This window comes from Microbacterium sp. Root180 (assembly GCF_001428485.1).
GTDB lineage: Bacteria > Actinomycetota > Actinomycetes > Actinomycetales > Microbacteriaceae > Microbacterium.
On sequence record NZ_LMHS01000003.1, the window covers coordinates 1439914 to 1555256 of the forward strand.

The 115343-nt window shown below is 69.7% G+C and carries 93 protein-coding genes, 4 tRNA genes and 1 pseudogene (2 of these 98 only partly in view); 63 read left to right on the forward strand and 35 right to left on the reverse strand.

Annotation, left to right across the window (positions count from 1 at the left end; translation table 11 throughout):
• The 6 genes in view from ASD93_RS14185 to ASD93_RS14210 are tightly spaced (each overlapping or abutting the next) and all read left to right on the forward strand, a layout consistent with a single transcriptional unit that may run on beyond the window.
• A protein-coding gene (locus ASD93_RS14185) for a transglutaminaseTgpA domain-containing protein (RefSeq protein ID WP_082569347.1) crosses the window boundary here: on the forward strand, positions 1 to 231 show its final stretch. Its footprint begins 2175 nt before the window's first position; the window shows 231 of its 2406 coding nt (coding positions 2176-2406); its start codon lies off the left edge, out of view; the stop codon is at positions 229 to 231.
• Positions 228 to 605, forward strand: a complete 378-nt coding sequence (locus tag ASD93_RS14190) for an FHA domain-containing protein (RefSeq protein ID WP_056123891.1) — start codon at positions 228 to 230, stop codon at positions 603 to 605. The genes ASD93_RS14185 and ASD93_RS14190 overlap by 4 nt, the downstream gene beginning before the upstream one ends.
• Positions 602 to 1441, forward strand: a complete 840-nt coding sequence (locus tag ASD93_RS14195) for a PP2C family protein-serine/threonine phosphatase (protein ID WP_056123894.1) — start codon at positions 602 to 604, stop codon at positions 1439 to 1441. Before ASD93_RS14190 ends, ASD93_RS14195 begins: the two co-directional genes overlap by 4 nt.
• Positions 1441 to 2841, forward strand: a complete 1401-nt coding sequence (locus ASD93_RS14200; protein WP_056123896.1) for an FHA domain-containing protein — start codon at positions 1441 to 1443, stop codon at positions 2839 to 2841. The genes ASD93_RS14195 and ASD93_RS14200 overlap by 1 nt, the downstream gene beginning before the upstream one ends.
• The gene (locus tag ASD93_RS14205; protein WP_056123899.1) at positions 2838 to 4472 is read left to right on the forward strand and encodes a serine/threonine-protein kinase; all 1635 of its coding nucleotides are present in this window, start codon (positions 2838 to 2840) and stop codon (positions 4470 to 4472) included. Before ASD93_RS14200 ends, ASD93_RS14205 begins: the two co-directional genes overlap by 4 nt.
• Positions 4469 to 5197 carry a hypothetical protein gene (locus tag ASD93_RS14210; protein WP_056124594.1) on the forward strand — a complete coding sequence of 243 codons (729 nt, stop codon included), beginning with the start codon at positions 4469 to 4471 and terminating at the stop codon, positions 5195 to 5197. The genes ASD93_RS14205 and ASD93_RS14210 overlap by 4 nt, the downstream gene beginning before the upstream one ends.
• A gap of 226 nt (positions 5198 to 5423) precedes the next feature.
• Here the strand turns inward: ASD93_RS14210 and ASD93_RS14215 are convergent, their stop codons facing one another.
• The 3 genes from ASD93_RS14215 to ASD93_RS14225 all read right to left on the reverse strand — a co-directional run bounded on the left by ASD93_RS14215 (position 5424) and on the right by ASD93_RS14225 (position 8852).
• The gene (locus tag ASD93_RS14215; RefSeq protein WP_056123902.1) at positions 5424 to 5921 is read right to left on the reverse strand and encodes a recombinase family protein; all 498 of its coding nucleotides are present in this window, start codon (positions 5919 to 5921) and stop codon (positions 5424 to 5426) included.
• Between the two features lie 132 nt (positions 5922 to 6053).
• Positions 6054 to 7832, reverse strand: a complete 1779-nt coding sequence (locus ASD93_RS14220) for a cation:proton antiporter (RefSeq protein WP_056123904.1) — start codon at positions 7830 to 7832, stop codon at positions 6054 to 6056.
• A 6-nt stretch (positions 7833 to 7838) separates the two neighbouring features.
• The gene (locus ASD93_RS14225; RefSeq protein WP_056123908.1) at positions 7839 to 8852 is read right to left on the reverse strand and encodes a malate dehydrogenase; all 1014 of its coding nucleotides are present in this window, start codon (positions 8850 to 8852) and stop codon (positions 7839 to 7841) included.
• 65 nt (positions 8853 to 8917) lie between these two features.
• Between ASD93_RS14225 and ASD93_RS14230 the strand changes: the two genes are divergently transcribed.
• The 4 genes from ASD93_RS14230 to ASD93_RS14245 all read left to right on the forward strand — a co-directional run bounded on the left by ASD93_RS14230 (position 8918) and on the right by ASD93_RS14245 (position 14401).
• On the forward strand, positions 8918 to 9793 hold the full coding sequence (locus ASD93_RS14230; protein WP_056123911.1) for a neutral zinc metallopeptidase: 876 nt from the start codon (positions 8918 to 8920) through the stop codon (positions 9791 to 9793).
• Positions 9790 to 10782: a prolyl aminopeptidase gene (pip, locus tag ASD93_RS14235; protein WP_056123915.1), complete on the forward strand. Its 993-nt coding sequence runs from the start codon at positions 9790 to 9792 to the stop codon at positions 10780 to 10782. The genes ASD93_RS14230 and pip overlap by 4 nt, the downstream gene beginning before the upstream one ends.
• A 185-nt stretch (positions 10783 to 10967) precedes the next feature.
• On the forward strand, positions 10968 to 12551 hold the full coding sequence (locus ASD93_RS14240) for a DEAD/DEAH box helicase (RefSeq protein ID WP_056123917.1): 1584 nt from the start codon (positions 10968 to 10970) through the stop codon (positions 12549 to 12551).
• 110 nt (positions 12552 to 12661) lie between these two features.
• Positions 12662 to 14401, forward strand: a complete 1740-nt coding sequence (locus tag ASD93_RS14245; protein WP_162253401.1) for a DUF5979 domain-containing protein — start codon at positions 12662 to 12664, stop codon at positions 14399 to 14401.
• A 60-nt stretch (positions 14402 to 14461) separates the two neighbouring features.
• Here ASD93_RS14245 and ASD93_RS14250 read toward each other — a convergent pair whose 3' ends face one another.
• The 7 genes from ASD93_RS14250 to ASD93_RS14280 form a co-directional block, all read right to left on the reverse strand.
• Entirely contained in the window at positions 14462 to 16093 is a 1632-nt protein-coding gene (locus ASD93_RS14250; protein WP_056123923.1) for a GMC family oxidoreductase, read from the reverse strand.
• Positions 16090 to 17877 (reverse strand): aldehyde dehydrogenase family protein, encoded by a 1788-nt coding sequence (locus tag ASD93_RS14255; RefSeq protein ID WP_082569349.1) that lies wholly within the window; start codon positions 17875 to 17877, stop codon positions 16090 to 16092. The genes ASD93_RS14250 and ASD93_RS14255 overlap by 4 nt, the downstream gene beginning before the upstream one ends.
• A 56-nt stretch (positions 17878 to 17933) precedes the next feature.
• Positions 17934 to 19412, reverse strand: coding sequence for an MFS transporter (locus ASD93_RS14260; protein WP_056123926.1), 1479 nt, complete (start codon positions 19410 to 19412; stop codon positions 17934 to 17936).
• A 119-nt stretch (positions 19413 to 19531) separates the two neighbouring features.
• Positions 19532 to 20794: a kynureninase gene (locus ASD93_RS14265; protein ID WP_056123929.1), complete on the reverse strand. Its 1263-nt coding sequence runs from the start codon at positions 20792 to 20794 to the stop codon at positions 19532 to 19534.
• The gene (locus ASD93_RS14270) at positions 20781 to 21704 is read right to left on the reverse strand and encodes a hypothetical protein (RefSeq protein ID WP_235566963.1); all 924 of its coding nucleotides are present in this window, start codon (positions 21702 to 21704) and stop codon (positions 20781 to 20783) included. The genes ASD93_RS14265 and ASD93_RS14270 overlap by 14 nt, the downstream gene beginning before the upstream one ends.
• An 88-nt stretch (positions 21705 to 21792) precedes the next feature.
• On the reverse strand, positions 21793 to 22653 hold the full coding sequence (kynA, locus tag ASD93_RS14275; RefSeq protein WP_056123932.1) for a tryptophan 2,3-dioxygenase: 861 nt from the start codon (positions 22651 to 22653) through the stop codon (positions 21793 to 21795).
• A 55-nt stretch (positions 22654 to 22708) separates the two neighbouring features.
• Positions 22709 to 22966 (reverse strand): glutaredoxin family protein, encoded by a 258-nt coding sequence (locus tag ASD93_RS14280; protein WP_056123935.1) that lies wholly within the window; start codon positions 22964 to 22966, stop codon positions 22709 to 22711.
• A gap of 102 nt (positions 22967 to 23068) precedes the next feature.
• On the opposite strand from ASD93_RS14280, the gene ASD93_RS14285 reads away from it, so the two are divergent.
• Positions 23069 to 24214 carry a glycosyltransferase gene (locus ASD93_RS14285; protein WP_082569350.1) on the forward strand — a complete coding sequence of 382 codons (1146 nt, stop codon included), beginning with the start codon at positions 23069 to 23071 and terminating at the stop codon, positions 24212 to 24214.
• 194 nt (positions 24215 to 24408) lie between these two features.
• Here the strand turns inward: ASD93_RS14285 and ASD93_RS14290 are convergent, their stop codons facing one another.
• From ASD93_RS14290 to ASD93_RS16330, 3 genes and pseudogenes are all read right to left on the reverse strand, one after another.
• Positions 24409 to 24870: an adenylyltransferase/cytidyltransferase family protein gene (locus ASD93_RS14290; protein ID WP_056123941.1), complete on the reverse strand. Its 462-nt coding sequence runs from the start codon at positions 24868 to 24870 to the stop codon at positions 24409 to 24411.
• Positions 24871 to 25031: 161 nt separating this feature from the next.
• Positions 25032 to 25764: PKD domain-containing protein (locus tag ASD93_RS16325; RefSeq protein ID WP_414843707.1), on the reverse strand; the 733-nt coding region annotated here is incomplete at its 5' end.
• Position 25765: 1 nt separating this feature from the next.
• Positions 25766 to 28208: pseudogene (locus ASD93_RS16330) on the reverse strand (PKD domain-containing protein); the annotation flags it as partial.
• A 344-nt stretch (positions 28209 to 28552) separates the two neighbouring features.
• Between ASD93_RS16330 and ASD93_RS16060 the strand changes: the two are divergent.
• Positions 28553 to 30106, forward strand: coding sequence for a hypothetical protein (locus tag ASD93_RS16060; protein ID WP_056123947.1), 1554 nt, complete (start codon positions 28553 to 28555; stop codon positions 30104 to 30106).
• 60 nt (positions 30107 to 30166) lie between these two features.
• Here ASD93_RS16060 and ASD93_RS14305 read toward each other — a convergent pair whose 3' ends face one another.
• Together ASD93_RS14305 and ASD93_RS14310 are read right to left on the reverse strand one after the other, a co-directional pair.
• Positions 30167 to 31093 (reverse strand): glycosyltransferase family 2 protein, encoded by a 927-nt coding sequence (locus ASD93_RS14305; RefSeq protein WP_056123950.1) that lies wholly within the window; start codon positions 31091 to 31093, stop codon positions 30167 to 30169.
• Entirely contained in the window at positions 31093 to 32115 is a 1023-nt protein-coding gene (locus ASD93_RS14310) for a glycosyltransferase (protein WP_235566964.1), read from the reverse strand. Before ASD93_RS14310 ends, ASD93_RS14305 begins: the two co-directional genes overlap by 1 nt.
• 115 nt (positions 32116 to 32230) lie before the next feature.
• Between ASD93_RS14310 and ASD93_RS14315 the strand changes: the two genes are divergently transcribed.
• From ASD93_RS14315 to ASD93_RS14345, 7 genes are all read left to right on the forward strand, one after another.
• Positions 32231 to 32965, forward strand: coding sequence for a CDP-alcohol phosphatidyltransferase family protein (locus tag ASD93_RS14315; protein ID WP_056123953.1), 735 nt, complete (start codon positions 32231 to 32233; stop codon positions 32963 to 32965).
• Positions 32962 to 33879 carry a glycosyltransferase family 2 protein gene (locus ASD93_RS14320; RefSeq protein WP_056123957.1) on the forward strand — a complete coding sequence of 306 codons (918 nt, stop codon included), beginning with the start codon at positions 32962 to 32964 and terminating at the stop codon, positions 33877 to 33879. Before ASD93_RS14315 ends, ASD93_RS14320 begins: the two co-directional genes overlap by 4 nt.
• Positions 33876 to 34733, forward strand: a complete 858-nt coding sequence (locus ASD93_RS14325) for a hypothetical protein (RefSeq protein WP_056123960.1) — start codon at positions 33876 to 33878, stop codon at positions 34731 to 34733. The genes ASD93_RS14320 and ASD93_RS14325 overlap by 4 nt, the downstream gene beginning before the upstream one ends.
• 219 nt (positions 34734 to 34952) lie before the next feature.
• Positions 34953 to 35498 (forward strand): DUF4352 domain-containing protein, encoded by a 546-nt coding sequence (locus ASD93_RS14330; RefSeq protein WP_056123963.1) that lies wholly within the window; start codon positions 34953 to 34955, stop codon positions 35496 to 35498.
• 36 nt (positions 35499 to 35534) lie between these two features.
• Entirely contained in the window at positions 35535 to 40475 is a 4941-nt protein-coding gene (locus tag ASD93_RS16295; protein WP_082569353.1) for a PKD domain-containing protein, read from the forward strand.
• A gap of 175 nt (positions 40476 to 40650) precedes the next feature.
• The gene (locus tag ASD93_RS16225) at positions 40651 to 46710 is read left to right on the forward strand and encodes a PKD domain-containing protein (RefSeq protein ID WP_056123969.1); all 6060 of its coding nucleotides are present in this window, start codon (positions 40651 to 40653) and stop codon (positions 46708 to 46710) included.
• A gap of 283 nt (positions 46711 to 46993) precedes the next feature.
• The gene (locus ASD93_RS14345; protein WP_056123972.1) at positions 46994 to 50485 is read left to right on the forward strand and encodes a PKD domain-containing protein; all 3492 of its coding nucleotides are present in this window, start codon (positions 46994 to 46996) and stop codon (positions 50483 to 50485) included.
• 3 nt (positions 50486 to 50488) lie between these two features.
• Here ASD93_RS14345 and ASD93_RS14350 read toward each other — a convergent pair whose 3' ends face one another.
• From ASD93_RS14350 to ASD93_RS14360, 3 genes are read right to left on the reverse strand one after another with little or no spacing between them, the layout of a single operon-like run.
• A complete protein-coding gene (locus ASD93_RS14350; RefSeq protein ID WP_056123974.1) occupies positions 50489 to 51952 on the reverse strand; it encodes a lipopolysaccharide biosynthesis protein in 1464 nt (487 codons plus the stop codon).
• The gene (locus tag ASD93_RS14355) at positions 51949 to 53160 is read right to left on the reverse strand and encodes a Coenzyme F420 hydrogenase/dehydrogenase, beta subunit C-terminal domain (protein ID WP_056123978.1); all 1212 of its coding nucleotides are present in this window, start codon (positions 53158 to 53160) and stop codon (positions 51949 to 51951) included. The genes ASD93_RS14350 and ASD93_RS14355 overlap by 4 nt, the downstream gene beginning before the upstream one ends.
• Positions 53157 to 54233: a polysaccharide pyruvyl transferase family protein gene (locus ASD93_RS14360; protein ID WP_056123981.1), complete on the reverse strand. Its 1077-nt coding sequence runs from the start codon at positions 54231 to 54233 to the stop codon at positions 53157 to 53159. Before ASD93_RS14360 ends, ASD93_RS14355 begins: the two co-directional genes overlap by 4 nt.
• A 130-nt stretch (positions 54234 to 54363) precedes the next feature.
• On the opposite strand from ASD93_RS14360, the gene ASD93_RS14365 reads away from it, so the two are divergent.
• Both ASD93_RS14365 and ASD93_RS14370 read left to right on the forward strand, forming a co-directional pair.
• Entirely contained in the window at positions 54364 to 55668 is a 1305-nt protein-coding gene (locus tag ASD93_RS14365) for a hypothetical protein (protein WP_056123984.1), read from the forward strand.
• Between the two features lie 109 nt (positions 55669 to 55777).
• Positions 55778 to 57466 carry a polysaccharide biosynthesis tyrosine autokinase gene (locus tag ASD93_RS14370; RefSeq protein WP_056123986.1) on the forward strand — a complete coding sequence of 563 codons (1689 nt, stop codon included), beginning with the start codon at positions 55778 to 55780 and terminating at the stop codon, positions 57464 to 57466.
• Here the strand turns inward: ASD93_RS14370 and ASD93_RS14375 are convergent.
• On the reverse strand, positions 57441 to 58586 hold the full coding sequence (locus tag ASD93_RS14375; RefSeq protein WP_056123989.1) for a glycosyltransferase family 4 protein: 1146 nt from the start codon (positions 58584 to 58586) through the stop codon (positions 57441 to 57443). The two genes, ASD93_RS14370 and ASD93_RS14375, sit on opposite strands and share 26 nt — an antisense overlap.
• Here ASD93_RS14375 and ASD93_RS14380 point away from each other — a divergent pair.
• Positions 58557 to 59303, forward strand: a complete 747-nt coding sequence (locus ASD93_RS14380) for a hypothetical protein (RefSeq protein WP_082569355.1) — start codon at positions 58557 to 58559, stop codon at positions 59301 to 59303. The genes ASD93_RS14375 and ASD93_RS14380 overlap by 30 nt on opposite strands.
• Before the next feature lie 20 nt (positions 59304 to 59323).
• Here the strand turns inward: ASD93_RS14380 and ASD93_RS14385 are convergent, their stop codons facing one another.
• The 3 genes from ASD93_RS14385 to ASD93_RS14395 all read right to left on the reverse strand — a co-directional run bounded on the left by ASD93_RS14385 (position 59324) and on the right by ASD93_RS14395 (position 63224).
• Positions 59324 to 60298 (reverse strand): DUF6492 family protein, encoded by a 975-nt coding sequence (locus ASD93_RS14385; protein ID WP_056123994.1) that lies wholly within the window; start codon positions 60296 to 60298, stop codon positions 59324 to 59326.
• Positions 60299 to 60428: 130 nt separating this feature from the next.
• Positions 60429 to 61658, reverse strand: coding sequence for a glycosyltransferase (locus tag ASD93_RS14390; protein ID WP_056123996.1), 1230 nt, complete (start codon positions 61656 to 61658; stop codon positions 60429 to 60431).
• 3 nt (positions 61659 to 61661) lie between these two features.
• Positions 61662 to 63224 (reverse strand): sugar transferase, encoded by a 1563-nt coding sequence (locus tag ASD93_RS14395; protein ID WP_056123999.1) that lies wholly within the window; start codon positions 63222 to 63224, stop codon positions 61662 to 61664.
• Between the two features lie 279 nt (positions 63225 to 63503).
• On the opposite strand from ASD93_RS14395, the gene ASD93_RS14400 reads away from it, so the two are divergent.
• Complete coding sequence (locus ASD93_RS14400) at positions 63504 to 63863, forward strand: hypothetical protein (protein WP_056124002.1); 360 nt, start codon at positions 63504 to 63506, stop codon at positions 63861 to 63863.
• A gap of 33 nt (positions 63864 to 63896) precedes the next feature.
• Entirely contained in the window at positions 63897 to 64403 is a 507-nt protein-coding gene (locus tag ASD93_RS14405; protein WP_056124004.1) for a glycine cleavage system protein R, read from the forward strand.
• 274 nt (positions 64404 to 64677) lie between these two features.
• Here ASD93_RS14405 and ASD93_RS14410 read toward each other — a convergent pair whose 3' ends face one another.
• From ASD93_RS14410 to ASD93_RS14425, 4 genes are all read right to left on the reverse strand, one after another.
• Complete coding sequence (locus tag ASD93_RS14410; RefSeq protein WP_200950705.1) at positions 64678 to 65682, reverse strand: acyltransferase family protein; 1005 nt, start codon at positions 65680 to 65682, stop codon at positions 64678 to 64680.
• A gap of 185 nt (positions 65683 to 65867) precedes the next feature.
• Positions 65868 to 65940: transfer RNA gene (locus ASD93_RS14415), tRNA-Phe, on the reverse strand.
• Positions 65941 to 66012: 72 nt separating this feature from the next.
• Positions 66013 to 66086: transfer RNA gene (locus tag ASD93_RS14420), tRNA-Asp, on the reverse strand.
• Between the two features lie 27 nt (positions 66087 to 66113).
• Positions 66114 to 66186 (reverse strand) — tRNA-Glu (locus ASD93_RS14425).
• A 295-nt stretch (positions 66187 to 66481) separates the two neighbouring features.
• Between ASD93_RS14425 and ASD93_RS14430 the strand changes: the two genes are divergently transcribed.
• Positions 66482 to 67756 (forward strand): peptidoglycan DD-metalloendopeptidase family protein, encoded by a 1275-nt coding sequence (locus ASD93_RS14430; protein ID WP_157536991.1) that lies wholly within the window; start codon positions 66482 to 66484, stop codon positions 67754 to 67756.
• Between the two features lie 61 nt (positions 67757 to 67817).
• Here the strand turns inward: ASD93_RS14430 and ppa are convergent, their stop codons facing one another.
• The gene (gene ppa / locus ASD93_RS14435; protein WP_056124011.1) at positions 67818 to 68354 is read right to left on the reverse strand and encodes an inorganic diphosphatase; all 537 of its coding nucleotides are present in this window, start codon (positions 68352 to 68354) and stop codon (positions 67818 to 67820) included.
• A gap of 236 nt (positions 68355 to 68590) precedes the next feature.
• On the opposite strand from ppa, the gene tilS reads away from it, so the two are divergent.
• The 14 genes from tilS (at position 68591) to lysS (ending at position 81616) form a co-directional block, all read left to right on the forward strand.
• Entirely contained in the window at positions 68591 to 69598 is a 1008-nt protein-coding gene (gene tilS / locus ASD93_RS14440) for a tRNA lysidine(34) synthetase TilS (protein WP_056124013.1), read from the forward strand.
• Between the two features lie 127 nt (positions 69599 to 69725).
• A complete protein-coding gene (hpt, locus tag ASD93_RS14445; RefSeq protein WP_056124016.1) occupies positions 69726 to 70277 on the forward strand; it encodes a hypoxanthine phosphoribosyltransferase in 552 nt (183 codons plus the stop codon).
• A 271-nt stretch (positions 70278 to 70548) separates the two neighbouring features.
• On the forward strand, positions 70549 to 72555 hold the full coding sequence (gene ftsH / locus ASD93_RS14450; protein ID WP_056124019.1) for an ATP-dependent zinc metalloprotease FtsH: 2007 nt from the start codon (positions 70549 to 70551) through the stop codon (positions 72553 to 72555).
• Positions 72556 to 72564: 9 nt separating this feature from the next.
• Positions 72565 to 73167, forward strand: a complete 603-nt coding sequence (folE, locus tag ASD93_RS14455) for a GTP cyclohydrolase I (protein ID WP_056124021.1) — start codon at positions 72565 to 72567, stop codon at positions 73165 to 73167.
• Complete coding sequence (folP, locus tag ASD93_RS14460; RefSeq protein WP_056124024.1) at positions 73164 to 74009, forward strand: dihydropteroate synthase; 846 nt, start codon at positions 73164 to 73166, stop codon at positions 74007 to 74009. The genes folE and folP overlap by 4 nt, the downstream gene beginning before the upstream one ends.
• Positions 73982 to 74356, forward strand: a complete 375-nt coding sequence (gene folB / locus ASD93_RS14465; protein WP_056124027.1) for a dihydroneopterin aldolase — start codon at positions 73982 to 73984, stop codon at positions 74354 to 74356. Before folP ends, folB begins: the two co-directional genes overlap by 28 nt.
• Positions 74353 to 74886, forward strand: a complete 534-nt coding sequence (gene folK, locus ASD93_RS14470) for a 2-amino-4-hydroxy-6-hydroxymethyldihydropteridine diphosphokinase (protein ID WP_056124030.1) — start codon at positions 74353 to 74355, stop codon at positions 74884 to 74886. Before folB ends, folK begins: the two co-directional genes overlap by 4 nt.
• On the forward strand, positions 74883 to 75380 hold the full coding sequence (locus tag ASD93_RS14475; RefSeq protein ID WP_056124033.1) for a DUF3180 domain-containing protein: 498 nt from the start codon (positions 74883 to 74885) through the stop codon (positions 75378 to 75380). Before folK ends, ASD93_RS14475 begins: the two co-directional genes overlap by 4 nt.
• Positions 75322 to 75906, forward strand: a complete 585-nt coding sequence (locus ASD93_RS14480) for a PH domain-containing protein (protein ID WP_056124037.1) — start codon at positions 75322 to 75324, stop codon at positions 75904 to 75906. Before ASD93_RS14475 ends, ASD93_RS14480 begins: the two co-directional genes overlap by 59 nt.
• Positions 75903 to 77657, forward strand: coding sequence for a PH domain-containing protein (locus tag ASD93_RS14485; RefSeq protein WP_082569357.1), 1755 nt, complete (start codon positions 75903 to 75905; stop codon positions 77655 to 77657). The genes ASD93_RS14480 and ASD93_RS14485 overlap by 4 nt, the downstream gene beginning before the upstream one ends.
• Entirely contained in the window at positions 77654 to 78367 is a 714-nt protein-coding gene (locus ASD93_RS14490; protein ID WP_056124041.1) for a Rossmann-like and DUF2520 domain-containing protein, read from the forward strand. Before ASD93_RS14485 ends, ASD93_RS14490 begins: the two co-directional genes overlap by 4 nt.
• Positions 78364 to 79212: a pantoate--beta-alanine ligase gene (gene panC, locus ASD93_RS14495; protein ID WP_056124043.1), complete on the forward strand. Its 849-nt coding sequence runs from the start codon at positions 78364 to 78366 to the stop codon at positions 79210 to 79212. Before ASD93_RS14490 ends, panC begins: the two co-directional genes overlap by 4 nt.
• 15 nt (positions 79213 to 79227) lie before the next feature.
• The gene (locus ASD93_RS14500; RefSeq protein WP_056124045.1) at positions 79228 to 80010 is read left to right on the forward strand and encodes an MBL fold metallo-hydrolase; all 783 of its coding nucleotides are present in this window, start codon (positions 79228 to 79230) and stop codon (positions 80008 to 80010) included.
• A 76-nt stretch (positions 80011 to 80086) separates the two neighbouring features.
• The gene (gene lysS, locus ASD93_RS14505) at positions 80087 to 81616 is read left to right on the forward strand and encodes a lysine--tRNA ligase (RefSeq protein ID WP_056124047.1); all 1530 of its coding nucleotides are present in this window, start codon (positions 80087 to 80089) and stop codon (positions 81614 to 81616) included.
• Positions 81617 to 81621: 5 nt separating this feature from the next.
• Here lysS and ASD93_RS14510 read toward each other — a convergent pair whose 3' ends face one another.
• Positions 81622 to 82767 (reverse strand): DUF4192 family protein, encoded by a 1146-nt coding sequence (locus ASD93_RS14510; RefSeq protein ID WP_056124059.1) that lies wholly within the window; start codon positions 82765 to 82767, stop codon positions 81622 to 81624.
• Between the two features lie 130 nt (positions 82768 to 82897).
• Here ASD93_RS14510 and ASD93_RS14515 point away from each other — a divergent pair, with 130 nt between their 5' ends.
• The 3 genes from ASD93_RS14515 (at position 82898) to ASD93_RS14525 (ending at position 85481) form a co-directional block, all read left to right on the forward strand.
• The gene (locus ASD93_RS14515; RefSeq protein WP_056124061.1) at positions 82898 to 83104 is read left to right on the forward strand and encodes a hypothetical protein; all 207 of its coding nucleotides are present in this window, start codon (positions 82898 to 82900) and stop codon (positions 83102 to 83104) included.
• A gap of 54 nt (positions 83105 to 83158) precedes the next feature.
• Complete coding sequence (gene cls, locus ASD93_RS14520) at positions 83159 to 84625, forward strand: cardiolipin synthase (RefSeq protein WP_157536972.1); 1467 nt, start codon at positions 83159 to 83161, stop codon at positions 84623 to 84625.
• A 127-nt stretch (positions 84626 to 84752) separates the two neighbouring features.
• Positions 84753 to 85481: a hypothetical protein gene (locus tag ASD93_RS14525; protein WP_056124064.1), complete on the forward strand. Its 729-nt coding sequence runs from the start codon at positions 84753 to 84755 to the stop codon at positions 85479 to 85481.
• A 146-nt stretch (positions 85482 to 85627) separates the two neighbouring features.
• Here the strand turns inward: ASD93_RS14525 and ASD93_RS14530 are convergent, their stop codons facing one another.
• Both ASD93_RS14530 and ASD93_RS14535 read right to left on the reverse strand, forming a co-directional pair.
• Positions 85628 to 85858, reverse strand: a complete 231-nt coding sequence (locus ASD93_RS14530; protein ID WP_056124067.1) for a helix-turn-helix domain-containing protein — start codon at positions 85856 to 85858, stop codon at positions 85628 to 85630.
• A 61-nt stretch (positions 85859 to 85919) separates the two neighbouring features.
• Complete coding sequence (locus tag ASD93_RS14535) at positions 85920 to 86657, reverse strand: hypothetical protein (RefSeq protein ID WP_056124070.1); 738 nt, start codon at positions 86655 to 86657, stop codon at positions 85920 to 85922.
• A 186-nt stretch (positions 86658 to 86843) separates the two neighbouring features.
• Between ASD93_RS14535 and ASD93_RS14540 the strand changes: the two genes are divergently transcribed.
• From ASD93_RS14540 to ASD93_RS14555, 4 genes are all read left to right on the forward strand, one after another.
• Positions 86844 to 89369 (forward strand): ATP-dependent Clp protease ATP-binding subunit, encoded by a 2526-nt coding sequence (locus ASD93_RS14540; protein ID WP_056124076.1) that lies wholly within the window; start codon positions 86844 to 86846, stop codon positions 89367 to 89369.
• 171 nt (positions 89370 to 89540) lie between these two features.
• A complete protein-coding gene (locus ASD93_RS14545) occupies positions 89541 to 90047 on the forward strand; it encodes an amino-acid N-acetyltransferase (protein WP_056124077.1) in 507 nt (168 codons plus the stop codon).
• Positions 90044 to 90310 carry a hypothetical protein gene (locus tag ASD93_RS14550; protein ID WP_056124080.1) on the forward strand — a complete coding sequence of 89 codons (267 nt, stop codon included), beginning with the start codon at positions 90044 to 90046 and terminating at the stop codon, positions 90308 to 90310. Before ASD93_RS14545 ends, ASD93_RS14550 begins: the two co-directional genes overlap by 4 nt.
• A 50-nt stretch (positions 90311 to 90360) precedes the next feature.
• The gene (locus ASD93_RS14555; protein WP_200950706.1) at positions 90361 to 91062 is read left to right on the forward strand and encodes a hypothetical protein; all 702 of its coding nucleotides are present in this window, start codon (positions 90361 to 90363) and stop codon (positions 91060 to 91062) included.
• Between the two features lie 494 nt (positions 91063 to 91556).
• Here the strand turns inward: ASD93_RS14555 and ASD93_RS14560 are convergent, their stop codons facing one another.
• Entirely contained in the window at positions 91557 to 93131 is a 1575-nt protein-coding gene (locus ASD93_RS14560; RefSeq protein ID WP_056124085.1) for an amino acid permease, read from the reverse strand.
• 149 nt (positions 93132 to 93280) lie between these two features.
• On the opposite strand from ASD93_RS14560, the gene ASD93_RS14565 reads away from it, so the two are divergent.
• From ASD93_RS14565 to ASD93_RS14595, 7 genes are all read left to right on the forward strand, one after another.
• On the forward strand, positions 93281 to 94636 hold the full coding sequence (locus ASD93_RS14565; RefSeq protein WP_056124618.1) for a glutamine synthetase family protein: 1356 nt from the start codon (positions 93281 to 93283) through the stop codon (positions 94634 to 94636).
• Positions 94623 to 95468 carry a gamma-glutamyl-gamma-aminobutyrate hydrolase family protein gene (locus tag ASD93_RS14570; RefSeq protein ID WP_056124088.1) on the forward strand — a complete coding sequence of 282 codons (846 nt, stop codon included), beginning with the start codon at positions 94623 to 94625 and terminating at the stop codon, positions 95466 to 95468. The genes ASD93_RS14565 and ASD93_RS14570 overlap by 14 nt, the downstream gene beginning before the upstream one ends.
• On the forward strand, positions 95465 to 96826 hold the full coding sequence (locus tag ASD93_RS14575) for an aldehyde dehydrogenase family protein (RefSeq protein ID WP_056124091.1): 1362 nt from the start codon (positions 95465 to 95467) through the stop codon (positions 96824 to 96826). Before ASD93_RS14570 ends, ASD93_RS14575 begins: the two co-directional genes overlap by 4 nt.
• A 99-nt stretch (positions 96827 to 96925) precedes the next feature.
• Complete coding sequence (locus tag ASD93_RS14580) at positions 96926 to 97699, forward strand: 3-oxoacyl-ACP reductase (RefSeq protein WP_056124094.1); 774 nt, start codon at positions 96926 to 96928, stop codon at positions 97697 to 97699.
• 115 nt (positions 97700 to 97814) lie between these two features.
• Complete coding sequence (locus tag ASD93_RS14585) at positions 97815 to 98531, forward strand: FadR/GntR family transcriptional regulator (RefSeq protein ID WP_056124097.1); 717 nt, start codon at positions 97815 to 97817, stop codon at positions 98529 to 98531.
• 218 nt (positions 98532 to 98749) lie between these two features.
• Positions 98750 to 99151, forward strand: a complete 402-nt coding sequence (locus ASD93_RS14590; protein WP_056124622.1) for a hypothetical protein — start codon at positions 98750 to 98752, stop codon at positions 99149 to 99151.
• Positions 99152 to 99308: 157 nt separating this feature from the next.
• A complete protein-coding gene (locus ASD93_RS14595) occupies positions 99309 to 99683 on the forward strand; it encodes a hypothetical protein (protein ID WP_056124100.1) in 375 nt (124 codons plus the stop codon).
• A 120-nt stretch (positions 99684 to 99803) separates the two neighbouring features.
• Here ASD93_RS14595 and radA read toward each other — a convergent pair whose 3' ends face one another.
• Positions 99804 to 101174 carry a DNA repair protein RadA gene (gene radA / locus ASD93_RS14600; RefSeq protein ID WP_056124104.1) on the reverse strand — a complete coding sequence of 457 codons (1371 nt, stop codon included), beginning with the start codon at positions 101172 to 101174 and terminating at the stop codon, positions 99804 to 99806.
• 58 nt (positions 101175 to 101232) lie between these two features.
• On the opposite strand from radA, the gene ASD93_RS14605 reads away from it, so the two are divergent.
• Positions 101233 to 101688, forward strand: a complete 456-nt coding sequence (locus ASD93_RS14605; RefSeq protein WP_056124107.1) for an SRPBCC domain-containing protein — start codon at positions 101233 to 101235, stop codon at positions 101686 to 101688.
• Between the two features lie 42 nt (positions 101689 to 101730).
• Here the strand turns inward: ASD93_RS14605 and ASD93_RS14610 are convergent, their stop codons facing one another.
• Entirely contained in the window at positions 101731 to 102681 is a 951-nt protein-coding gene (locus ASD93_RS14610; protein ID WP_056124110.1) for an L-lactate dehydrogenase, read from the reverse strand.
• Positions 102682 to 102923: 242 nt separating this feature from the next.
• Here ASD93_RS14610 and ASD93_RS14615 point away from each other — a divergent pair, with 242 nt between their 5' ends.
• From ASD93_RS14615 to ASD93_RS14630, 4 genes are all read left to right on the forward strand, one after another.
• Positions 102924 to 103757 carry a class II glutamine amidotransferase gene (locus ASD93_RS14615; protein WP_056124112.1) on the forward strand — a complete coding sequence of 278 codons (834 nt, stop codon included), beginning with the start codon at positions 102924 to 102926 and terminating at the stop codon, positions 103755 to 103757.
• Between the two features lie 156 nt (positions 103758 to 103913).
• Positions 103914 to 104004, forward strand: a tRNA-Ser gene (locus tag ASD93_RS14620).
• Positions 104005 to 104677: 673 nt separating this feature from the next.
• Positions 104678 to 106099, forward strand: a complete 1422-nt coding sequence (locus tag ASD93_RS14625; RefSeq protein ID WP_200950708.1) for an amidase — start codon at positions 104678 to 104680, stop codon at positions 106097 to 106099.
• Positions 106072 to 107766, forward strand: a complete 1695-nt coding sequence (locus ASD93_RS14630; protein WP_056124115.1) for a CocE/NonD family hydrolase — start codon at positions 106072 to 106074, stop codon at positions 107764 to 107766. Before ASD93_RS14625 ends, ASD93_RS14630 begins: the two co-directional genes overlap by 28 nt.
• Positions 107767 to 107848: 82 nt before the next feature.
• Here ASD93_RS14630 and ASD93_RS14635 read toward each other — a convergent pair whose 3' ends face one another.
• Positions 107849 to 108421: a hypothetical protein gene (locus ASD93_RS14635; RefSeq protein WP_235566965.1), complete on the reverse strand. Its 573-nt coding sequence runs from the start codon at positions 108419 to 108421 to the stop codon at positions 107849 to 107851.
• A 5-nt stretch (positions 108422 to 108426) separates the two neighbouring features.
• Here ASD93_RS14635 and ASD93_RS14640 point away from each other — a divergent pair, with 5 nt between their 5' ends.
• A complete protein-coding gene (locus tag ASD93_RS14640; protein WP_162253403.1) occupies positions 108427 to 108999 on the forward strand; it encodes a TetR/AcrR family transcriptional regulator in 573 nt (190 codons plus the stop codon).
• Here ASD93_RS14640 and ASD93_RS14645 read toward each other — a convergent pair.
• Positions 108984 to 111146: an acetate--CoA ligase family protein gene (locus tag ASD93_RS14645; protein WP_056124125.1), complete on the reverse strand. Its 2163-nt coding sequence runs from the start codon at positions 111144 to 111146 to the stop codon at positions 108984 to 108986. The two genes, ASD93_RS14640 and ASD93_RS14645, sit on opposite strands and share 16 nt — an antisense overlap.
• Before the next feature lie 397 nt (positions 111147 to 111543).
• On the opposite strand from ASD93_RS14645, the gene ASD93_RS14650 reads away from it, so the two are divergent.
• The 4 genes in view from ASD93_RS14650 to ASD93_RS14665 are tightly spaced (at most 25 nt apart) and all read left to right on the forward strand, a layout consistent with a single transcriptional unit that may run on beyond the window.
• Positions 111544 to 113043 carry an ABC transporter substrate-binding protein gene (locus tag ASD93_RS14650; protein WP_162253404.1) on the forward strand — a complete coding sequence of 500 codons (1500 nt, stop codon included), beginning with the start codon at positions 111544 to 111546 and terminating at the stop codon, positions 113041 to 113043.
• A 25-nt stretch (positions 113044 to 113068) separates the two neighbouring features.
• Positions 113069 to 114064: an ABC transporter permease gene (locus ASD93_RS14655; protein ID WP_200950710.1), complete on the forward strand. Its 996-nt coding sequence runs from the start codon at positions 113069 to 113071 to the stop codon at positions 114062 to 114064.
• Positions 114061 to 114924: an ABC transporter permease gene (locus ASD93_RS14660; RefSeq protein ID WP_200950712.1), complete on the forward strand. Its 864-nt coding sequence runs from the start codon at positions 114061 to 114063 to the stop codon at positions 114922 to 114924. The genes ASD93_RS14655 and ASD93_RS14660 overlap by 4 nt, the downstream gene beginning before the upstream one ends.
• Positions 114921 to 115343 carry the beginning of an ABC transporter ATP-binding protein gene (locus tag ASD93_RS14665; RefSeq protein WP_056124131.1) on the forward strand. 576 nt of this gene lie beyond the right edge of the window, so only the first 423 of its 999 coding nucleotides appear in the window; the start codon lies at positions 114921 to 114923; the stop codon falls past the right edge of the window. Before ASD93_RS14660 ends, ASD93_RS14665 begins: the two co-directional genes overlap by 4 nt.

Here is a 115343-nt window from a genome sequence, read left to right on the forward strand (position 1 = left end):
GTCGACGAGATCGTGGGCGGCATGGGCGACGGCCGCTCGCTGTGGGCCCGACTCGCCGCCCGGCTGAACGTGCGCTCGCTTCTCGCGGGGACGAGATTCGCCCTGCCGGCCCGCACGCCGCGCCCGCCCCGCGAACCACGCCCGCCCCGCGAACCACGCCCGCCCCGCGCATCCCGCTCCTCGCTCGCGGAGGCACCCGAGCCCGACTCCCGCCCCCAGGAGACCGAATGACCATCCGCTCGCTCCCGCCCGCCGCGCCGGTGTCGCTGGGCGCCGGCGCGCGCGTGCTCGCCGTGCTGACGTGGGACGACGGGTCGCGCATCGCCGTGTACGGTCCGGCGCTGTGCGGCCGCAACCCCGCAGCGGAGTGGGGGCTCGCGAGCATCCCGGTGCGCGACGAGACGCTGTCGCTGTCCAGGACCCACTTCGAGATCGGCGGCGATGCCGCCGGGGCGTGGATCGCCGACCGCCACTCGATGAACGGCACGGTGCTCGTGCGCGACGGAGGGCGGCATCCGCTCGTCGCCGGATTGCCGACGACGCTGCGAGCCGGCGACCGGCTCGAGCTGGGCGACCGCACCGCGGTCGTGGGGATCGGCTCATGACGCCGCCCGTGACGGTTCTGTTCGGCGCGGCCACCGACGCGGGTCTGCGGCGCCGCATCAACGAGGACTCCCACGTCGCGGCACCTCCCCTGTTCCTCGTCGCGGACGGCATGGGCGGCCATCACGCCGGTGAGATCGCCAGCGCCACGGTGATCGACGAGTTCGCCGCCTTCGCCGGTCTGCCGAGCCTCGGGATCGACGACGTGCGCGGGGCGCTCGCGAGGGCGCGTCGCCGCGTGGAGGCGCTCCCGCCGGGTGAGGGCGCCGGCGCGGGCGCGGGGACGACGCTCAGCGGCGTCGTGATCGCCGATGTCGACGGCGAGGGGTACTGGCTCGCGATCAACCTCGGCGACTCGCGCACCTACCGATTGAACGATGGTGAGCTCGAGCAGGTGAGCGTCGATCACTCCGTCGTCCAGGAGCTCATCGACGCGGGCCAGCTCGATCCGGACGCGGCCTCGCGAGACACCAGGCGCAACGTGATCACGCGGGCGATCGGCGCCGGGAGCGACGGCGACGCCGACTACTGGCTGATCCCCGCGGAGGCGGGCGACCGCATCCTGGTGTGCTCCGACGGTCTCTCGAGCGAGCTCGCCAACGAGACGATCCACGCGATCCTGATGGCGGAGATCGACGCGCAGTCCGCCGCCACCAGACTCGTGCACGAGGCGATGCTGCGCGGCGGACGCGATAACATCACGGCTCTGGTGGTGGACGCGACGGCGGTGAGTTCACGCGCGAGCCGCCCAGGCGATCACACGGCGCCGTCGCCGTCGGTCGCCGACGAGATCGACGGCGACACGCTGCCCCGTGCCGTCGCCGCAGGGGGGTTCTGATGTCGGTCCACTATTCGCCGGGCGCGCGCCCGGTCGCGGTGACGCCGCACGGCTTCGCGGTGCTGGCGGGCGACACGTCGCCCGCGCTCGCGGCGCGCATCCATGCGCTCGTCGCCGACGGCCGGGGCCTCGGCGGTGTGCTCGAGGCGCTCACCGGGGCCTACGGCACGTCGCTGTCGGCGGTGCCGCCGTTCGCGGTCGTGCTCGCGGAGCGCGGCGCCGTACGCCTCGCGGTGCGCGGGTCGTTCGAGCTCGAGGTGACCGCCGAGGCATCCGAGCGCATCTCTGGTGAGGGCGTGACCACGTGGACCGAGCGCGTGATCGCCGCCGTCACGCGGGTCGAGCTCGTCGGAGCGGCGGATGCTGCGCCCGCGGAGCTCCCCGTGAGCGACGGCGTGGTGCTCGCCGACGCGGTGGCCTGGCTTCCGTCGGAGGAGGGCGCCACCGTGAAGCCCCGTTTCGCGGCGATCGCCGCGCCCCTCGAGCCCGTACCTGCACCTGAGCCCGAACCCGCACCCGCGCCGGAACCGGCACCTGCACCTACGCCGGAACCGGAACCGGAACCGGCACCGGATCCCGTCGAACCCGAGCCTGCACCGGAACCGGCACCGGCACCGGCACCCGAGCCTGCGGCCGATCCCGCCACCCCGGCCGTGCCCGAGCCGGAGCCGGAGCCCGCCGCCCCCACGCCGACGCCGGTGCGCGGGGCTGCGGCTTCCGCTCCTTCTGCCCGGGTCGCCGTCGTCCCGCCGGCCGTCGTCCCGGCGCCCGTCGCGACATCGGGACTGATCGACTCGGCGGCCGTGCTCTCGGTGGCCGACACGCTGCTCCCGGCCGAGTCCACGCTCATCCCATCGCAGGAGCGCGAGGCGGAGTCGGAGGCGCCCGCGGATTCGCCCACCCTGCTTGACGACGCGGTCGACGCGACGGTCGCACGGCCGATGCCGGTGCCCGCCGTCCTCGGAGACCACGACGGCGCGACCGTCTCACTCGCCGAGGCCCGCGCGCTGCGCACCGGGGACTCCGTCCCGCCCCCGCTCGCGCCTCCGCGTCCGCCGGCTCCGGGGCGCGTCCGCGTCTCGACGGGACAGGTGCTGCTGCTCGACCGCACGGTCGTGATCGGCCGACGCCCACGCTCGACACGGGTCTCGGGCACCGACCTGCCGCACCTGGTCGCGGTCGACAGCCCGCAGCAGGACATCTCGCGCAGCCACGTCGAGCTGCGCGTCGAGGGCGACAGCATCCTGGCGACCGACCTCAACACGACCAACGGCACGACCCTCCTGCGACCCGGCGTGGATCCGGTGCGGCTTCATCCGGGGGAGGGCACGGTCGTCGTCCCCGGCGACGTGATCGACCTCGGCGACGGCATCACTGTGGCCATCGAGGATCTCTCGTGAACACCAGGCGCACGCCGATGGCCCCGCCGGATCTGCCGGGGTTCACGTACGTCGACGTCCTCGGATCCGGCGGGTTCGCCGACGTGTTCCTCTACGAGCAGGCACTTCCCAAGCGTCGCGTCGCGGTGAAGGTGCTGCTCACCGAGCGCATGTCGAGCGGGTCCGTCGCGGAGTTCACGGCCGAGGCCAACGTCATGGCGATGCTCTCGACGCACCCGGCCATCGTCACGATCTATCAGGCGGGCGTCGCCCGCGACGGCCGGCCGTACCTCGTGATGGAGTACTGCCCCAAGCCCAACCTGCAGGTGCGGTACCGCCGTGAGCCCTTCTCGGTGGCCGAGTCCCTGCGCGTCGGCGTGCAGGTCGCCGCCGCCGTGGAGACCGCTCATCGCGCGGGCGTGCTGCACCGCGACATCAAGCCGGCCAACATCCTCGTCACCGAGTACAACCGACCCGCCCTCACCGACTTCGGCATCGCGTCGACGACCAGCGCGGCGGCGGAGTCCGCAGGGCTGTCGATCCCGTGGTCTCCGCCCGAGTCGTTCGCAGATGTGCCGCGCAGCGATCCCCGCTCGGACGTCTACGCGCTCGGTGCGACGGTCTACACGCTCCTCGCCGGCCGGTCGCCGTTCGAGCTCCCCGGTCAGCGCAACACCGCCGCCGAGCTGATCCAGCGCATCGAGACGTCGCCGCTCCCGCCGCTCGGGAGACCGGATGCCCCGGCTTCCCTCGAGCGTGCGCTCGAGCGCGCACTGGCCAGGTCGTCGGGTGACCGGTACGAATCGGCGATCGCCTTCGCCCGGGCGCTGCAGAAGGTCCAGATCGAGCTGTCCCATTCGGTCACCCCGATCGACATCCTCGACGACGGCATCGCCGAGGACGTCGTGGAGGATGAGGACGAAGGGCTCACCCGCGTGCGCGGCGTCGTGAGCATCGACCCGCAGACGACTCCCGCCGCCGGTCGCACGCGACCGTCGGCCGAGACCACCCGAGCGTCCCCGGTGCCGGTGACACCCCCCGTCTACGAACCGGCCGACGAGCACACCGTGCTGCGCGGGTCGGCGGCGCCCCCGGCGGCAGCGGAGACGCGCATGCGCGGCCCCGTCGAGGTGCCGCTCGCCGGCGATCGCACGATCGCGCGGGCTCCGGCATCCGTCTCCGCCGAACCCGCGTCGCCGGCGACCCCGCCCGTCCCAGGTGGGCAGAGCCCGAAGCGCGCCCGCACCGGCTTGTGGGTCGGCGTCGGCGCGGGCGCCCTCGTCCTGGTCGTGGCGATCATCGTGGGGGTGTCGCTGCCGGGCATCCTCGGCGGTGCGAACGCGGTGCCGACGCCGACGTCGTCGTCGATCCCGAAGGATCCGGTATCGGCCGTCGTTCCCGAACCCGAGGATCTGGCCGGGGCCGCCGTCACCGGAGGGGTGCGCTTCACGTGGACGAACCCCGATCCGCAGGACGGCGACCGCTATCTCGTCGGCGTCGTCAACCGCTCCGACGAGGAGCCGGAGTTCGAGCCCGTCACCGAGGCCGAGGTCACCGTGCCCGCCGATGCGTCCGGGACGACGTGCGTCGAGGTGCTGCTCGTGCGGGAGAACGGCCAGTCGTCCGATCCCGTGAGGGGGTGCGCGCCATGAGCGCCAGCATGACCGACGAGCTGACCGTCGAATTCGCGGGGGAGGCGTTCACCGTCGAACCCGGCTCCGTGTTCACGGTGGGACGCGAGGGCGACCTCGCGATCGACGACAACCTGTTCCTGCACCGTCATTTCCTCACGATCGAGAACGTCGGCGGTCTGTGGCTGCTCTCCAACGTCGGGAGCCGCCTGTCGGCCACCGTCACCGACACCGGCGGGCGGGTGCAGGCATGGCTCGCCCCCGGGGCACGACTGCCCCTGGTGTTCGCGGCCACGGCGGTCATCTTCAGCGCCGGGCCGACGACCTATGAGCTGACGATCCACGTCGCCGAGCCGGCATTCCGCGAGACCCAGTCGTTCGGCGGCGACGACGGGCTCAGCACGATCGGCGACGTGCCGCTCACACAGTCCCAGCGGGTCATGATCCTGGCGCTGGCCGAGCCGGTGCTCCGTCGCGAGGGCACCGGGATGAGCGAGCTCCCGACGTCGGCGCAGGCGGCGGAGCGTCTGGGCTGGACGCTCACGCGCTTCAACCGCAAGCTCGACAACGTGTGCGACAAGCTCGACCGCATCGGCGTTCCCGGTATGCGCGGCGGGGTCCGTGCGTACGCCACGAACCGGCGCGTCCGTCTGGTCGAGCACGCGATCGCGGCGCGACTGGTCACCCGCGATGACCTTCCCCTGCTCGATCAGGAGCGAGAGTCCGCCGCCGACGACGACGCGTGAGCCGGAGTCAGCGGCCGCGCGCTGTGCCCGGCGCGAATCGACATCTCGTCTGAAACGTATGTGAGTTCATGCTCACACGGCCCGGCTGGCCCCGCGTCCGGCGTATGCATGTGAGCCCGAATTCACATGCGAAATCGACGCGATCGACGCGGCACGACGACGGAGTCCGGCCGGCCGTTGGGCGATTCGGAACGCCGCGCCCGCATCCCGGCGCCTGAGACCAGGGTCAGCGACCGGCGTCGTAGAGGTGACGGCCGCCGTGGCTGAGCACCTTCACCACGACGCCGCGCCGGTGCAGCTCCGCGACGGTGCGCGTCTCCTCGTCGATGTCGCGACCGAGGGCGTGCACGTTCGCGACGACGAGCACGTCACCGCGGCCGAGCGTGCCGAACAGACGCACGAGGCGCTCTTCCCACGACTCGAGCGTCTCGGGGGCCGGATGCCGGAAGCCCTCGATCGGCACCCCGAAGCGGGTCAGCTCGCGGCGCTGCTCCACGACCGACGGCATGTCGTCGCGCGAGACGACGAGCCCGACGAGCCGGGCGCCGGCCGGACGGGCCAGCCACCAGTCGCGGTCGCGCTGCAGCTCGGTGAAGCACTTCGGGCACTCCGCCGCCGCGTGCGGAAGATGGATCGGGCTCGTCTGAGCGGATGCCGCGTCCGGCGCCCGCACCGTCGACGACGGCTCTGCCGCCGACTCCGTCAGCCCGCCCGCACCGTTCATGTCACGCCCCTTCGCTTGCCCATTCTCTCCTCCCCGTTCACGACTCGCCAAAACACGCCGTCGCGCGGCCGCGGCAGCGGCGTGTCTTGGCGACTCGCGGCCGGAACCACGCGTTGCGGCCGCGCGGCCGCGTCACGCCTCGTCGTCGAGCCGCAGCTCGAGACTCAGCTGATCGGCATCGAGTTCGGCCAGCGCGTGGCGCAGCGCCGCCGTGCTGAAGGCGCCGCCCGATGAGAGCTCGTTCAGCCGCCGGCGCATCGCCTCGATGAGCACCAGGCGCAGCTCGAGCGCATCGCGGGCGGCGGCCGTCGTCTCGTCGTCGGGCGGATCGAGCAGCTTCGTCCCGACGAACTCCACCAGCTCGTCCGGAAACGGCCTGCCGTCACGGCGACGCAGGCCCGGATCGGAGAGAGCGGATGCCGCGGCCTCCCGGAGCCGGTCGTCGAGGTCGGTCTGCTCCGCGCGGTCGAGCGGGGTGTCCCCGGTTGGCTTCAGGCGGAGCATCCGCACCAGCCACGGGAGGGTGAAGCCCTGGATCATGAGGCTGCCGACCGCGACGGCGAATGCGACGAAGACGAGGAGCGCCCGCTCGGGGGTGTCCGCGGGCAGCGTCTGGGCGGCGGCGAGCGTGACGACGCCGCGCATGCCCGCCCACACGATGACGGCGCCGTGCTTCCACCCGAGCGGCGACGCCTGGTAGTAGTTGAGGTCGCTCAGCGCGCGGGCGATGCGGCTCCGACCCGACGCGATCAGACGCTGCGATCGAGGATCGTCCGAGGAGAGCTCCTGGCCGCGCCGCCCGCGGCCGCCCGGACGCTCCGGCATCGCGTCACCGGCGGCGATCGCGTCGATGCGCTCGCCGATCTGCTCGAGGCGCTTGCGCTGGCGATCGCGCGCACGTCTGCTCTGCGCCCAGACGAGCACCGCCACGTAGGCGGCGCGCACCACGAGCAGGATGCCGAGCGCGCCCGCCGCGACGCCGATGCCCGTGCCGAGGCCGTCGTGCCGCTCGACATTGCCGGTGACGATCTCCTTGAGCTCGAGGCCCATCAGCAGGAACACCGCGCCCTCGAGCATCACCTCGATCGTGCGCCAGTTGTGCTCGTCCGACATCCGCTGCTCCGGCGTGAACCAGCGCGCGGAACCCTGACCGGTCACGATGCCCGCGACGACCGCGGCGACCAGACCCGAGCCGCCCAGCTCTTCGGTCGGCAGGTACGCCACGAACGGGATCACGAAGCCGATCGCGGTGTTCGCGGCGGAGTGGCCGATGAGCGACCGCAGCCGCAGGTTGAGGTATCCGACGATCGCGCCGATGACGACCGCCACCAGCACCCCCCACGCGAAGGCCGGCAGGAACCCCACGCCGATTTCGGCATCCTCCGTGGCCGATCCGACGGTCGTGATCGCGGCGGTGGCGACCATCGTGCGCAGCAGCACGAGCGCGGTGGCGTCGTTGAGCAGGCTCTCGCCCTCGAGCATCGTCACCACGCGGCCCGAGACCCCGAGGCGCTTGACGATCGAGGTCGCCACCGCGTCGGTCGGGCTGAGGATCGCGCCCACGGCCACGGCGATTGCCGGGTTGAGCCCGGGGATCACGAGCATCAGGAAGACGGCGAGGACGATCGAGCTCACGATCACGAGCAGGAAGGACAGCCCCGCGATCGGACCGAAGTCGCGGCGGAACTCGATCGCGGGCAGCGCGACGGCGGCCGAGTAGAGCAGTGGCGGCAGCACGCCGACGAGAATGAAGTCCGGATTCACCTGCGGCACGCTCACGAACGGGAGCAGCCCGACCCCGATCCCGATCAGCACCAGGATCAGCGGCCCGGCGATGTTGATCTTCGGCGCGACCGCCGTCGCCAGGGCGATCACGACGATGCCCAGGATGGCGAAGACGAGAATCTCCATGGCGGGCTACAGCACCCCGAGCGCGTCGACCGCCTCGCGTTCCGCCACGAGCTCGGAGACGGATGCCGCCAACCGCGCGCGTCCGCGATCGTCGAGCTCGAGCCCGTCGGCCACGCGGTACCCGTCGCCGTCGGACACCACGGGGAACGAGCACACCAGTCCCTCGGGAACCCCGTACTCGCCGCGCGAGACGACGGCGGCCGACGTCGTCCTGCCGGCGGTGCCGAGCTGCTCGTCGCGCACGTGCTCGATGGCGGCGTTCGCGGCGGAGGCGACCGACGACGACCCGCGCACCTCGATGATCTCCGCACCGCGCTTCGCGACGCGGGGGATGAAGACGTCGTCGAGCCATTCCTGCGCGGCGGCGAGGCCGCCCAGGCGTGCGGCCAGCGCATCGACCACCGGCTCGCCGCGGACCGTCGCGTGCGCGACATCCGGGAACTGGGTCGCCGAATGGTTCCCCCAGATCACGACTCCGGCGAGGTCGCCGGGCGGGGAGTCGAGGGCCTCGGCGAGCTGGCCCACGGCACGGTTGTGGTCGAGGCGCGTGAGCGCGGTGAACCGGTCGGCGGGCACGCCGGGCGCGGCGGCGGACGCGGCGATGAGCGCGTTCGTGTTCGCGGGGTTTCCCACGACCACCGCGCGCACATCGGCGGCGGCGACCTCTCCGATGGCCGCACCCTGGGGTCCGAAGATGCCGGCGTTGGCGGCGAGCAGGTCGGCGCGCTCCATGCCGGGGCCGCGCGGCCGGGCGCCGACGAGGAGGGCGACGTTCGCGCCGTCGAAGGCGACCCGCGGGTCGTCCGACAGCTCGACGCCGTGGAGCAGGGGGAACGCGCAGTCCTGCAGTTCGAGCGCCGCGCCCTCGGCCGCCCGCATGCCCTGCGGGATCTCGAGGAGCCGCAGGCGCACCGGGCGGTCGGCGCCGAGCATGTCCCCGGCGGCGATGCGGAACAGGAGCGCGTAGCCGATCTGGCCGCCGGCGCCAGTGATCGTGACGGTGGTGGGTTCGCTCGCCATGCCCAGAGCCTATTGCCGTGTCAAGGCTCCCCGCCCGCAAAGGTGGCCCACGGTACCGTGAGCGCATGACGTTCAACGACAACGCCAGCGTCGGGGGGAACACGGCACGTCGCCGCGGTGGCGGAGCGGCGATCGCCGGTGGCGGCATCGCCGGACTCGGCGCGCTGGCGGTGCTGCTGTTCCAGCTGTTCACCGGCACGGACATCTCGGGCCTCGTCGGCGGCGGCGGCGCCCCCGCGGGCGGCGACGACCAGGGGACGGCGATCGAGAACTGCCAGACCGGCGCCGACGCGAACGCACGGGACGACTGCCGCCTGGCCGCGGCATCCCTCGCCCTCGACGATTACTGGGAGGGCGAGGTGCAGGGCTACCAGGCCCCGCAGCTGATCATCGTCGACGGCGCGACGGGCACGCAGTGCGGCACCGCCTCGAACCAGACCGGGCCGTTCTACTGCCCGTCCGAGCAGAACGTCTACGTCGACCCCACCTTCTTCGCCCTGCTGCGTCAGCAGTTCGACGCGACGGCGGGTCCGCTCGCGCAGCTGTACGTGCTCGCGCACGAGTACGGACATCACATCCAGAACATCACCGGCATCATGCAGGACAATCCGAGCAACGGGACCGGACCGGACAGCAACGGGGTGCGCCTCGAGCTGCAGGCCGACTGCTTCGCCGGTGCATGGGTGGGCGACATGACCGAACAGGTGGACGAGAACGGGGTACCCTTCCTCGAGGCGCCCACGCAGCAGCAGATCGCCGACGCGATCAACGCCGCGCAGACCGTCGGCGACGACCACATCCAGCAGGAGTCGGGCGGCGCCGTGAATCCGGAGAGCTGGACCCACGGGTCGAGCGAGCAGCGGCAGCAGTGGTTCGAGACCGGGTATCGGAGCGGGGTGAGCGCCTGCCAGACTTTCGGCATTCCGGGGGGAAGCCTATGAACGAACACCTCGACGAGATCCTCTATCCGCCGATCGAGCCGTACGAGACCGGACAGCTGATCGTCGGCGACGGCAACAGGGTCTATTGGGAGCAGAGCGGCAACCCCGACGGCAAGCCCGTCGTGTTCCTCCACGGCGGACCCGGCGCGGGCACCTCCTCCTGGCACCGGCGGTTCTTCGATCCGGAGCGCTATCGCATCGTGCTGTTCGACCAGCGCGGCTGCGGCCTGTCGACGCCCCACGCGAGCGCGCCGGGCGCCGATCTGCGACACAACACGACGTGGCACCTCGTCGCCGACATGGAGCTGCTGCGCCGCAACCTCGGAATCGCGCAGTGGCAGGTCTTCGGCGGGTCGTGGGGGAGCGCCCTCGCCCTCGCCTATGCGCAGTCGCATCCCGAGGCCGTGGCCGAACTCGTGCTGCGGGGCATCTTCACCCTCCGTCGGCACGAACTGGAGTGGTTCTACGAAGGGGGTGCCTCCGCGGTCTTCCCCGACCTGTGGGAGGACTTCATCGCTCCGATCCCGGTGCTCGAGCGCTCGCGCATGATCGAGGCGTACCACCGCCGGCTGTTCGACCCCGATCCCGCGGTGCACACGCCGGCCGGCGTCGCCTGGTCGCAGTGGGAGGCCTCGACCCTCACCCTGCTCCCCGACCCCGCGCTCGTCGAGACGATGACCGAACCCGCGGCGGCGACCGCGTTCGCGCGGATCGAGAACCACTACTTCCTGCACGGGGGCTGGTTCGACGAGGGCCAGCTCATCGCCGGCGTCGATGCCGTCCGCGGTATCCCCGCCGTCATCGTCCAGGGCCGATTCGACATGTGCACACCGCCGATGACGGCTTGGGATCTGCACCGTGCCTGGCCCGAGGCGGAGCTCGTGATGATTCCGGATGCCGCGCACTCGGCATCCGAGCCCGGAATCGCCCGCGCGCTCCGCGCCGCAACGGACCGCTTCGCCGTTCAGGAAGTGCCCGGCTCGCCCTGATAGGGTGGAAGGACTTGCAGCGCATTCGCGCTTCTTGCGTCGTAGAACGCTTCCCTCGCCGCCGTCCCCGGGCACCACCCGCGCCAGACGCCGTCGGCTGAAAACTTTCGTACGGCGACCCGTGGGCGAAATACGCCACCGGCCACCGACCAGGGTGCGCACTCGCGCCCGGAGACATCTCATCCATGACTGACGTCACTTTCGGCACGCTCGGCGTGCCCCAGCCCCTCGTCGCCTCGCTGGCAGCCGAGGGCAAGATCACCGCGTTCCCGATCCAGGTCGACACGCTCCCCGACACCCTCGCCGGCCGCGACGTGCTCGGCCGCGGCAAGACCGGCTCGGGCAAGACCCTCGCCTTCTCGATCCCGATGGTCGCACGCCTCGGCGGCGCGCTCGCCGGCGGCCCGCGCCGCAAGGGCCGCCCGCTCGGACTCGTGCTCGCCCCCACCCGCGAACTCGCGACGCAGATCGATGCGGTGCTCGCGCCGCTCGCCAAGGCCTACGGCCTCACGACCACCACGATCTTCGGCGGCGTGAACCAGAACCGCCAGGTGCAGGCGCTCAACGCCGGCGTGGACATCATCGTCGCGTGCCCCGGCCGCCTCGAAGACCTCATGAAGCAGGGCTACGCCCACCTCGACGCGATCGAGATCACCGTCATCGACGAGGCCGACCACATGGCCGACCTCGGGTTCCTCCCCGTCGTCACGCGCATCCTGAACGCCACGCCGTCCGGCGGCCAGCGCCTGCTGTTCAGCGCGACGCTCGACAACGGCGTCGACAAGCTCGTGAACCGCTTCCTGCAGAACGAGGTGCTGCACTCCGTCGACGAGGCGCACTCGCCCGTCGCCGCGATGACGCACCACGTCTTCACGATGACCGACACCGACGCCAAGAAGGACGTCGTCACGGCGCTCGCCTCGGGCACGGGTCGCCGCATCCTCTTCATGCGCACCAAGCACCACGCGAAGAAGCTCGCCAAGCAGCTGACCTCCCAGGGCATCCCCTCGGTCGACCTGCACGGCAACCTCTCGCAGCCGCAGCGCGACCGCAACCTCGCGGCCTTCTCGGCCGGCACCGCCAAGGTGCTCGTCGCGACCGATGTCGCCGCCCGCGGTGTGCACGTCGACGACGTCGAGCTCGTGATCCACGTCGACCCGCCGACCGAGCACAAGGCGTACCTCCACCGCTCGGGCCGCACGGCTCGTGCCGGTGCCGAGGGCGCCGTCGTGACCCTCGTGCTCCCGGGCCAGGAGAAGGACGTCGCGCAGCTCCTGCGCAAGGCTGCCATCTCGGTCACCCCGGTGGCCGTCACCGCCGAGTCGGCGCAGGTCGCCGAGCTCGTCGGCGAGGTCGCGGCCTACGTCAAGCCCGAGCCGGTGCAGCAGCACGCCCAGGGCGGCGGACGCAGCCAGGGCGCGAACGCGCAGCGCAAGCGCGCGGCCCGCGATCAGAACGGCGGCGGCGAGCGTCGCGGCGGCCAGCGCCGGACAGCGGATGCCTCGTGCCGCTCGCAGGGCGAAGGTTCCGGTCGCGGCCAGGGCGGTCGCTCGCAGAGCGCGGATCGCACGCAGGGTTCGGGCCGTTCGGATCGCGCCCAGTCGGGCCACCAGCGCTCCGACCAGAGCGCCGGACACGCGCGCGCATCGCAGCCGGCACAGGGCAACCCCCGCACCCCGGGACGCCGCGCCTCCTCCGGCAGCGCCGGCAAGCTGATGGTCGGCTCGGTCGTGCGTCAGAACGGCGGCAACCGCCGCACCGGTCGCTGACACCTCCCGCGTCGCGCGCGACGAAATCTTGCGCGCGAACGTCATGATTCCTGGTCACGGGGCGTCTATAAGTCTGTGGGATGTTCTGGACGTCCCAGAGATGGGGCTTCATGACTTCGCGCGTACGCCGCCGCGTCACGGCGGTGCTGGCCACCCTTGTCGGATTCGTGCTGGGCGTCTCCGGAGCGATCGGAGCGCAGGCAGCGCCCCCGTTCGCGACGGAGGCGACTCTCACGTCGATCTCGTTCGTGCAGTCCTCGGTGGAATCCGGGCAGCTCGCGGAACTCGAGGGCACGTGGGAGCTGCCGGATAACCCGGCGACGCCGGCCGGATTCGTCGTCCCGCTTCCGGAGGGGCTCCAGGGTCTTTCGGATGCGTTCCCGCTGCTGGCACCCGACGGCGTGACGGAGATGGGCCAGTGCACGGTGACCGAGACGGAGATCGTCTGCGACCTCGACAGCGCCTATCTGGCCGAGCATCCGCTCAACATCTCGGGCTCGTTCAACTTCTGGGCGGAGGTGACCACGGTGGTCACCGAGGACCAAGAGGTGACCTACGACTTCGGCGACGCCTCCACGACGGTCGTCGTCACGCCCGGCGCGTGCCCGGACTGCGTGTTCGACGGCACCAACAACAACAAGCGCGGCGAGTACGACCCGGACACCGACACCATCACCTGGGTGGTCGGCGTCAAGGCGCCCGCGACCGGCATGGCCGGCGGTGAGACGGTGACAGTGGTCGATCTCCCCGGCCCGGGTCAGGAGATCCTCCCCGGTACGTTCGTCCGGCACACCGATGAGATCGGCGTGCAGCCCGACGGCGAGACCGGGCCGATCGGCTGGCACCCCAAGCCGGCGGGCGAATACTCGGTCTCGGCCGACAACTCCACGGTCACCTTCGTGAGCGAGCCCGGGTACTTCTACCGTGTCGTGTACACGACGCGCATCACCGACGGTGGCGCGGAGCAGATCTATACGAACGACGCCGAGATCACGATCACGGGGCAGGGCACGGTCACCGTGTCGGACGAGGTCGAGCGCTTCGGCGGCGGCGGCAACGGCGGCGGCGACCGGGTGGGCCGATTCTCGATCACGAAGGACGTCCTGTGGCCGTCCGACCCGATTCCCTCGCTGGTCTTCGAGGGGACGTTCACCGTGACCGCGCCGGACGGCACGGTCACGAACGGCCAGTTCACCGTGCAGGACGGGTCCACGTGGACCAGCGAGCCCTACCTCGGCGGCTCCGTCATCCACCTCGAGGAGTTCGCTCCGACGCAGCCGGCCTCCTTCGACTGGGCCACCCCGGTGTTCTCGATGAACGACTTCCTGGTGCCCTACGGCGCCGTCGCGGCGGTGACGCTCACCAACGAGGCGGCCCTGGCGACGGGCGTCTTCTCCGCAGCCAAGGCGCTGACCGGCAACGCAGTCGACCTGGTCCCGGCGGACGCCACGTTCACACTGACCTACACCTACCCGGCAGGGGCGGGCTTCCCCGCCGGAAGCGGCTCGCTGACGCTGCCCGCCGACGGGACCGTCGTGCCGTCCGAGCCCCTCCCGGTGGGCGCGGTCCTCACGCTCGCCGAGCTCACTCCCGACGATGTGGACGGAGCCACGTGGGACACGCCGCAGCTGTCCACCCGCACCGTCACCATCGCGCGCGACACGCTCGTGGAGGTCATCGTCACGAACACGATCACCGCCCCACCGCCCGTGACACCGCCGACGCCGCCGCGCGTCCTCGCGACCACAGGGTCCGCCTTCCCGGCGCTCCCCGTCACCGGCATGGCCGTTCTGGCTGCCATCGCGGGCGGCATCCTGGTGCAGCGGTCACGCGTGCGCCGGGAGGACTGACCCGACCGGCCGCACCCGAGACCCTGGCAGGTCGGGTGCGGCCGGTCGCACCATCGCGGCTCAGACCCCGCGGATGAGGTCCGCGGCGACCTCGCCGATGACGATCGCGGGGGCGTTCGTGTGGCCGCGGATCACCGTGGGCATGATGGAGGCGTCGGCGACGCGCAGTCCGCTCACCCCGCGCACCCGCAGTTCGGGGTCGACCGGGGACGCGGCATCCGTTCCCATGCGGGCCGTGCCCACGGGGTGGTAGAGCGTGTGGGAGTAGCGACGCAGCGACAGCTCGGCACGCTCCGTCGGCGACAGCCTCTCGCCGCCCTCGGGCTGGATCCAGCCGGCGGTCGTCACCGCGCGCAGCGCGTCGGTGGCGATGAGGCGCTCGCACTCGGCGAGGCCGGCCAGCATCGTCGCCTCGTCGATGCCGTCCGGATCGGTGAGGTAGCGGGGGTCGATCACGGCCTTCGCGGCCGGATCCGCCGACGCGAGACGGATCGTGCCGCGGCTCTTCGGGCGCAGCAGGATCGCGCCGACGGTGATGCCCTCGCCGGGCGTCGGCACCAGGCCTTCACCGACGTACGGCACCGGCGCGAAGATGATCTCGATGTCCGGCAGGGTGCCGGGCACTCCCGCTCGCTCCGCGACCTCGGTGCGCACGAATCCGCAGGCTTCGCCGACGTTCGAGGTCAGCATGCCCTTGCGCGCCGTGAGGTAGCGCCCGAGCTGTGCGACGCGCTCGGCGCCGTAGAGCGTGCCTCCTCGAGCGGCGGGGGCGAGACCCGCGACCAGGTGGTCCTGCAGGTTCGCTCCGACCTCGGGCGAATCCACGACGACGTCGATGCCGTGCTCGGCGAGATGAGCCGCAGGACCGATGCCGCTGAGCATGAGCAGCTGCGGGGTGTTGATGGCTCCGCCCGACAGGATCACCTCTCGGCGGGCGGTCGCGTGGCGGGTGACGCCATCGATCTCGACGTAGACCCCGGTTGCCCGCGGCTGATCGTCGCCGGGAGCGAACGTCACCCGGCGCACGAGGGCGTGGGTGACGACGCGCAGACTGCGTCGCCGCCGCGCCGGCTTCAGATACGCATCCGCCGTCGAGGCGCGCGCGCCGCGGTGCTGCGAGACCATCGTCTGGCTGAAGCCCTGGCCCTCGGGGAGGTTTGCGGGCGTGATCGGATGCCCGGCCTCACGCGCAGCATCGAGAAAAGCCGCCGTGTGCGGTCGCGGATCGCGCTGATGCTCCACGGCCTGGGGTCCTCCGGCGCCGTGGTCGTCGTCGACCGGGCCTTCGGTGCGCTCGACGCGCCGGAAGCGGGGCAGCAGGGCCTGCCACGACCACGTCGGACCGGCGGTCTCGGCCCATTCGTCGTAGTCGGCGGCGAATCCCCGCACCCACATCATCGCGTTGAGCGACGAGGACCCGCCGAGCGTCTTGCCGCGCGGCCAGAACACCGTGCGGCCCTCGAGTCGCTCCTGCGGCACGGTGTCGTAGCCCCAGTCGTAGGGTCCGCGGAAGAGCTTGGAGAACGCGGCGGGCACGTGCAGCTCGAGCGCCGAGTCGGGTCCGCCGGCCTCGAGCAGCAGGACCGACACCGACGGGTCCTCGCTGAGGCGTGCGGCCAGCGCCGCGCCCGCGGAGCCGGCGCCGACGACGATGTAGTCCGCGACCAGCTCGGGGGACCGGCGCGCTCTCATGCCCGGAACGCCTGCGCGAGCGTTCCGGCGAGCTTGGCGAAGTTCCCGTCGATGCGGAACCGCGTGAAGCCCTCCGACACCGCAGCCCCCGTGCGCGATGACACGAACCACGGCGGCTTCGGCAGCACCGAGAACGACCGGCCGCGGGAGCGGTTCAGCGCCTTCGGCTCGAGCGCGCGCGGGAACGGGCGGAAGGGTCCTCGTGTGACGGCTCGTTCGATGTGGTCGAGCAGCAGGGCGTTGTGCACGACGCCCAGGCCGCTCTGCACGTCCTGCAGGGTGGCGCCGGGGAACCCACCCCACGGCAGGGTCGGCGTGAGGAAGCCGAACGCCGTCCAGGAGTTGATCGCCACCGTCCCGTAGTGCAGGTCGGCCATCGCTCGCTCGAAGCCGTCGCCGAGTGCCGCCTGCGTGACGGGGTCGATCAGCACGTTGGCGCCGAGGGTGCCGACGAGCTCGTCATTGGCATGGGCGACGGCGCGGTCGAGGAACTCCTGTCCGTTGCCGGGCAGCGAAACCACGCCGAGCACCGGCGCGAAGTACTCGGTGGTCTCGATCGCCGTGGCCGCCTCGCCGGGCACGGTCTCGACGAGCGCGCGGGTGCCGTCGCCGCACCACGTCGCGTCGGGATAGTCGGATGCCGCGGCCGCCAGCTTCTCGTCGCTCCGGGGATACCAGACCGGCCGGGCGGGGGCGGCATCCAGAGCGGTGCGCAGTGCCGCGAGGAACGCCTCGCGCTGCGGCCAGTCGGCGCTGAGGAGCACGACCTGACCGGCGATGCAGTTGTGCCCGGAGTTGTAGAGCCGCATCGTCGCGACGTGCTCGGCCTGGAACGCCAGGTCGGCCGCGCTCCACTGGCCCGGCACGATGATGATCGGCGAGACGCCGCCGAGCTCCGCCGTGATCGGCTTCTTGAGCTTCGGGCGGTCCTCGCGCCGGCGCCGGGTGGTCGCCGCCGCGGCCGGACCCGAGGATGGGCCCCACACGATCGCGTCGAAGGTGGGCTCGGCGCCGGTGATGTGCACGTGGGCGATGCCGGGGTGCTCGGCGAGATAGCCGCCCACGTCGCCACCGCCCCGCACGATGCGCAGGAAGCCGGGTTCGATGAGCGGAGCGAGCGCCCGTTCGAAGACCGGCACCAGGGCGTCCTGCGTGGGGTTGACCTTGAGGATCGCCACCCGATTGTGCGCGATGAGCTCGTACATCACGTCGAGCACGGGGATCGAGGTGACGTTCCCCGCGCCCAGCACGAGGCCGACGCCGCCCGACTCGGTCGGCGTGAGCTGGGCGAGTCCGGCATCGCGCCGCACGTCGGCCTCGGTCACGCCGGGCTCGAACCACACCTCGCCGGTGTAGCCCGACAGCAGCATGCCGTCGATCGCGGACAGCGGGAACACGTGCGCGCGGACGCGGCCGCCGGGAGCGGCATCCGTCTTCACACTCTTCAGCGTGCTCTCGCCCTGCGCCAGCGCCGCGAGCGAGTCGCGGTACGCGTCGAGAGCGACGAGTGTCGCGTACGGCCCCGAGAGCCACTCCTCGCCGGCGAGCGGATGCCCGGGCTCTATGCCCTTCGACGCGGATGCGACGCCGGCCCACTCCTCGGCGACCGCGGCGACGGCCGCGCGCACACGGCCGATCAGGCGGGCCCGCTGGTCGAGGGTGAGGTGGGACCAGGTGCGGGAGCCGGTCTGGAGCTCGGCGATCGCGGTGTCGAGCGTCGTCGACTCCTCATCGGGCAGAGCGGACCTGCGGGCGGATGACTTCGCAGCGGCGGCCTGGGGCACGAGCGCTCTCCTTCGGGCGGGGATCTCAGTCTACGTCGGCTCGCTGGAACGCGATCTCATGCCTGCTGCGACTGGATGTCGCCGCGTCGCAGGGGATACCGGCGCAGGGTGAGCAGGCTGATCGCGATGAGCACGGCGGGTGCGAGGCTGAAGCTCACGACGATGCCGGTGACCGCGGCATCCGGCTGCGCCACCGTCTCACCGGCCGTCGACGAGACGTACCCGGTCACCGCGAGGATGAGGGACAGCGCCGTCGCGCCGAGGGCGAACCCGACGGTCTCCCCCGCGGTCCACACGCCGCTGAACGCTCCCGCGCGCCCGGCGCCGTGCGTCCGCTCGTCGTGCGAGATGACGTCGGGCAGCATCGCCATCGGCAGGGACTGCATGCCGGCGTAGGCGATGCCCGCCACGGCGACCGGCGCGTAGATCCACTCGCCCGGTGCCCACAGCACGCCGAGGATCGACAGCGCCGCGATGCCGAACACGACGCTCGCGATCGCGAAGGCGCGTTCCTTGCCGATGCGGCGCGCGACGACGCCCCACGCGGGCGCCGCGAACAGGGCGGGGGCGATCAGCGCGACGAACAGCAGCTCGACGGCGGCCTCGGAGTGCAGCACCCACGTCGCGACGTACTGCGCGCCGGCGAGCATGAGTCCGGTCGCCAGCGCCTGGAGCACGAACGTCGACAGCAGAGCCCGGAAGGGAGCGCTGCGACGGAGGGAGCGGATGCCTTCGCTGAAGTGCTCCCGCATCGACGGCGCCGGACCGGCGTCCGGGCCGGCGTCGCGAGAGGAGGGGATGTCACCGGGGGAGGATGAATCCGAGGCGTCCGATCCTCGTCTCGTCGCATCTCCTCCGCCGGAGACGGCCGAGCGGGCGCGCCGGGCGACCGTGGTCGCGACCAGCATCCCGAGTCCGATCACGACACCCGCGACCACACCCATGACGAGGTAGCCGGTGACCGGGTCCTCGCTCGTGCGCCGCAGCGCCGGGCCCCCGGCGCCGAAGAGCAGGATCGACAGCGTCAGCACCACGACCCGCCAGGTCAGCAGGCGCGTGCGCTCGTCGTAGTCCCGGGTGAGCTCGGCGGGGAGCGCGATGTAGGGCACCTGGAAGAGGCTGAACGCCGTCGCGGTGAGCGTGAACGCGAGGAACACCCAGATCGCCGCCGCGAGGGGCCCGATCGCCGGCGGCACCGCGAAGGTGAGGGCGAACAGCACCGGGATGCTGCACGCTCCGACGAGCATGAGGCGGCGGCGCGTGCCGTGGCGTGCGAGGTCGCGGTCGGTGAGTGCGCCGATCACGGGGTCGATCACGATGTCCCACACCTTGGCGAGGATGATCACGAGACCGGCCGCGAGCGCCGCGACGCCCAGCGAGTCGGTCAGGTAGTAGGTCAGCACCAGGCCCGGGAGCGTGGCGAATCCGCCCGTGCCGAGGGATCCGGTGGCATAGCGGGCGATCGTGCCGCGGGAGAGTCGGGCAGGGGCGAGGGATGCTGCGGCCTCGGGCGAGCCGGGAGCCTCATTGCTCATCGCGCCAGTGTAGGGCCGGCGGAGGGGTCCGTTTGTGCGGGCGAATGCGTGAGTCGCATCCGACCTGAGCGTGCTTTCTCCCGCACGAACGGACGGAGGGCCTGGGCCTGGCTCCGGGCTCAGGCCTCGGCGCGCACCGCCGCCTCGACCGCGCGCATTCCGGCGAGCGTCTCGGCGAAGCTCGTCGACAGCGGCGAGAGGCCGATGCGCAGACCGCCCGGGTCGCGGTAGTCCGGGATGACGTCGTCGCGCCACAGGCGCGCGGTGACAGCGCGCATCGCCGGGTGCGAGAGGGTCACGTGCCCGCCGCGCTCTGCGGCGTCGCGGGGTGAGGCCAGCTCGACGCCGAGCGGGGCGAGCAGCACGTCCGCCACCCGCACGGCGAAATCGGTGAGCGCGACCGACTTCGCCCGGATCGCGTCGATCCCGGCGTCCTCGATCAGCGCGAGGGTGTCCTGCATCGCGAGCATCCCGACGATCGGCGGTGTGCCCGACAGGAACCGCCGCATCCCCTCGGCCGGCCGGTACTCCGGGCCCATCGCGAACACCTCGGCCGTACCCATCCACCCCTGGATCGGCTGCGCGAGCGCCTCCTGATGCCGGGCGGCGACGTAGGCGAACGCGGGGGAGCCCGGCCCGCCGTTGAGGTACTTGTACGTGCAGCCGACCGCGAGGTCGAAGCCCCACTCGTCGGCCCGCACCGGCACCGAGCCGGCCGAGTGGCACAGGTCCCACACGACGAGCGCCCCGGCGTCGCGGGCGATCTCGGTGAACGTCGCGGCATCGGCCAGATATCCCGACCGGTACGCGACATGGCTCAGCAGCACGACCGCGGTGGACGGGCCGACCGCCGCCCGCAGGGACTCGGCCGTGACGCCCGCCGAGAGGTCGACGTCGATCCAGCGCACCCGGCCGCCGCGCTCGCGCGCGATGCCGTCGACGAGGTAGCGGTCGGTCGGGAAGTTGTCGCGGTCCACCACGATCTCCACCCGGGCGGGGTCCGCGGCGTGCTGCGCGTCGAAGGCCGCCCGCACGAGCTTGTAGAGCAGCACCGTCGTGGAGTCGCCGACGACGGTCTGACCGGGGGCGGCGCCGATGACGGCGCGGCCGATCGTGTCGCCGATCTCGAAGGGGAGCAGCATCCACGACTCGTCCCACCCTCGGATGAGGCGGCCGCCCCACTCCTCGGTCGCGAATCGCGACAGTCGCTCGACGCTCGTGCGCGGCGGGCGTCCGAGCGAGTTCCCGTCGAAGTAGACGAGCGACGTGTCGGCGCCGACGAACGCGTCGCGGTGGTGCCGCAGCGGGTCGGCGGCGTCGAGAGCGGATGCCTCGCCCTCGAGCTGCGCCCCGACGGCGGCGTGCGGGTCAGTGGTCGTCATGGATGAACTCCTCGGAGGGGACGACGGTCGCGCCGACCAGCCACCCGGCGACGTCGTCGAGCGAGGCGGGCGGCGGACCGGGGATGAACGTGGAGACCCCGGTGATCGAGGTCACCGGCCACGGGTCGCACAGCGCGTCGACGAGCGCGCCTCCCCGCACGGCCGCGTGGTCGAGCGCAGTCAGCTCGCCCGCGAGCACGCCGATCGGGCGGTCGCCGTTGCCGAGGTCGGTGCCGTAGAGCACGGACCCGCCGGCCGCGACGAAGGCGGCCAGGTTGGCTGACGCGGTGCGCGCGCCGACGGGGTCGGCGTGGTGGATGTCGAGCGTCGAGATCCATCGCTGACCGGATGCCGCCGCCCGGGCGACGACCGCGGCGTCGAGGGCTTCGCTGAACGGCGTGTGCGCGAGGACGTCGACGCCGGCGTCGAGTGCGAGCGCGGTCATCCCGGCTCCCTCGACGTGGGCGACGACCGGCAGATCGTGGATGCGCGCGGCAGCCACGATCGCATCGAGGGTCCTCGCGTCGAAGACCGGTCCGGCCGACGCGTTGAGCGCCACCTTGATCACGGACGCTCCGAACGAGGCCTGCTCATCGACGGCCGTGCCGGCGCCGCCGGGGATCCCCGGATGCAGAGAGACGTCCGTGACGGTGCGCACGATGGCATCCGGCGCCCAGCCGCGCCCGGACGGGTATCCGCCGACGGGCGTGAGGAACGCCCCGGCGTACGCGACGTGCGGGAGGCCGTCACCCCGGCGCGCCAGCTCGACCGGATCGCCTCCGAGGTCGACGACGCCGGCGATCCCGCCCTCGGCGAGCGTGTGCTCGTCGATGAGATGCAGGTGCACGTGATGGTCGACGAACGGCGGCAGCGACACCCCGGTCTCGCCGGTGAGCGCGCGGCGGCACACCCGCGCCGCGGAGCCGAGGAGCCCCCGCAGCGCGTGTCTCGATACGCGCCTGGCGGCGCTACTCGACAACCGGGGGTCGGCGGGCACGTCAGCGCCCGATCTCGGTGCGCACCGCGAACAACTCCGGGAAGAAGGTGAGCTGGAGCGCGCGCTGCAGGAACGGCACGCCGCTGGAGCCGCCGGTCCCGGTCTTGAACCCGATGATGCGCTCGACGGTCTTCAGGTGCCGGAAGCGCCACAGCTGGAAGTTGTCCTCCAGATCGACGAGCTCCTCGCAGGTCTCGTACGCGGCCCAGTGCGCCTGGGGGTCGGCATAGATCTCGGCGAACAGCGGCACGAGCTCAGGCGTGAAGGTCCACGCCGTCGTGACGTCCCGCTCGAGCACCTCGGCGGGGATCGGGTAGCCCGAGCGTGCCAGCATCCCGAGGAACTCGTCGTAGAGGCTCGGGGCCTCCAGCGCCCGCTTCACGAGTGCGTGGGCGCCCGGGTCGGACTCGAACACCCGCAGCATCGCGGCGTTCTTGTTGCCGAGCGTGAACTCGACGGCACGGTACTGCGCGGACTGGAAGCCGCTGGCGTTGCCCAGCACGCCGCGGAACTGCGCGTACTCGGCAGGGGTGAGGGTGGCGAGCACCGACCACTGCTCGGTCAGCGTCTTCTGGATGTGCTTCACACGCGCGATGCACTTGAGCGCCGGCGCGAGCTGATCGGCGCGCAGCAGGGAGCACGCGGCGCCCAGTTCGTGGAGCACCAGCTTCAGCCACAGCTCCGTGGTCTGGTGCTGGATGATGAACAGCAGCTCGTCGTGGTGCTCGGGATCGCTGAGCGGATGCTGCGCCGCCAGCAGGGTGGAGAGCTCGAGGTAGCCCCCGTAGCTCATGCGGTCGGCGAAGTCGGTGACGACCGAGCCCTCGATCGTGCGGGTGTTGCCTTCGACGCCTTCGCTCACGCCGTCAGCCTAACGAGAGCGGATGCCGCTTCGTCAGGCCCGGCGACGCTTCGGGTCAGATGAGCGACAGCTCGCGGAGCTTGGCCTCGACGTCGTCGTTCGACGGCTCGACGTGGTGCGAGGCATCCGGGTAGACGACCACGGGGATGCTCGTGCGACCTGAGATCTCACGTGCGACGTCGGCGGCTGCCGGGTCGGCGACCAGGTCCACGTACGTGTAGTGGATGCCGAGCGAGTCGAGCTGACGCTTGGTGCGGACGCAGTCGCGGCACCAGTCGGCGCCGAACATCGTGAGAGTCGAGGGGGAGCTCATGCCTCCATTCTCCCGGATGGAACCTGGGTGGGCGCCGGGCGCCGGGGCCCGGCGACGGCGAGGAATTCTCACTCAGGGCGAGCCATGCGACGATGGGGGGCAGTGCAGCTTTCGATCATCGTCCCCACCTACAACGAGGCTCCCAATGTCGCGGAGCTCATCCGCCGTGTCTCGGCGGCGGTCGTGGGCATCGACGCGGAGGTCGTCTTCGTGGACGACAGCACGGACGAGACGCCCGACGTGATCCGCGAGGTGGCGGCATCCGCGTCCCTTCCCGTGCGTCTCGTGCACCGATCCTCGCGTGCCGGCGGGCTCGGCAGCGCCGTCGTCGAGGGGTTCGCGCTCGCGGAATCCGACACCTGCCTCGTGATCGACGGCGATCTGCAGCATCCGCCCGAGGACATCCCGCTTCTGTTCGAGCGGTTCCAGCGCGGCGATGCCGACGTGGTGATCGCGTCGCGCTACATCGGCGGCGGCACGGCCACGGGCCTGGCCGATCGCAGCCGCATCCTCGTCTCGAAGGCGGCCACGGCGCTCACGCGATCGATGTTCCCGATCCGGCTGCGCGATGTCACCGACCCCATGACGGGCTTCTTCCTCGTCGACCGTCGGGCGATCGATGCCGCGACGCTGCGCCCGCGGGGCTTCAAGATCCTGCTCGAGATCCTCGCGCGCAAGAACCTCCGCGTCGCCGAGGTGCCGTTCGACTTCGCGGGGCGGCACGCCGGCGAGTCGAAGGCCTCCGTGCACCAGGGGCTGCACTTCGTCGCCCAGCTCACCGCCCTGCGCTTCGGCAAGATGTCGCTCTTCGCGCTCATCGGCGGACTCGGCGCGGTGGTCAACCTCGCGATCGTCTGGGCGCTGACGGTGGCGGGGGTCGACTACATCGTCGCCGCGATCATCGCCGCCGAGGTCACCATCATCGGCAACTTCCTGCTGCTGGAGCGCTTCGTGTTCCACGACATGCGGGAAGCGGCGTCGAGCGTCTGGGTGCGGTTCGGCAAGTCATTCGGCTTCAACAACGCCGAGGCGCTCATCCGCATCCCGATCATGGCGCTCCTCGTCGAGACCTGGCACATCTCCGCGGTCGTCGCGACCGGCCTCACGCTCATCGTCGCCTTCTTCGTGCGGTTCGTCTTCCACTCGCTGGTGGTCTATGCCCCGCGTCGAGGGGGCGTCGAACCCACACGCGCGCGCCGGTTCGTCGAAGAGCTCGACGCGCAGGCGATGTCGCCGGGCGAGCTGTAGCCGTGCGGATGCCTCGGTGAGGCATCCGCACGACACGGCCCGGCGCGCGTCGCGCGCCGAGGGACGGCCCCACCCCGGATGGGGGTATCTGCCGCACGCACTCGGGGTCGACGTGCTGGCATCGGGGTGAAGCCGCCCGGGCGTGAACGCAATCTCGGAGAGACTCGCGCCACGGGCTTTCCGCGGGAAGCGGACTATCGGTGTCCGGCCACCGTCGCGAACTCCCCACGTTCGGGCCCGGACAGAGACTCGAGCGCGCGCCGCAGGGCCGTGCTCGAGGTGTGAACGGTGTACGGGAAGTACACGACCTCCACGCCCACCGCTGCGAACTCGCGCTCGAGACGGTCGCCCTTCTCGGTGCCGCGCCAGTCGTCGCCCTTGAAGAAGTGCGTGAAGCCGACCTCTCGCCAGACGTCGATCTTGTCGGGCACGGTCTCGACGTGCACGCGGTCGACGAAGCGGACGTGCCGCACGATCTCCGCGCGCTCGAGCGTCGGGATGACCGGGTCGATGCCCTTCACCGCACGCAACATCTCATCGCTGACGACGCCGGCGATGAGCACGTCGCACTGCTCCTTCGCATGTCGAAGGATGTTCAGGTGCCCGACGTGAAAAAGGTCGAAAGCACCGGCTGCATAACCAATACGCTGCGCCATATGTGAGCCCCCAGAACTCAGTTCGGCGATCCCCATCGCCGTATTTCCCCAGATGGCCACGGTCCCCACCGCGGCTGTCCCCAGCTTAGCGGGTGCGGGTGCCCTCCCGCCAGCATGATCCCGCCAGCATGATCCCGACGGCTCCGCTCACGCGGGCGCGCTCACGGAATCGCGGTGGCCGTCAGGTCGTCGAAGGAGACGATGACCGGGCCGTTGGTCGCGGACGAGCTCAGGTAGGCGGAGAGCCGCGGGGACCCGGTCGCCTGCAGTCCCGCGGTCGAGTCCGTGCTCGTGACCTGCCAGGTCGAGGGCTCCGGGCTGCCGTCGAGCCAGACCCGGGCGCGGATCGTCGTGGGCGAGGTCCCCTCCACCTGGACGCGGACCTGGACCTTCGCGCCCGCGCCGACGATCAGGCCGCCCGCGTTCGAGCTGCCGGCGAGGGCGGTGGAGCCACGCACGTTCTGGAGCACAACGCTGCCGTTGGGATTCACTCGGATCCGGGTGCCGTAGAACGATGTGCCGACCACACGCGGGAGCACCGCGATGTCGAGGTACTGGTTGGGAACGCGATCCAGCGACAGGGAGAGCGTGGTGTCGAGTCTCGACGAGCTCACGCCCCCGAGCGTCGCCGTGAGCGTCGAGCCGGCGTTCGCCGACACGCGTCCGATGCCGCCGGTGACCGACAGCTTCGCCGTGGAGTTGACGGTCCACGCGCCGCCGGTATCGGCGACGCCCCATCCGGCGGCGACGGTGCGACCGAACTGGTCACGCGCGAGCGGGCCGCCCGTGGGCGGCGCGGTGACGGTGACGTTCTTGGTGACGGTGCCGGTGGCGCCGTCGTCGTCGGTGACGGTGAGGGTGACGGGGTAGGTTCCGGATGCCGCGAAGGTGTGCNTGCGCGCGGTGATGGTGCCGTCGGTGTCGGTCGAGCCGGCCGAGTTCGCCGTGACGCTGAGTCCGTCGGCCTGCCACGTGAAGTCCGCCGTCGGCGGGGTGTTCGGCTGCGGCGGAGCGGTGACGGTGACGTTCTTGGTGACGGTGCCGGTGGCGCCGTCGTCGTCGGTGACGGTGAGGGTGACGGGGTAGGTTCCGGATGCCGCGAAGGTGTGCGTCGCGGTGGTGCCGGTCGCGGCGGTGCCGGCGAAGGACCAGGTGCGCGCGGTGATGGTGCCGTCGGTGTCGGTCGAGCCGGCCGAGTTCGCCGTGACGCTGAGTCCGTCGGCCTGCCACGTGAAGTCCGCCGTCGGCGGGGTGCGCGCGGTGATGGTGCCGTCGGTGTCGGTCGAGCCGGCCGAGTTCGCCGTGACGCTGAGTCCGTCGGCCTGCCACGTGAAGTCCGCCGTCGGCGGGACGTTCTGCGGCGGCGCGACACCCATTCGGTTCACCGAGACGTCGTCGACCGAGACGATGACCGGGCCGTTGGTCGCGGAGGAGCTCAGGTAGCTCGTGAGACGGAGACCACCGGGCTGCTGGAGTGCCGCTGTCGAGTCCGTGGCCGTGGCCGTCCACGACGTCGGCTCCTGCGCGCTGTCGAGCCAGGCTCGAGCCCGGATGGTGGTGGGGCTCGTGCCTTCCGCCTGCACCCGGATGCGGATCTTCGCGCCCGGCGTCAGCGTCGAGCCCACGACGGTTCCGCCGGCGAGCGCGGTGCCGTCGCGCATGACGTGGAGCGTGAACGTGCCGTTCGGATTGGTGACCACGCGCGCCGCGTACGCGGCGGAGCCGACCTGGCGCGCCGCCGTCGTGAAGGTCAGGGATCGATCGGGCACCCGGTCGAGGGTGACCGTCGCCCGCGCGTCGACCGAGGCCGTGTCCATCGTCGGCAGCGTGGCCGTGAGCGTCGAACCGGCGTTCGACGAGATGCGGCCCACTCCTCCGGTCGCCGACAGCTTCGTGGTCGAGTTGACCGTCCAGGCGCCGCCGGTCTCGGCTGTTCCCCACCCCGCTGCGACCGAGCGGGTGAAGGTGTCGGCGGCGAGCGGCGTCGCCGCGGGCGGCTGGACGGTGGTGGACCACGTCGGACCCCGCGTGACGCTCGTGCCGTCACTGACGGTGGCGTACCAGTCCAGCACGGTTCCCACCGGGACATCGGGTACCGGGACCGACGCGACGGCGCCGGCGGACACGGTCTGCTGTCCCACGACCGGCAGGTCTGCCGGCGGCGTCATGTCGTAGTTCCAGGTGAACGCGCTGTCCGCGTCGGTCTCGTACTGATTCAGCGTCGGCGAGTAGGTGGTCGCCGTGACCGTGCCCGCGGAGGGAGTGAACGTGTACCAGCGCAGCCACCCGTCGCCGCCGTTGGGCCGGCCCTGGAAGTCGCTGAGCGCCGCCTGGACGGGGTCGCCGCAGTCGTTCAGGTCGGAGCGGTTCGCCTCGCCGTCGAGTCCGTCGGTGAAGTGGCCGTTGACGACCAGGAAGATGTTGCAGTTGGACCGGACGAGCTTCTGCCAGATCTGCGCGCCGCTGTTGCCGGCGACATCCGTCCGCAGCTGTTGACTGCTGAGGTTCCCGGTCACGGTGAGGTAGCTGTGCGTGCTCACGATGGCGCGTCGGTCAGGGTGGGCGTCGAGCACGCGCTGCGCCCAGGCGAGCACGTCGTCGGGCGGATTGAGCTCGAGGTTCACCGTCAGGAACTTCATGCCGCCCGCCTGGAACAGCGCGTAGTTGTTCATGTTCTGGCGGTCGGCAGCATCCGGCCCGAACTGGTTCTGCCCGTAGTAGCCGCCGTACGAGGCGTTGGCCGAGTTCCACGCGGCGTCGCGATAGCGGCTCACGGGGAAGTACTGGTCGTACTTCGAGAAGTCGCCGGTGGCCAGGTCGTAGTCGTGGTTGCCGGGGATCACGGAATGCGGGATGCCGGCGTTGTCGAGGATCGCCATGCTCGTGGTCGCACGCCCCCACTGGGCATCGGAGATCCGGTTGTCCACGATGTCACCGAGCCCCGCGGCGAAGGCGAGGTTGAGCGGGGACCGGTTGTCGACGATCCACTGCAGCTGCGACTGCAGCAGCGGGGTGTTCGCGGCGGTGAGCACGTAGTTCTGGGTGTCCGGGATGACGAGGAACGTGAAGGGCGACCCGCCGGCACCGGGCTCGACCGTGCCGCGCGCCGCCGCGTGGAACGTCACCTGCAGCGATGCATCGTCGGGATCGTTGGCGCGCACGCTGAGTGGAGACCCGGGGGCGGTCGTGCCGCCGTCGACGGGTGCGACGAGAACCGGCTGGGCCGGCGGCGCTCCGCTCGCCTGTGCCGTCGCGGGCACGGCGACGAGCGCCACGCACAGAGCGAGAGTCCCCAAGACTCCTGCCGCACGGGCACGCCAGTTCTGATGTGGTCGCATCGACCTACCTCCCCAGGGTGATCGGATGCCGATGGGCTCAACGTAGCACCGGCGGAACAGGCCGCCAAGGGCCTCCCTCCGCGGGTCTCGCGCGACGCGCCGTGACGTGACTTGACAATGAGATTGCTCTTAGATATTGGATTCATAGTCACGATTCAGTTACGCTTTCCGGACCCGACCACACGTGAGGTCTGCCCCCCAGGCAGCACCTAAGCCCCGCGTGTACAACACTCCCCAGGTGGCCTGTGCATACTCGATCGTCCCTTCGCAAACTCGAAAAGAAGACCAAAAGAAAGTCCCGCGTTCTCGCCCTCCTCACTGCCGTCGCTCTTGCGGCGGGCGGCGTGTTCGGCATCTCCACCGCGGCGACAGCATCCACGTCACTGACGTTGAAGCCCGGTTCGACGCAAGTCGTCTCCATCGGAGGCAACGGCACGGTGGGAACGGCGTCGATGACCTACGTCCTCCCGAAGCTCCCCCGCTCCGGCAGTGGCACCTACACCGCGCTCCGGCTCCGTTCGAACACCGCCGGCGCCTACGTCCTGCAGACGCGTGTCTACCCGACCGGCGTCGTCCACGTGTCGCTCAAGAAGTCCACGCGCAGCGGCAAGACCGAGACGCTCACGCCGCTCGGCACCACCAAGGTGGCCGGCGCCAAGCTCGCCGCGGGCAAGCCGATCGCGCTCTCGTTCCGCATCTCGGGCTCCTCCACGACGGCGCTCAGCGGAACGGTCACGGTTGGCGGCAAGACGGTCTCCGTCGGGTTCTCCGACTCGAGCCGGCCCCTCACGACCGCCGGTCGGGCTGACTACAGCTTCTACGTCTCGTCGTCGACGCCGGGAATGTCGGCGACGGTGACCCAGCGGGCGGCCTCGCTGTCCACGCCCGCGGCCCCCGCGAAGCCGGTGGCCCCTGCGCCGGCACCGTCCAAGCCGGCACCGGCACCGGCACCGACGCCGACCCCGTCGACCCCCGCGAAGCCGGCCCCGACGCCGACTCCCACGCCGACCCCGGAGCCGACGACCCCCGCGACGCCGACTCCCACGCCGACGCCCACGCCGACCCCGACTCCCACGCCGACGCCGACCCCGCCGCCTGCGCCGGAGACGCCGTCGACCGGGTACCCGGATGCGTCCAACACCGGCGTTCCCGCCGGCGTGACGCTGACGGTGCACAACGGCGACATCACGATCAACGAGCCCAACACCGTGATCGACGGACTCGAGGTGCGAGGGATCATCACGATCAACGCTCCCGGCGCGGTCATCAAGAACTCGAAGATCGTCGGCACGTCGACGGCACGCTCCGTCGGCCTGGTCAACAACGTCGTCTCGGGAGCCTCGTTCACGATCGTCGACTCCGAGATCGCGGCCGCCGTGGAGAACACCACGTGGAACGGCATCTTCGGCAGCAACTTCACCGCGCTGCGCGTCGACGTTCACCGCGTCGTCGACCCGATCCGTGTGCTCGGCAGCAACGTGACCGTCAAGGATTCGTGGCTGCATGACTCGACGTACGACGCGACCGACCCGGCGCGCAACGGCACGCCGACGCATGACGACTCGGTGCAGATCCAGGCGGGCACGAACATCGTCCTCGAGGGCAACCGCATGGAGGACGCCCACAACGCGGCCATCATGATCTCGCAGGACACGTCGCGCACGAAGCTCGGCAGCATCCAGATCGCCGACAACTATCTGCAGGGAGGCGCGTGCACCGTCAACATCGCGCCCACCCCCAGCGCCTTCGCTCCAGCGATCACGGCGAACGTCTTCGGGCCTGAGCGCATTCACAAGGCGTGCGCGGTCATCGCGCCGACGGCGAATGCCCCCGTCCTGAAGGCGAACGTCTGGGGTGCGACGGGTCTGGCGATGTCGACCTTCACCGTCGTGCAGTAGACCGCTTCGACCGCCGATGGCCCCTGCTCCTCGAGAGCGGGGGCCATCGGCGTTCCTGGGTCAGGCGGATGCTCGGCGGCGGCCGTACTCGTCGTGCGCATAGCCGACCGCGCCGCCGACCATTCCCGCCCCACGGTAGGCGGTGCGAAGACCCCTCGCTCGGTGCTCCAGGGATCGCGAGAGCGTGCCCCACGCCCAGCGCACGAGACCTCCGGCGACGCGAACCCCGCCGCGCACGCACATCCGGGCACGCGCCATGAGCCGTCCGGGCGCGGATCCCGCCAGGGCGATGTTCACCCGCGCGGCCGTGTTGCCGAATCGGAAGGTGCGCATGAGCACCCACGCGCGAGTGAAACGCGCGGCCTCTTCCTGCTCGATCACGACCGCGTCCTGCGCCCAGCGGATGGTCCCGCCACGCGAGACCAGGAGGCGCGTGTACATGCTGTCGCTTCCGCCGGTGAGCCCGAACCGTTCGTCGAAGCGGAGACCGAGCGGGCGGATGAGGGTGAGGTCCAGCAGCAGGTTGTTCGTCGCCGCCTCGGTCATCGCCTGGCGGTCGGTGCGCACCGGGCGGATGAAGGCCCCGCTCGCCCGTACCCACGCTTCGACGTCGTCCGGGAATCGCGTCACGACGCGACCCGCGACGGCGTGCGCCCCCGTCTCCGCGTGTGCACGCAGGAGATTGCGCAGCCACGACTCCTCGGGCACCTCGTCGTCATCGATGAAGACGACGGCATCGGCGTCGGCGGACTCGTCGATGGCGCGGTTGCGGACCGCGGCGATTCCCGGTCGGGGCTCGACGGCGTAGGACACCTCGAACGATTCGGCGACGGAGCGCCCGGTGGCGGACGCATCGTTGTCGACGACCAGCACGCGCACGGTGACGCGATCGTCCGTCACCGCCCGTGCCTGGGCGGTGACGATGGCGAGGGCCGCCTCGAGGGCGGCGGGGCGCTTGAAGGTCGGTATCGCGACGACGACGATCATCAGGTTCCTTTCCGGTTCGCGTGCCGACCGCGACGCGGGCGGGCCGTGTCGAGCGCTTCGCGGTACGCCTCGGCGTGCGCCGCACCCGCGGCATCCCACTCCCTCGCCGACAGGTCGGGGCGACCGATCATGCCGCGGCCGGTGGCATCGGCCAGGCCGGCCAGCGAGTCCGCGGAGAGCTCATCCCCGAAGAAGTGAACCCAGCCCGGCCCGACCTCCGCGGCCAGCAGGCGGGTGGTCTCGTTGTCGGGGACGAGGATCGGACGATCCAGCGAGAGCGCCGCGAGAGCGGAGCCCGAGTTGTGCATGTGGCGGTACGGCAGCACGATCGCCGACGCGGCGGTCACGATCGCGACGAACTCCTCCTCGGAGAGGTAGCGAAGGTCTGCCTCGAGAGCCGGGATACGGGCGGCGGCCGCGGTGATCGCCCGTGCGAGCTCGGGGTCGGATGCTCTCCCCGCGACCGTCAGCCGGAGCTCCCCGCGATCGGCGGTCACCCGCTCGAAGGCGGCGATCAGCTGCTCCACGCCCTTGTACGGCTTGATGAGGCCGACGTACGCCAGACGATCCGGCGTGGCTGCGTTCTTGCTCATGGGGGCGAACCAGTCGCGGTAATGGCCGTGCAGGATCAGCGCGGAGGGAGTCTCGGCAACCTCGGGTGTGGTCGGAGACAACCGGATCCGGAGCGTCGTACGCCGCTCCAGCGCGGTCAGCAGTGCCACGTCGATCCGGCCGCCCTCCGGCGGCGTGATGTTGTGCACCGTCTTCACGACCGGCGTCCGGGTGAGGGAGAGGCGGGCAAGGAGCGCGGCCATCGCGGCGCGCTTGCCGATGCGGGTGAGGCCGCTGCCCGCGGCCAGCAGCGTATCGCCCCAGTGCACGTGGAAGACGTCGTAGCGCCCGAAGAGCGCGGTGCGCCACGAGAACGGGAGATGCTCGACCCCGGGCGTCCGCCGCAGGGCGTCCCGCAGCATGACGATGTACGGATTGGTGGTGGGACGGGGTGCGCCGAACGACTGCATGACCCTGATCCGCCGCATCCGCACCACCCCCGCTTAATCTAGCGGTGACGAGAGGTCGTGCGCGGGACGGGCATACTGGCACGATAGGCGCCCGTCATCTTCGGGGAGGTTCCGGGTGGAAACGATCTCACAGACATACGCGCGACTTCGGCTCGCGCAGAAGGGCCGTGCGCGTGGCGCGCCGGCCTACTCGGTGTACGTCAACCGGCCGGTCGGAAGGCTGCTGGCGGCTGTCGCGTACCGCATCGGGCTCACCCCTAACCAGGTCACCCTGGTCAGCGCGGTCTTCACCTTCACCGCGATCGCGCTGATCGCGATCGTTCCCGCCTCACCGGCGATCGGCGTGGTCATCTGGCTGCTCCTCGCGCTCGGCTACGCGTGGGACTCCGCCGACGGCCAGGTGGCGCGCCTTCGGGGCGGCGGCTCGCTCGCGGGCGAGTGGCTGGACCACTTCGTCGACGCGGCCAAGATCACGTCGCTGCACCTCGCGGTGCTCGTGGGACTCAGCAAGGCGACCGACATCCCGCAGACGTGGCTGCTGGTGCCGATCGCCTTCACGATCGTCGCCAGCACGACGTTCTTCGCGATGATCCTCAACGACCTGCTCAAGGGCAAGCGCGGCGTCGCCTCGGCGCACAGCACCGGCGGCGGCGGCATCCTGCGTTCGCTGCTCCTGCTGCCCACCGACTACGGCATCCTGATGCTCACGTTCGTGGTGTGGGGCTGGCCGCTCCTGTTCTTCGGGATCTACTCGCTGCTCTTCCTCGCGTGCGCCGCGTTCCTCGTCGCCGCCGCCATCACCTGGTTCCGTCAGATGGCGCGGCTCGACCGCGAGAACGTCACCCCGTGACGGGTGGGCGCACGGCCGTGCTGGTCGTGAGCTACGGCTCCTCCGAGATGGTCGCGGAGAACCTCCGGCGCACGACGCTTCCGGACGATGCCGTCGTGGTCGTGGTCGACAACTTCACGACCGAGGACGAACGGGCCGCCATCGGCGCGATCGCCGCCCGAGAGGGCTGGCAGCTCGTCTGCCCCGATCGGAACCTCGGGTTCGGTGCGGGCATGAACGCGGCGGCGAAGCGAGCGGCGGAATCGGATGCCGACGCCTACGTCCTCCTGAATCCCGACGCCTACCTCGAGGAGGACGGCGTCGCGAGACTCTCGGCCGCGGTCCTCGCCGAACCGGCATCCCTGATCTCGCCGCTGGTGATCCGCCCCGACGGGCGACACTTCGCGTCCGAGATGGAGCTGGATCTCGACTCCGGCTCCGTGCGCCGCATCCGCGACGGCCGCCGCTACGCGAACTCCGCGCTCTGGCTGAGCGGCGCGTGCCTCGCGATCAGCCGCCCGATGTGGGAGCGCACCGGGGGCTTCGACGATGACTACTTCCTCTACTGGGAGGACATCGACCTGTCGGTCCGCGCTGCTCGGGCCGGCGCCGCCCTGCGGGTGGACCACGATGTGCGCGCCGTCCACAGCGCCGGCGGCACACAGTCCCACGACGGTGAGGCCGCGGGCAAGTCCCCGGTGTACTACTTCTACAACGTCCGGAATCGGCTCGTGTTCGCCGCCCAGCACCTCGATCGCGCCCGGCAGCGCCGGTGGGCGCGTCGGGCGGTTCCCGCGGCGTGGGACATCCTGATGCGGGGCGGCCGACGCCAGCTGCTGCATCCGGGGCGCACGATCGTCCCCGCCGTGCGAGGGACCATGTCCGGGCTCGCCTATCTCCGGCAGAGTCGGCGCGCGGGCACGGAGGCGCCATGACCGAGGGAACGGTGATCGCCGTCACCAAGAAGCTCCACGGCCTGGGCAACCGGCTCCGCGTCACCCTCGGGGCCCGTTCGCTCGCCCGCTGGGCGTCGCGCGACTTCGCGTACACCTGGCCGACCGGCGCCGCGTTCGGCGCCACCTTCGACGAGCTGTGGCAGTTCGGCGAGAAGCGGATCAGCACCGCGCGCTCGCGCGTGCTCTCGCTGCGGCATCCGTATCGCCGGCATGACCTCGAATGGCTCGACGCCGCCCGTGACGATCGGATCTGGCAGCTGCGCACCGCCCACGCGCTGCACCTGCCGCCGGACGCCACTCCCTGGGGAGAGGAGCTGCAGTCGCTGACCCCCGTCCCGGCGATCGGCGGACGCGCGGAAGCCTTCTTCGCGCACAACCTCGCGGGGCAGCCGTACGTCGGCGTGATGGTGCGCGCCCACGCCGTCTCGAACGCCGAGACCCTCCAGCATTCGCCTGTCAGCTGGTACATCGAGCGCATGAAGGAGGTCAGCGCGCAGCATCCCGGCATGCGGTTCTTCCTCTCGGCCGACACGGCGCAGGCGCAGGCGGAGGTGATCGACGCGGTGCCCGGGACCGTCGCGCTGAGCGACAAGGGCGGCTACAACACGAAAGCCGCGCTCGTGTCGTCCGTCGTCGACCTCTATCTGCTCGCGGGGAGCACGCACCTGCTCGCGCCCCACTACTCCAGCTTTCCCGAGATCGCCCAGCAGCTCGCGGGTCCGTCGCTGCGTCTGGAGACCTCGATGACGCCGCCGGACACGCGGTTCGGTCCCGAAGACCGGCCGAGCGTGGTCTCGGACCCGCTCCGCCCGTCGGTCCGCACGATGCACTGAACGAAGATTCCTTAGGGAATTCCTGAGGTTCGCGGCGTGGCGCCCCCTGATATAGTCAGCGCGGGGACATATCTGCGGAGGCCAGCGGGAACTGGCTTCTGCGTCACATCTGGGATTCGTCGCATTGCGTTGGGTGCGTGTGCGGCGGAAGTGCACATCTGGGGGATGAGCGTGGGGAAGTCAGCGACGCTGAGGCGTCTTTCTATTCGTTTGAGTGCCGTGGCCGCGGGGGCCGCACTGTGCGCACTCGCGATCAGCGGATGCGCGCCGGAGCCGACGCCCGGCAGCCAGAACTCCGATCCTCTTCCGAGCGCGACAGTGCCCGCGCCGAACGGCGGATCGATCGACGAGACGGTCGCGCCGGTCGCTCCGGGCGAGACGCTCGAGGCGAAGCTGGGCGACACCGCCGAGCTCGAGGGCGGTGTCAACGTCACCGTGTCCGAGGTCGAGCAGCTCGACGTGAAGGCGGTCACCCCCGGCGAGATCGCAGGGCCTGCTGTCGCACTGACTCTCACGGTCGAGAACGACTCCGACGAGTCGGTCGACCTCAGCACGGCGATGGTGTCGGTGACGGGGTCCAAGGACTCCTTCGGACAGCCGACCACCTCCGAGCCGTACAGCCCGTTCCTCGGCTCCGTCGAGCCGGGCAAGTCGATTTCCGGGATCTATGTGTTCCGGCTTCCCGCTGAAGAGCGGGACTCTCTGCAGGTCACCGTCGAATACGTCGCCGGAGCGCCGATCGCGCTCTTCACGGGCGACGTGTAGGCGAAGAGAACTTCACACTGGGGTAGGGGAAACAAGATGAGCGCTGGGGCGTGGAATCTGCGTAAGTTCGTCGTAGGGGTGACGGTCTCCGCCGTCGTGGCCGCCGGTGCCGTGGTGGGGATCGCGGCACCTGCGTCCGCCGTGTCGACCACCGGACCGGCGCCGATCGAGCAGCGCAGTGCGTCGACGGTGTCGAGCGACCCGCTGCCGACCGTTCAGATCGACGCGGGTGTCGTGTGGGCGCAGGTGATCGCGGGTGACACCGTGTTCGCCGGCGGCAGCTTCACCAACGCGCGTCCCGCCGGCGCCGGTCAGGGCACCAACCTGATGCCGCGCAGCAACATCCTCGCGTACAACATCAACACCGGTGTCGCGACCTCCTTCGCGCCGGTGATCAACGGCACCGTCAAGGCGCTCGCCGTCTCACCTGATGGCAACACGCTCTACGTCGGCGGCTCCTTCAACCAGGTCGACGGACAGACTCGGTTCAACGTCGCCGCCTTCAACACGGCCACGGGCGCCCTGCTCACCACCTTCAAGCCCGCGATCGGCGGCTCGTACGTCAACGCGATCGTGGCGACCAACTCGACCGTGTACTTCGGCGGTCTGATCGGGGCAGCGGGCGGCATCACCCGCAAGAACCTCGCTGCGGTCCAGGCGTCCAATGGAGCTGTGCTGTCGTGGGCGCCGACGACCGATCTGCAGGTCGATGCGATGGTGGTCAACGCCTCGGGCTCCAAGATCATCGCCGCCGGTCGCTTCGAGACCGTGAACGGCACGACCTCTCGCGGCATGGCTGCTCTCGACCCGACCACCGGCGCTCTTGTGCCCTGGGCCGCGAACGCCACCATCAAGAACGGGCTCGCCACCGGCTCGCTCGCCGGGCGCGCGGGCATCTACTCCATCTCCACCGACACCGCCGGCGGCGTGTACGGCACGGCGTGGGTGTACTCGAACGTGAGCGTCGGCAACCTCGAGGGCATGTTCGCGCTCGAGGGCGAAACCGGCGCGGTCCGGTGGATCGCCGACTGCCACGGCGACCACTACGGCATCTTCTCCGACGGCACGAACGTCTACAGCACCGGTCATGAGCACGACTGCCAGACCGCGAACGGCCTCCCGCAGGCCAGCGGAAACCCCGGCAACATGCGCAATGCCACGGCGTACACCGCCGCCGCGAAGGGCACGCTCACGCGTTCGCCGTCCACCGGCTCCATCTACTCCGACTGGAACGGCTACCCCGCGCCCGCCGCGATCAACTGGTACCCGGACTGGATGACCGGCGTCGCGACGGGACAGGGTCAGGCGGGCTGGACCGCGACCGGAAACAGCGAGTACCTCCTCATCGGCGGCGAGTTCCCGCTGGTGAACAACATCCGCAGCCAGGGCATCGCGCGCTTCTCCGCGCACCCCGCCGGCGGGGCGAAGATGGGACCCGTGCTCAGCGGTGTCGACTGGACGCCGACTGCGAAGTCGATCGAGTCCGGCTCGGCGCGCGTGCAGTTCCCGGCCAACTGGGACCGCGACGACCTCGACCTCACCTACGAGCTGTGGGCGCAGGGCGCCGCGCAGCCGCTGGCCACCAGCACGGCGCAGGCGCCGTTCTGGAACCGTCCCACCCAGGCGCTGTCAGCCGGAGGCTTCACTCCCGGTTCGACGCAGACCTTCTACGTGATCGCCAAGGACGGCGACGGCAACTCCGCCCGGAGCGCGGACGTGTCGCTCACCATCAGCGGCGCGGCAGGCTCCACCTACGCCACGACCGTGCTCGACGACAACGCGAGCCTGTACTGGCGCCTCGGCGGCAGCAACTCCACGGGCGGGGCGGACGTCGCCGGCGGCAACAACGCGGTGATGAGCGGCGGCGTCGGCACCAACTCCGATGACGCCCTGTCCGGCGAGGCGAACGGCTCGGCCACCTTCAACGGCAGCTCCAACGGCATCGCGCGCTCGTCGGCCACTCCTCTGGGCGCGTCGTTCGCCACGGAGCTGTGGTTCAAGACGTCGACCTCGAGCGGCGGCAAGCTCGTCGGGTACGGCAGCGCCACGTCCGGCAGCTCGTCGAACCCCGATCGTCACCTCTATATGCGCAACAACGGCGCGCTCGTGTTCGGTGTCTGGCAGGGGAGCAACAAGACGATCGAGTCGCCTGCGACCTACCGCGACAACCAGTGGCACCACGCTGTGGCGCAGCTGAGCCCGACGGCCGGCATGCAGCTGTTCGTCGACGGCGCGCTGGTTGCGTCGGACAACACCACGACGGCGACCGCTCGTTCGCTCACGGGTTACTGGCGAGTCGGCGGCGACACCGTCAGCGGCTGGCCGAGCGCGCCGAGCTCGAACTACTTCAACGGGCGCATCGACGAGTTCGCGGTGTACCCGGGCACGCTGACGGCGGCGCAGGTCTCCGAGCACTACGCCCTGGGCACGGGTCTCGCCCTGCCGACGGCTGCGTTCACCGCGACGGGCGACGAGATGGCCAAGTCGTTCGACGCGAGCGCGAGCACGGCGCCGGCCGGCCGGACGATCACCTCATACGCCTGGGACTTCGGTGACGGCACGACGGGCACGGGTGTCACGGCGAGCCACACCTACGCGGCCCCCGGCGCCTACTCGGTGACCCTCACGGTCAAGGACAGCGCGAACTTCACCGCGACCAAGACCACGTCGGTGACTGCGGCTCCGCCTCACCAGGCTCCGGTCGCGGCGTTCACTCCGAACGTCGCCGGGCTGTCGACCACGTTCGACGCGTCGGCGTCGTCGGCCTCGGGGGCAGCGACGATCACGGGATACGCCTGGACCTTCGGCGATGGAGCGACCTCCACGGAAGCCGCGCCGACCCATGCATATGCCGCAGCCGGAACATACACGGCGACGCTCACGGTGACCGACAACCTGGGTGCGACGAGCACGCTCGTCAGCCACGACGTGACGGTGAGCCACGCGGCACCGGTGGCCGCGTTCACCACCTCGACGGCAGGTCTGACGGTCTCGTTCGATGCGGCGACGTCGTCGGCATCCGACGGGGCGAGCCTGCAGTACTCCTGGAACTGGGGCGACGGATCGCCCGCAGGGTCGGGGGTCAGCCCTGCGCACACGTTCGCGGCGAACGGCATCTATCCGGTCGTCCTCACGCTGACCGACAGCCTCGGCGCCACCGCGACGAAGAGCGTGAACGTGTCGGTCGCGTCGCAGGTCCTGGCCGCGCGCGACGACTTCGAGCGCACCGTCGCCACTGGATGGGGCGCGGCGCAGACCGGCGGGTCGTGGAACGGGACGACGGGCTTCTCGGTCTCCGGCGGCGCCGGCAAGATCGCGCTCAACGCCGGGCAGACCCGCACGAGCACCCTCACCGCTGTGTCCGTTCGCGACATCGACGCCACGGCGACTGTGTCGGCCGACAAGCTCGCGAACGGCGGGGGCCTCCACTTCAACCTGACGGCGCACAAGTCGACCGCCGGCGAGTACCGCCTCAAGGTGCGGACGCTGTCGACGGGCGTGGTCGCCGCGAGCATCACGAAGCTCGTCGGCACGACGGAGACGACGCTCCAGACGAAGAACCTCACCGGGTTCACGTACACCGACGGCGCCAAGCTCCGCCTCCACTGGGTCGTATCGACGACCGGCGGGACGACTGCCCTGAAGGCGAACGTGTGGTCGGATGGCGCCACGGAGCCCGCAGCATGGTTCCTGTCGACCTCCGACGGCCAGGCCGAGCTCCAGGGTGCCGGGCAGGTCGGAATCCTGTCCTACCTCTCGGGCTCGACGACGAACGTGCCGGTCACGGTCTCGCTCGACGACCTCGTGATCGTCGACACCGCGGCCTCGGCCACTCCGGTGCACGCCGACCCGGTCGCCTCGTTCACCGCGACGCCCAGCGAGCTCGCCGTGACGGCTGACGCCTCGGCCTCCTCGGCATCCGACGGCGCCACGCTGACGTACGCGTGGAACTGGGGTGACGGCGCGTCGAGCACGGGCGTCTCGCCATCGCACACCTACGCGGCGGCGGGGACCTACACGATCACCCTGACGCTCACCGACAGCCTCGGTGGGACCGCCACGAAGACGCTGTCCGTGACCGTGAGCGAGCACGTCCACCCGAACCCGGTGGCATCGTTCACTGCATCGACGAGCAACCTCGGCGTCACCGTCGATGGCTCCGGGTCCACTCCGTCGGAGGGCGCTGCCCTGACCTACGCCTGGAACTGGGGCGACGGAACCGCGGCAGGATCGGGTGCAGCAGCATCCCACACGTACGCGATGGCAGGGACCTACACCGTGACGCTGAACCTCAGCGACGCGATGGGCGGATCGGCGTCGACGGCGCAGCAGGTCACCGTGACCGCTCCGCCGGAGGTGTTCATCGCGAAGGACGACTTCGAGCGCACGGTCGCGACCGGCTGGGGAACGGCCGTCACGGGAGGTCCGTGGGGGACGACCACGGGCTTCTCCGTGGCGGACGGGGTGGGCAAGGCCACGCTCAACGCGGGCCAGACCCGGACGAACCTGCTCACGACGGTGTCCGCACAGGATGTGGACGCGCGGCTGGTGTTCAGCTCGGACGTGCTCGCCAACGGCGGCGGTCTCCACATGAACTACCTGGTGCACAAGACCACGGCCGGTGACTACCGACTCAAGCTGCGGATCGCGTCCTCGGGCGTCGTCACGGTGTCCCTCGCGAAGGTCGTGGGCACCACCGAGACCCTCATCATCAACCGGACGCTCAGCGGCTACACGCACACGGCGGGCGGCAAGCTGCAGCTGCGAGTCCAGGCCGTCACGTCCGGTGGAACCACTGCCCTGAAGGGCAAGGTGTGGGCCGACGGCACGACGGAGCCGACGGACTGGTTCGTCTCGACGACGGACGCGCAGGCGGAATTGCAGGGCGCCGGCCAGGTCGGCATCCTGACGTATCTCTCGGGCTCGGCCACCAACGTGCCGGTGACGGTGAACGTGGACAACCTCGAAGTGAAGTAACAGGCAAGAGGCGGACCGCCGAGCCGATCTCGGCGGTCCGCCTCTGCCGCAGGCACGACAGAGCAGGCTGGGAATGGGCGTCTGGGGAGACGTCTCGAAAATGGGGAGCAATCACATGGGTGGGAAGACGTTTGCCTCGACCTGGGGATCGAGACTTCGGGGCGCAGTCGTCGGCGTGACGGTCTCGACCGTCGTCGTCGCCGGCCTCGCGTTCGGTGCTGCGGCGCCGGCCGCTGCCGCGGACCCCATTCCGGGCATCGCGCCTATCGAGCAGCGAAGCGCCTCCACCGTCACCGCTGATCCGCTGCCCACCGTCCAGATCGACTCGGGCATCGTCTGGGCCCAGGTGATCGCCGGTCGCACCGTCTTCGCCGGCGGCAGCTTCTCCAACGCCCGACCCGCCGGGGCGACCCCCGGCCAGAGCCTCATGCCGCGCAGCAACATCCTCGCGTACGACATCGAGACCGGTGTGGCGACCTCGTTCGCGCCCACCATCAACGGCACCGTCAAGTCGCTCGCCGTCTCGCCCGACGGCAGGACCCTGTACGTCGGCGGCTCGTTCAACCAGGTCAACGGTCAGACCCGCTTCAACGTCGCGGCGTTCGACGTGGCCACCGGCGCCCTGCTCACCACCTTCCGCCCCGCGATCGGCGGCTCGTACGTCAACGCGATCGTCGCGACCAACACCACGGTCTACTTCGGCGGGCTCATCGGAGCCGCCGGCGGCAACACCCGCAAGAACCTCGCCGCGGCCAATGCCGCCAATGGTGCCGTGGTCGCGTGGGCTCCCACGGCGGACCTTCAGGTCGACACCATGGTGATGGAACCGGGCGGCGCGAAGCTCATCGTCGGCGGCCGGTTCGGTCAGGTCAACGGAGCGAACCAGCGCGGTCTCGCAGCCCTCGACCTGGTCGACGGCAGCGTTCTTCCGTGGGCGGCTCCCGCCACCGTGCAGAACGGCGTCCCCGCGACGGACGGCTCCGCGGGCAAGGCCGGCATCTGGGCGCTGAACGCCGACGACAACGCGGTGTACGGCACAGGCTGGGTGTTCGCCAACAAGTGGGTCGGAAACCTCGAGGGCATGTTCGCCGCCGAGGCCGGCAGTGGCGACATCCGCTGGGTGGCGGACTGCCACGGCGACCACTACGGCGTCTACTCCGACGGCACGAACGTCTACACCACCGGTCACGAGCACGACTGCCAGACCGCCGGCGGACTTCCGCAGGCCTACCCGGCACCGGGCAACATCCGTCACGCCACGGTCTACACGGCCGCCGCGAAGGGCACGCTCACGACGTCGCCCTCGGTGAACGACATCTACGCCGATTGGGGCGGCTACCCCGCCCCCGCGGCCGTCAACTGGTTCCCGGACTGGACGACGGGGACCGCCTCGGGCTCCGGCCAGGCCGGCTGGACCGCGACCGGAAACGGCAAGTACCTCCTCGTCGGCGGTGAGCAGACCTTCGTCAACGGTCAGCGCAGCCAGGGCATCACGCGATTCTCGACCACGCCCGCGGGCGGCCCCAAGTCGGCTCCCCGTCTCTCCGGCGTGAACTGGACGCCCTCCGCGCGATCGGTGAGCGCCGGCACGGCGCGTGTCGCGATCCCCGCCAACTGGGATCGCGACGACCTGAACCTCACGTACGAGCTGTACGAGCAGGGCAAGGCCGCTCCCGTCGCGACGACCACGAAGAAGTCGACGTTCTGGGAAACCCCGAACGTCGTCCTCACCGCGACCGGCCTTCCCGCCGGCGCCACCAAGACGTACCGGGTCGTCGCCCGCGACGGTGATGGCAACTCGGCCAACAGCGCGAACGTCACCGTCACCGTCAGCTCGGCCGACGCATCCGCGTACGCCAACGCGGTGCTCGACGACGGTGCCTCGCTCCTGTGGCGCCTCGGCGGCACCGACGGCGGCGCCGACTGGGCGGGTACCAACGACGCGCAGTTCAAGAACGGCGTCGGGACGACGACCGACGACGCGCTCGCCGGCGAGGACAACGGATCCGCCACCACACCCGGCGGCAACGGCTTCGCGACCACCACGAGCACGTCCGCCGTGGGCTCGTCCTTCGCTGCGGAGCTGTGGTTCAAGACCGACACGACCTCCGGCGGCAAGATCGTCGGCTACGGCGACAACCCGAACGACAACTCGGGCAGCTACGACCGTCACGTCTACATGAAGAACAACGGTCAGCTGATCTTCGGCACCTACCCCGGCTACACCGCGACCGTGCAGAGCACGAAGTCGTACAACGACAGCAAGTGGCACCACCTGGTCGCGCAGCAGAGCGCGGACGGGCAGGCCCTCTATGTCGACGGTGAGCTCGTCGGCTCGTCGACGGTGACCGGCGCGCAGAGCTACACCGGCTACTGGAAGCTCGGCGGAGACAACATCAACGGCTGGCCCAACCAGCCGGCGTCGTCCTACTTCCGCGGCTCGATCGACGAGTTCGCCGTGTACGGGTCTGCGCTGACCGCGACCCAGGTCGCGAACCACTACGAGATCGGCAAGGGGCCGCACCTGCCGCCCGTCGCCGTGATCGACGAGGTGGTCGCGGGCCAGACGGTGACGTTCTCGGGCAAGGGCTCGACCTCCTCGGGCGACGCCGACGTCGCGTCGTACGCGTGGTCCTTCGGCGACGGCGCGACCTCGACCGAAGCCACCCCGACGCACAAGTATGCGGGCGCTGGCGACTACACCGTGACCCTCACCGTGACCGATTCTCAGGATGCCGTGAGCGCGGTGACCACGAAGCAGCTCACGATCGCCGCTCCGGCGACCGCGACGGCGAAGTACACGCAGCGTGTGCTCGACGACGGTGCCCAGGTCTACTGGGGTCTCGGCGGTCCGGTCGGCAACGTCGACTGGGTGAGCGATCGCGACATGGTCGGCACCCCGGGCGTCGGCACGTCGTCCGACTCCGTCACGACGGGCGGTTCCGCGACCTTCGACGGCGGCTCGGCGTTCGGCCGCACGTCGCGCACCATCTCGGCGAGCACGCCGTTCGCGGCGGAGGTCTGGTTCAAGACGACCACCACCAACGGCGGCAAGATCTTCGGCTACGGCGGATCCTCCGAGGGCAACTCGGGCAACTACGACCGTCACCTGTACATGACCAACGACGGCCGGCTGGTGTTCGGCGTGTGGCTGGGCTTCGCGGCGATCGTCCAGACGAGCGCGTCGTTCAACGACGGCCAGTGGCACCACGTGGTGGCGCAGGTCGGCCCCGACGGTGGTGAGCGGCTGTTCGTGGACGGTGCGCTTGCGGCATCCGACGGCGGCATCCAGGGCGCCCAGGAGTACGACGGATACTGGCGCATCGGCGGTGACAACATTGGCGGGTGGCCGGGTCAGCCCAACTCGTACTACTTCAACGGCCAGCTCGACGACTTCGCCGCCTACAGCCGCACGCTGTCGGAGAACGAGGTCGACGACCACTACCGCATCGCGAAGGGCCTCGCCACCACACAGGCGCAGTTCTCGGTGACCGGCACGGGACCGTCCCGCACGTTCGACGGCACGGCTTCCACGCCGACGCCGGGGCGCACCATCACGGGCTACGCATGGAGCTTCGGCGACGGCGGCACCGGCTCCGGGGCGACCGCGTCGCACACCTACGACGAGCCGGGCACCTACACGGCGACGCTCACGGTCACCGACTCGGCCGGCCGCACCGGCGTGGCGACGTCCACCATCGTGATCCTGCCGCCGCACGCTGCTCCGGTCGCGGCGATCGGCACCGACGTCGACGGACTCACCGTCGACTTCGACTCCGATGACTCGACGGCGTCGGGCGGCGCGACCATCGCCGACTACGCGTGGAACTTCGGCGACGGCACGACGTCGACGCAGGCGGACCCCACTCACGTCTACGGCGCAGCGGGCACCTACACGGTGTCGCTGACGGTGACGGACTCGGAGGGATCCACCAGCTCGGTGGCGACCGCCGAGGTCACGGTGGAGCACGCGGCTCCGACGGCAGCCTTCACCGCCGATGCCTCGGGGCTCTCGGTGTCGGTCGACGCCACCGGTTCCGCGGCCTCGGACGGCGCAACGCTGACCTACTCGTGGAACTGGGGCGACGGATCGGCTGCCGGCACCGGCAAGACCGCCACGCACCGGTACGACACCGCGGGCGAGCGCACGGTCACCCTCACGGTGACGGACAGCCTCGGGACGACAGCGACCAAGACCGCCTCGGTCACGGCGACGCACGCCGACCCGACGGCGTCCTTCACGGCCCAGACGAGCATGCTGGATGTGTCGGTGGATGCCTCGGTCTCCGCCGCTTCGGACGACGCGACGCTCTCCTACTCCTGGAACTGGGGAGACGGCACGGCCGCGGGATCAGGTGAGACCGCGACCCACAGCTACCCCGCAGGTGGCACGTTCGAGATCACGCTGACCGTGACGGACAGCCTCGGCGGCACGGCCACGACCTCGAGGAGCGTCACTGTGGCTTCGCAGACCGTCGTCGCGAGCGATGACTTCGCCCGGACCGTCGGGTCCGGGTGGGGCAGCGCGACCGTCGGAGGCGCGTGGACGTCGCTGAGCTCGATGTCGGTTGCAGCGGGTGTGGGGCGCATCAGCCTCGTCGCCGGCCAGACGCGCGCTCCGGCGCTCGGCGCCACCTCGGCCGATGACCTCTCCGCGAGCCTCGTCTTCTCCGCCGACAAGGTGGCGAACGGCGGCGGACTGCACTTCAGCTACGTGGTGCACAAGTCCGCGGCGGGTGAGTACCGGCTGAAGGTGCGCACGCTCGCGACGGGAGCGGTTCAGGTCAGCGTGACCAAGCTCGTCGGGACGACGGAGACGACATTCGCCTCTCAGAACCTCAACGGGTACACCTACACCGCCGGTGCGAAGCTGCGGGTCCGCCTCGAGACCGAGGGTGCGGGCGCCAGCACGACGCTGCGCGGCAAGGTCTGGGCGGATGGCACCGCTGAGCCCGCGGCGTGGACGGTGACGGGTTCCGACTCCGTCGCCTCCCTGCAGGGCGCCGGTCAGATCGGTGTGATCGCCTACGCCACCGGCACGGTGACCAACGTCCCCGTGGTGATCTCGGTCGACGACATCCGGGTGACCTCGCTCGGTGCGGCCCAGCCGCACGAGGCTCCGGTCGCCGTGATCGGCGCGACCTCGACGGGTCTCACGACCGCGTTCGACGGCACCGGCTCGACGGCATCCGGCGGCGCCACGATCACCGGGTACGCATGGGACTTCGGCGACGGGGCGACCTCGACCGAGGCCAAGCCGACGCACACCTACGCGGCAGGCAACTACACCGCGAGGCTCGTGGTGACCGACAGCACGGGGGCGACGTCGACAGCAAAGACGGCTGCCGTCAGCGCCAGCCACGCGAACCCGGCTGCGGCCTTCACGGCCTCGAGTTCGGGGCTCACGCTCTCGGTCAACGGATCCGGCTCGCAGGCGTTCGACGGCGCGACGCTGTCCCACTCCTGGAACTGGGGCGACAGCACCGCCGCCGGATCGGGCGCGACCGCGTCGCACGCCTACGGGGCTCCGGGGAGCTACACCGTGACCCTCACGGTGACCGACAGCCTCGGCTCCAGCGCCACCACATCTCAGGTCGTCACGGTGAGCGCGGAGGCCTTCATCGCGAAGGACGACTTCGAGCGCACCGTCGCGACCGGGTGGGGGACTGCTCCTGCCGGAGGCACGTGGGGCACGGCCGCAGGGTTCTCGGTCTCCGGTGGCACCGGCAAGGTGGCGCTCGCGGCAGGGCAGACCCGCACGAACCTCCTCACCGGGGTGAACGCGCAGAACGTCGACGCGCGGCTCGTGGTCTCGTCCGACAAGGTGGCCAACGGAGGCGGACTGCACTTGAACTATCTCGTGCACAAGACCGCCGCCGGCGACTACCGCGTGAAGCTGCGGATCTCGTCCGCCGGCGTCGTGCAGGTGTCCGTCTCGAAGGTGGTGGGCTCGACCGAGACGATCATCTCGAACAGGACGCTGACCGGCTACACGCACGCCGCCGGATCGAAGCTCCGGCTTCGGTTCCAGGCCACCACGGTCGGCGGTTCGACGACGCTCACGGCGAAGGCGTGGGCCGATGGAGCGGCCGAGCCGGCTGACTGGTTCGTGTCGGCGACGGATGCCCAGGCCGAGCTCCAGGGCGCGGGGCAGGTCGGCGTCCTCGCCTACCTCTCCGGTTCCGCGACCAACGCTCCCCTCGTGGTGAGCGTCGATGACCTCGAGGTGCGCTGACCCCCCATAGCGTGCATCGAGCACCCAGGCACCCGCCTCCGTCCCACGCCGGAGGCGGGTGTCTTATTCCGTCAGGGGAATACGCCGCGAATCAGCTGACCCCTCGCGCCCGCCACGCTGCGGTGCTAGCCTCAGCCCGAAGAGCGCCGCTGTATTTCTGGGAGACGCGGCGACTCCTGAGCTAGCGAGCAGTCTGGGGTTGCCGCTGCGTGCGGCACCGGAACTAGGGGAGTTCCTGATGCAGAACGCGGTATCGGCGACGTCATTGCGGCCTCGCAGTCGAGTGGCGGGCATTCTCGCCGTCGCGGTGCTGATCGCGGCAGGATTGGTGGCGACGGTGGCCGATCCGGCCGCTGCCGCTCCGGGGCCTGCGCCGATCGAGCAGCGAAACGCGCAGACCGTGACGGCCGATCCGCTCCCGACGGTGCAGATCGACTCCGGCATCGTGTGGGCGCAGGTCGTGGCAGGGAGCACCGTGTACGCCGGCGGCAGCTTCTCCAATGCGCGTCCAGCCGGGACCAGCGCCGGTCAGAGCCTCATGCCGCGCAGCAACATCCTCGCCTACAACATCAACACGGGTGTCGCCACCTCGTTCGCGCCCACAATCAACGGGACCGTGAAGGCGCTCGCCGTCTCCCCCGATGGTTCGCGGCTCTACGTCGGCGGATCCTTCAATCAGGTCAACGGCCTGACGCGATGGAACTTCGCGGTCTTCGACACCTCAACCGGCGCCCTGCTCGAGACCGTCAAGCCGGCCATCGGAGGCTCGTACATCAACGCCATCGTGGCGACGAACAGCACCGTCTACGTCGGCGGGCTGATCGGCGCCGCAGGCGGAGTGACGCGCAAGCACCTGGCGGCCGTCAGCGCCTCCAACGGCGCCGTGCTGGGGTGGGCTCCGCAACCCGATCTGCAGGTCGACTCCATGGTGATGGCGCCCGGGGGTGGCAAGCTCATCGTCGCGGGCCGCTTCGAGACGATCAATGGGACGACGTCCCGCGGTCTCGGCGCCCTCGACCTGACCACCGGCGCCCTCCTCCCCTGGGCCGTCACCTCGGTCGTGCAGAACGGCATGGCCACGGGCTCGCTCGCCGGGCGCGCAGGCATCTGGGCGCTCTCCGCCGACAACTCGAAGGTCTACGGCACGGGCTGGGTGTTCTCGAACAAGACCATCGGCAACCTCGAGGGGCTGTTCGCCGCCGACGGGCAGACCGGTGCCGTCAGCTGGATCGCCGATTGCCACGGCGACCACTACGGCGTCTTCTCCGACGGCACGAACGTGTATTCGACCGGTCATGAGCACGATTGCCAGACCGCGGGCGGGATGCCGCAGGCATACCCGTCGCCGGGCAACATGCGCAACTCCAGCGTCTACACGGCGGCCGCGAAGGGCACGCTGACCCGCACCCCGACCGTGAACAGCATCTATGCCGACTGGGCGGGCTACCCGGCGCCGGCAGCGGTGAACTGGTACCCGGACTGGACGACGGGCACGGCATCCGGATCCGGGCAGGCGGCGTGGACCGTCACCGGCAACAGCCAGTACGTCGTGTTCGGCGGAGAGTTCCCCCTGGTGAACGGACAGCGCAACCAGGGCATCGCGCGATTCGCCCGCACGCCCTCGACGGGGGCGAACCAGGCCCCGCGTCTGTCCGGGGCGAACTGGACGCCCACCGCCCGCTCCGTGAGCGCCGGAACCGCGCACGTGCAGATCCCGGCCAACTGGGACCGCGACGATCTCGACCTGACCTACGAGCTGTGGGCGCAGGGGGGCGCGGCCCCGATCGCGACGAAGGTGGTGAAGTCGACGTACTGGTTCACGCCGGTCGTCACCCTCGCTGCCGAGGGGATCCCCTCCGGTTCCAGTCGGACCTATCGCGTCATCGCCCGCGACGGCGACGGCAACAGCGCGACGAGTGCGAACGTCACGCTCACCGTCAACGGAAGCTCGTCGTCGTCCTACGCCGACACCGTCCTCGACGACGGCGCGACCACGTACTGGCGTCTCGGGTCGTCGGGCGGAGGGACGGACCTCGCCGGCAACAACAACCTCGTCTCCTTCGGCGGAGTCGGGACGACCGCGGACGATGCCCTCGGCGCCGAGACGAACGGCTCCTCCACCTTCAACGGGTCCACGAGCGGCTTCGCCCGCGCGACCGACACCACCGTCGTCGAGGAGGCGTTCGCGCTCGAGCTCTGGTTCAAGACTTCGACCACGACCGGCGGAAAGCTCATCGGCTACGGCAACGGGGCGTCCGGAAACTCGAGCACGTATGACCGGCACCTCTACATGCGCAACGACGGATCCCTGGCGTTCGGCGTGAATCCGGGCGCCCAGCGGGTGATCACGTCGCCGGGGACCTATCGCGACAACCAGTGGCATCATGCGGTCGCACAGCTGAACCCGTGGGCGGGCATCCAGCTCTACGTCGACGGCACGCTCGTGGCCACCGACCCGTCGGGGACCGCGGGCCAGCTGTACTCCGGCTTCTGGAGGATCGGCGGTGACAATCTCAACAGCTGGCCGAACCGGCCCACGTCGAACATGTTCAACGGTGCGCTCGACGAGGTTGCCATCTACCCCCACCTCCTGACGGCCTCGCAGATCTCGACGCACTACGCGATCGGGCGCGGCCAGAGCCTGCCGACCGCGTCGTTCACGACATCCGGCTCGAATCTGTCCTGGTCGTTCAACGCCGGCGCGTCCACCGCTCCGAGCGGGCGGACGATCACGTCCTACGCGTGGAACTTCGGCGACGGGGCCACCGGGACCGGGGTCAACGCGAGCAGGACCTACGCCGCACCCGGCACGTACACCGTCACCCTGACGGTGACCGACAGTGCCGGGATGACGGGTTCGACCACGCGCACGGTGAACGCTTCGGGCCCGCATCAGGCGCCGGTCGCCGTCATCGGGGCGAGTGCGTCCGGGCTGACCGTCAACTACACGGGCACGGGCTCCACCGCCTCAGGAGGCGCGACCGTGACCGGGTACGCCTGGAACTTCGGGGACGGCACGACGTCCACGCAAGCGAATCCCACGAAGACCTACGGGGCGGCCGGCACCTACACGGCCACGCTGACGGTGACCGACAGCATGGGGTCGACCAGCGGTCCCGCCACGCAGTCCGTGACCGTCTCTCCACAGACCTTCGTCGCGCAGGACGCCTTCGCCCGCACGGTGGCGAACGGTTGGGGTTCGGCCACCGTCGGCGGCGCGTGGACCGTCAACAGCGCCCCGGCCTTCTCGGTCGATGGGAGCACCGGCCTCATCTCGCTCAATGCGGGGCAGACGCGCAGTGCGACTCTGGCGGGCGTGGCCGCTCAGAATGTCGACGCACGGGCGCTCTTCAGCACGGCCAGCGTCGCCAACGGCGGCGGAGTGCACTTCAACTATCAAGTGCACAAGACCGCGGCCGGCGACTACCGGCTCAAGCTGCGGGTCGCCGCGAGCGGTGTGGTGACGGTCTCGCTCGCGAAGCTCGTGGGCACGACGGAGACGCTGCTCGTGAATCGGACCCTCGGTGGCTACACGCACACGGCGGGAGGCAAGCTCCAGCTCCATCTGGTCGCTTCGACCGTCGGCGGCGTGACGACGCTGAACGCGAACGTCTGGCCGGACGGCGCCACGGAGCCGAGCGGCTGGTTCGTGACGATCACCGACGCGCAGGCCGAGCTTCAGGGTGCGGGGCAGGTCGGAGTGCTCTCGTACCTGTCCGGGTCGACGACCAACGTGCCGGTGGTCGTGAGCGTGGACGCCATAGACGTCCGCTGACCGTCAGGTGCGCGGACGGCGCTTGACCATGAGGCGAGCGAACGCCGTGAGGTTGCGGGCGTCGCGGCGGTAGATCGGGATGACGAGCGCGGATGCTGCGGCGGCGAGGCCGGCCGCAACGCCGGCGACGAGCATCGCCCACACGCCCCACGGCGCGACCAGGATCGACATCCCCCACGCCGCGGCGCAGGTCCAGGCGCAGACGGCCAGGATGCGCCCGGCGCCCGCGTAGAGCCGGGCGGTCGGCATGGGCGTGATGCGCGAGAGCCAGAACAGCGACAGGGGCCACGAGATGGCGGGCGCGATGGTGAACCCGATGGCCACGCCGAGCACCCCGTAGAACGAGCCGACGACGATGCACGTGATCTTGATGGTGGTCGTGACGATCGTGTAGAGGAAGAGCTGTCGGCCGAGCCCGCGCGAGAGGTAGACCCAGTACCCGACGAACGCGAGCGTCGTGAGGAGCCCCGCCACCGCGAAGAGCGCGACGATCGGGATCGCGTCGAGCCACTGGGGTCCGAGCATGATCCGGACGATCGGGTCCGCCAGCGCCGTCACCAGGATCAGCGGGATGCCCAGCCCGTATCCCAGCATGAGCTGGGCCGACGCCAGGTAGTTGTTGAAGCGCGGGGGATCCTCCTGCACGCGCGCGAGCACCGGCAGGGCCACGTTCTTGGTGGGGGAGCGCACCTGGCTGAGCGGGGTCATGACGAGCTGGAAGGCGCGGTTGTAGAGGCCGAGCGGCGTCGTGCCGAACTTGAGGCCGACCAGGATGGTGTCGATCTGCGAGCCGGTGTAGACGAGCAGGTTCGTTGCGACGATGTTCCAGCCGAAGTTGATCAACTGGCGCACGGAATCCGCCCGCGAGTACCAGCGCGGGAGCCACCGTCCGGCGATCACGCAGCCCACCAGGACCACGACGCCGCTCGCGAGCTGCTGCATGACCAGCGCCCAGTACTCGGCGCCCGCGAGGGCTGCGACGACGGCGACGGCCAGCGCGACCGCAGCCGCCGTGATGTCGATCGCCGCCAGCGCCTTGAACTTGAGTTCGCGAGCGAGGTTGGCGCGGTGCTGCGTTGCGAGGCCGTTGAGCAGGAAGAGCAGCGAGAGCCAGTGGACCATGCCGACGATCTCGGGCTCGTCGACGACGGCCTCGATCGGCCCGGCGAGTGCGAACATCACGCCGGTGAGGACCACGCCGATCGCCGAGTTGATCCAGAAGAGGTTGTCGCGCTGACCCGTGGTCAGAACGGGAGCCTGGATGGATGCCGTCGTCAGGCCGAAGTCGCGGAAGATCTCGCCGACGCCGACCACGACGAGGATGATCGCGAGCAGGCCGTAGTCGTGCGGGGTGAGCAGGCGCGCGAGGATGACGACCGACAGGAGCTGCAGCACCAGCTTGGCGATCTGAGCGGCCAGGGTGAAGAAGACGCCCCGTGCCGCGGAGTGTGCGAGGTCGGAGGTCATCGGGGTCGTCCGCGGGCGGCCCGGACCCGGCGCGCCGTGCCCCGCAGCACCTGCACGAATCGCCTCGGATGCACGAGGCTCAGCCGGGCCAGCCCGAAGCCTCGGTAGCGCGGCGGCTTCCGACCCGCGAGCGCCGATCCCCACAGCCGCGCCAGCAGGTAGCGGCGCCGCGCCGTCTGCAGCGGCTGTGCGTTCGCGAGAGCGTCCATCGAGAGCGGGCGGACCTCGATGACGCCTTCGGCGATGGCGGCCTCGATCACGTCGAGCCCGCGCTGCGTCCTCGCGATGAGGGCGCTCACACCCGCGCCTTCGGCGAACTGCGGGTACCCGCGCTCGTCGGTCGCCCAGGAGTCGGCGGCGACGATGTCGGCCGACTCTCCGACGCCGTCGGGGCAGACCTTGCAGCGCCATTGAGTGGTGGGTCCGAGCGTGCTGCCCCAGGACTCCTCGTAGTCGGCGCTCACCTCGGTGTCGCCGGCGCGCGCCGCGAAGCGGCCGGGCCAGCCGTGCCCCCGGTAGCGCAGTGAATCGACCTTCCGGTCGGGATCGATTCCGAGACCTTCGAGCAGAGCGTCCGTCGCTCGCTGGCTCGGCGTTCCGGCGCAGAAGAAGGACAGCAGGAGGGGCGCTTCGCCGCCCGGTTCGATGCGGGACGCACGCAGCGCCGCGATCTCGCACGGCTTGGCCGTGACGGCGCTCCCGGCGGCGAAGGCATCCGGATTGGTGAGCGCGGCGACCGGTGCGTACCGCGAACCCGCGGCCGCGAGGGCCTGCTCGCGGGTCGTGATGGTGACCGGGATGCTGCGCCGCGGCTCGCTCGGATCGCCGGCGGCACCGGCGACCCTGGCCGCGCGTCCGCTGGTGACCAGCCACGTGTGGAGGGCGGTCAGAACACCGCCGCTGCTCCCGGCGAGACGGATCTCCTCGTCCGTCGCCCAGGCCTCCCACGCGGCGAGGGAGGAGCCGAGCAGAGGATGGCGGCGGGACCCGGCCGGGTCCTGCGCATCGATGCGCACGCCAGGGCAGGAGCGGGCGAAGATCCGCGCCGCGTCCGGCATCTCCTCCGGCGACCCGACTTCGACGGGTCGCGCGTACCCGGCGGCGTCGAGGCGCATCTCCAGCCCTCGGTCGAGCCGGGTGCACAGACCGCATCCGGAGCACGCGTCCCGCGCGAGGACGTCCTGGACCCGGTCGCGCAGCTCGGTCATGCCACGCCCCCGACGAGCTCGCCCACGGGGGCGAGCAGCTCCTGGCCTCGCGTCATCGCGCTGCGCGCCCGATCGGCCAGCGCAGGTGCGTCCACCGCCCGGAGGACGTCGGCAGCGGCATCCGCCGACTCCGCCAGCGACACAACGTGCGGCCAGTCGAGTTCGGCCATGAGCGGCTGGAACTTCCGCGAGTACGCCATGGCGATCGCGGGGGTGCCGGTCGACAGCGCATTGAGGCAGGCGTGCATCCGCGCGCCGATCACGAGCTGCGCTCCGGCGATCACGGACCGCGCGTCATCGAGATCGCGCGGGACGTGCACGCCGATCTGCCCGTCGTACTCGTCCTGGAGAGTGTGCGAGACGGGAACGTCGTTGTCGGCGTCGTGGCTGTCGAGCACGTGCGGCAGCAGCGTGACCCGGCGTCCGTCGGCGAGCAGGCGGGAGATGATCGTGCGCACCGCCGTGCGGTACGACCCGTGGTCGACGTGGTCGCTGGTCTTCCACAGCAGTCCCGACACGTTCATCAGCACGTCGTGGTCGCCGGACGGCGTCGGCTGAGAGATGCCGAACACGAGATCGGTCGTGAGGCGGTCCGCCGGGCGGCCGAGCCCCTCGGCGGCGCGGGCGCTGGCAGGGTCGCGCGCGAAGACGAGGGTCGAGCGGCGAAGATTGCGCTGCGCGAACAGGCGACCGCGGGTCGATCGGAACGGTCCGATCGTCTGGGGTGCGAGCACGGCTTTCGCACCCGCCTGGACGGCGAACTCGTGCACGAGCGACATCTTGGCGTGGCGCTGGATGCCGTAGATGTCGGCGAAGCTGTCGCCCGAGCGCGTGTCCCAGTAGAGGTCGAACTGGCTGAGCCATTCCATCATCCCGGCGCGACCGGTGAAGCGCTCGCGCACGAGCGACCGGGGGCGACCCCAGGGCAGCGCGTCGGGGCGAGCGCCGAAGTCCATGAACTCGATACGGGCACCCGGCAACGCCGCGTGCAGGAGGTCGGCCGATCCGCGGCCGAGCACGCGCACCCCCAGATTCGGAGATGAATCTCCCGCCCAGCCGACGAGTATGCGCACTCGTTCGATCCCCCTTCGGCCGGCCAACCCGAGCCCCAACCCCCCTTCATCTTATGGGGGACCGTGCCGCACTCCCTCGCATGGCCCCCTCCGCGCGTAGAATCGGGCGACGGACTTCAGGGGGCCCGGCGTGGGATCGAATCCGATACAGCTCGTGGCGCTCGCCGCGGCGGCGATGGTCGCCGTCCTCGGGCTCGTCCTCCTGATCCGCCGGCAGCCCCGCTGGGGCATGGCGCTGTGGACCGTGGCCTTCTTCTTCACGCCCATCTGGCTCGGTGCGAGCGCGATGGGAGTGTTCGTCAGCGGTCTGACCGCGATGACCGTGATCGCGATCATCTCGGGCATCAGCCCGAACCTGCGGTGGTCGAACGTCGACACCGTGATGGTGGTCCTGCTCCTCGTGATCCTTCTCGCCTACGCCGTCGGCGGATCGCTCCTCGGGCATGTGCAGGACAGCGTCGTGATGTGGTTCCTGCCTTACGTGTGGGGCCGGATCGTCCTGGCACGGGTGACCGAGAACTGGGTCGCCGCCTGCATCGCCGTGGCCGCCGTGGGGGCGTCGATTCTGGGAATCGCCGAGTTCCTCACGAGCCAGAACCTCTTTCTCCTCCTCCCCGGGTCGTCCTCGTCCGTGTGGGGAGGCTTGCAGGAGCGCGGCGGACTCCTGCGCGTGGAGGGCGCGTTCGGGCATTCGATCGCACTCGGCGGGGCGCTCGCGATCTCTGCCGCGTTCGTCCTCACGGTGAGGTGGCATCCGTGGGTTCGAGTCGCGGCCCTGGTCGTCGTGGGCGCGGCCACGGTGCTCACGTTCAGTCGACTGGGGATCATCGGCTTCGCGCTCACGCTGGTGATCGGCGTCCTCCTCCTCGGCGCCTACGCGGGGCGAGGCCTGCGCATCACTGTGCTGTCCATCCTCGTGGTGGGAGCTGCAGCGGTCGTGCCGACGATTCTCGACGTCTTCGGAGAGGCGGGTTCGGAGGCCGAGGGGAGCGCCAACTACCGCGTCGACCTCCTCGGGCTCACCAATTCGATGGTGCTGCTGGGCATCTCCCCCGATCGCGAGGTCCTGGCGACGGGTGAGGACTACTGGGCGGGCTTCCGCTCGATCGACAGCGCGCTGCTCCTGATCGGGCTGCGTTTCGGTCTGCTCCCTCTCGGGGTGGTGCTCGTCCTCCTGGCGATTCTCGTCGGCAGCGTCGTGATCGGGCGCGCCACACCCGCCAGCGTCGCGCTGGTGGCGCAGATCCCGGCATTCGCGACCGTCGCGCTCATCACTCAGTACGCCGCGTTCGTCTGGTTCGCGGCGGGACTCGCGGTGAGCGCCTACGCGCTGCGCTACGGGCGCGACGCCGTCCAGCTGGCAGCCGCCGGCGCGAGGGCGGAGTTCACGCGCGACGCACGTGACGTGGAACTTCCGGCGGGAATGACGCGATGAGAGCAAGAATCGCGGGAGTCGGTACCCTGGTACACCAGGCAGCAGAAGCGGCGATGCGTCGCGTGATCGGTTCGCGTACTCGAGTGACGCGCGGAATGAGCGGGAGCGAGTGGCCGACATCAGATCTCAGGTGACTCCGGGGCGCATCCTCGGGGTGCTCCTCCGCGCGTGGTGGGTGATTCTGCTGGCAGGGCTGCTGGGTGGGCTGCTCGCGTTCGGCTACTCCAGCACGCTCTCTCCCATCTACCAGTCCACGGCCTCCACCTACTTCTCGATGAGGTCCGCCAGCAGCGGTTCGGACATCAACCAGGGCTCCGCATACACGCAGAGCCAGATGCTCTCGTTCGCGCAGCTCGCGATGTCGTCGGTCGTGCTCGACGCCGTGCGCGACGATCTCGACACCGACCTCACGAACTCCCAGATCCGCAACATGACGACGGTGACGATCCCGCAGAACACCGTCATCCTCGACGTCACCGCCGCATCGACCCAACCCGAATTCGCCGCCGAGCTGGCGAACAGCATCGCCGACAACCTCGCCGAGGTCGTCGACGAGATCTCGCCCAAGGACGACGCCGGCAATGCCACCGTGGTGGCGCGCGTCATCGAGCCGGCGACGCCCGCCGCCTTCCAGTCCTCGCCTAACAAGCAGCGAGACGCCGTCCTCGGCGCCTTCGCCGGTGTGCTCCTGGCCGTCCTCGCGATCGTCGTCTGGACGCTGCTCGACACGCGTGTGCGGTCGGAGGACGCGCTGCGGCGCATCACCGACCTCCCGGTGCTCGGCGGCATCCCGCGCCGCAAGGACGCCCAGCGGAGGGCTCTCGTCGTCTCGGAGCCCAACAGCACGAGCGCCGAGGCGTACCGGCGCGTGCGATCGAGCCTGCGTTTCGCCGCCGTCGAGCACGACATCCGGGCGATCGCCGTCACGTCGTCGATACCCGGGGAGGGCAAGACCTCCACCGCCGTGAACCTGGCGCTGACCTACGCCGAGGCCGGGCTCCGCGTGCTGCTCGTCGACGCGGATCTGCGTCGACCGATGGTGGCCGAGACGCTGGGACTGGAGAACTCCGTAGGCCTGACGACGATGCTGGTCGGCGCCGTCGACTTCGAGGAAGCGAGCCTCCCGTGGGGAGACACCTCGCTGTGGGTCCTTCCCGCGGGCGAGGTTCCTCCGAATCCGGCCGAGCTGCTCGCATCGGCACGCATGACCGAGCTGCTCCGCGAGCTTCGCGGGAAGTTCGACGTGATGGTGGTCGACACCGCTCCGCTGCTGAGCGTCTCCGACGCGACGATCATCGCGCAGAGCGTCGACACCACCATCGTCGTCGCCGACGTCAGCAAGGTCCATCTGGCCCAGCTCTCCCGGTCCCTCGAAGCGCTCGACCGGGCGCGCGCGGAGGTGGCCGGCGTGCTGTTCAGCCGCGTCAAGCGGCAGCGGGGCGACGACTACAACTACTACTACGGTCCCTCGGGCGGCAAACGGCAGCGGACGGGGGTCCCGCTGACGCGGCGTGAGCGCCGGGGCGAGGCGACCCCGACCTCGGTCCCTCTCGACATCGCGCCGGCCGGGAGCCTGCCGGCGCCCGCGCCGAGCCCGTCTCCGCCCGATGACGCGCCCGAGATCGAGGTCGAGGACAACGCTCGGCACGAAGACGCGCCGTCGGCCGAGGGTGCGGACGCTGTTCAGAGCCCAGACGTGTCGAGCGACCTCGGCGAGGCCGAGGACGACGCGAATGCCCTCGACCTCAGCCGAGTCGAAGGAGACGTGCGGCTCACCGCCGACCGCTCGGACTCGTGACGAGCTCGGCCACCCTGGTCTGATATCGCTGCGGCGAGTGCCGATCGGCGGCGATGCCGCGCGAGGTCTCGACCTGACTGCGCACCTCCGGCCACCGTGCGGCGAGGTCGACGAGCGCATCCGCGATGGCAGAGGCGGAGTCCGGCGTGACCCGCCACGCCGTGGGGATTCCATCTGTCGCCTCGCGCAGCCCCGAGGTGTCGCTCGCGATCACCGGGCGGGATGCGAGGATGCCCTCGACCGCGGTGTTGCCGAACGGCTCGTCCAGTCGCGAGGGCACGACGAGCACATCGGCGCGATCGAGGAAGCCCCAGATGTCCGACCGGAAGCCGTGGAGCGTGACGCGACCCCCGAGCCCGGCAGCCTCGATCTCGTTGCGCAGCGACTCCTCGTAGGGCTCATACCCTTCGAACGTCGATCCGACGATGTCGAGCGTCGATCGGATGCCGCGCTCGTCCAGGAGGCGCACCGCCTCGACCGCGAGGTCGGCGCCCTTCCGAGGTGAGAGCCGGCCGACGAAGAGGACACGCAGCCCGTCGGAGATCGCCTCGCGCGGCGCGGAGGGCGACGGAGGCCCGGGGACCGCATTGGGGACGATTTCCGCCCGCGCGCCGAGCCGGGGGTAGGTCGAGGTCATCACCGCGGAGCTGAAGGCGCTGTTGACGAGGATGCGCCTCGCCGCGAGTGCCGGCGCGTACAGCACGGCCTTGGTGAGCCGGCCGGCCGACGCTTCCCCTTCGTGGACGTGGAGCACGACGGGCACGCCGCGCAGCCTTCCGAGCAGCGGCCAGAGGGGCAGCGTGATCGTGCTCACGTAGAGAGCCGTCGGGCGGGTGCGGCCGAGCAGCGCCCAGGCTGCGCCCGCGCCGATCCAGCCCGTGCGGACGAGCTCCCACCACCCGGACGGGCGCATCAGGCGCTTGCGCAGGACGAACGCCGGTGCGACGACCACTTCGGCTCCGGCCTCGCGCAGCGCATCCCGGAGCGGGCCTCCCTCGGGAAGCGTGACGACGACCCGCTGTCCGGCGTGGACGAGGCCGATGACGCTGTCGAGCAGGACGCGGTCGGATCCGTAGAGTTCGGACCCCGGATGGGCGACGAGCACGGTGGACGGCGTCATCGATTCAGTTTGGCAGAGCATCGGCGCCCCGCGGACCAGCCGGGGTACGGTGGGCGTCATACATGTGGAGGAGGAAGATTGTCGAACCGGGTGCTCTTCGTTTGCGCGGCCAATGTCTGCCGGTCCCCTTTCATGGCCGCGACCTTCAGCGAAGCGCACGTCAGAAGGGGCGACGACATCGACTGGACTGTCCTCAGCCGAGGCATCTCCGTCGTTCGCGAGCATCCGATGTGCAGACTTGCGGTGTCGCTGCTCGACGCGAGCACGCAGGACGCGACGTCCGCGGCGAGCCACGTGTCGACCCAGATCGCCCAGTCCGACCTCGACGAGCATGATCTGATCATCGCGGCCTCCCGGGAGGAACGCGCACGCCTCGCTCGCATGCAGCCGAGCACTCGCAGTCGCACTTTCACCCTCAAAGAGGCGGTCGCTCTCGGGAGGCCGCCCCTCGACGCGGGTGAGCGCGGCCGCGTCCTCACCGAGGCTCCTTCGACACTCGCCGGCTACGCGGAGTTCCTCGATCAGCGCCGAGGACGGATCCGGGTGCCGCAGCAGACGGGCGTGCGCTTCCCCTGGTCAGCGCACGACGATCCGCGGGACGTCCCCGACGTGCACCACGACTCGACTCGTCGGCACACGCGCGTGCTCAAGGAGTCGCGCGAGCTCGTGCGCGAGCTGCATTCCCAGTTGAGCCACCATCTCAACGCCGGGGCATGAGATCGCCGGCGCCGCCTCTGTCAGGCCCGTGAACGCCGCAGCCGCGAAGACACGCGCGCTCTGAGGATCTCCGCTCCGTACTGTCGCCGGAACGTGCGGCGGAGCCTGCGGAACTCCGCCGGACCGGAGACGAGCCGGCGTTCGCTGAGGAATGCGGAGAGGGCCGTGAGGCCGTCGAGGTCCATGCGATGCAGGGCCCGGCGATGCACGCCGAAGGCGGGGGCGTCCGACTCCCTCGCCTGCTCGATCGCGTGATCGACCCCGCTGCGGCTCGCATTGCCGCCCCAGACCGTCGGTGCCTGGATGGCGTCGTCCACGTACGTCGGGTCCCAGCCTCCGTCGCGTCGGAGGAGCCAGGCCGAGTAGAGCGGGAACTCCGTGAGGTCGGCTCGCACGAACTCCGTCGCGAACGGCCTGCCGGAGGACGTCTCGATGTCGTCCACGAGCGCTGCGACCACATCGCGGTGGGCCACGAACGGTGTGGACGTCGGAGGGAATCGACCGGCGGCGCTCTGATCGAGTTCCAGGTACTCGAGCACATGGCGCAGGCGAGGGAGCAGGGGATGGCTGAGGTAGCTCTGGAACCCGGTTCGCGCGCGCCCGTCCTCGGCGAGGAAATCGCTCACGGCGACGGGCCGGATCAGGTGATTCTTCGCATCGAGCAGCACGTAGGTCGGCGTCTCGACCAGTCGATGCGCGGCGAGCTTCATGACCTGCTGGCTCATCCACCCTGACGAAGCCACGTCGCTGCCCAGCTCGGATCGGCGGACGATCCGCACGCGATCGGAGAGCGGTCCATAGGCGTCCAGCAGTCGGCGCTGCGCGCGGCGCGACATCCGCGGGCTGCCGTTGTCGATGACGATGACCGCTGCTACGTCATCGGGCCGTGCGTAGAGCGCGAGAGACCGCGCCTGAAGGAGCAGGAGGGTGTCTTCGGCGCGGTAGGTGATGGTGACGAACGTGAGTGGCTGCCGGCGGTCGCTCTCGGTCTGCATGACGCCTGCCACTCCTTCTTCCGCGAGTCCGTGACCCGCTGCGCTCCGAGCCTACGGGCACAGCGACGCTGGATCATGCATCGGGGAGCGTCCTCAGCCCGAAGTGAGGACGCTGCGGTGTCGCCGGCGGTCAGCCCGCCGCGACCGGCTTCCGCACGCCGAAGTCCCACTCCTCAGCGCGACGGGTCGCGCGGCGCGCGGTGCGGTGGACCGACTCGCCACCGGCCAGACGGCGCGCGAGGTCTTCGTAGGCGGTCGCCACGTCGTCCCAGCGGAAGCTGTCACGTGCGCGCGTGCGGGCCTTCTCTCCGAGGGAAGCGACGCGCGCGGCATCCGCCTCCACCGCCGCGAAGTGCATCGCGATGTCGCGTTCGTTCTCGAAGAACCACGCGTCGTCGGCCAGCACCTCGCGATTGAAAGGCACGTCGTAGGCGATGGTCGCCGTTCCGGCGCCCATCGCGCGAAGGAGCGACGGGTTGGTGCCTCCGACCGAGTGGCCGTGCACGTAGGTCGTCGCGTGGAAGTAGAGCGCATCGAGAAGGTCCTGGTCGTAAACCCCGCCCAGGAAGCGGATGCGCGGGTCGGAGTCCGCCGCGTCGCGGATCGCCTGGGTGTAGTCGGCGCTGTAGGGAGCCGAACCCACCACGACGAGCGGCTGCTGCGCGTCGCTGCGGTGATAGCCCTCGACGATCTCGAGCACGTGGTTCTCGGGTTCGAAGCGCGCGACGACCAGGTGGTAGCCGTTCGATTCCAGCCCGAGCTCGTGGATGCCGTCGGTCGGCGCCGCGTCGAGGATCGGCGCGCCGTACCGGATGAGCTCGGTCGGCACACCGAACTGGTCGGCGTAGTAGTCGGAGATCCCGGGGGCGTCCGCGATCAGCGCATCAGCCTTTCGCACGCCGAACTGCTCCGCCCAGCGGTAGTAGGCCTTGCCGCGCGCACCCCACTTCGACCGTCTCCACTCGAGCCCGTCCATGTGGAGCGCGGTCGGGATGCCTCGTGCCCGAAGCAGCGGCAGGAACGGCGCGTTCGCCGCGTTGAAGACGAAGGCGGCATCGGGGCGGCGGTTCACGGCCGCGTGGAGTGTGGAGAATCCGGTGTGGCTGAGCGTCTCGAGCTGCTTCTGCGGAAGTGCCGGCAGGTGCACCACGCGCATGCCGAGGTACTCCGGCTCGCGAGACTCCGATCCGCGCGTGTAGACGAGCACCCGGTGGCCGCGTTCGACGAGTCTGCGCCCCACTTCCTCGACGGCCGTCTCGAAACCGCCGTACGCGGCCGGAACGCCCCGGGTGCCGATCATCGCGATCGTCAGCGAGGGTTGCTCAGAGTCGGTGTGAAGCCCCGTCTTCTCCGACTCCATCGGTCAGTACGCTCCATTCGGATGGACCATGACGTGCGCGGTGCGGAACATGATCATGAGGTCGTTCATCACGGACCAGTTCTCGACGTACCGCAGGTCGAGCCGGACGCTCTCCTCCCATGACAGGTCGCTGCGTCCGCTGACCTGCCACAGGCCGGTGATCCCGGGCTTGATGTACAGGCGCCGAGAGACCGTCCCATCGTACGCCCGCACCTCGCGGGGCAGCGGGGGACGCGGGCCGACGATGCTCATGTCGCCGATCAGCACGTTCCAGAACTGCGGCACCTCGTCGAGCGAGAACTTGCGAAGGATCCGTCCGACGCGGGTGACTCGCGGGTCGTCCTTCATTTTGAAGAGCGGGCCGGCGCCCTCGTTCGCCTCGAGCAGGGCCGTGAGGCGCTGCTCGGCATCCGTGCGCATCGAGCGGAACTTGAGGATGCGGAACTCGCGACCGTCCCGTCCGACACGCGACTGCGAGAAGAAGACCGGTCCGCCGTCTTCGAGGAGGATCGCGATCCCGATGATCAGGGCGATCGGCGCGAAGAGCGTCAGCGCGACGGCCGCGGCCGCCACATCCATCGTGCGCTTGAGCGCGAGCCGCCCGCCTTCGAACCGAGGGATCTTCACATGGATCAGCGGAAGACCGTCGACCGGTCGCAGCGAGATGCGCGGACCCGCGACATCCGCCAGCCGGCTCGAGAGGATGAGCTCCGACGCGGCGCCCTCGAGCTCCCAGCTGAGGCGCCTGATGTACTCCGGGTCGGCGTCGGGCCGACTCGCGATGATGATCGAGTCTGCGCCGAGCTCGTTCGCCGTGCGGGCGACGTCGTCGAGGTTTCCGACAGCGTCGTAGGACATGTCGTCCACCGTGATCGAGCGCTCGGCTGAGCCGGAGATGGTCGCTCCGACCACGAGGTACCCGAGCTGACCGTCGCGCTGCAGGGTGCGGATGACGTACTCGACGTCATCGCGGCTGCCCACGACGAGGGTGCGGGAGGCGTAGTGGCCGAATCGGCGCTGGCGGTGCAGCCAGCGCCGCCATGACCACCGCCCGATCAGCAGCGCCAGCAGCCCGATCGGCGCGGCGAAGATGAGCTGCGCCCGGATGCCCTGCAGCTGGAAGACGACGAACGCGATCGCGAGGATGCCGAAGGTCAGGCCCGACGCGTGCGCGACGCGCTTGTACTCCGTGGCACCCGAGCCCGTGATCTCACGGTCGCGCGTATGGAACGCGGCGAGCACGAACAGCCAGACGATCGCGGTCAGCGCAGGGATGCGCGCCACGATCCACGGGTCGCCGATGAGCACGCCCGGTGCGACCAGCAGAAGTTGGAAGACAGGCGTGAGCGCCGTCGCGAGCAACACGATGGCGGCGTCGGTGAAACGCAGACGCCGCACATAGCGGCGCTCCCACAGCAGCCGTCGCTCGAGCGTCGGAGTGGACCGCGGTGACACGCGGGCATCCGTGAGCTCTCGGACGAGCGGCAGTGGCGGTGCGACGGCAGTCAGCGTGGGCACCGGAAGCGCCCGCAATGCCGTCGGCAGAGCGCTCTCGACGGCGCTCACAGCCTGTCCTCATTTTGCAAAAGCGCGAAATCGCGCAGCCATCGAATCATCGATGCATCCCCAGATTGTCCCCAGTAGTCCGTAGGCCCCCCTACGAACACGTTCTCTGAGCTCATCGGCTGCGATGCTGATACATCAACGCGTCATCCGGCCCCAAGTCGAATGTCGCGCAACCGTGAACGGTCAGTGAACGCTAGTCGATTCTAGCCAGAAATGCGGACATGCCGATAGAGGCAATCGGCGGGCGGCGCATCCTCGGTCGTTGCTAGGCTCGCGGCCGTGCTTCCCCCGGACTGGATCGAACACCGCCGCCCCGACGGCGAGGTGCTCGGATGGATGCTGGCAGACGGCGAGGGCTTCCGCGTCTTCGACCTGCTGGGCCGCGAGCGCACCGCGGCGCCGGTGGACTGGCTCGACGCGGAGGAGCTGCTCGAAGAGCTCGGCATCGGCTACCTCGCCGATCGCTGGACGCTGCGCTTCGCCGACGGCACGGAGCGTCCGGTGCGCATCTCCGAGGCGAGTCCGCGCGGCGTCACCGTGGTGGGAGACGAGTTCGGAGCGGCATCCGCGGTGGGTGCCGTGCTCGACCGGTTCCGGCTGCCCTTCCCCGCACCGGAGGAGCTTCGCCCGCGGGTCTGACCACGACCGTCGCCGGTCGCTACGCTGTGCCGCATGACTACTCTCGTGCTCACCGTGGTCGGCAGTGACCGCTCCGGGATCGTCGCGGCGGTCGCCGACGTCGTCGCCGCGCACGGCGGCAACTGGGAGACCAGCGAGCTGGCCGAGCTCGCGGGCGCGTTCGCAGGAATCGTCGAGGTGTCGGTCCCCGCCGACAGGGCGGACGCTCTGCGCGCCGCGCTCTCGGGCCTCGAGGGGCTGCACACGGTTGCCGTGCAGGCGGGGGCGGACGCGCCGTCCTCGCCCCGGCAGCAGCTCGTGCTCCGCGTGCTGGGCAACGATCATCCCGGCATCGTGCGCGAGCTCTCCGCAGCGCTGAGCGCCCAGGGGGTGAGCATCGATCGCATGACGACGGAGACGCGGGATGCGGCGATGGCCGGCGGCCGACTCTTCGAGGCGACGGTCGTGGCTGCGGCTCCCGCCGATGTCGACGTCGCGGCGGTCGCGGCCGAGATCGAGCGCGTAGGCGCTGAGATACAGGTCGACGTCACCCTCGGGTGAAAAGGTGTCGGCCCCCTCGGGAGCCGGTCTTCCCGGGCCCTCGAGGGGGCCGTCCGCATCCCCATGCGGAAAGTCGCGCGGCCCCAGACCGCGTTCCCCCTTTTCGATGCGAACCTCGGGCCGACTCCCCAGAAGCCATGTCCCCAGATGCCCGGGATCCGCATCAAGGACAATGTACCTTGTCCCCCATATGGGGGACACCCCAAATCCGAAGAATTTCAGCATTTCTTGAGGTTGCGACAGCAGCGAGACGGAGGTCGCCAACGCGCGGGCGTCAGAACGCTGCGACGGGTGATGCAGGCTCGGGTCGCTTGGCTTTGAGCCGCATCGCGGGCTTCTCCACCAAGAACCACGATGCGATCGCGAGCGGGAACGTGAGCAGCGTCGCAGCCACAGCCATGAGCGCGACCTCGTCCACGCCTGAGTAGGCGACGACCTGCTGCGCGGGGAATGCGTAGATGTAGACGCCGTACGACACGTCATTGCGCAGCGCGAGTCGCGGCGTCTTGATGCTGGCTCCCGCGACCATGACGAGATACGCCACGGGGAGTGCGGCGAGCAGCCGATAGTTCGGGGTCAGCAGCGAAGCGATGAGCACCGCTCCGGCCACGGTCAGCGTCCACGCGTTGACGGGGATGCGATCCTTCCACTGCCACACCATCGCGCCGGCCAGAAACATCAGTCCGAATCTGGACCCCTGCGCCGCATACCAGTTGTCCACGACTCCGGCGGTGGTTGCCACTCCCACGGCGAGCGCCACGCCGAACAGGATGGTCGTCGTCCAACGCCACCGAAGGATTCCGACCAGCCCCAGCCCCATCACTCCGAGGTAGCAAAGGAACTCCCACCAGAGGGTCCACAGCGAACCGTTCCACACCCCCTCGTACGGAACTCCCAGTGGAGTCCCCGCGATGTCTTCTTGAAAGATCCGCAGCCCCGCGTTGTAGAGGACATAGGTGACGTTCTCCCCGCCCAGCACGCCGGCCGCGAGAGGAGCGATGACGAATGCCGTGACCAGGAGGCACACCCAGAATGCGGGGAGGATGCGCAGGGCGCGGGCGCGGAGGTAGCGCGCCCAGTTCGGGTCGCGCACCCAAGAGGCGACGATCAGGAACCCGCTGATTGCGAAGAACCCGTCCACCCCGATCTCCCCGACGAGCTGTCGGAGCGGCGCGTACTCGATGTCATGGCCAGTAAGAGGGAAACTGTGCCAACCGATCACCGTCACGGCGAGCGTGAGCCGGACGAAGTTGAGCGCGTTGCGCCGTGGGTCGAACATGGCCCCCAGTGACCGCATGTGATCCCCCCAGATCGAATGCCCCACGGTACACCCGATCCGACGGGGGTCGCCCACCCGGTTGCTGCGGCGCGAACCGGTGCGACGTCGGTCTCGCTCGAGCGGCGGGCGGCGTCGCCGGGAAATGAAGAAACCCCCTCCATGTAGAAGCTAGGAGAGGGTTTCAGTGGCTCCGACCGGCATCGATCCGGTGACCTTTCGATTTTCAGTCGAACGCTCTACCAACTGAGCTACAGAGCCGCACGGCGTGTGAACCCACGATCGCCGTGTCCGAGACGAAAGGCCCTTCGAAAAGGGCCCGTCGCTGTGGAGCGACCCTGACGGGACTTGAACCCGCGACCTCCGCCGTGACAGGGCGGCACGCTAACCAACTGCGCTACAGGGCCATGCTTGTTAAGTTGTGTGGTTCGGAGTGACCCCAACGGGATTCGAACCCGTGCTACCGCCGTGAAAGGGCGGCGTCCTAGGCCGCTAAACGATGGGGCCGGGTGAACCCAGGGGCTCACGCTTACCGAGGGTCAAGCATACGCAATGGATCTGGAATGCGCCAATCGAGGGCGTGGCGTGCTTGTGCGGATGCCGGTGCCGGATGACACTGGCTGAGGGACCGCTCTCCCGATGCGGCGACACGCAGGACAGCGGTCCGGTTGCGAATGTGACTGATGTTGCTAATGTGAAAGACGTCGACGTCACGAGGGGAGTTCCGGTGGAAACGGATGACGCCCTCGACGAGTGCGGCTGCGCACCGTCTCCCCGGGAGCGCCGACAGCTCTGGCCGCAGATGAGCCGTCGCGGTGCGCTCGGCCTCGGCGCGATCGGGATCGCCACGCTGGGTGCGCTGGGCGGACCGCTCATCGCTCCCGCGTTCGCGGCCGACTATCCGTCGTGGGACGACGTCGTTCGCGCCAAGTCGAATCAGGCGGCCAAGAAGGCGCAGGTCACGAAGATCCAGGGCCTCATCGCGGCGCTCGCCGACGACGTCGCGGCCAAGCAGGCGCTCGCCGAACAGGCCGCCACCGAGTTCTACGTCGCGCAGGAGGCGTACTTCGACGCGGCCTACCGGTCGGAGCAGCTCCAGCTGCAGGCCGACGAACAGGCCCGGACCGCCGTGGACGCGGCCAACAAGGCCGGACGCGTCGCCGCGCAGCTCTACCGCAATGGCGGAGACGACACCTCGCTGCAGCTTTTCTTCGCGGGCTCTGCCGCGGGCGCCGACGACCTGCTTGCCCGCCTCGGCACGATGGACAAGCTCGTCGAGCGCAACCAGGCCGTCTACGCCGAGGCGGTGACCGCACGCGACTCCGCCCAGAGCCTCTCCGACCAGGCCGAGGTCCAGCGCGCCGAGCGCGACCGGCTGCAGACGATCGCCCAGGAGAAGATGATCGCGTCGCAGCGCGCGGCCGAGGCCGCCCAGGCGGCGCTCGAGACGCAGCAGAGCAAGCAGGTCGAGCTCGAGGCGCAGCTCGCCGCGCTCAGCGACACCACCCGGCGCACGGTCGCGCAGTACCAGGCCGGCGTCCGCGCCCGCGAGGAAGCGGCGCGCAAGGCACGTGAAGAGGCCGAGCGCCGCGCCCGCGAGGAGGCTGAGAAGCTCAACCAGGGCGGCGGTGGCGGAGGCGGCGGAGGGATCGGCGGCGCCGGCTGGGCGCGCCCGTCCGCCGGCTGGCAGACCTCCGGCTACGGTCCCCGCAGCGTGATCTGCGGCAACGGCCAGTGCACCTCGGGTTTCCATCGCGGAGTCGACCTCGGCGCGGGCTGCGGCGCGGGCATCTACGCCGCGACGTCGGGCACCGTGCTCTACGCCGGATGGAACGCGGGCGGCTACGGCAACTACATCCGCATCGAGCACGGCGGCGGCATCGGCACCGGGTACGCGCACATCCGTCCCGGCGGGATCTTCGTGCGCTCGGGTCAGTGGGTCAACGCCGGCCAGCTCATCGCCAGCGTGGGCAACACCGGAGCCTCAGCCGGCTGCCACCTCCACTTCGAGGTGTACAGCAACGGCGTCCCGATCAACCCGGTCCCGTTCATGGGGGCACGAGGCATCTCGGTCTGACGCTCGGGCCCGAAACGCGAGAAGAGCGGATGCCGAAGCATCCGCTCTTCGCGTCGACTGACTAGTCGAGGGTGCTGGGGGCGATGCCCTCGCCCTGCGTGCGGGTCTCGCCCTCGTGCTCCTTGAAGCGGTCGAACGCCTCGCCGACGAGTCGCTCGGCCTCGGCGGCATCCGCCCACTCGTCGACCTTGACCCACTTGTTGGGCTCGAGGTCCTTGTAGTGCTCGAAGAAGTGCGCGATCTCCTTCTGGAGGTACTCGGAGATGTCGCCGACGTCCTGGATGTGCGCCCAGCGCGGGTCCTTGGCGAGCACCGCCACGACCTTGTCGTCGCCGCCGGCCTCGTCGCTCATCTTGAGGACGCCGACGGGGCGGACGCTCGCGAGGATGCCGGGAGCGAGATCGACGTCGAGGATGACCAGCACGTCGAGCGGGTCGCCGTCCTCGCCGAGGGTGTTCTCGAAGAACCCGTAGTTGGTGGGGTAGCCCATCGGCGTGTAGAGGATGCGGTCGAGGAACACGCGGCCTGTGCCGTGGTCGACCTCGTACTTCACGCGGCTGCCCCGCGGGATCTCGATGACGGCGTCGTACGCGCCCATGGTGGTACTCCTTCGGAAGACGGTGGGATGCCGCCGCCCAGCCTAGTCGCGCTCGCCCGGCGCATAACTCCTGCACTTTCGTGCCCCGGGGCCGGTCGGGGGCCCGGTTCGAGGCCGGCTGGCCGCGATCGGCGCCGGATGTGCAGGAGTTATGCGCCGGCGGCGCAGGCGACGCCCGACATCGGCCGTGCTCGCCCTGCGGCGTGCTGTCGCGGCAGCGCGGGTACGGTGGGCGGGTGAGCGACCGCAGACCCGGACTCGACCCCGCCGTCGCCGAGGTGCGTCGCGCGGTGCGAGAGGCGCTGACCGGACTCGCCGAAGGGTCGGTCGTCGTCGTGGCCCTCTCCGGCGGGGCCGATTCGCTGGCGCTCGCCGCGGCGGCCGCGTTCGAAGCCCCGAAGGCCGGCGTGCGGGTCGTGTCCGTGACGGTCGACCACGGGCTGCAGGAGGGATCAGCGGATGCCGCGGCCGCCGCCGCGGCGCAGGCTCGGCACTTCGGGATCGAGGCGCGGATCGTGCGCGTCACCGTCGAGGCCGGCGGCGGTCCCGAGGCCGCGGCGCGCTCCGCGCGCTACGCGGCGCTGCGGGACGAGGCATCCGCTCTCCGCGCCGCCGCGATCCTGACCGGCCACACGCTCGACGACCAGGCCGAGACCGTTCTCCTGGGTCTGGCTCGGGGTGCGGGCGCGTCCAGCCTGCAGGGGATGGCGGCCGCCGGTGACCTCGACGGTGTGGCGCTGCTGCGGCCGCTCCTGGGGGTTCGCCGCGTGACGACCCGCGCCGCGTGCGCCGCGGAGGGCCTCGTCCCGTGGGACGACCCGCACAATGCCGATCCGCGTTTCGCGCGGGTGCGCGTGCGCCGGACCGTGCTGCCCCTGCTCGAGGCCGAGCTCGGGCCGGGCATCGCCGAGGCGCTGGCCCGCACGGCCGCGCAGCTGCGCGAGGACGCCGAGGCCTTCGACGAGATGATCGACGAGACGATCGAGGACATCGTCGAGCACGTCGAGGCCGGCATCTCGGTGTCGGCCGGCGCGCTCGCGGCGAACCCCGCGGCGCTGCGGCATCGGATCATCCGGCACGTCGTCGCGAGCGAGTTCCATCAGAGCCTCACCCGTGTGCAGACGCTCGAGGTCGCACGGCTGGTGACCGACTGGTCGGGGCAGGGGCCCATCGACCTGCCCGGATGCCGCGCGCAACGCGTCGGCGGGCGCATCGAGTTCACCGCACGGGCCGCATCCGACTGACCGACCGGCCGTGCGCTGCAGTTCCCGTCGACCGCTGCGGCGCGCGACGCCGCGCTCGTCGGGATGTGCCGCGCCAGCCACCGGGACACCGAAATCGGATCCTGGGGGTTCCGCCTAGACTCTGTCCATGCGTGCGGCCGACATCCAGAGCGAACTGACCGAGATCCTCGTCACCGAGGAGCAGATCCTGGCGAAGCTCGAGGAGATCGGCGCACGCGTCGCCGTCGACTACGAGGGGAAGGACCTTCTTCTCGTGGGGGTGCTCAAGGGCGCGATCATGGTGATGGCCGACTTCTCACGCACCCTGCCCAAGACCGCGCCGATGGACTGGATGGCGGTGTCATCGTACGGCGCCGGCACGAAGTCCAGCGGTGTCGTGCAGATCCGGAAGGACCTCGACACCGACCTCCACGACAAGCACGTGCTGATCGTCGAGGACATCATCGATTCCGGCCTCACCCTGAGCTGGCTCCTCGAGAACTTCGAGTCGCGCGGTGCCGCCTCGATCGAGGTCTTCGCGCTGCTGCGCAAGCCGGATGCCGCCAAGGTCCAGGTCGACTGCAAGTACGTGGGATTCGACATCCCGAACGAGTTCGTCGTCGGCTACGGCCTCGACTACGACGAGAAGTACCGCAACCTGCGCGACGTCGCGGTCCTCGCGCCTCACGTCTACTCCTAGAACGACCCGCCGCGGGTTCCTCCCGGCGTCTCGCCCGACAGGGCATCCCGCGCAGCGCCGCGGCGCGACGGCGCGATTACGCCGGAGGCGTGTTTCGACACGCTCGCTGGCGCTCGCTGCTCAACAACCGGTTCGGCGTCGGCTTACGCCGTCGGCGAATGCACAGTCAGCGCCTAGGAACGCCGCGATACCCTGAATCCACCGTCGCCGAGGCATCCGTGCGCCCCGAGGCGGGTTCGTCGACGAAAGGGACCGGGCTCGCGCCCGCACCATGGACTTCAAGAAGATCACCCGCAACCCGCTCTTCTACGTCCTGCTGATCGGGGTCTTCCTCATCGTGGGGTTCTCGCTCATCTCGAGCTTGAACGGCGCGAAGCAGATCTCGACGCAGGAGGGGCTCGAACTGCTCGGCGGAGACACCGTCGTTGAGGTGCTGAACACCGACGGCGATCAGCGCGTCGACATGAAGCTCTCCGACGAGTACGAGGGTGCGAAGGACGTGCAGTTCTACTACGTCCAGGCCCGTGCCGACGAGGTGGTCGCGGCGATCGACGCCGCCGACCCGAAGGACGGCTTCGACGATGCCGTGCCGCGCGCAACCTGGTTCGACGGGTTCATCTCGCTGCTCATCCCGATCCTGCTGCTGGGTCTGCTGTTCTGGTTCCTGCTGTCTTCGGCCCAGGGCGGGGGAAGCAAGGTCATGCAGTTCGGCAAGTCCCGGGCGAAGCTCGTGACCAAGGAGATGCCGCAGGTCACGTTCGCCGACGTCGCCGGCGCCGACGAGGCCATCGAGGAGCTCGAAGAGATCAAGGACTTCCTCAAAGACCCGGCCAGGTTCCAGGCCGTGGGCGCCCGCATCCCGAAGGGCGTGCTGCTGTACGGCCCCCCGGGAACCGGCAAGACGCTCCTCGCCCGCGCGGTCGCCGGCGAGGCGGGCGTGCCGTTCTACTCGATCTCGGGGTCGGACTTCGTCGAGATGTTCGTCGGCGTCGGTGCGAGCCGCGTGCGCGACCTGTTCAACCAGGCGAAGGAGACCTCGCCCGCGATCATCTTCATCGACGAGATCGACGCGGTCGGCCGCCACCGCGGCGCCGGCATGGGCGGCGGGCACGACGAGCGCGAGCAGACGCTGAACCAGATGCTCGTCGAGATGGACGGCTTCGACCCGAAGGCGAACGTGATCGTGATCGCGGCGACGAACCGCCCCGACATCCTCGACCCGGCTCTGCTGCGCCCTGGACGCTTCGACCGTCAGATCGGCGTCGACGCGCCCGATCTTCGCGGCCGCCAGCGCATCCTCGAGGTGCACGGCCGCGGCAAGCCGCTGGCCGACGGTGTCGACCTCGAGGTCGTCGCCCGCAAGACACCCGGATTCACCGGAGCCGATCTCGCGAACGTCCTCAACGAGGCCGCCCTGCTGACGGCTCGTTCGAACGCGCAGCTGATCGACAACCGCGCCCTCGACGAGGCGATCGACCGCGTGATCGCGGGTCCGCAGCGGCGCACGCGCGTGATGAAGGACAAGGAGAAGCTGATCACGGCGTACCACGAGGGCGGGCACGCCCTGGTCGCCGCCGCGATGAACCACAGCGACCCGGTGACGAAGATCACGATCCTGCCGCGTGGCAAGGCCCTGGGCTACACCATGGTGATGCCGCTCGACGACAAGTACTCCATCACCCGCAACGAGCTGCAGGACCAGCTCGCGTGGGCGATGGGCGGCCGTGTCGCAGAGGAGGTCGTGTTCCACGATCCGACCACCGGCGCCTCGAACGACATCGAGAAGGCGACGAGCATCGCCCGCCGCATGGTGACCGAGTACGGCATGACCACGGAGGTCGGACCGGTCAAGCTCGGCCAGTCCTCTGGCGAGGTCTTCATGGGCCGCGACATGGGTCATGGCCGCGATTTCTCGGAGCGGGTGGCGGAGCGCGTCGACGCGCAGGTGCGCGCACTCCTCGAGCAGGCGCACAACGAGGCGTACCACGTGATCAACGAGAACCGCGACGTGCTCGACCGGCTCGCGCTGGAGCTGCTCGAGAAGGAGACGCTGGACCACCTCGAGATCGCCGAGATCTTCGAAGACGTCACGCGCCTGCCTCCTCGGCCGCAGTGGCTCTCCAGCGAGCAGCGCCCGGTGTCGGTCCTGCCCCCCGTGCAGGTTCCTGTGCGCGGCGAGCCCGTCGGCGCGGCCGTGCAGGAAGAGGCCGAGCAGCCGGTGCCCGAGAAGGCCGCCCAGCGCCGCCCCAGCGGTCAGGCGCGTCCCGCGACCGCGTAGGCTCGGCCCGTGGCCGTCGATCGTGAGCGCGTGGCCGCGCTCGTGCGTGAACTGCTCGAGGCGATCGGTGAGGATCCCGACCGCCCCGGTCTGCGTCTGACCCCCGGGCGCGTCGCCGACGCCTACGCCGAGTTCTTCTCGGGTGTGGGCGCGGATGCCTCGGCTCCGCTCGCGCACACCATCTCGGTGGCGCGCGGCCCCGCCCCCGACACGCTGCCCTCCGGTGCCGTCATGCTGCGCGACATCCGCTTCCGCTCCGTGTGCGAGCACCACCTGCTTCCGTTCCGGGGCCACGCGCACATCGCGTACCTCCCCGGCGAGCAGGTCGTCGGCCTCGGCGCGCTGCCGAAGGTCGTCGACGTGCTCTCGTCGCGCCCGCAGGTGCAGGAGCGGCTCGGAGAGCAGATCGCGGATGTGATCGCGGCATCCCTCGACACCCGCGGTGTCCTCGTCGTCCTCGACGCGTCTCACGAGTGCGTCACGATGCGCAGCGGACAGCAGTCGGATGCCTCGACCGTGACGATCGCCGCACGCGGCGAGCTCGCCGATCCGGTGGCGCGGGCCGAGCTGATCGCCCTCCTGTCGGGCGGTCACGGCGGAGGGCGCGAATGACGCTCGTGATGGGCATCGTCAACGTCACGCCCGACTCGTTCAGCGATGGCGGGCGGTACCTGGATGCCGGGGCCGCCGTCTCGCACGGGCTGTCGCTGCGCGCGCAGGGCGCCGACATCCTCGACGTGGGAGGGGAGTCGACGCGGCCCGGCGCCGAGCGGGTCGAGCCCGCCGTCGAGCGGGATCGCGTCGTGCCGGTCGTGCGCGCCCTCGCCGAGGCGGGAGTCGTGGTCAGCATCGACACGATGAACGCGACCACGGCGCTCGCGGCCGTCGAGGCCGGGGCGCGGATCGTCAACGACGTCTCCGGCGGGCTGGCCGATCCCGAGCTTCTGGCGGCCGTCGCGCCGACCGGCGCCGACGTCGTCCTCGGTCACTGGCGCGGGCCGTCGGCCGACATGTACGCGCAGGCCGAGTACGGCGACGTGGTCGCCGAGGTCCTCGGCGAGCTCGCACGGCGGATCGAGGCGGCTGCGGCCGCGGGCATCGCACCGTCGCGGGTGATCCTCGACCCGGGGATCGGGTTCGGCAAGCGGGGCGATCAGAACTGGGCGGCGCTGCGGGGAACGACGCGTCTGGCGGGTCTGGGGTCGCGCGTGCTGATCGGCACGAGCCGCAAGCGCTTCCTCGCGGAGACACTGACGGCCGAGGCCGGCGCCGAGTACACGGATGTCGGAGAGGATCGACTCGACCTCGGCACGGCCGTCACGAGCGTCCTCGCGGCGCACGCCGGAGCGTGGGGCGTCCGCGTTCACGATGTCGCTGCGACGGTCGACGCGCTGCGGGTCGCACGGGCTTGGGAGGGGGAGAGCCGATGGGCGTCGCCGACGAGATCACGCTGACGGGGCTGCGGGTCTTCGGCCGCCACGGTGTGTACGACGAGGAGCGCCGCGACGGCCAGGACTTCGTCGTCGATGTGACGCTGCGCCTCGACACCCGCCCTGCGGCCGCGAGCGACGATGTCGCCGACACGGTGCACTATGGCGAGATGGCCGAGCAGATCGCCGCGATCGTCGGCGGTGAGCCCGTCGATCTGCTCGAGACGCTCGCCGCGCGCATCGCCGAGCACCTGCTCGGGTACGAGCTGGTCGACGGCGTGCGCGTCACGGTCCACAAGCCTCAGGCACCCATCCCGCTCTCCTTCGCCGACGTGTCGGTGACGATCGAGCGCGGGCGAGGCGGCCGATGAACCGGCGTCTCGCGCAGGGCTTCCAGGGCGACATGGTGCCCTCGCGTCATGCCCCGGTCGAGGCCGTGGTGGCGCTCGGAGCGAACCTCGGCGACCGCGCCGAGACCCTCGCGGCGGCGATCGACGAGCTCCGCCGGCTGCCGCTGGTCGACGACGTGCGGGCGTCCGAGCCCGTCGAGTCCGTTGCGGTGACGCTCGAGGGACCGGATGCCGCGGCCCCGGCCTATCTCAACGCGGTCGCGATCCTCACGACGCGGCTCGGCCCGTCGGTGCTGCTCGGGTACCTCCACGCGATCGAGGAGCGCCACGGCCGCGAACGCCGCGTGCGGTGGGGCGATCGCACGCTCGACCTCGACCTCATCACCTACGCCGATCTCACGAGCGAGGCCCCGGCGCTGCTTCTTCCCCACCCGCGCGCCGCCGAGCGCGACTTCGTGCTGGCGCCATGGCTGTCGCTCGACCCTGACGCGAGCCTGCCCGGTGTGGGGCGTGCGGATGCCGCGCTGGCCTGGCTCGAGGACGCCGGATGAGGCGCACCAGTGCGGGGGTCCTCGTCGTCGCCGCGGCGCTGGGCGTGGCCGCCGGCTTCCTGCTCGACCAGGTGCTCACCGCTGCGGGCCGGCCCACCTTCACTCCCGCAGTGACGCTGCCGATCCTCCTCGTGCTCCTCGGCGCGGTGATCGTCGCGCTCGCCGTGCCGATCCGGCGAGCGACGCGCGGGCAGGGCACGTCCTCGGTCAACCCGTTCCGCGCGCTCCGGGTCGCGATGCTCGCGAAGGCGTCCAGCATCCTCGGGGCCGCGCTGGGAGGCCTCGCTCTCGGACTGCTCGTCTTCCTCGCGACCCGACCCGTCACACCCTCGCTAGGCTCGATGGGGACGGTGATCGCGACCGCCGTCTGCGCGGCGCTGCTGGTGGTCGCAGGTCTCGTCGCGGAGCACCTGTGCACGATCCGGAAGGACGACGATGACGAACAGCCCGGAGGCGACGACCCCGGACTCGAGCCCCGCATCCACGGCCACTGAGCCGTCAGGGGCCACGTTCGAGAGCCTCGCCGAGCCGCGGTCGGACAACCGCCTCGCGCTCGAGTCGGGCGTGTGGCATCAGATCTCGCCGAAGTACGTGCGGGTGCAGTTCATCTCCACGGGATCGTTCCTGCTGATCGTCGTCGCCGCGACGCTCGTCCTGGCGCTGGTCCTGCATCAGCCCTGGGCGTGGATCCCCGGCGGCATCCTCACAGTGATCATGGTCTGGACCCTGGCGATCCTGCCGCGGCAGGCCCGCTCGATCGGGTATCAGCTCCGCGACGACGACCTCGTGTTCCGCCGCGGCATCCTGTGGCAGCGCTTCGTCGCGGTGCCGTACGGGCGCATGCAGCTCGTCGACATCACCCACGGCCCCCTCGACCGCGGGTTCGGGATCGCGCAGCTCAAGTTCGTGACGGCCGCGGCCTCGACCGGCGTCGTGATCCCCGGTCTCGAGCAGCAGACGGCCGAGACCCTGCGCGACCATCTCGTCGCGGTCGCGGAGAGCCGGCGCACGGGCCTATGACCGATCCCGTTCCTTCGCCCGACGCCCCGCCCCGCGGGCTCGTGCGCTCGCCGCTCAGCGACGGCGAGTGGCATCGCCTGCACCCGCTGACGCCGCTGCTGCGCGGCGGACTGTTCCTCATCGTCATCGTCGGCATCGTCGTCGCGAATCTGCGCGACCGGCTGCTGGTGATCTTCCTGCCGTGGCTCGCGCCCGACCTCGGCGGCGACTTCGACGAGGAGCTGTCCGAGTGGGAGGGCTCCGGAGGCGACCCGATCGACTTCATCATCGCGAACAACCTCTACCTGGTGGCCGCGCTCGCGGTGCTCGGGGTGCTCGTCATCCTCATCGCGGTGTTCTACATGTCGTGGCGGTTCCACACGTTCCGCATCACCGACGACGACGTCGAGGTGCGCAGCGGCATCCTGTTCCGCACGCAGCGCCGCGCGCCCCTCGATCGGGTGCAGGGCGTCAACCTCACGCGGCCGATGATCGCCCGGCTGCTCGGCATGGCGAAGCTCGAGGTGGTCGGCGCGGGTGCCGACGCGAACGTGAAGCTCGAGTACCTCTCGACGTCCAACGCCGAGGCGGTCCGCGCCGACATCCTCCGGCTCGCTTCGGGAAGGCGACTGGCGGATGCTGCCGCCGCCGCGCCGTCTCCCGGTTCGAGCCCGCGGCCGGACGGCCGGCTGTCCGCGCTGAGCCAGACCGTCGGGCGCGAGATCACCGGGCTCATCGAGGGTCCGGAGGCACCCGTCGACGTGCCCGAGTCCGTCGTGAACATCCCGTTCGGCCGGCTCGTGGCATCCCACGTCGTCAGCATGTCGACCATCGCCCTCATCGCGGCCGCCGTCGCGGTCGGGATCGGCGTCTCGCTGGGCGTGACGTGGCTGCTGTTCGCGATGGTCCCGACGCTCATCGGATTCGGGGCGTACTGGGTGCGCTCGATCGTGCGTTCACTGCGCTACTCGATCGCTCCGACCCCCGACGGGGTGCGGATCACGTTCGGCCTGCTCACGACCGTGACCGAGATCGTGCCGCCCGGTCGCGTCCACGCCCTCGAGGTGACGCAGCCGATCCTCTGGCGCCCCGCCGGCTGGTGGATGATCCGGATCAATCGGCTGACCGGGCGCAGCGCCGGCGACACCTCGACGGACCAGTTCACGACGGTGCTCCCCGTCGGCACGGCGGCCGACGTCGAGCGCGTGCTGCGCCTGCTGCAGCCGCACGTTCCCGAGGCCGAATGGCCGCTCATCGTGCAGGAGGGTGTTCTCGGCCCCGGCGAGACCGACAGCTTCACGAACACTCCTCGCCGCGCGTGGTGGATCCGGCCGCTGTCGTTCCGTCGCAACGGATTCCGCCTCACCGGCGATCTGCTGCTGCTGCGGCGCGGTGTCATCTGGCGCAAGCTCGCGATCCTCCCTCTCCCGCGCCTGCAGAGCCTCGGCCTGCACCAGGGGCCGTTGGATCGGATGTCGCGCGTCGCGACCCTGCGCGCGCACGTCGTCACCGGCCCCGTGTACGCCAACCTCTCCGCGATCGATCGGGACAGTGCGCTCGCGCTCTTCGCCGATGCGTCCGGTGCGGCCGTGCTCGCGGCATCCGGCGATCGCTCGCATCGATGGGCCGAGGAGTCGCCGGTCGGCGGGGGATCGCCCGCACCCGTCGGATCCGCGCTGGATGCCGTCGGCGCCGTGCCGGGTACGGCGGGCGCCGTGCCGGGTGCGGCGGACGAGGCCTCTCCTCCCGTGGCGCCCGAGGAGCGCGCATGAACCGGGACGGACGTCTCGGCGTCGGGATCATCGGTGCAGGCAAGGTCGGCCCGGTCCTCGGGGCGGCACTGGGCGGCGCGGGCCATGCGGTCGTGGGCATCACCGCGGGCTCCGATACGGAGCGCGTGGAGGCGATCCTTCCCGGTGTGCCCACGCTCGATCCGGCCGAGGTGCTGCGGCGCAGCGAGCTGGTGGTCGTGGCGGTTCCGCACGACCAGCTGGAGGGGCTCGTCGCCGGGCTCGCCCTGCTGGATGCGTGGCAGCCGGGCCAGCTGGTGCTGCACACCGATCCCGCGTACGGCACGGGCGTGCTCGCGCCCGCGATGGCGCAGGGCGCGATTCCCCTGGCGGTGCACCCGGCGCTCGTGTTCACGGGGACGTCGATGGATCTGCGCCAGCTCGCGACCGCGTACGCGGCGGTCACTGCGCCGGCTCCCGTTCTTCCGATCGCGCAGGCGCTCGCCGTCGAGCTGGGCTGCGAGCCCGTGGTGATCGCAGAGGAGGATCGCGCGACGTATGCCGAGGCGGTCGGCGCGGCGACGGAGTTCTCGCGCTCGATCGTGCGGCAGTCGGCGGGCCTGCTGGCCGCGGCGGGGGTGCCGAACCCCGGGGCGTATCTGTCGGCGCTGGTGCACTCCACGATCGACCACGCGCTCGCCGAAGCGGGGTCCGGTCCCCCGAGCGATCCCCCCGCTACGATCAACGGATGATCAGCACCGTCGACGAGCTGCACTCCCGTCTGGCAGAGGCCAGGGCCGCCGCTCCGGAACGGGCCCGGGTCGCGCTCATCTCGACGATCGGCGCACTCCACGACGGTCATATCGACCTCGTCCACCGCGCGCGCGAGGTCGCCGAGATCGTCGTCGTATCGGTCTTCGTCAATCCGCTGCGCTTCGCGACCACGGCGGAGTTCGCCGGCTACCCGCGCACCTCGGACGACGACGAGCGCCTGCTCGAGTCCCTCGGCGTGGATGTCGTGTTCGCCCCCGACACGGCAGAGCTGCTTCCGGACGGGACCGCGACCACGAAGGTGAGCGCGGGGGATCTCGGCCTGCGCTACGAGGGCCGCACGCGTCCCTTCTACTTCGACGGCCTGCTGACGGTCGAGGCGAAGCTGCTGAATCTCGTGAGGCCGGATGTCGCGATCTACGGGGAACGCGATCCGCAGCGTGTCTTCCTCGTCCGGCGCATGATCCGGGACCTCTTCTTCGGTGTCGACGTCGCCACGGTCGAGACGGTCCGCGACGACGACGGTCTTCCCGTGTCGACGCGTGTCGGCATGCTCGAGGACCGCGACCGCGCCGCCGTCGGCCTGCTTCCGGCCGCGCTCGACGCAGCCGCTTCGAATGCCGACCGTGGTGTCGATGCCTGCATCGCGGCTGCCCAGTCGGCGCTCATGGGGGAGACGCGCATCCGACTCGAGTACCTCAGCGTCGTGGATCCGACGACCTTCCTTCCCGTCGACGAGGGCCATCAGGGCCCCGCACTCGCCCTCATCGCGGCGAGCGTCGCCGGCCACCGGTTCATCGACAACGCGCTGATCTACATCAGCTGACACACGGGGGCGACGATGAGGGTCACACGGATCGGCGGGCCGACGGCACTCGTGGAGTGGGACGGCTGGCGCATCCTCACGGATCCCACGTTCGACCCGCCGGGACGCACCTACTCCTTCGGTTTCGGCACGAAGTCGACCAAGACCACCGGGCCGGCCATCCCGCTCGACCAGCTGGGTCGGATCGATGCCGTGCTCCTCAGCCACCACCATCACGCGGACAACCTCGACGACGCCGGGGCCGAGATGCTCGGCCACGTCACGACGGTCCTGACGACCCGCGCCGGCGCCAAGGCGATCGCCCACCCTGACATCCGCGGGCTCGCGGCCGGCGACAGCACGACACTCCAGGCGGAGGGCCGTCCGACGATTCGCGTGGACGCGACTCCCTGCCGCCACGGCGCACCGTTCACCCGTCCGATCGTCGGACCGGTGGTGGGCTTCGCCCTCACGCGGGACGGTGCGGCCCGCCCCGGGCTCTGGATGACCGGCGACACCGTTCTCTACGGCGACCTCCGCACGGCTGCTGCAGGCATGCAGCCCGCCGTCGCGCTCGTCCACATCGGATCGGTGAAGTTCCCGATCTCGGGCCCGCTCGCCTACACGATGAACGCCCACGACGCGGTCGAGCTGATCGGTCTCGCCGAGCCGGGAGTCGCGGTGCCGGTCCACGTCGAGGGGTGGAGCCACTTCTCCGAGCAGGAGGCGGCGGCCGCCCGCGTCTTCGAGGCGGCATCCCCGTCTGTGCACGATCGCGTGACCTGGGCACCGCTCGGACAGCCGATCGAGCTGGGCTGAGCCCGCTCTGGCTGAACAGGGAGGGCTCACGCGGCGCGGATAGACTTGGCGGCGACTTTCGCGAGGAGCCCCACCGATGACCGACACGCCCGTCACCCCGCCCGCCGAGGCGCTCGAACCGACCGACGAGGACGTCTTCGAGCAGAAGGCCGTGCGCCTCGCCAAGCGTGAGCGACTCATGGCGGAGCGAGCGGATGCCGCCGCCGGGCCCTACCCGGTGAGCCTGCCGATCACCGACACGATCCCCGCATTGCGCGAGCGATTCGGCGACCTCGAGGCCGGCGCCGAGACCGGAGTGACCGCCGGCGTCGCCGGCCGCGTCGTGTTCAGCCGGAACACCGGCAAGCTCTGCTTCGCCACCCTGCAGTCGGGTGACGGCAGCCGCATCCAGGCGATGGTCTCGCTCGCCGCCGTCGGGGAGGAGTCCCTGCAGGCGTACAAGGAGCTCGTCGACCTCGGAGATCACCTCTTCGTGAAGGGCGAGGTCATCTCCAGCCGTCGCGGCGAGCTGTCGATCATGGTGTCGGAGTGGACGATCGCCGCGAAGGCGATCCTGCCGCTGCCCAACATGTACAGCGAGCTCAGCGAGGAGAGCCGAGTGCGCAGCCGCTACCTCGACCTCATCGTCCGCGATCGTGCCCGCGAGACCGTCATCGCTCGCGCGAAGGCGAACGCGAGCCTGCGTGCGACCTTCGCGAGCCACGACTTCCTCGAGGTCGAGACGCCGATGCTGCAGGTGCAGCACGGCGGGGCATCCGCTCGTCCGTTCGTCACCAACTCGAACGCCTTCGACGCCGATCTCTACCTGCGCATCGCACCCGAGCTGTTCCTCAAGCGCGCCGTGGTGGGCGGTATCGACCGCGTCTTCGAGATCAACCGCAACTTCCGCAACGAGGGTGCCGACTCGACCCACAGCCCCGAGTTCGCGATGCTCGAGGCCTACCAGGCGTACTCCGACTACAACGGCATCGCCGACCTGACGCAGGAGCTCATCCAGAACGCCGCGGTCGCCATCGCCGGCTCAACCACCGTCACTTGGGCGGACGGCACCGAGTACGACCTCGGCGGGCAGTGGGAGCGCCTGTCGATGTACGGCTCGCTGTCCGAGGCATCCGGCCGGCAGATCACCCCCGAGACCCCGCTCGCGGACCTCGTCGCCTTCGCGAACGAGGTCGGCGCCGACCTCCCGCCGCACGCGACACACGGCAAACTGGTCGAGGAGCTGTGGGAGCACTTCGTGAAGCCGGGCCTCACCCGGCCCACGTTCGTGATGGACTTCCCGGTCGACACGAGCCCGCTCGTGCGCGAGCACCGCACCATCGCGGGCGTCGTCGAGAAGTGGGACCTCTACGTCCGCGGCTTCGAACTCGCGACGGGGTACTCCGAGCTCGTCGACCCGGTCATCCAGCGGGAGCGCTTCGTCGAGCAGGCCAAGCTCGCCGCGCGCGGTGACCTCGAGGCCATGCGCATCGACGAGGAGTTCCTGCGGGCGCTCGAGCACGGGATGCCGCCGACCGGCGGGATGGGCATGGGCATCGACCGCCTGCTCATGGCGATCACCGGGCTCGGCATCCGCGAGACGATCCTCTTCCCGCTGGTCAAGTAGCACGCTCAGCGCGGCGCCGCCGGTCGCCGGAACGCCCAGTCGGGCAGGTGGCCGGCATGCACGAACGAGCGCACGATCTCGCTGAGACCGTGCTCGGGCTCGATCGCGCACGCCGCGCGGGCGTAGCTCTCGGCGTGGGTCGAAAGGCCGAGCGCCCACGCCAGCCACGCGCACAGGGAGAGTGCGCCGGGCCGTGACGCCCGGGGCGCGAGAGCGGCGATCTGGCGAGTCAGAGCAAGGGCGTGCTCGAGACGGTCGGGATCGGGTCGGTCACCCTCGCCCCACATCCGCATGGCGAGGTGCGCGGGATACTCCTCGCCCGATTCCCAGCGCAGCTGTCCATCGAGCGCGCGGTCGCCGTCGTCGAAGGTGCCGCTCCACTGCACCAGGGCGACGTCTCGCAGCGACGGCCGCGCCAGGCACCAGGCGAGGGCGGCGGCGTCGTACGGTGCGGGGTCGTCGACCGGCCATCGGAGGGCGTCCTCGAAGAAGCCGGGCAAGTCCTCCAACCGGCACACCGCCGCCAGCGCCTGCGGGTCGACGCGCGCGTCATCGGCGGCGGATGCTTCGTGCTCTGCGCCGTCTCCGCAGAGCACCTCGGCCGCCCGTGCGAACGCGTGGAGAGCGCGCCCGACGCGCTCGGTCTCGACGAGCGAAGTCGTCGGGAGCTCCGCGCCGCTGGACTGGTCGCCGTCGAGGACGTCGTCCACGTCCTCCGCTCCCGGTGGCACGACCTCGAGCGCGGCGAGCGGCCGTCCCCCGCGCGGGAGTGCCGGGTCGAACACCGATCCCCACCCGTCGGCCGCGACGCACAGGGCGTCGGTGACGCGCAGCCCTGATGCGTCGGCGCGGCGCTCGAGCGCGTCGAAGAGGTCGGGATGCGGCATCCGCTCACCCTCGAAGAGGGCGTCGGTGTAGGCGACCGCCGCGACGGCGTCGGCGTCGGGGAGGCGGCACGCCATGCCGATCACGGTCGCCGCGTAGGCATCGACCGCCTCGGCGTCGGCGGGGAGATCGAATCGCATCGCGCCGAGGCTGCGGGAACCCGCGAACGGGATCATCACGAGGCTGCGCGTGGGGACGTAGCCCAGCATGCGCGGGACGAGGGCGAGGAACTCTGCGGCATCCGCCGCTTTGACGATCGTGCTCATGCCGATCGACTCTGCGGGGTCCGGCGGCGCGGTGGAGCGGCATCCGGCGATCTGGGAGTCGCCGCCCGGACGACGTGCCTGTGGGGAAGGGGCCGACGGGGGACCGCGAGAAGACACGTATCCTTGACGCATGGACGATTACTGGGTCGCCGTCCTCTGGACGCTGCTTCCGACGATCGTCGTCAGCGGGATCTTCTTCTTCGTGCTCCGCAGCATCATCCGCGCGGATCGCACCGAACGCCGGGAGTACGCCCGCATCGAGGCCGAGGAGCGGGCGAAGCGCGGTCTCCCGCCGGCCGCGGCATCCACCGAGCCCTCGCCCGCCGCGGAGGGCTGACCCCGGTCCCCACTACGCTGGGGCACACGCCGTCCGGGAGCGCGAGGAGCCAGGGTGATCAGCATCACGTTCGACGCGACGTGGTGGCTGGTGCTCGTCTTCGTGACCGACCTGGCGATCCGCATCGCCGCGATCATCATCGTGCCGCGCAACCGGCGCCCGACCGCCGCGATGGCGTGGCTGCTGGCGATCTACTTCATCCCGATCGTCGGTGTGTTCCTCTTCCTGCTGATCGGCAACCCGCGCCTGCCGCGCAAGCGTCGCCGCAAGCAGGAGGACATCAACGAGTACATCCACGAGACCTCGGCGTCCCTCGACTTCGGCACGCTGCGCCCACACGCGCCCGACTGGTTCACCTCGCTCGTGACGCTGAACCGCAATCTCGGCGCCATGCCGCTCGCCGGCGACAACTCCGCGCACATCATCGGCGGCTACCAGGAGAGCCTCGATTCGATGGCGGACGCGATCCGCAAGGCCGAGCGCTACGTGCACGTGGAGTTCTACATCTTCCAGACCGACGCGGCGACGGACAACCTCTTCACCGCACTCGAGGAGGTCGCGGCGCGCGGGGTCACGGTGCGCGTGCTGCTGGACCACTGGGCCAACCGCGGCAAGCCGTTCTACAAGGCCACGCTCAAGCGCCTCGACGCGATGGGCGCCCAGTGGCACCTGATGCTCCCGGTGCAGCCGCTGAAGGGTAAATACCAGCGACCCGACCTGCGCAATCACCGCAAGCTCGTCGTCGTCGACGGGCGAATGGCCTTCACGGGTTCGCAGAACGTCACCGACTCGACGTACAACCTGAAGAAGAACATCAAGCGGGGCTTGCACTGGGTCGACCTGATGGTGCGCATCGAGGGGCCGGTCGTGGCATCCGTCAACGCCGTCTTCCTCTCGGACTGGTACAGCGAGACCGACGAGGTGCTGACCGACGAGATCGACCTCTTCGCCGTGAAGTCCGGCCCGGGCGACCTCGACTGCCAGATCATCCCCTCCGGCCCCGGGTTCGAGTTCCAGAACAACCTCAAGCTGTTCGCCGCCCTCCTCTACTCGGCCCAGCGCAAGATCATCGTCGTCAGTCCCTACTTCGTGCCCGACGAGGCACTCCTCCTTGCGATCACGACGGCGTGCCAGCGTGGCATCCATGTCGAGCTGTTCGTCTCCGAGGAGGGCGACCAGGCGCTCGTCTACCACGCGCAGCGGAGCTACTACGAGGCGCTGCTGCGCGCGGGCGTGAAGATCTGGATGTACCAGCGACCCTTCATCCTGCACTCGAAGTCCATGACCATCGACGACGAGGTCGCCATCGTCGGCTCGAGCAACATGGACATGCGCTCGTTCGGTCTCAACATGGAGATCTCGATGCTCGTGCGCGGGGAGGAGTTCGTCCGCGAGATGCGCGCGGTCGAGGACGGCTACCGCTCCCTCAGCCGCGAACTGACCCTCGAGGAGTGGGAGAAGCAGCCGCTGCGGTCGACGGTCCTCGACAACCTCGCCCGGCTGACCTCGGCCCTGCAGTAGGTGATTTTGCGGGTGATCGTGACCCTTCCGTGACCACCGTCCCTGAGATTCCGCGGGTGATGGGGACACCATAGTGACGACGGATGCCGCGGCCTCGGCATCTGCGCCGTTCACGGAAGGGTCTCCCATGGCACCTCGCAACCGCATCACCCTCGCCGGACTCGGTCTGGCTGTCCTCCTCACCGGTGTCCTCACCGCGTGCGCGACCGGCAGCGGCGGCGACCCGTCCACGGCGGGCACGCCGTCGGACGATGACGCCGGCGAATCGCAGGAGGTCGGCGCGGCCTGGCTCGACGGCGGCCGCATGATCGGCATCGTCACGCAGGGCAGCTCGACGTGCATCCCCACCGCCGAGGCCACCTACGCGAATGACGTCATGACGGTGACGCTCACCGAGCCTGAGGAAGCCACCGCCTGCACGCAGGATCTCGTCCCGCGCGTCTCGCTCGTCGGAACGCCCGAGGGCGTCGACCCCGCGGCCGGCGTCGAGATCGAGGTGACCGGCGACGGCTGGAGCGGCGACACCGACCTCGAGGGCGTGCCCGACCTGGCGGTCGGCGGAGAGACCGACTACCTGCCCAGTGCCGGCTGGACCGACGTCGACGGCCAGTTCGTGATCCTCACGTGGGGATCGTCCTCGTGCGTCCCCGTGGTCGAGAACACCGAGGCCACGAGCGCCACCGAGATCACGGTCACCTTCGCGACGCCCGCCGAGGACCAGGTCTGCACGATGGACATGGCTCCCCGCGGCACCGTGACCGCGGTCCTCGAGGTCGAGGACGAGGACGCGCAGGTCTTCGCGATCCTCACCGGCGCCGAGTTCGACAACATCCGGATCCCGATCTCCCCCAACTGACGCCGGAGTGACGGATGCCTCGGGCCGAGGCATCCGTCCCCTTCGCGTTCGTCGGATCGGCCGTTCTCCGGAGATCGCCCGTTCTCAGGACGCGAACCCCGCGTCCCGTCCGCGGAAGCGTCGATCTCCGCAGAAGCGGCGAGCGCTCAGTCGGCGCGGACGAGCAGCTCGCCGATCTCGCAGTCGAGCGCGCGGCAGATCGCCGACAGCGTCGAGTAGCGGATCGCCCGCGCGCGGTCGTTCTTGAGGATCGACAGGTTCACGATCGAGACGCCGACGAGCTCGGACAGGCGCGTCAGGGTCATCCCGCGCTCCTCGAGCAGCTCGTCGAGCCGGCAGTGGACCCCGGAGGGGCCTTCGTCGTCGGCGGGGCTCATGCGCGCCGCACCGTCAGGCCCCGGACGGGAGCCGACCAGGTTGTCGTTCGCTCCACGATCATCAGACCAGGGCCTCCGTGTCCTTCTGCATCCGCACGCCCAGCTGGAACGCGGTGGCGACGAGCGCCAGGCTGAACGCCCAGCCGACCGGAGCGAGGTCGAGGGTGAGGAACCATCCCGTGAGACCTTCGTACGGTCCCTCCCCGGCATCACCCGCCGTGATCACCTGCTCGCCCAGGAAGGCGACGACCGACGCTCGCGCCGCGCTGCCGAGCACCTGCGAGCCCAGCCCGCCGATGAGGACCGCCACGGCCGCGACACCGACCACATGAGGCAGCGACCGCACGAACGGGCGACCCCGCAGCACGGCGACCGCGAGCCACGCGACGGCGGTGCCGATCGCGATCCCGGCGGCCAGGGGCAGCGCGAACTCGAGGTAGAGCAGCCACCGCGTGCCGTCGGGCAGGCCGGCGACCTCGAGCCACGCCGACTCGTACCCGGCCCCGACGATCGCGTCGGACTTCTCGGCGAACTCCGGCACGGCGGCATTCCCGAGGGGGAACCCCGTGATGCGGGACGGTTCGGCGCTGAAGACCTGGATGGCGCTCGTGACGAGGAACACAGCGCTTCCGGCCGCGACGAGCATGGCGCCCGTGCCGACGAGGGCGACCGACCACTCCTCGACGCGCGACAGTCCGTCTTCGCCCGTGCGGCGCCGGCTGCGGACGAGCACGATCACGAGCGCGGTGCCCACGAGGATCGGCAGCGCGACCCAGAGGATGAGGAATCCGGAACCCATCACGAACCTCCATATCGATAAACGTTGTTATCGAAAAACGATAACCCGAATGGATGCCGCGGCACAAGCATCCACCCCGCTCCGCCCCTGGCGAACACGCCCTTGCGGCATCCGTCGCGCCCGTACCCTCGTCTGTAAGGAGCCAGAAGTGCATCACCGCACGCCGAGCACCCCGGAGGAAAGACGATGTTCGAGAGATTCACCGACCGTGCCCGTCGTGTGGTCGTCCTCGCCCAGGAAGAGGCGAAGATGCTCAACCACAACTACATCGGCACAGAGCACATCCTGCTCGGTCTCATCCATGAGGGTGAGGGTGTCGCAGCCAAGGCCCTCGAGAGTCTGGGAATCTCGCTCGACGCCGTGCGCGAGCAGGTGCAGGACATCATCGGGCAGGGTCAGCAGCAGCCGACCGGCCACATCCCCTTCACGCCGCGCGCCAAGAAGGTGCTCGAGCTGTCCCTGCGCGAGGCGCTGCAGCTCGGCCACAACTACATCGGCACCGAGCACATCCTGCTCGGCCTCATCCGCGAGGGCGAGGGCGTCGCAGCCCAGGTGCTCGTGAAGCTGGGCGCCGACCTCAACAAGGTGCGCCAGCAGGTCATCCAGCTGCTCTCGGGCTACCAGGGCAAGGAGCCCGCGGGCGTCGCCAGCGGTGCCGGCGAGCAGAGCCAGGGCACCACCCAGGGCGGCTCGCAGGTGCTCGACCAGTTCGGCCGCAACCTCACGCAGGCCGCGCGCGACAACAAGCTCGACCCGGTGATCGGACGCGAGAAGGAGATCGAGCGCGTCATGCAGATCCTGTCGCGCCGCTCGAAGAACAACCCCGTCCTCATCGGCGAGCCCGGTGTCGGAAAGACGGCGGTCGTCGAGGGCCTCGCCCAGGCCATCGTCAAGGGCGACGTCCCCGAGACGCTCAAGGACAAGCAGCTCTACTCGCTCGACCTCGGCTCGCTCATCGCCGGCTCCCGCTACCGCGGTGACTTCGAGGAGCGCCTGAAGAAGGTCACGAAGGAGATCCGCACGCGCGGCGACATCATCGTCTTCATCGACGAGATCCACACGCTCGTGGGCGCGGGTGCCGCCGAGGGCGCGATCGACGCCGCGTCGATCCTCAAGCCGCTCCTCGCCCGTGGCGAGCTGCAGACGATCGGTGCGACCACGCTCGACGAGTACCGCAAGCACTTCGAGAAGGATGCTGCGCTCGAGCGCCGCTTCCAGCCGATCCAGGTCGCCGAGCCGAGCCTGCCCCACGCGATCAACATCCTGAAGGGGCTGCGCGACCGCTACGAGGCGCACCACAAGGTGCAGATCACCGACGGCGCCATCGTGGCCGCGGCGAACCTCGCCGACCGCTACATCTCCGACCGCTTCCTGCCCGACAAGGCCATCGACCTGATCGACGAGGCCGGCGCCCGCCTGCGCCTGTCGATCCTGTCCAGCCCGCCCGAGCTGCGCGAGTTCGACGAGAAGATCGCCAACGTGCGCGAGCAGAAGGAAGTCGCCTCCGAGGAGCAGGACTTCGAGAAGGCCGCGTCGCTGCGCGACGAGGAGAAGTCGCTCCTCGCCGAGCGCCTGCGCCTCGAGAAGCAGTGGCGCTCGGGTGACGTCGCGACGCACGCGGTGGTCGACGAGGGGCTGATCGCCGAGGTGCTCGCCCAGGCCACCGGCATCCCGGTGTTCAAGCTCACCGAGGAGGAGTCCAGCCGCCTCGTCTTCATGGAGAAGGCGCTGCACCAGCGCGTCATCGGCCAGGAGGAGGCGATCGCCGCACTCTCCAAGACGATCCGCCGCCAGCGCGCCGGCCTCAAGGACCCGAAGCGCCCCAACGGCTCGTTCATCTTCGCCGGCCCCACGGGCGTCGGAAAGACCGAGCTCGCCAAGGCGCTCGCCGAGTTCCTCTTCGACGACGAGCACGCGCTCATCTCGCTCGACATGTCGGAGTTCGGTGAGAAGCACACCGTCTCGCGTCTGTTCGGCGCCCCTCCCGGATTCGTCGGATTCGAAGAGGGCGGCCAGCTCACCGAGAAGGTGCGCCGCAAGCCGTTCTCGGTCGTGCTGTTCGACGAGATCGAGAAGGCACACCCCGACATCTTCAACTCGCTGCTGCAGATCCTCGAGGAGGGTCGCCTGACCGACGGTCAGGGACGCGTCATCGACTTCAAGAACACCGTGATCATCATGACGACGAACCTCGGGTCGTCGGCGATCGCCGGTGGACCGGTCGGATTCCAGGTCGAGGGTGACAGCGGCACCACCTACGAGCGGATGAAGGGCAAGGTCAACGAGGAGCTCAAGCGCAACTTCAAGCCCGAGTTCCTCAACCGCGTCGACGACATCATCGTCTTCCCGCAGCTCGACAAGGATGAGCTGCGCCAGATCGTGGGACTCTTCACCAAGCGCCTCGGCGAGCGTCTGCTCGACCGCGACATGACGGTGGAGCTCTCGGTCGCCGCAAAGGACAAGCTCATCGACATCGGGTTCGACCCGGCGCTCGGCGCCCGCCCGCTGCGCCGCGCCATGCAGCGCGAGGTCGAGGACCGCCTGTCGGAGAAGATCCTGCACGGCGAGCTCAACCCCGGCGACCACGTGAAGGTCGATGTCGAGGACGGCGAGTTCGTGTTCGAGCACGGCCCGCGCGGCGAGAAGGTCGCGGTGGGCGTGGTCCACAGCGGCGAGATCACCGCCACCCCCGACCTCGCGGCGAACGCGTAACGGCTGAACGAACGAAGAGCGGATGCTGCGGCATCCGCTCTTCGTCGTTTCCGGGTGTCGCGGCAACTCTGTCGGAAAACGAGGAGAAACCGGGCGAGAGTCTGCGTGACCGGCGCACTCCGCGGCGAGTCTCCTCATTTCCCGACGCGCGCCACGCCCTACCCTGGACGGATGAGCGAGTTCACGGTCCGGGCGGCCACGACGCAGGATGTGCGCGGCATTCAGGCGATGCTGGAGCCGTTCGTGCAGCGCCGGATCCTGCTCGGCAAGGACCTCGTCGTGCTGTACGAGGCGACCCAGCAGTTCGTCGTCGCCGAGAACTCGGACGGCGAGCTCGTCGGCTGCGGCGCGCTCCACGTCATGTGGGAGGACCTCGGCGAGATCCGCACGCTCATCGTCGTCGACGACTGGCTGCACCGCGGCGTCGGCCGGGGCATCGTCGAGCACCTCGAGGAGAACGCGCGGCGCCTCGGGCTCGCACGGCTGTTCTGCCTCACCTTCGAGGTGGAGTTCTTCACCCGCCGCGGCTTCGCGCCGATCGGCGAGCAGGTCGTCGATCCTGACGTCTACTCGCAGCTCATCCGCTCTCCCGACGAGGGCGTGGCGGAGTTCCTCGACCTCGCGCACGTCAAGCCGAACACGCTCGGCAACACCCGCATGCTGAAGGCGCTTCGTTGAGACCCGGCGTCGGGTCGTACGTCTTCGGCTCCCTGGGTCTGCTCGCATTCGTCGCAACGGCGTACCTGTACGTCGGCGCCGCTGCCCTGCTGCCACCGTGGTGCATCGTCATCCTCGCGGCTGCGTGGATCGGACTGCTGGCGTTCGCGATCTGGCTGATGCGCATGTCGCCCGGGTGGGTGCTCGCGATGCCGGTGCTCTCGGTGATCGTCCTCGCCCTGGTGACGGGCGTGCTCGAGTTCATCCTCGTCCTGACCTGGTAGACAGGGCGCGCCGGGCGGGAGCGGAGGATGCCTCCGCCTACCCTTGAAGGATGACCGGTCAGTCCCCCCGCAAGCGGCACTCCCCGGCGGTGTATCGCCGTCGCAGGCTCTTCGTGCTGATCGCCGCGGTCGTGGTGGTGGTCGCGGTCGTCTGGCTGCTGGTGGCCCAGCCCTGGCGGGGTGCGGCATCCGAGTCCTCCGCTCCTCAGGTGTCGCAGACGCCGGATGCCTCGTCCCTCCCGGTTCCGACCGGCGAGGCCACCCCCGGGGCCACGCCCACGGGCGACGCTGCCGCGGGCGCTGGTGCGACGCCGAGCCCGTCGGGAACGCCGGGCTCGACCGTCGCGGTGTGCTCTGCGAGCGATGTGACGGTCGAGGCCGTCACCGATAAGACCTCGTACGCTGCGGATCAGCAGCCGGCGTTCACGATCCGGCTGACCAACAGCGGCGGATCGGACTGCACGCTCAACGTGGGAACGAGCACCCAGGTCTACACGGTGACGAGCGGCAACGACACGTGGTGGCGGTCCACCGACTGCCAGAGCGAGCCCAGCGACATGATCGTCACGCTCGAAGCCGGCCAGTCCGTCTCGAGTGCCGCTCCACTGGTGTGGGACCGCACGCGCTCGGCCGTCGCCACCTGCGGCGAAGACTCGCGACCGCGCGCAGCGGGCGGGGGAGCGTCGTACCACCTGGCCGTCTCGATCGGCGGGATCGCGTCCACGCAGACGACGCAGTTCCTGCTGTACTGACCGCGGCTCCGCTTCCCCGGGCACGGAAAAGGCCCCCGGGGTTGGGGACTCCCGGGGGCCTGCCATCGTCGATGTAGACTGCGCCCCCAAGGCGCTGATCTTCGACAATGCTTGAGAAGGTGCTGGGGACACCACTCTCTGAGGTGCTGGGGACACCTCGCGTACTACGCTACGTTCTTCGTCCTGCATTGTCTGTCCCCACTTCGGTGGACAAATTGCTCAGGATTGCCGCAGTTTCGTGCAAATCTGTCCCCCAAACGGGGGACAGAACAGCGACACGCTCGGGCGTACGCTGAAAGCAGCTCCTTCACAGGGTTTGACGGCTGTCCCCAGCAGCAGTCTCGATCCCCTACGAGCAGTCGGGCCTCACGGGAGCAGAGGGCCCTCTCGGGTCGGTTGATGTCATCACCACACGAGGGGGCCGCTTGACGCCCGCACACAAGTGCGGGGCCGAAGCGTCCCCCCGGACCACTCCGACCCCGCCGGGCCCCTTGCTAGGGCTTGTCGCCGAACACCTCGGACTCCATGGCGTCGTAGCCCTCGGCCTGCGGATCGCGGTGCTCGCCGCCCGAGAGCGCGTACTCCTCTTCCGGCGAGAGCACGAGGCGGTGGCGGAAGTAGAGCCCGAAGCCGACCAGGATGATGACGTACACGATCGCGATCGCGATGATCGCCGGCTGGAACGTCGGGTTCAGAAGGAAGCCGACGAAGATCAGCAGGGCGATCGCCGCCGCGATGACCGCGCCCGTGATGCCCCACGGACTGCGGTACGGACGGCTCGCGTTCGGGAACTTCCTGCGCAGGATGATGAACGAGACCATCTGCAGGAAGTACGCCAGGACCGCGCCCCACACGGCGATGTTGAGCACGATCGCTCCGGCGACCGCTCCGACGTTCTCCGGGTCGAGGCTCGCGAGCAGGTCGAGCACGACGAGGGCGACGAATCCGATCGCGGCGCCGACGAGGAGCGCCACCCACGGCGTCTGCCGCTTGCCGGTGAGCGACAGGAAGCGCGGGTAGTAGCCGGCGCGTGAGAGCGAGTACATGTTGCGTCCGTACGCGAACATGATGCCCTGCAGCGAGGCGAGCAGACCGACCAGTGCGAACAGGGCGAGCACGGCGGCCCAGCCGTCGCCGACGATCGCACGGAAGCCGTCGAGCAGCGGTTCGAGCGAGAGGCCCGTCGCCTCAGCGCCGATGACACCGGTGTTGAGGAAGAGCACGAGAAGACCGGTGACGATCAGGGTGCCGCGGGCCCAGAAGCCTGCCTTCGGGATGTCGCGCACCGGGTCGTGGGACTCCTCCGCGGCCAGCGGCAGCTCCTCGATGCCGAGGAAGAACCACATCGCGAACGGCAGCGCGAAGAGGATCGGGAAGACGCCCTCGGGGAGGAACGTCGACGAGCCCGCCACCTCCGGATTCGGTGCCATGTCCCACAGGTTGGCCCACTGGAAGGCTCCCGAGAAGATCGCCATCGCCGAGAACACCAGGATGATGCCGATCGAGATGATCGACACGACGATCGCGAACTTGAACGAGATGTTCGCGCCCGCTGCGTTGAGCAGCACGAACACGAGGTAGAGCACGACGTACCAGACCCACATCATGTTCGCGCCCGCCGGCGACAGGTCGAAGCCCAGCAGCTCGGCGGTGATGGCGTTGGCGTAGGACGCGGAGAAGAAGACGATGACGGCTGTCGTCGCGACGTACTCGATCGTCTCGGCCGCTCCGGTGATCAGGCCGCCCCACGGTCCCATCGCGGAGCGCGCGAATGAATAGGCCCCGCCGGTGTGCGGCATGGCGGCCGCCATCTCGCCGATCGAGAAGATCATTCCGTAGTACATGGCGACGAGGATCACGAAGGCGATCAGCATGCCGCCGAAGCCGGCGAAGTCGATGCCGAAGTTCCAGCCCGAGAAGTCGCCCGAGATGACGGCGGCGACCGCGAGCCCCCATAGGCCCCAGATGCCGGCCGACCGCCTCAGGCCGCGCCTGTCGAAGTACTCCTGACCTGCTCGGGTATAGGTCGCGCCACCGACCTTGGCCGAACCACCGCTCGACTGAGACATCGATCCTCCGTGCACTCGGGTGTGACGCGGGGTGCGTCTTTGCGCATGATTGTGGCGCCTATTGGTGGGCTGTGTCTACCTTTGAGGGAGATTTCCTGATTACAGTGGAGCGGCGCCGGTCTTCCGCCGGGCGCCGGGAGGAGGGCATGATGCCGGGCAATCTGAGCGTCGCCGAACTGGATGCCGCGATCGCGGCCGGCGAGATCGACACCGTCATCGTCGCCTTCGCCGATGCCCAGGGCCGGCTCGTGGGCAAGCGCGTCTCGGCGCGCCTGTTCCAGGAGGAAGTGCGCGATCACGGGGCGGAGGCGTGCAACTACCTCCTCTCGGTCGACGTCGACATGAACACCGTCGACGGCTATGCGATGTCGAGCTGGGAGAAGGGGTACGGCGACATGGTGCTGCTCAACGACCCCGCGACCCTTCGCCGGGTGCCGTGGGTGCCCGGCAGCGCGCTGGTCATGGCCGATCTCGGGTGGGAGAACGGCGACCCGGTCGTCCAGTCGCCGCGCGACATCCTGAAGCGTCAGCGTTCTCGTCTCGCCGACCGGGGCCTCGTCGCCTACTCGGGCACCGAGCTGGAGTTCATCGTCTTCGACGACACGTACCGGGATGCCTGGGCCAAGGGCTATCGCGACCTCACACCCTCGACCGACTACAACGTCGACTACGACCTGCTCGCGTCGGGACGCCTCGAGCCGCTGCTGCGCGACATCCGCCTCAGCATGGACGGCGCGGGCCTGTACACGGAGGGCGTGAAGGGCGAGTGCAACCTCGGTCAGCAGGAGATCGCGTTCCGCTACGCCGAGGTGCTCGAGACCGCCGACCAGCACACGATCTACAAGAGCGGCGCCAAGGCGATCGCCGACGCGCACGGCAAGTCGATCACGTTCATGGCGAAGTTCAACGAGCGCGAAGGCAACAGCTGTCACATCCACCTCTCCGTGCGCGGTGAGGACGGCACGCCCGTCATGGCGGGCGACGGTGCCTATGGGTTCAGCCCGTTCATGGAGCATTGGATCGCGGGCATCCTCGCGACGCTGCGCGAGTTCACGCTGCTGTATGCGCCGACGATCAACTCGTACAAGCGCTACGCGAAGGGCTCGTTCGCGCCGACCGGTGTGGCGTGGGGTCTCGACAACCGGACGTGCGCCCTTCGCGTGATCGGTCACGGGCACTCGCTCCGCCCCGAGAACCGCGTCCCGGGCGGCGACGTGAACCCCTATCTGGCGACCGCGGCGATCATCGCCGGCGGCCTCTACGGCGTCGAGAACGAGCTGCCGATGCCCGAACCGCTCACCGGCAACGCGTACGCGTCCGGCGTCGACCACCTGCCGACCACGCTGCGCGACGCGGCGCTGCTCTTCGACCAGTCCGAGATCGCGCGCGCCGCGTTCGGCGATGACATGGTCGACCACTATCTGAATCAGGCGCGGATCGAGGTCGAGGCCTACGACGCGGCGGTGACCGACTGGGAGAGGGTGCGGGGCTTTGAGCGCCTCTGAGACACGACGGCCGGTGATCGGCCTCACGACCTACCTCGAGCAGGCGAAGCAGGGGGTGTGGGACGTGCGTGCCGCGTTCCTGCCGCAGCAGTACTTCGACTCCGTGACCGCTTCGGGCGGCATCGCGGTGCTGCTCCCGCCGCAGCCGGAGGCGGATGCCGCGGCCCCGGCCGTGCTCGAGGGGCTCGATGGTCTCATCCTGACGGGCGGGCTCGACGTGCAGCCAGAGCTATACGGCGCGCAGCGGCATCCGCTCACCGACCCGGCGCGGCCCGACCGGGACGCGTGGGAGCTCGCGCTGTTCCGTGGCGCGGAAGAGCGACGGATGCCGGTGCTCGCCATCTGCCGAGGGCTCCAGCTCGTGAACGTGGCCAAGGGCGGGACGCTGCACCAGCACCTGCCCGACGCGCTCGGCACCGAGCGGTACCGCGTCGGCGGGGGCGTCTTCGCGACGAACGAGGTGACCGTGGACGACGACTCGCGGCTCGCCGAACTCGTCGGCGCCGGCGCGCTCGATGTGCACAGCTACCACCACCAGGGCATCGACCGACTCGGCGACGGTCTCGTCGTGAGCGCGCGCACCGACGACGGTCTCGTGCAGGCGTTCGAGTCCGACGGCGACCAGTACCTCGTGGGCGTGCAGTGGCACCCCGAGGAGAACGCCGAGGACCGCCGCCTCTTCGCGGGACTCGTCCGCGAGGCATCCGCGTTCCGGGCGGAGCGGACGGGGAGCGTGGGGCGGTCAGGGAGCGTGTCCCAGAATCTGCCGCATGGCGCGCCCTCAACCGACGACAAGTGGGACATGGTGCCGACGGAAGTGGGACACGCATGAGCGCGACGTTCACCCTGATCGACCCCTCGACGGGGCGCGGATTCCGCGAGGTGCCGCGCGCATCGGTGGAAGAGGTGGATGCCGCGATCGCCCGTGCCGTCGCTGTACAGCGCGCGTGGGCCGGGATCGCTCCCGTCGCCCGCGCCGACGCCCTGCGCCGGTTCGCCCGCGCGGTCGAGGACCACGTCGAGGAGCTCGCACAGCTCGAGGTGATCAATTCCGGGCATCCGATCGAGTCGGCGCGGTGGGAGGCGTCGCACGTCGCCCAAGTGCTCAACTTCTACGCGGGTGCGCCCGAGCGGCTGAGCGGACAGCAGATCCCGGTCAGCGGCGGGCTGGACGTGACCTTCCACGAGCCGTACGGCGTGGTCGGGATCATCGTGCCGTGGAACTTCCCCATGACGATCGCGTCGTGGGGGTTCGCGCCGGCGCTCGCCGCGGGGAACGCGGTCGTGCTCAAGCCCGCCGAGCTCACCCCCCTGACGGCGGTGCGCCTGGGCGAGCTCGCCGTCGAGGCGGGGCTCCCCGAGGGCCTCTTCGCCGTGGTGACCGGATCGGGCTCGGTCGTCGGACAGCGCTTCGTCGAGCACCCGGACGTGCGGAAGGTCGTGTTCACCGGGTCGACCGAGGTCGGGGTCGAGGTTGCGGCGGGCTGCGCGCGCGGCCTGAAGCCGGTCACGCTCGAGCTCGGCGGGAAGAGCGCGAACATCGTGTTCGCGGACGCCGACCTCGAGAAGGCCGCCGCCGCCGCGCCGGGGGCGGTGTTCGACAACGCCGGTCAGGACTGCTGCGCGCGCAGCCGCATCCTCGTGCAGCGGTCGGTGTACGACCGGTTCCTCGAACTGCTCGAGCCCGCCGTCCGCGACTGGCGCGTGGGTGAGCCGACACTCGAGACGACCCAGATGGGTCCGCTCATCTCGGCCGCCCACCGCGACACCGTCGCCGGGTTCCTCGATGGTGCCGACGTGGCGTTCCGGGGATCCGCACCCGAGGGCGACGGCTTCTGGTTCGCACCGACCGTGGTGCTCGCCGAGCCGGGCGACCGTCTCGCGCAGGAAGAAGTGTTCGGCCCCGTCGTCGCAGTGCTGCCGTTCGACGACGAGGCAGACGGCATCCGCCTGGCCAACGACACCATCTACGGACTGGCCGGTTCGATCTGGACCCAGGACCTCGGCCGTGCGATCCGGGTCTCGCGCGGGGTGAAGAGCGGTGTGCTGTCGGTCAACTCGCACTCCTCGGTGCGGTACTGGACCCCGTTCGGCGGCATGAAAGCCTCGGGTCTCGGCCGTGAGCTCGGCCCGGACGCGGCCGAGCACTTCACCGAGACCAAGAACGTCTTCTTCGCGGCGGATGCCTGACCCCCATGTCCCGATCGCATGCCTTCGTGTCCCAGAATCCGCCGCTCATGGACCCTCTAGCGGCGGAAATCGGGACATGCTCATGAAAGGAACCACAGAATGGATCTGACGCAGCGGCTGAAGGACCGAGTCGCCATCATCACCGGAGGAGCATCGGGCATCGGCCTGGCGACGGCCCGCCGGTTCGCGGCGGAGGGTGCGAAGGTCGTGATCGCCGACCTCGATCCGACCAGCGGCGAGGCTGCCGCGGCCGAGGTGGGAGGCGTCTACCGGCACGTGAACGTGGCGGACGAGGCATCCGTCGACGCGCTCTTCGACGGCGTGGCCGCCGACCTCGGGAGCGTCGACATCGCGTTCAACAACGCCGGGATCTCGCCCGCGGACGACGACTCGATCGAGACGACCGAGCTGCCGGCGTGGGATCGCGTGCAGGACGTGAACCTCAAGAGCGTCTACCTCTGCTCGCGCGCGGCGCTGCGGCACATGGTGCCGGCGGGCAAGGGCTCGATCATCAACACGGCGTCGTTCGTCGCGCTGCTCGGCTCGGCGACGTCGCAGATCTCGTACACGGCCTCGAAGGGCGGCGTGCTCGCGATGACCCGTGAGCTGGGCGTGCAGTTCGCGCGGCAGGGGATCCGGGTGAACGCGCTGTGCCCCGGACCGGTCAACACACCGCTGCTGCAGGAGCTGTTCGCGAAGGACCCGGAGCGCGCGCAGCGCCGCCTCGTCCACGTGCCGGTCGGACGCTTCGCCGAGCCCGAGGAGATGGCGGCCGCCGTGGCGTTCCTCGCCTCGGACGACGCCTCGTTCATCACCGCGACCGCGTTCGTCGTGGACGGCGGCATCACCAACGCCTACGTGACCCCGCTCTGAGCATGACCGTGTGCACAACGTCGGCATCTCGCGCCGTATCGCTCGCGGCGGAGGGTCCTGCGGCGCACCAGCGCCCGGATCGCCGACGCTGTGCCCGCCCCGCGGGGGTGACGCCATGACCGAGACGCCGCTGCGGGGGGTTCGCCGGGCTGTGTACCGGCCGGTGCGAGAGGGCAATGCCCTCGAAGACACGGTCGCGCGTCTCGTGCAGACCATCCGGCTCGGGGTCGTCGCCCCGGGGGAGTCGCTGCCGCCGGAGCGCGAACTGGCGAACCTGTACGCCGTGAGCCGCGACACCGTGCGCGAGGCGATCCGCGAGCTCGCCGACACCGGCTACCTGGTACGCCGTCGCGGACGGTACGGCGGCACCTTCGTCGCCGATCCGCTGCCGCAGCCGCCGCATCCCGGAGAGGTCGACCCGGCCGAGCTCCACGATGTCCTGGGCCTGCGCCGTGTGCTCGAGGCCGGAGCGGCGCGCGCCGCCGCGTCGCGCACCCTCGAGCCGTCGCAGCGCGACGAGCTGTGGGCGCGGTACGAGGCGGTGACCGCGGCATCCGAACCCGACTACCGCCGGCTCGACACCCTCCTGCACCTCGCGATTGCCGAGGTCGCCGGCATCCCGTCGCTCGTCGCGCTCGCCGCGGAGAACCGGGCGCAGGTGAATGCCTGGCTCGACACCTTCCCGCTGCTGCCGCGCAACATCGAGCACTCGAACGCGCAGCACGAGTCCATCGTCACCGCGATCCTGGCGGGGCGAGCGGATGCCGCGGAGGCGGCGATCCTCGACCACATGGCCGGGTCGGAGGCCCTGCTGCGCGGGTTCCTGCTCTAGCGGCGTCCGGTCGACCGTGGTCGGCCGGTCGGCCGGGGTCGTCACGTCGGCCGGGGTCGGCCAGGTCGGCCGGGGTCGTCAGGTGCTTGCCGCATCATCCCGGCGCATAACTCCTGCAGAACGGTGTTCCCGCGCCGCGACACGCCGTCGCGGAACTCCGATGGGCGCGAAGTGCAGGAGTTATGCGCCCGGTCGGGGCGGCCGTCTACGCTGGAACGATGGCCGGCAAGAAGCGCCCGAAGAAGGAACTGGAGTTCCGCAACACGCAGCTCGCCGACGCCCTCCAGACGCAGGACATGGCCGCCGTCGCGTTCGCCCTCCGGCACGGGCCGACCGTGGTGCCGCTGGTCCGCGTCGGCCAGCGCGACGATCCGCTCGACGTCGGCGAGGTCTGGACGTACCGCGATCCGCGCAACGGCGACATCGCCCTCCTACTCTTCAGCGATGCCGCGAACAAGCCCGAGACGCTTCCGCCCGGCGTGGCCCTGCAGTCCCCCGCGTGGCTGCGCTCGTTCCTCGGCGCGCACAAGGACGAGATCACCACGGTGTTCTTCGATCTCGCGGGTCCCCACCCGCTGCAGGCGACGCCCGCCGATCTGATCGCTGCCCTCGACGCCTGAGGCGGCGCGCGCTCGGTCGGGTCGCCTCGGTGGCGGCGCTCGGAGGACCGGTCGTATCTCGGAGGATCGGTCGTATCTCGGAGGGTTGCCGGGGATCGGCTCCGAGATTCGCTTGATCCTCCGAGATCGACGGATGCCGCGCCGCTACGCTCTGGGCATGCGCCGAGTTCTCGCGATCGCCGCCGGCGTCGCCGCCGTGGCCCTCGGCCTGACGGGGTGCGTGCCGACCGGGGGGCCGCTCGCGATGCAGCCCCGCGCGGAGGCGTGGCACGACGCGCTGCTCACCGGCACGCTGCACATCGATGACGACTGCGTCTGGGTGGAGACCGCGGACGCGGCCTATGTGCCGGTCTTCCCGGTCGGCTCCGCCCGGATGGAGGCCGGGCGCCTCCTGTACGGCGCGACCTGGTCGGACGGCGACACGATCGACATCGGCGGCGGTGAGGCGCCCGAGGCCGGCGCCGACTGGTACATCCCCGACGGCTGCCCGGATGCTCTCCTGTGGGGTGCCGCTCCGCCGCCGGAGGGGTGACCGGGTGCGCTCGACCGGGCTGGCGGCCGAGGTGGGCGCGCCGCGACCGGCCGCGTCGGACCGGGGAGCCCGGTTCCGTCGGGACGGGGAGCCGGCCGCGTCGGGACGGCGAGCCCCCGCTCAGAACTCCGGGATGTCGCCGCCGCGGCCGGGTCGCACCCGCGTGCGGACGTCGTTGAGCGCTCCGCGGAGGGTGCCCGACCGGTTGTCGATGACGTCGGTGTAGCCGAGTCGTGCCGCCTCGGAACGTCGCTGTGCGGCCTGCGCCACCGGGCGCACCTCGCCGGCGAGGCTCAGTTCGCCGACCGCCGCGAGCGTCTTCGGCGTCGACTCGTTGTTCACGGCGCCGGCGACGGCGACGGCGATCGCGAGGTCGGCCGCGGGCTCGGTGAAGCGCACGCCGCCGACGGTGGAGACGTACACATCCTTGTCGCTCGTCTTGATGCCGCCGCGCTTCTCGAGCACGGCCAGGACCATCGCGACGCGCGCGGAGTCGACGCCGTTCACGATGCGGCGAGGGTTGGGGCTGGTCGCGGTGATCGTGAGCGCCTGCACCTCGACCGGCATCGCGCGCCGGCCCTCGAGCGCGATGGCGACGCAGGTGCCGGGCTCGGGTGAGCCATGGCCGAGGAAGAGGGCGCTGGGATCGGGGACCTCGGCGATGCCGGCGCCGGTCATGTCGAAGCATCCGACCTCGTCCGTCGGGCCGAAGCGGTTCTTGAGCGCCCGCACGAACCGCAGCGAGGTCTGCCGGTCGCCCTCGAAGTGGCACACGACGTCGACCAAGTGCTCGAGGATGCGCGGACCGGCGATCGACCCGTCCTTCGTCACGTGCCCGACGATGATGACGGGGAGCCCGCGGTCCTTTGCCACGCGGATGAGCGTCGAGGCGACCTCGCGCACCTGAGACGGGTGCCCCGCCATGCCCTCGGACAGCGACGAGGCCACCGTCTGCACGGAGTCGACGATCAGCAGCTCGGGGCGCACCTCGTCGACGTGCCCGAGGATCGTCGCGAGGTCGGTCTCGCTCGCGAGGAAGAGCTCGTCGTGGAGCGCGCCGGTGCGCTCGGCGCGCAGCCGCACCTGCGCCGTGGACTCCTCGGCAGAGGCGTAGAGCACGCGGCGCCCGGCCTTCGCCGACTGCGCCGCGACCTCGAGCAGGAGCGTCGACTTGCCGACTCCCGGCTCGCCCGACAGCAGGATCGCCGCCCCGGGCACGACGCCGCCGCCCAGCACGCGGTCGAACTCGCCGACCCCGCTCGTGCGGCGCGGGGCGTCGGTCGTGTCGATGCTCGTGATGGGGCGCGCCGCGCGGCCCGCGCCGGGGGCGATGGGCGTGACCGAACGCACCAATCCGGTGGACTCGGATGCCTCGACCACGGTGCCCCACTGCTGGCACTCGCCGCAGCGGCCGACCCACTTGATCGTCGTCCACCCGCACTCGGTGCACCGGTACGGGGCGGTCTGCGTGGGTCGTCGGGCGGCGGCCATGGGATCAGCGTACGTGGGGGCCGCGACATCGCTTCGCGGCGCGGCGTAGGGTGACGGCATGCGGGTGGATGCGGCATCCCGATTCATCGCGGCGGATCCCGCCGACGTCTTCCGGGTGTTCGTCGACCCGGCGCTCATGCTGGCGTGGCTTCCGCCCGAGGGCATGGCCGGGCGCTTCGAGGAGTTCGACCCTGAGGTCGGCTACCGCATGGTGCTGCGCTATCTCCAGCCACCCGAGGGCGGCGGCAAGGCGGGCGCGGACGAGGATGTCGCGGTCGTGCGTCGCGTGCGGGTGGAGCCGTCGGAGCTCATCGTCGAGGAGATCGACTTCCCGTCCGACGACCCCGCGTTCTCGGGCACGATGACGATGACGTGGATCTTCACCGAGGGTGACGGCGGCACCTACGTCGATATCGAGGCGACGGGAGTGCCGGCGGGCATCATCCCGGAAGACCACGCGGCCGGCATGGCGTCGTCGCTCGCGAACCTCGCGCGCCTCGTCGAGGGCGGGTGAGGCATCCGCCCACGGACCGCCGGGCACGAGCGCCCAAACCACTCAGCGCAGAGAGTCGATGACCTCGCGCAGGGCGCCGGCGGAGCGGTGGAAGAGCTCGAGCTCGTTCGCGGAGAATTGCGTCTCGCGGATCGGCACGGCACCGGCCGCACTCACGACGGAGGGCACCGACAGTGCGACCCCGTCGACGCCGTGGAAGTCGCGCAGCACCGGCGAGACCGGCATGACTGCGCGCTCGTCGCGGAGGATCGCCTCGATGATGCGGGCGCTCGAGAGTCCGATCGCGTAGTTCGTCGCACCCTTCCCCTGGATGACCTTGTAGGCGGCGTCTCGCACGTCGATCGCGATCTGGTCGAGCTCCTCCACCGTCATGCGGTCGCCGGCCGGGGTCACCCAGTCCAGGATCGGCACCGCCCCGATGGTCGCGGCCGACCACAGCGGGAACTCGGTGTCGCCGTGCTCGCCCACGATGTAGGCGTGCACGCTCGAGGTCGAGACGCCCGCGCGCTCGGCGAGCTTCCAGCGCAGACGCGACGTGTCGAGCACGGTTCCCGAGGCGAAGATGCGCTCCGGCGGCAGGCCGGTCTCCTCCTGCGCCAGCACGGTCAGCACGTCGCAGGGGTTGGTGACGATGACGTAGATCGCGTCGGGCGCCGCGCTCAGCAGCTGCGGCATCATCTTCTTCATGATCCCGGCGTTGACGCCGGCGAGCTCGATGCGCGTCTGCCCGGGGTTCTGCTTCGCACCCGCGGTGATCACGACCACGTGCGAGCCCTCGACCACCGACAGGTCGCTGCCGCCGATGATGTCGCTCGTGCCGGTGAACTGCGTGCCGTGGGCGAGGTCGAGCACCTCGGCCTCTGCCTTCTCGGTCGCGATGTCGTAGAGGGCGACGTGCCGGGCCGATCCGCGGATCAGCGCGGCGTACGCGGCGCTCGAGCCGACGCTCCCAGCGCCGACGATGGTGACTTTCGAGTTCTCGATGACGGCCATGCCGCCAGTCTTGCAGTGAGCGGATGCCTCGGGCCAGGCCGAGGACCGGGTCAATACGGCAGGACGTTGAGCGGGGTCATCGAGCCCACCGCGATCTCGACCGAGGTCGACGCGCCGCCGGACATCTCGTACACGCGCCCCGCGGTGGAAGGTCGCGTGCGGATCGCCCGCGGCGGCTGATGCGGCATCCCGTCCCGTCGTTCTACGCTGACCTCGTTCGCGACCGCTGAGGAGGACCGACGATGTGCCGATGGCTGGCCTACACGGGCGAGGCGCTGGCGCCCTCGACCCTCATCCTCGACCCGCAGCACTCGGTCGTAGCGATGTCGCTCAACTCTCCGCTGGGCGCCGAGACGGTCAACGGGGACGGCTTCGGTCTGGGCTGGTATCCGGATGCCGCGCCCGGCGCCGACCCCGCCGTGTTCCGGTCGATCGAGCCTGCGTGGCACGACCAGAACCTGCGCGAGCTCAGTCGTGCGGTGCGCTCGCCCCTGTTCTTCGCGCATGTGCGGGCAGCCGCGGGTCCGCCGATCCAGCAGACGAACTGCCACCCGTTCCGCCACGATCGCTGGCTGTTCATGCACAACGGGTCGATCTCGGGATTCTCCACGTACAAGAGGGATCTCGTGCTCTCCGTCGACCCCGAGCTGTATCCGTCGATCCAGGGGACGACCGATTCGGAGGTGCTGTTCCACCTCGCGCTGACCTACGGACTGATGGACGATCCGGTTGCGGCCGTCGGCGCGGCGATCCGCCGGGTCGAAGAGGCCGGGCGTGCGGCCGGGGTGCAGTTCCCGATGCAGGGGACCGTGGCGGTCACCGACGGGGCGACCGTGTGGGCGTTCCGGTACTCGACCCAGGGACGCTCGCGCACGCTGTTCCACTCGGCGGACGTGCCGACCCTGCGACAGATGTACCCGGATGCCGCGCGCCTGGCCGCCTTCGGAGACCGAGCCCAGGTCGTGGTCTCGGAGCCGCTCAACGACCTGCCCGGGGTGTTCCTCGAAGTGCCCGAGTCGACCGTCGCCGTGCTCGATCCGGACGGGTACCACCACCGGGAGTTCCTCGACGCGTGAGGCGGTGTTCGCGCGGCCGTGGCCCGTGTGTCGCCGAGTGCTGCAGATTCCTGCGAGTGCTGCGTCGATCGGAGCAGCACTCGCAGGACGTTGCAGCACTCGACCGCGGCTTCGCTCGATTGGCGGGTTCGCGCGGCGTGACGTAAACTCTTCGGCGGTGACGTGTCCGAGCGGCCGAAGGTGCAACTCTCGAAAAGTTGTGTAGGGTAACCCCCTACCGTGGGTTCAAATCCCACCGTCACCGCCACGTCGAAGCCCCGCGAACCCTGGGAAACAGGGGAATCGCGGGGCTTTGTTTTTGCCCGAAACCGCCAGTCATCCCGCCGCTGCGAACCTCAGGGTGAAAGCCGGGGTGAAGGAAGTTGCCAGGCCGGTCGAGCCGCCGCCAGCATGACTCCGAATGCCCGCGATCCCCACCGTGGGCAGAGAGGCTGCTGCGTTGACCATGTTGACCCGCGACCGCGCATCTCGACGTGCACTCCCACTTTCTCGCTGGGAACAAGAGCGGGAACAAACCTGGGTGAGACGAATATGACCCATGTGATGCGTTGAGAAGCCAGATCGCTGAGCCGGCTTGCCGCAAGCCTGCTATGAGTTGAGCTCGCGGCCGAGGCGGGGACCTAGGAATCCGCTCGACCTCGTAGTGGGGTCTTCGGCGATCATGACCGTGCGCTGGGTAGTGCGGGCGCGGCTCGGTGCCTCGCGACATAGTCGAGGACGCCGTTGAGGAGGGCACGCATCCGGTCCAATCGGGCAACTAGGCATTGCCCATCCGCCAGCGTCTATTTATAGTGATCACTACATATAAGCCAGCATGGGCTGACAACGCCCGCGCCGCAGGTGCCCTAGGGGAGCGAACTCTCACCTATCGGCCATTGAGCGAAAGATCGAGGACCACGATGTCGGAGGAACTTGCCTGGATGTCGGGCGATGCGATGGCCGAGGCCGTTCGGCGGAGAGAAGTATCGCCGGTCGAGCTCGTGGACGCTGTGCTGGACCGTCTCGAGCGTACCGAGCCCAAGCTCAACGCCTTTGTCACGGTCGTGGTCGAGCAGGCGCGTGAGCAGGCGAGGTCGGCAGAGAAGGTCGTCATGACGACGGCCCCCGAAGACCTGCCTCCAATCTTCGGGGTACCGGTCACGGTCAAAGACCTCTCCGACACCGCGGGGATACGCACGACCTACGGTGCCGTGGCATACAAGGACCATGTGCCCACTCGGGACTCGATCTCGTGGGGGCGGTTGAAGGCCGCCGGTGGCATTCTCATCGGAAAAACTACGACGCCTGAGTTCGGGGGTCTTGGCGTGACCCAGAGCGGTCTGACCGGTGTCACGAACAACCCTTGGAAACTCACGCACACCGCCGGCGGGTCCAGCGGCGGCGCGGCTTCTTCCGTGGCGGCGGGTGTGGGTGCTCTGGCATGGGGTTCCGACGGTGGTGGGTCTGTGCGCATTCCAGCGGCGTGCTGCGGCGTCGTAGGCCTCAAACCGTCGCGCGGACGCATCCCCACTGAGATCCTCTGGGAGTCGGTCGCCTCCGACGGGCCGTTGACGAGGACCGTCATCGATTCCGCTCTGCTCCTGCAGGTCACGAGTGGTCCCCACCACCGCGATCCGTTTGCGCTCGAGCAGTCGGGTCAGGACTACGTCGGCGCCGTGCGCTCCGCACGCGACCTCTCGTCCTTGCGCCTTGCGTTCGCTCCGAATCCCGCGGGAGCCGCTGTCGACAATGAAGTGGCCTCGATCGTGAGCGCCGCGGTGGCAGCGATCTCATCCGCCGCGGGGTGCGAGGTCGACCAAGTCGAGCTCGACGTCCCTGATCCGGTGGACTATTTCGTCGACTACTGGTCGCCGGCCTTCCCGGCGCTGATCGACCTGCTGACGGATGGGAACCCTGATCGCGCGGCGGAGATGGGCGTGCCGGCCGCGACTATCGAGATGGCACGACGGGGTGCGGAGATCACGACTTCGGCGTACCTCCATGCCGCGGGGCCGGTGCGTGGCGAGATCTATTCCGCGTTCGACCGAGTGCTGAGCGATCACGATCTGCTCATCACCCCGACGATGCCGGTTGCCGCGTTCCCGCATCCTGGGGATCTCGGCGGCAACTCTCATGTCAACGGCGTGCCCGCGAAGATTCCGTCGATCGACTTCCACCGGTTCACTGAATCGCCCAGCCACGCCGGGCTTCCGGCCATCACCGTCCCCTGTGGCTTCACGCGCGACGGGCTGCCCGTCGGGTTGCAGATCGTCGGCCCCCTCTATGCGGACGCAGCCGTGCTGGCGGCCGCGGCCGTCATCGAGCAGGTGCTCCCGTGGTCGAACGTGCGGCCGAGTCTGTGAGCTCCTGGTTTGCGGACGCGTCGGGACTCGAGCATCGGAAAGTCGCCGCCATCGCCTTCGAAGAAGTCCTCCCGGCCCCCGAAGACGGAGTGAGCCAGGCAGCGCGCGTGCGGATGCGCGACGGCGTGCATCTGGCGACCGACATTTATCTGCCCGACGGGCCCGTCGAACCTGGCCCCACCGTTCTCATCCGTCTTCCCTATGACAAGAACAGCGATTACATGCGGATGCGAGAGGCGGCCGAGTACGTGACCTCGCGCGGCTACCGGATGGTCGTTCAGGATGTCCGCGGCAAGTTCCGCTCCGAGGGCGAGCCCGTCGCCTGGGTAAATGAGGCGAATGACGGTGCCGACACGCTCGACTGGGTCATCCAGCAACCATGGTCTGACGGCCTGGTCGGCATGGCGGGGGACTCCTACTACGGCTACACCCAATGGGCCGCGGCCTCCACCAGCCACCCCGCGCTCCGTGCGATCTCACCGCGCTTCACCGGCACAGACCTGAATGCTCTGCCGTCCGATGAGGGCGATCGACGCGAGGTCGAAGTGAGCTTCGGGCTCATGTACGACCTAACGATCTTCATGTCTCGCAATTCGATCAACTGGCGTCCTGACTGGGAGACTCTTCCGCTCTCCGCTCAGTTCGAGGCGGTGCAGGAAGCGGTCGGGGCGAGGTCGACCACGTTCGACATGCACTATCCACACCGCGTGCCGATTCGCCGCTTCCCCAACGGCAGTCCTTTTGAACAGCGTGCCATTCCCGTGCTGCACACGATCGGGTGGTGGGACAATTGTGCGACCTGGTCATGGACCGACCAGCACCGGATGCAGGAGTCGGCGGCGTGGGCGGCGGCCAACCATCTGTTGATCGAACCGAGCGATCACGAGAACATCTTCCTGCGCCCGGGCGGAGTGGCCGAGCCCGCATCGATGGCCGAGGTGTACGAGCCGACCCTGGCTTTCTTCGACGTCTATCTGCGCAACCTCGCTCGGCCCGAATCGATCCCGCGCGTGCGTTGGAGCTTGGCCGGCACCGACGAGTATCGCGAGACCGTGGCGTGGCCCCCGCCCGGCGCGACACCGGCAGTCCGGCATTTGACGGCTGACCGGGCACTCGCGCCGGAACAGGGAAGCGACGAAACGCTCTCCTGGGTTCACGACCCGGAGGACTGTGTGCCTTCGTCCGCAAAGGATCCGTTCGCCTTCCTCGGCGAGCGCCCCGACGACCAGGCTCTTGCCCAGAGAGCGGATGTGCTCGCATTCGCCGAGGCGGCGAGATCGGAGGCGGTGGAGCTCGTCGGGCCGGTGACATTCGAAGCTCTGGTCTCCAGCGATGCGCCAGCGTTCGATGTGTTCGTTCGGCTATATGATCGGGCTCCGGACGGCCGGCTCGACCGGATCGCGCTGGGGCAAATCTCTGTTCCCCGCGCGGACGGCCTGGAGTCGATCGAGATCGAGCTCGGGCATCTCGGGTACCTTCTTCGGGCCGGGCACTCGCTGCAGCTGCACGTGCAGTCCAGCGACTATCCCGAATTCCTCCGGCAGCCGGGAACGGGCGAAGAGGCATGGTCGGCGACGACGACGCGTTCCAGCACACAGACCATTCGCCTGGGTGGCGGGTCTGGTGTGCTGCGCTTCGCTGAACTAGATCACCCGACCCCCAGTTGAGGGCATCCGGAGAGGCGTTCGCAACGCAGCTCGCCCTCGCGGTTGTCTTCGGAGCCGGGCATTCATGCGAGGTCAGTGACGCTCATCCGTTGCTCTCCTCGCTCGTACGGGTCCACATCACCTTCCAGATAGCGACGGCACCCGGCTTCTCACGCCCTTCGACCTCGAGGATGCAGTCGAGTGTCGCCAGGTATCGATGGCCGCGGGCCTCGATTGCGGAGACCGTTCCGCTGAGTCGGATCCGGTCACGTGTGGTGACCTCGCTGACGAACCGTACGTGGTCGAAACCATAGTTCCACCCCGCCCAATGCGGATCCTCGACGTAGAGCACGCCGTTCGCGAGATGGTCGAAGAGACCGAGCAAGTGAAATCCCTCGATCAGCCCAGGCTGATAGAGGTCGCCATCCATCGCGTGGACGTTCTCGTCGATGTATGTCCCGAACTCGAAACCGTCGACGCGGTCTTGGTCTACTCGCAGATACTCGCTGCGGAAGGATCGACCGAGAGTGCTCGGCAGTTCGTCCCACGTGGTGGCCAGCTTGAGGGATTCTGTTTCAGGCATCAGCAGTCCTTGAAAGTTACGGTGATCTCGACACTCATCGGTCGATGTTGTGTAAAGGTTGAGATATAAACGCTGAAGGAGGAGCCATGCCACGTCGAGTGGACAGCGCCGAACGCCGCATTGCCATCACATCCGCGGCTGTGCGGATACTCGCTCGTGGGGGGTCGAGCGCTCTCACGCTTCGCAGCCTCGCCGAAGAGCTCGACGGCTCGATTACTCTGGTGACCCATTTCTTCAGCAACCGGAATGATCTGTTCGCTGCGATCGTCGACGACATGGTCGCTTCCTACGACGCCGAACTGGCCGAGCTGGAAAGGGGAGATGACGCTCCCGGTCGGCTGCGTCGACTCCTGCAGTGGATGCTTCCGCTGACTGCGGAAGACATCGAGCGGGAGGCCGGCCGAATCGCCCTCATCTCGATGCGCGACGATGCGAACATCGACCACTTCTTCGTCGCCAACGAGCGCCGTGCCCGCGAGCTGCTGGCGAGCCACCTCGAGACGCTCCTGCCCCAGGCGAAAATCCCGCACGCGGTGGACGTCCTGCGCTCGGCCGTCAATGGCATCGTTCTCTCGACCGTGGAGCATCCCGATATCTGGTCTCCGCGTCGGCAGCTCGACGTCATCGAGACGGCCATCCAGTCTCTGGAGATCAGTCACGTTCCTGCCTGAAATCCGTACTCGCGAGCAAGTGGAAGGGCAGGGACCGGCCCGCGCGCGATGAGCAGGGCGTCGACGATCCGCGCCTCCCCCGAGATCTCTTCGATCATCACGGGGTTGAGATCGGCCGCCTCGAGCTGGTCTGCGAGGTCGAAGCCGAGCCAGGAGAGTCGACTCGTGAGGTTCGTCAGCCCGTCGAGGGCTGTTGGCGGGTGGATCGCACGGTAGCCGGAAAGCAGCTGGCCGAGGATTCCGGGGCGGATCAGGCTTGCCGCCGTCTCCGTTCCCAATGGCGCAAGCGCGTAGCGAGCATCCGCGACGAGCTCGATCATCGTGCCGCCGAGCCCGACGCCTACCGTTGCGCCGAGGACGGGATCGACCACGAATCCGGCGAACCCCTCGACATGCCTGTCGAGCTGCCGCTGAACCTCGAATCCCTCGATCTGCGCGTCGGGCCGATGCTTTCGAACGGAGGCGGCGATATCAGCGATCGCGGACATCACACTCTCGGGGCTGCGAAGGTCACGCACGACGCCGCCGACGTCCGTCCGGTGTGTGATGTCGGGCGACTGCACCTTCACGACAACGGGATATCCGATCGTGTCAGCGAAGGCCGCGGCATCGATGCCCGAGGAGAAGGTTCCCGACTCGACGGCATCGATGCCGTACGCGGCAAGGAGGTCCGCTAGGAGAGGGCCGGTGACTGGTCCGGCGGCGTCCCTGAGCCTTGCTCGAAGTCTCGCGAGTTCGGTCTCGTCTGGCAGGTCGATCGGTCGCGCTGCTTGGGCTGGCACCGGCCGCGCGTTCCGGGTGGCTGAACGAACTGCGACGAGTGCATCGCTCAGCCCGCGGAGCACACCGACGGAGCCCGTGCTGACCCGGGTGTCGGCGATGGTGTGCGAGGAGCACGAGGCGATCACGACGGGAACCTCGCAGTCCGCCGTGAGCGCTGCATCGAAGTACTCCTGTTCGTACGCGAGTTCCGATGCGCTGAGGGTGATCTGAGCGTCCAGCAGGGCCATGACGACGTCGATATCGGGATCCGCACCGACGACGGAGATCGCCGACTGGAACTCCTCCTCGCCGACGCCCGGGAGCGAGGCGGCATCCAACGGATTGTTGATCGCGCTGCCGGCCAGGATGGCTTCGAGATCATGACGCGTGGTCGCCGAGAAGGCAGGCAAGGACACTCCCACCGTTGCTGCGACGTCGGCGGCCAGCGCCGCCTGTCCGCCCGAGATCGTGATGACGCCGACGCGCCCCTGGCCGATCGAGCGCGATCCGAGGACGGAGAGGAGCTGCAATGTGCTCGACAGCTCGTCGTAGTCGGAGACGAGAGGGATGTCCAGCTCGTCGAACAGCGCTTGGTACGCGGAGTCGCTGGAAAGGAGTGCGCCGGTGTGTGCAGCGGTCGCGCGAGCTCCGCTCTCCGACCGCCCCACCTTGAGGGCGACGATCGGCTTGCTCGCCACCCGGGCGGCGGCGACCGCCTCCCGAAAGCGAGGGGCACTGCTGATCGACTCGACAACGATGCCGATGACAGAGGTCAGCGGGTCTGATGCGAGCCACGCAATATAGTCGGCTGTTGTGGTGGCGGCCTCGTTGCCGGTCGAGATGATGCGAGAGAACCCCGCCCCCTGCACGCCCCGGGCCACGAAGATCGCGCCGGATCCCGATTGTGAGACGAGCGCGATATCACCCGAATTGAGCCCGGTGAGGTTGTCGTCTTCCGCCCACAGTGTGAACGGTTCTGCGACGCTGATGATCCCCATGCAGTTCGGCCCGTGCACGAGCATGCGCTCGGGCCCGCGGTACTGCGCTAGACCACGAAGATCCTCTGGACTGAGCCCGACGCTCATGACGACAGCGGAGCGGCAACCCGCCGCTTCCAGTTCTGCGAGCACGCCCGCGACTTTCGGCGCGGCGACGGCCACGACCGCGACGTCGATGTCCGCCAGTTTCTGGACCCGGTCTGTCGCGAGGACTCCCTCAATGCGGTCCGCCGAAGGGTGAACCACGAAGATCTCGCCGTGAAACGCCGACCTCTGCAGGTTTCGAATGACGTTGTTCCCTGTGGCATGCGAGGAGCGCGCGGATGCTCCGATCACCGCAATGCGGCGCGCGGAGAACAGTCGGCTGATCGGGTCTTCGACGTTCAAGGTGGAAGCCTTCGTTCGTATGGCAAGCGTTGTGTAGCGCTGACTATACAAAGTATCTCGGGGTCATGGCAAGAGGCGTGTGATGGCTCAAGCGCCAGGGTTTCCTTCGGATTGCGGTTCACGTAAACGTTACAAACGGACGGAACCTCATCATTGTTTTGTTGTAGCAAGTGATATACATTGCTTCCAAACGGCACCAGCGTCGACCCGTCACGTAGGAGTACTCATGAACGACAGCACCTCCGGAACGTCCCCGATCTCGTCACGGCGAGGTCTCGCAGCGACGGCGGCGCTCGCCGTCCTCGGCCTCGCGATCGCGGGCTGCTCCACCCCTGCTCCCGCGGAGACCGCACAGCCGATCGAGCTGACCACCCGCGCCCTTCCCGCCGGCAACGGCGTGGTCGACGAGCTGGTCTGGAACCTTCCCACTGGCGAACCGCCGACCATCGACCCCCCCAACGCGGCTACGTACTCCGGGGCCGGCGTCGTGAGCAATCTCTGCGATGCGTTGGTCACGATCGACGAGAACTACGAACTCGGTCCCAACCTGGTGAGTTGGGATCAGGTCAGCCCCACCACCCTCGTCTACACCCTGGAAGCGGACGCCACGTTCTGGGACGGCACACCGGTCACCGTCGACGACATCGTCTACAGCCTGCAGCGCGCTGCATCTCCTGAGTCCATCGTGTCCTTCGCATTCGTGAATGTGAGCTCGATCGCCGCGACGAGTGACACCGAGGTGACGATCGAGTTCAGCCAACCCGACGTGATGTTCAACCCGACGATGGCTGGCTTCCCAGGCATGGTGATCCAGCAGAAGTACGCCGAGGAGGCCGGTGACGCGTTCGGCACCTCGAGCGCCGGCGTGATGTGCAGCGGCCCTTACGAGTTCGTGAGCTGGACACCCGGCGACAGCATCGTGCTGAAGCGCAATGACAACTACTGGAACAAGGACGTGCCGCTTCTGGCAGAGAACGTCACGTTCCAGTTCATCACCGACAGCTCCGCCGCGGCTCAAGCACTGACCACGGGAGAGATCGACGGAAGCTACCAACTCGACCCTGCGGCGATCCCGGCACTTGAGGGGAGCGATGAAGGGCGGCTGTTCTTCGGGCCGTCGATGGAAAGCGTGAGCATGAGCATCGCCCGCGCCGATGGTCCGCTCGCCGACATCGGTCTGCGCGAGGCATTGCAGCGCATGGTTGATCGAGAGGGGATCGCGGACGTGGTGTTCCATGGCGCGGCCGCTCCGCTCTACACGACCCTCTCGCCGAATACCTGGCCAGCCGATGTGACGGCCATCTATCAGGAGTCCTACGATCGTTGGACTGAGGAACGGTCATTCGACGTCGACGCGGCAAAGGAGCTGGTCGCCGCTTCGGACTACGACGGCACGCCGATCGTGCTGGCTACGGCCGCCGGTGACGAAACCACGAACAAGATCGCGCAGCTCGTGCAGCAGCAGGCGAAGGATGCCGGTGTCACCATCGAGATCAAGGAACTGCAGCCCTTGGAGTTCGCAACTGTCGGATACGACAAGGCGACGCGGGACAGTCTCGGACTCGACCTCATCATCGGGTCCTCCTTCAACATGACGCGAGAGCCCCTCGAGCCGCTCGGCTTCATCCTGCTGCCGGATGCGTATTACAACTACACCGGGTTCGATGACCCTCGGGTCACAGAACTCCTCACCGGCGCGCGACAGAACTTCGACGATCAGGAGCGCGCCGAGATGACCAACGAAGCCGCGGACATCGCGGAGGAGTCGTCGCCCACGATCCCGCTGGTCAGCACCTCCACCGTCACCTTCCTCAACAACGCGCTCGGCGGCGCGATCACATCATTCGCCTACCTGAGCATGCCGGCGATGGGCTACATCGGGGCGCTCGACGAATGAGTTCCATCAGAGAGCTCGGGGTCTCATGACCTCGACAGTCTCGGTCCGGGTCGCCTCCAACTCAGCGCGCAGGAGGCGACCCTACGGCCGCTACCTTCTTCGCTGGGTCGTCGGCCCGGTGGTCACGATTCTGGTTGCTGGCTTTCTCATCTTCGCTCTCCTCTCGGTCTCACCCGGCGATGCGGTGAGCGCGATCCTGGGCGACAAGGCGACCGAAGAGCAGAGAGAGACCCTGCGAGAGCGACTCGGCCTCGATCTTCCGCTGCCGCTGCAATTCGCGAACTGGCTGCAGGGTGCTATCACCGGTGACTTCGGAGTCTCATTCACCTTCCGACAAGATGTTGCGTCGATCGTGGGTCCCAGGCTCGGGACGACTTTGACTCTCGTGGCGATGGCGATGATCTTGATCCTCGTGCTCGGGCTCGCGATGGGAATCGTCGGCGGTCTTTATCGCCGTGCGCGACCGTGGGTCGCGACGCTTGTCGGCCTCATGATCTCGATCCCGAGCTTCGTGGCCGCATCCTTCCTGATCGGAACGTTCGCGGTCGGGCTGGGCTGGTTTCCCACCTTCGGCGCCGGCGAGCCAGGTGTGGACAGAATCTGGCACCTGACACTGCCGGCCATCGCGCTCTCTATCGGGTGGACGGCGTATCTCGCGCAGATCTCGATGGCGTCGATCTCCGAGGAGAACGGAAAGGAACACGTGACGACAGCTGTCGGTCGCGGACTCCCCTTCGGTCTCATCCTTCGCAAGCACATCCTGCGCAACGCCGGGGTCCCCGTGATCACGGCATCCGGTCTCACCCTCGCGGCGCTGCTCGCCGGGTCGATCATCGTCGAGTCCGCATTCGCGGTCGAAGGTATCGGGTCGCTGCTGGTCTCCAGTGTGCTCGCCAAGGATCAGCCGGTCGTCGCTGCGATCTCGTTGATCATCGTCACTGTGTTCGTGATCATGACGACACTGGTGGACATCCTGCATGTCGCGCTTGATCCCAAGCTCCGTGAAGCGGGTGCCTCGTGACCGCTCAACTCGTCGCCACCGAGGACTCCAAGCTGTGGGGTCGCAAGCGCCTGGCGGGGTCTGACCCGCTCCTGCTCGTCGCCGCCGCGGTCTGCGGCCTCATGATCCTCGTGGCCGTATTCGGACCGCTGCTGGCGCCCTACGATCCGAACGCCACGAACATCCTCGCCGCCGATCTGCCACCGAGCCCCGAGCATTGGCTCGGCACCGATTCTCTCGGACGGGACATCTACTCGCGCATCCTCTACGGCGCGAGGTTGAGCCTGCTCGCGCCGACCATCATCGTCGCTGTGAGCACGACGCTCGGCGTGGTGCTCGCGTTGACGTCGTCTTGGGTAGGTGGCTGGTTCGACAGCCTTGTGAACAAGGCCCTGAATGTCCTGTTCGCGGTGCCGGCAATCCTCGTCGCGATCGTCGCTGTCGCGGCATTCGGCGCCGGGTTCTGGCCACCGGTGATCGCCTTGAGCATCATCTACACCCCCTATGTCTCTCGTGTACTCAAGGGAGCCGCGGCCCAAGAGCGACGGAGAGCGTATGTCGAGGCGTTTCAGCTCGCGGGGCTCTCAGCATGGCGGATCAACACCCGCCACATCCTCAGAAATCTTCAGCCGCTCATCCTCGCGCAGGCGACGTTGAATTTCGGCGCCGCACTGATCGACTTCGGTGCCCTGTCCTTCCTGGGCCTGGGTGTTCCCGCGCCCACTGCGGAGTGGGGAGCGATGGTGAGCGCCGGAAGATCGGAGCTGCTGGCGGGGAACGCGCAGCAGGCGATGGCGGCGGGAACGGTCATCGTCCTGACGGTCGTGGCGTTCAACGTCCTCGGCGAGCGAGTGAGCCGACGATTCGGAGCCACGCGATGAGTGCACACGAAGCCCTGCTCGAGCTGAAGGGCCTTCAGCTCAGCATCACGGATCAGCGCACCCGCAGGGTGGTTCCGATCCTCCACGACGTGACTCTCGAGGCCCATCAGGGCGAGGTGGTGGCTATCGTCGGCGAGTCCGGCTCGGGCAAGAGCATGACCACCCGATCGATCATGCGCCTTCTCCCCAATGGTGCACGGACCAGCGGCAGCATCCGATTCCAGGGGCGCGAGCTCCTCACCCAGTCCGCGAAGGACCAGGCGTCGTTTCGCGCCTCGTCCGTGGGCATGATCTATCAGGACCCGCGTGCGCACATCAACTCGTTGTGGACGGTGGGCGACTTTCTGGTGGAAGGCGTCGTCAGTTCCGGCGCCATGTCGCGGCGCGATGCACGAGCACGTGCGGTGCGACAGCTGGGG

What these genes read in the sequence shown, in the direction of transcription:
- ASD93_RS14190 (WP_056123891.1), top strand. Translation starts at nt 228, where the DNA reads ATGACCATCCGCTCGCTCCCGCCCGCCGCGCCGGTGTCGCTGGGCGCC.
- ASD93_RS14195 (WP_056123894.1), top strand. Translation starts at nt 602, where the DNA reads ATGACGCCGCCCGTGACGGTTCTGTTCGGCGCGGCCACCGACGCGGGT.
- ASD93_RS14200 (WP_056123896.1), top strand. Translation starts at nt 1,441, where the DNA reads ATGTCGGTCCACTATTCGCCGGGCGCGCGCCCGGTCGCGGTGACGCCG.
- ASD93_RS14210 (WP_056124594.1), top strand. Translation starts at nt 4,469, where the DNA reads ATGAGCGCCAGCATGACCGACGAGCTGACCGTCGAATTCGCGGGGGAG.
- ASD93_RS14215 (WP_056123902.1), bottom strand. Translation starts at nt 5,921, where the DNA reads ATGAACGGTGCGGGCGGGCTGACGGAGTCGGCGGCAGAGCCGTCGTCG.
- ASD93_RS14220 (WP_056123904.1), bottom strand. Translation starts at nt 7,832, where the DNA reads ATGGAGATTCTCGTCTTCGCCATCCTGGGCATCGTCGTGATCGCCCTG.
- ASD93_RS14225 (WP_056123908.1), bottom strand. Translation starts at nt 8,852, where the DNA reads ATGGCGAGCGAACCCACCACCGTCACGATCACTGGCGCCGGCGGCCAG.
- ASD93_RS14230 (WP_056123911.1), top strand. Translation starts at nt 8,918, where the DNA reads ATGACGTTCAACGACAACGCCAGCGTCGGGGGGAACACGGCACGTCGC.
- pip (WP_056123915.1), top strand. Translation starts at nt 9,790, where the DNA reads ATGAACGAACACCTCGACGAGATCCTCTATCCGCCGATCGAGCCGTAC.
- ASD93_RS14240 (WP_056123917.1), top strand. Translation starts at nt 10,968, where the DNA reads ATGACTGACGTCACTTTCGGCACGCTCGGCGTGCCCCAGCCCCTCGTC.
- ASD93_RS14245 (WP_162253401.1), top strand. Translation starts at nt 12,662, where the DNA reads ATGACTTCGCGCGTACGCCGCCGCGTCACGGCGGTGCTGGCCACCCTT.
- ASD93_RS14250 (WP_056123923.1), bottom strand. Translation starts at nt 16,093, where the DNA reads ATGAGAGCGCGCCGGTCCCCCGAGCTGGTCGCGGACTACATCGTCGTC.
- ASD93_RS14260 (WP_056123926.1), bottom strand. Translation starts at nt 19,412, where the DNA reads ATGAGCAATGAGGCTCCCGGCTCGCCCGAGGCCGCAGCATCCCTCGCC.
- ASD93_RS14265 (WP_056123929.1), bottom strand. Translation starts at nt 20,794, where the DNA reads ATGACGACCACTGACCCGCACGCCGCCGTCGGGGCGCAGCTCGAGGGC.
- ASD93_RS14280 (WP_056123935.1), bottom strand. Translation starts at nt 22,966, where the DNA reads ATGAGCTCCCCCTCGACTCTCACGATGTTCGGCGCCGACTGGTGCCGC.
- ASD93_RS14290 (WP_056123941.1), bottom strand. Translation starts at nt 24,870, where the DNA reads ATGGCGCAGCGTATTGGTTATGCAGCCGGTGCTTTCGACCTTTTTCAC.
- ASD93_RS14305 (WP_056123950.1), bottom strand. Translation starts at nt 31,093, where the DNA reads ATGATCGTCGTCGTCGCGATACCGACCTTCAAGCGCCCCGCCGCCCTC.
- ASD93_RS14310 (WP_235566964.1), bottom strand. Translation starts at nt 32,115, where the DNA reads ATGCAGTCGTTCGGCGCACCCCGTCCCACCACCAATCCGTACATCGTC.
- ASD93_RS14325 (WP_056123960.1), top strand. Translation starts at nt 33,876, where the DNA reads ATGACCGAGGGAACGGTGATCGCCGTCACCAAGAAGCTCCACGGCCTG.
- ASD93_RS16295 (WP_082569353.1), top strand. Translation starts at nt 35,535, where the DNA reads ATGAGCGCTGGGGCGTGGAATCTGCGTAAGTTCGTCGTAGGGGTGACG.
- ASD93_RS14350 (WP_056123974.1), bottom strand. Translation starts at nt 51,952, where the DNA reads ATGACCTCCGACCTCGCACACTCCGCGGCACGGGGCGTCTTCTTCACC.
- ASD93_RS14355 (WP_056123978.1), bottom strand. Translation starts at nt 53,160, where the DNA reads ATGACCGAGCTGCGCGACCGGGTCCAGGACGTCCTCGCGCGGGACGCG.
- ASD93_RS14380 (WP_082569355.1), top strand. Translation starts at nt 58,557, where the DNA reads ATGGGCGACGAGCACGGTGGACGGCGTCATCGATTCAGTTTGGCAGAG.
- ASD93_RS14375 (WP_056123989.1), bottom strand. Translation starts at nt 58,586, where the DNA reads ATGACGCCGTCCACCGTGCTCGTCGCCCATCCGGGGTCCGAACTCTAC.
- ASD93_RS14385 (WP_056123994.1), bottom strand. Translation starts at nt 60,298, where the DNA reads ATGCAGACCGAGAGCGACCGCCGGCAGCCACTCACGTTCGTCACCATC.
- ASD93_RS14390 (WP_056123996.1), bottom strand. Translation starts at nt 61,658, where the DNA reads ATGGAGTCGGAGAAGACGGGGCTTCACACCGACTCTGAGCAACCCTCG.
- ASD93_RS14405 (WP_056124004.1), top strand. Translation starts at nt 63,897, where the DNA reads ATGACTACTCTCGTGCTCACCGTGGTCGGCAGTGACCGCTCCGGGATC.
- ASD93_RS14410 (WP_200950705.1), bottom strand. Translation starts at nt 65,682, where the DNA reads ATGTTCGACCCACGGCGCAACGCGCTCAACTTCGTCCGGCTCACGCTC.
- ASD93_RS14430 (WP_157536991.1), top strand. Translation starts at nt 66,482, where the DNA reads ATGAGCCGTCGCGGTGCGCTCGGCCTCGGCGCGATCGGGATCGCCACG.
- ppa (WP_056124011.1), bottom strand. Translation starts at nt 68,354, where the DNA reads ATGGGCGCGTACGACGCCGTCATCGAGATCCCGCGGGGCAGCCGCGTG.
- hpt (WP_056124016.1), top strand. Translation starts at nt 69,726, where the DNA reads ATGCGTGCGGCCGACATCCAGAGCGAACTGACCGAGATCCTCGTCACC.
- ftsH (WP_056124019.1), top strand. Translation starts at nt 70,549, where the DNA reads ATGGACTTCAAGAAGATCACCCGCAACCCGCTCTTCTACGTCCTGCTG.
- folP (WP_056124024.1), top strand. Translation starts at nt 73,164, where the DNA reads ATGACGCTCGTGATGGGCATCGTCAACGTCACGCCCGACTCGTTCAGC.
- folB (WP_056124027.1), top strand. Translation starts at nt 73,982, where the DNA reads ATGGGCGTCGCCGACGAGATCACGCTGACGGGGCTGCGGGTCTTCGGC.
- folK (WP_056124030.1), top strand. Translation starts at nt 74,353, where the DNA reads ATGAACCGGCGTCTCGCGCAGGGCTTCCAGGGCGACATGGTGCCCTCG.
- ASD93_RS14475 (WP_056124033.1), top strand. Translation starts at nt 74,883, where the DNA reads ATGAGGCGCACCAGTGCGGGGGTCCTCGTCGTCGCCGCGGCGCTGGGC.
- ASD93_RS14480 (WP_056124037.1), top strand. Translation starts at nt 75,322, where the DNA reads ATGACGAACAGCCCGGAGGCGACGACCCCGGACTCGAGCCCCGCATCC.
- ASD93_RS14485 (WP_082569357.1), top strand. Translation starts at nt 75,903, where the DNA reads ATGACCGATCCCGTTCCTTCGCCCGACGCCCCGCCCCGCGGGCTCGTG.
- ASD93_RS14490 (WP_056124041.1), top strand. Translation starts at nt 77,654, where the DNA reads ATGAACCGGGACGGACGTCTCGGCGTCGGGATCATCGGTGCAGGCAAG.
- panC (WP_056124043.1), top strand. Translation starts at nt 78,364, where the DNA reads ATGATCAGCACCGTCGACGAGCTGCACTCCCGTCTGGCAGAGGCCAGG.
- ASD93_RS14500 (WP_056124045.1), top strand. Translation starts at nt 79,228, where the DNA reads ATGAGGGTCACACGGATCGGCGGGCCGACGGCACTCGTGGAGTGGGAC.
- lysS (WP_056124047.1), top strand. Translation starts at nt 80,087, where the DNA reads ATGACCGACACGCCCGTCACCCCGCCCGCCGAGGCGCTCGAACCGACC.
- ASD93_RS14510 (WP_056124059.1), bottom strand. Translation starts at nt 82,767, where the DNA reads ATGAGCACGATCGTCAAAGCGGCGGATGCCGCAGAGTTCCTCGCCCTC.
- ASD93_RS14515 (WP_056124061.1), top strand. Translation starts at nt 82,898, where the DNA reads ATGGACGATTACTGGGTCGCCGTCCTCTGGACGCTGCTTCCGACGATC.
- ASD93_RS14525 (WP_056124064.1), top strand. Translation starts at nt 84,753, where the DNA reads ATGGCACCTCGCAACCGCATCACCCTCGCCGGACTCGGTCTGGCTGTC.
- ASD93_RS14530 (WP_056124067.1), bottom strand. Translation starts at nt 85,858, where the DNA reads ATGAGCCCCGCCGACGACGAAGGCCCCTCCGGGGTCCACTGCCGGCTC.
- ASD93_RS14535 (WP_056124070.1), bottom strand. Translation starts at nt 86,657, where the DNA reads ATGGGTTCCGGATTCCTCATCCTCTGGGTCGCGCTGCCGATCCTCGTG.
- ASD93_RS14540 (WP_056124076.1), top strand. Translation starts at nt 86,844, where the DNA reads ATGTTCGAGAGATTCACCGACCGTGCCCGTCGTGTGGTCGTCCTCGCC.
- ASD93_RS14545 (WP_056124077.1), top strand. Translation starts at nt 89,541, where the DNA reads ATGAGCGAGTTCACGGTCCGGGCGGCCACGACGCAGGATGTGCGCGGC.
- ASD93_RS14555 (WP_200950706.1), top strand. Translation starts at nt 90,361, where the DNA reads ATGACCGGTCAGTCCCCCCGCAAGCGGCACTCCCCGGCGGTGTATCGC.
- ASD93_RS14560 (WP_056124085.1), bottom strand. Translation starts at nt 93,131, where the DNA reads ATGTCTCAGTCGAGCGGTGGTTCGGCCAAGGTCGGTGGCGCGACCTAT.
- ASD93_RS14565 (WP_056124618.1), top strand. Translation starts at nt 93,281, where the DNA reads ATGCCGGGCAATCTGAGCGTCGCCGAACTGGATGCCGCGATCGCGGCC.
- ASD93_RS14575 (WP_056124091.1), top strand. Translation starts at nt 95,465, where the DNA reads ATGAGCGCGACGTTCACCCTGATCGACCCCTCGACGGGGCGCGGATTC.
- ASD93_RS14580 (WP_056124094.1), top strand. Translation starts at nt 96,926, where the DNA reads ATGGATCTGACGCAGCGGCTGAAGGACCGAGTCGCCATCATCACCGGA.
- ASD93_RS14585 (WP_056124097.1), top strand. Translation starts at nt 97,815, where the DNA reads ATGACCGAGACGCCGCTGCGGGGGGTTCGCCGGGCTGTGTACCGGCCG.
- ASD93_RS14590 (WP_056124622.1), top strand. Translation starts at nt 98,750, where the DNA reads ATGGCCGGCAAGAAGCGCCCGAAGAAGGAACTGGAGTTCCGCAACACG.
- ASD93_RS14595 (WP_056124100.1), top strand. Translation starts at nt 99,309, where the DNA reads ATGCGCCGAGTTCTCGCGATCGCCGCCGGCGTCGCCGCCGTGGCCCTC.
- radA (WP_056124104.1), bottom strand. Translation starts at nt 101,174, where the DNA reads ATGGCCGCCGCCCGACGACCCACGCAGACCGCCCCGTACCGGTGCACC.
- ASD93_RS14605 (WP_056124107.1), top strand. Translation starts at nt 101,233, where the DNA reads ATGCGGGTGGATGCGGCATCCCGATTCATCGCGGCGGATCCCGCCGAC.
- ASD93_RS14610 (WP_056124110.1), bottom strand. Translation starts at nt 102,681, where the DNA reads ATGGCCGTCATCGAGAACTCGAAAGTCACCATCGTCGGCGCTGGGAGC.
- ASD93_RS14615 (WP_056124112.1), top strand. Translation starts at nt 102,924, where the DNA reads ATGTGCCGATGGCTGGCCTACACGGGCGAGGCGCTGGCGCCCTCGACC.
- ASD93_RS14625 (WP_200950708.1), top strand. Translation starts at nt 104,678, where the DNA reads ATGTCGGGCGATGCGATGGCCGAGGCCGTTCGGCGGAGAGAAGTATCG.
- ASD93_RS14655 (WP_200950710.1), top strand. Translation starts at nt 113,069, where the DNA reads ATGACCTCGACAGTCTCGGTCCGGGTCGCCTCCAACTCAGCGCGCAGG.